The organism is Streptomyces sp. NPDC054770, from assembly GCF_053611985.1.
Genome location: NZ_JBSHBL010000010.1, coordinates 109,410 through 196,289 on the forward strand (window position 1 = coordinate 109,410; position 86,880 = coordinate 196,289).

An 86,880-nucleotide genomic window follows, 5' to 3' on the forward strand; every position below is an offset into this window, starting at 1 on the left:
GTTCGAGGGAGAGCACTCCGTGCATCCGGGTCCAGAAGGCCAGCGCCCGGCGTAGCACTCCCGGCGGCGCGGGATGGCCGCCGGCCCACTCGCGGTGCTGGGAGAGGTGCGCGGTGAAACCGGCGGAGGCCGGCGGCGGCGCCTCGGGCTCGGCCGCCGCACAGACGTCGAGCAGAGCCGCCATGATCTCCTGGGCGATGCCGGTGATGTCCTCGGGCGCGTGGTAGCCGGGGACCGGCGTGCCGTAGACGAGGAAGTACCGCTGGGGGTCGTCGAGCGCCCAGCGGCGCAGGGCGTGCGCGAGGCCGCCGATGCCGGCCCCGGAGCCGGCGGCGGCACGGAAGGTGTCGGCCAGGCCGCGGTAGGCATCCCGGATCAGCTCGGTGATCAGTTCGTCGCGGCTGCCGAAGTAGCGGTAGAGGGCCGGTCCGCTCATGCCCAGTTCCTTGGCGATCGCGTTCAGGGACAGGCCCGTCGCGCCCGCCTTGGCGATCTGCTCCCAGGCGCGCGCCTTGATGTCCGCCCGCACCTGGCTCCGGTACCGCTCGCGGGGGCTCACCGCCTCCGCATCTGCCGCCATGGCCGTCACGCTCCTCTCTCGCTTCCGGCGCGCCGCGCCCGAGCCCCTCGGGGGGCAGCTCGACGCTTCGGGCTTTCAGGGTTGCTTCGACTGTTTCAACTTATCACTTTCGCGAGTAGACCTAACGACCGCGATGACCACACCCAACGCGAGGACTTGACACTCCAGAGAGCACCAGTCATGTTTGTTATAGCTCCTAACGCAAGCGAGAGCATCTCCCGCTTGCGAGTGCATCCACACACCGTCTACACACGGAGGCCGTCGTCATGGGCATCGCAGAAAACACCGGGAGCACCCAGCTCGTCGAGGTCGTCCTGCCGGGCATCGTGGAGCCGGAGGGCCTGCGTATCGAGCGCCGGGAGATCCCGGTCCCGGCCGCCGGCCAGATCGTCGTCCGCGTGGAGGCGACCGGTGTCTCCTTCGCGGAGCAGCAGATGCGCCGCGGCCGCTACTACGACCAGCCGCCCTTCCCCTTCGTCCCCGGCTACGACCTGGTCGGCACGGTGCTCACGGCCGGTGCGGGCGTCACGCCCGGGCTCGTCGGCAAGCGGGTGGCGTCACTGGTGAAGGTCGGCGGCTGGGCCAGCCATGTCGTGCTCGACGCGGCCGACGCCGTGCAGGTGCCCGCCGGTGTCGGCGCGGCTGAGGCGGAGACCCTGGTCGTCAACGGCATCACGGCCTGGCAGATGCTGTACCGCAAGGCCAGGGTGCGCAGCGGCGGCACGATCCTGGTGCACGGCGCCAACGGCGGCGTGGGCACGGTCCTCGTCCAGCTCGCACGGGCGGCCGGCCTCCAGGTGATCGGCACGGCCTCCGCCCGGCACCACGACGCGCTGCGGGAACTGGGTGTGACCCCGGTCGACTACCGCGCCGAGGACGTCCCGGCCCGGGTCCGGGAACTGGCCCCCGGCGGTGTCGACGCCGTCTTCGACCACCTCGGCGGCCGCAGCGTCATCGACTCCTGGCGGCTCCTCGCCCCGGGCGGCACCCTCGTCGCCTACGGCAGCGCCACCACCCGGGACGACTCCGGCTCCAAGCAGCTGCCGGTACTGAAGATCCTCGGCCGGGTGTGGCTGTGGAACGCGCTGCCGAACGGCCGGCACGCCTACTTCTTCAACGTCTGGGAAGGCCGCGCCCTCGGCAAGGACCGCTTCCGGGCCCGGCTGAGCGCCGACCTCACCCAGGTGTTCCAGGCCCTCCAACGCGGCGAGGTCACCGCGCGCATCGCCGCCCGGCTGCCCCTCACCCAGGCCGCCGAGGCCCTGCGGCTCGCCGAGTCGGGGACGGTCGCGGGGAAGGTCGTACTGATCCCGGACAGCGGCGACGACGCGGCGTCGGCCGACTCGGCGCGGTGAGGACCGTCGGCTCAGCGGCCGCCGTCCTCCGCGAAGGCGCCGCTCCCCGCGAACGCGCCGTCGTCCGCGAACGCTCCGTCGTCCGCGAAGGCCAGCCCGGCGAAGCGTTCGCCGATACGGCGGTGGGTGGCCGCGTCCGGGTGGAGTCCGTCGGGCAGCGGGAGTTCGGCGGCGTCGGCCTCGCCGTAGAGGGCACGGCCGTCGAGGTAGTGGAGGTACGGGTCCTCGGCCGCGCGCTGGGCGACGATCCGGGACAGCTCGTCCCGGATGACGTTCAGGGTGAGCTTGCCGCTCGCGCGCTCGGCCGGGTCGCCCGAGGCCGTGAAGGCGAGCCGGCCGGCGCCGAAGGCGCTCAGGTCCATGGCGGTGGGGCCCGGCGTGTCCTCGTGCATCGGGCACAGGATCGGCGAGACAACCAGCAGTGGAGTGGTGGGATGCCCCTCGCGGACGGTGTCGAGGAAGCCGTGCACGGCGGGGCCGAAGGCCCGCAGCCGCATCAGGTCGGCGTTGACGACGTTGATGCCGAGCTTGAGGCTGATCAGGTCGGCGGGGGTGTCCCGGACGGCGCGGGCCGTGAAGGGGTCGAGCAGGGCGCTGCCGCCCAGCCCCAGGTTGACCAGCTCCACGCCGGCGCGCGCGGCCGCCAGGGCCGGCCAGATGGCGGTGGGGCTCGCGGCGTCGGAGCCGTGGCTGATGGAACTGCCGTGGTGCAGCCAGACCTTGCGGCCGTGGTCGGGTACGGCGGCGAGCGGGGCGTCGGTGCGCAGCGCGACCAGTTCGGTGGTCTCGTTGTGCGGCAGCCAGATCTCGAGGACCTTCTCGCGCCCGGGCAGGCCGGTGAAGCGGAGGGTGCCGACCGGTCCGGGGCGCAGCTCCGTGGTCCCGGCGCCCATGTCGACCACCTGGACGCTGCCGCCGGACACGCTGCCCTGGCCGTTCAGGGTGCCGTCGACGAGCAGGTCGTAGACGCCGTCCGGGCGGGGCGGGGCTCCGACGTAGAGCCGCTTGGTGGGCAGGGTGTCCAGTTCGACGGCGGTGGCGGGGGTGCGGAACACCAGTCGTACCCCGGAGGGCTGGGACTCGACCATGGCGAGCTGTGGGTCGGCGCACTGGGCGCGGGCCCGGGCCGGGAGCCGGTGCGGCAGGAGGCCGTGCTCCGTGTGCTCCAGGTCGAGGGCGCCGCGCAGGAGGTCGGCGGTGATCGGGGTGGTGATCCAGCGGGGGTCGGTGTTCATCGCCTCTGTGTTCCGTACGAAGGGGCAGTCAGGTCGGGGTCGGCCAGTTGCGGAGCAGGGCGTCGAGGGCGTCGAGGACGCGGGTCCAGGACTGCTGGCTGTCGGGGGCGCTGTGGCTGAAGCCGCCGCTCAGTTCCAGGTCGACGTAGCCGTGGAAGACGCTGCCGAGCATCCGGACGGCATGGGTCTCGTCCGGCTCCGTCAGGTCGTAGCCGCGCAGGATCGCCCGGGTCATCTGGGAGTGCCGGACGCCGGCACTGGCCGCGGCCGTCTCCGGGTCCAGGCGCAGCCGGGCCGCCGCGTAGCGGCCGGGGTGGGCGCGGGCGTAGTCGCGGTAGACGTCGGCGAACGCCACGAGGGCGTCCTTGCCGGCCCGTCCGGCCAGCGCGTCGGCGGCCCGGTCGGCGAGCTCCTCCAACGCCAGCAGCGCGATCCTCGTCCTCAGGTCCTGGGAGCTCTTGACGTGCGAGTACAGGCTCGCGACCTTCACGTCGAACCGTCTGGCCAGCGCCGAGACGGTCACCTGGTCGAAGCCGACCTCGTCGGCCAGTTCGGCTCCGGCCCGGACCAGCCGTTCCGTGCTCAGTCCCGCTCGCGCCACACTCGCTCCTTGCCTTCAACTCTCGCCCCGAACCTGCGTTGATTATGCATTTGCCTAATACCTTTAGGCAAATTAGTGTGCGCTGCATGAGGCCTCTGACCGAGCAAGAGATCCGCGCCGCCTTCGTGAACTGCACCAAGGGCGCGGCGAAACGCCTGAACATCCCGCACGACCTGGACGACCGGCCGTGGGCCGACCTGGACTACTTCGGCTGGCGCGACCCCCAGGCGCCCGACCGCGCCTACCTGGTGACCGAACTGGACGACGGCCGCGCACGGGCGGTGGCGCTGCGCTGCCCGAGCCCGTCCTCCTGGCAGACCCGGCGCAGCATGTGCTCGATCTGCCTGACCACTCACACCGGAGGCGTCTCCCTGATGGTCGCCGCCAAGGCGGGGAAGGCCGGGCAGCAGGGCAACTCCGTGGGCGCCTACCTCTGCGCCGACCTCGCCTGCTCGCTGTACGTGCGCGGCAAGCGGGACGCGGGCATGGGCGGCCGCATGCCGGAGTCGCTCACGCTGGAGGAGAAGATTCGGCGGACCGTGACGAACCTCGCTGCGTTCCTGGAGAAGGTGACGGCGTGAGTCGAGCTCGCTAGGGGAAGACCAGCCCCACCCCGTGGGCGAGCTGCGCGGCCGCATGCCGGAAGAACCGGTCCCGCTCCTCCACGACCCCCTTGAACTGACCGAACAGCTCGAACCCCACCAGCCCGAACAGCTGGGCCCATGCCGCGGCCATGGCCACCGCCACCTCCGGCGGCAGACCGGGCATCAGCTCGTCGGCCATCCGGCGGGCCTCGGGGGCGAGTTCGGCCGGTACGGGGGTCCGGGCCAGACCACGTTGCTCGAAGGCATCCCGCAGGATCCCGATGAGGACGAGGGCGACCCGGGCGGCCGGCGGAATGGTCGTGTCCGGCGCCGAGTAGCCGGGCACCGGCGAACCGTAGATCAGCGCGTATTCGTGCGGGTGGGTCAGCGCCCAGCCGCGCACCGCCTCGCACACGACCACCCAGCGCTGCGCGGGAGCCGCACCGGCGGCAGCGGCGTGGGCGGTTTCGGCGGCCTCGCCGAGGGAGTCGTAGGCGTCGATGATCAGCGCGGTGAGCAGGTCGTCACGGCTCGGGAAGTAGCGGTAGAGCGCCGAGGAGACCATGCCGAGTTCGCGCGCCACGGCCCGCAGCGACAGCTTGGCCGCGCCCTCGGCCGCGAGCTGTCTGCGCGCCTCGTCCTTGATGGCCGTGGTGACTTCCATCCTGGCTCGCGCGCGGGCGCCCTGTGGGGTGGTCATGCGGAGCAGTTTGCCATGTTTGCAGAGCGGTGCACACGGTTTGGAGCAGTGCACTTGTTTTGGAGCAGCGCTCGCAGCAGAGAACGGCGCCCACAGACAAGTGCACCGCTCAAAAAAGAGAGCACTGCTCTTGCATCGGATCACCGATCTCCCCCACACTGTTCGTCAAGCGAGAGCACCGCTCTCCCAACCAAGTGGGGGTCACCATGTCGTCATCAGAGTCCCAGCCCCAGCCCCAGCCGGAGTCGAAGCCGGAACCGGAGCCGTCGCCCAAGCCGTACTACGCCAAGGCCAACCCCGTGGCCGTCCGGATGAACGGCCTCGTCGGCTGGCTCGCCCGGCACGGGCTCAGCCTGGCCGGCAGCGCGGAGCTGTCCGTGCGCGGCCGAAAGAGCGGCAAGATGCAGCGCGTCCCGGTCAACCCGCACACCTTCGACGGCACCCAGTACCTGGTCTCGGCGCGCGGCAACTCCCAGTGGGTGCGGAACATCCGCGCGGCCGGCGGCGGGGAGCTGCGGGTGGGGCGGAAGGTGCGGGAGTTCACCGTGGCGGAGCTTCCCGATGCCGAGAAGCTCCCGGTGCTGCGGACCTACCTGGAGAAGTGGGGCTGGGAGGTCAAGCAGTACTTCCCCGGGGTGACGGCCAAGTCCTCCGACGACGAACTCGTCGCGGCTGGCGCCGACCACCCCGTCTTCCGGGTCACCGTCACGAGGTGACGGCCTCCTCGTCGGCCGTGTCCTCGTCGGCCGCCGGACCCTTGGCCGCCGGACCCGGGTCGAACGCCGTGAGGGCGCGCTGGGCGAGCGGGTGCGAGCGCATGAGTTCGCCGAGGGTGGTCCGGCCCTGGGTGATCTCCTTGAACGCCCGCCAGGCGGGACGGAACCCGGTCAGCGCGACGTGGAACAGCCCGGGCCGACGCTCGAACGCCGCGAGCATCCGCTTGCCGACGCTCATCTCGACGCCGAGGCCGGCCTTCACGGCGAAGGCGTAGTTCAGCGCCTGGCGGCGGGTGTCGACGGCGTCGTGGGCCTCGGCGATCCGCACCGCCCACTCCCCCGCGAGCCGCCCCGAGCGCAGCGCGAACGAGATGCCCTCGCGGGTCCACGGTTCGAGCAGGCCGGCCGCGTCTCCGCAGACCAGCACCCGGCCCCGGGACAGCGGTGAGTCGTCGGCGCGGCAGCGGGTCAGGTGGCCGGAGGAGATGCTCGGTTCGAAGCCGGCGAGGCCGAGCCGGGCGATGAAGTCCTCCAAGTACCGCTTGGTCGCGGCGCCTTCGCCGCGCGCCGAGATCACCCCGACGGTCAGCGTGTCGCCCTTGGGGAAGACCCAGCCGTAACTGCCGGGCATCGGGCCCCAGTCGATGAGGACCCGGCCCTTCCAGTCCTCGGCGACCGTCTCCGGGACCGGGATCTCCGCCTCCAGGCCGAGGTCCACCTGGTCGGTCTTCACCCCGACATGTGCCCCTATGCGGCTGGCGCTGCCGTCGGCGCCGACCACCGCACGGGCCAGCAGGGTCTCGCCGCCCTGGAGCACGACCGCGACCGTCCGCCGGTCCGGGACCGCCGAGCCGTGCTGCTCGACGCGCTGCACGGCGGCGCCCGTGCGCAGCTCGGCGCCCGCCTTCTGGGCGTGCTCGACCAGCTGCTGGTCGAACTCGGGACGGTTGATGAGCCCGAACATCATCTGCTTGGAGCGGCGGGTGCGGGTGAACCGTCCGTTGTTGGAGAAGGTCACCGCGTGCACCCGGTCCTTGAGGGGCAGCTCGAAGCCGGGCGGCAGCGCGTCGCGGGAGGGGCCGATGATGCCGCCGCCGCAGGTCTTGTAGCGGGGCAGCTCGGCCTTCTCCAACAACAGCACGCGCCGTCCCGCGACCGCCGCCGCGTAGGCGGCCGAGGCCCCGGCGGGTCCCGCGCCCACCACGACGACGTCCCACACCCGCTGCGCGTCGTCCGTCTGCACGTCGTCCGCCGAAGAATTCTCGCCGCTCACGATGGTCCGCTGCTCCGATCAAGCCGTAGAAGCCGTATCAAGCCGTAGAAGCCCTGCAAAGCCGTGGGTCAGGCTCCGTCCGCCCGTGGGCCGACACCTGTCACCTGTCCCCCCGCATCCTACGGCGGAGATCGCCGCAGGCCACTGTGGGAGGATCGGTCCACTCACCAGTTCAACGTCGCACCCACGAGGAGCGTGCCCATGTCGTCCAATCCGGTCGCCGAGACCGTCGCCGCCCTGCTGCCCAGGGCCAAGGCGGAGCTCGCCGAGCTGGTGGCCTTCAAGTCGGTGGCGGACTTCGCCCAGTTCCCGAAGAGCGAGAGCGAGGGCGCCGCGAACTGGGTGGCCGACGCACTGCGCGCGGAGGACTTCACGGACGTCGCCGTACTGGACACCCCGGACGGCACGCAGTCGGTGTACGGCTACCTGCCGGGCCCGGCAGGTGCCAAAACGGTACTGCTGTACGCGCACTACGACGTGCAGCCGCCGCTGGACGAGGCCGCCTGGACCACCCCGCCGTTCGAGCTGACCGAGCGGGACGGCCGCTGGTACGGGCGCGGCGCCGCCGACTGCAAGGGCGGAGTGCTCATGCACCTGCTGGCGCTGCGCGCGCTCAAGGCGAACGGCGGCGTCCCGGTCAACGTCAAGGTGATCGCCGAGGGCTCGGAGGAAATGGGCACCGGCGGCCTGGAGCGGTACGCCGAGCAGCACCCCGAGTTGCTGGCGGCGGACGCGATCGTCATCGGCGACACCGGCAACTTCCGGGTGGGGCTGCCGACGGTGACCACGACGCTGCGGGGCATGACCATGGTCCGCATCCAGGTCGACACGCTGCGGGGCAATCTGCACTCCGGCCAGTTCGGCGGTGCCGCTCCCGACGCCCTGGCCGCGCTGATCCGGGTCCTGGACTCGCTGCGCGCCGAGGACGGTTCCACGACGGTCGACGGGCTCGCGCCCCGGACGCACTGGGAGGGGCTGGAGTACGACGAGGAGCAGTTCCGTACGGACGCGAAGGTGCTGGACGGCGTCGGTCTGATCGGTGACGGCACGGTCGCGGACCGCATCTGGGCCCGTCCGGCGGTCACGGTGCTCGGCATCGACTGTCCGCCGGTGGTCGGGGCCACTCCGTCGGTGCAGGCCAGTGCCCGCGCGCTGGTCAGCCTCCGGGTGCCGCCGGGCGTGGACGCGGCCGAGGCGGGCAAGCTGCTCCAGGCCCACCTGGAGGCGCACACGCCGTGGGGTGCGCGGGTGCGGACCGAGGCGGTCGGCCAGGGCCAGCCGTTCCGCGCGGACACCACCAGCCCGGCGTACCGGGCGATGAGCGACGCGATGGCGGTCGCCTACCCGGACGAGACGATGCAGTACGCGGGTCAGGGCGGCTCCATCCCGCTGTGCAACACCCTCGCGAGTCTCTACCCGCAGGCCGAGATCCTGCTGATCGGCCTGAGCGAGCCGGAGGCCCAGATCCACGCCGTCAACGAGAGCGTGTCCCCGCAGGAACTGGAGCGCCTGTCGGTGGCGGAGGCGCTGTTCCTGCGGAACTACGCGGCGGGCTGAGCCTGTTGTTCTTGGAGGTGTCGCCGTCCGCTCGCTCCTGTTGCTGCCGTGCACGCGGCCGATTCCCTGACAGGGGCGAGGGGGCGGCGATGGCGGCGCGGGCGTGTCCGGCCTCGAACGCCGTCTCGAACATGATCGCGACGGTCGCCCAGCTGGGCGGCCCGGCGGCCCGGCCGTCCTCTTGCTGGAGGCGCGCCATGGCGACGCAATTCAGGAAGACGAAGTCCGAGGAGAGAATCCTTGCCGTGGCGGCCGAGCTCTTCTATGCGAACGGGCTCCGCGGAGTGGGCGTCGATCAGGTCGTCGCGGCGTACCTGCGCAGGACCGACGACTCCTGGATGGCGCAGCTGCAAGCCGCGGCGGAACGCACCGGCCGCGACCCTCGCCGGCAACTCGTCGGACTGTTCGACGCGCTGACGGAAGCCTTCGACCGGCACGGCTTCTTCGGATGTCCGTTCGTCAGTGCGGCGGTCGAAGCCGAGCTGGACTCGGAGGCCCGGGCCGTCACCGTGCAGCACACACAGCGCCGGCAGGCATGGCTGACCGGGCTGAGCCGGAAGGCCGGCGCCGGTGACCCCGACGCACTGGCCCGCCGGATCGGACTCCTCATCGACGGCGCTCTGGCCTCCGGGCGTCTCCTTCAGGACCGCGCCGTCGTGAGCGAGGCGCAATCCGCGGCACGCATGCTCATAGCAGGCCACGCCTGACCGCAACCGGCACCGCGGCCCCGCCCCGCCCGGCGGCCCGCCCCGCCGCGCCGGCCCCACACCCGTCTGACACGGCAGGAAAGAGGCGCAGTCATGCGCGCAGTAGTCCTGGAAGAGTTCAATTCGCCGTTGGTCCTCAGAGACATCGAGAAGCCCGAAGCGGGCCCGGGCCAGGTGCTGGTCAAGGTCAGGGCCAGTGGCGTCAACCCGCTGGACGCCAAGATCCGGGCCGGCAAAGCCGACCATGCCAGGCGCACGCTGCCGGCGGTCCTCGGCCTGGACCTGGCCGGCGTGGTCGAGGAGGTCGGCGCAGGCGTCGGCGGTCTCGCACCGGGTGACGAGGTCTTCGGCATGACCGGCGGCGTCGGTGATCTGCAGGGCTCGCTCGCCGAGTACGCGGCGGTCGACGCCCGGCTGCTCGCCCGCACACCGTCCTCGCTCGGCCTGCGCGAGGCCGCGGCCCTGCCCCTGGTCTTCATCACGGCCTGGGAAGGGCTGGTCGACCGGGCGCAGGTGCGCGCGGGACAGAAAGTCCTCATCCACGGCGGAGCCGGCGGTATCGGCCATGTCGCCGTGCAGATCGCCCGGGCACGTGGTGCCGAAGTCTTCGCCACCGGGTCCACCTCACGGCTGGAAGTCCTCAAGCGTCTGGGGGCCACTCCCATCGACTACACCACCACGACCGTGGACGAGTACGTCGCCGAGCACACCGGCGGCGAGGGCTTCGACGTCGTCTTCGACACCGTCGGCGGTCCCGTGCTCGACGCCTCCTTCACCGCGGTACGCACCTACACGGGGCACGTCGTGAGCGCCTTGGGGTGGGGAACCCACAGCATCGCACCCCTCAGCTTCCGCGGGGCGACCTACTCCGGCGTCTTCACCCTGCTGCCGCTGCTGACCGGACGCGGGCGGGAGCACCACGGAGAAATCATGCGCGAGGCGGCGGCTCTCGCCGACGCGGGGGCGCTCACACCGATCCTCGACCCCAGGCACTTCACCCTCGCCGACGTCGCCGACGCCCACGCCGCCGTGGAGAGCGGCACCGCCCAGGGCAAGATCGTGATCGACGTCGGCTGACGAGACGGGGCACCGTCGGCTGAGGAGACAGGGCACAACGTCCGCAGTACGCGGAGGGCGGAACCGCTCTGCTGTCGGCAAAAGCTCCTCGCCTCCGAACGGAGGTCCTTCCTACGGTCGGGACATGGACGTCATCGAGCTGCTCCCCCGGCTGCACCTGCTGCGCTTCCCGGTGGGCCAGGCCTACCTCTGGCACGACCCGGACACCGGCGCCTCGACCCTGGTCGACACCGGGCCGCCCGGCTCGGGCCGGCCGATCGCCGAAGCGCTGACCGCGCTGGGGCGGTCCCCTGCGGCGGTACGACGGATCGTCCTCACCCACTTCCACGAGGACCACGTCGGCGGGGCCGCCGAGTTCGCCGCGCTGAGCGGAGCCGAGGTGCTGGCCCACCGTCTGGACGCGCCGGTGATCCGGGGCGAACTCCCGGGTCCGCCGCCGGTGTTCGAGGACTGGGAGCTGCCGATCCACGCTGCGGCGGCCAAGCTGCTGCCCGTCGGCGAGCCGGTCCCCCCGCGGGAGGTGACGGAGCTGTCCGACGGGGACGTCCTGGACTTCGGCGGCGGTGCCCGGGTCGTCCATGTCCCTGGGCACACCCACGGCAGTATCGCCCTCCATCTGCCCGCGCACGGTGTGCTGTTCACCGGGGACGCGGTGGCGGCGGCGCCGGGCACCGGCGCGGTGATGCCCGGGGTGTTCAACACCGACCGGGACCTGGCCCTGGCGTCCTTCCGGCGGCTGGCCGCCCTGGAGACGGAGACGGCGTGCTTCGGCCACGGCGACCCGGTGACCGCCGGCGCGTCACGGGCGCTGCGGGAATCCGCGGACAGCTACGGGCCGCCGCGGTGACCATGGGGGCATGACCGACACGATGACCGACACCGCGCGCCGCATCGCCGCCCACACCGGCATCTCGACCTCGCTGGCCCTGCTGAGCGACGTCGAGCTGGCCGAACTGGTCGCGGCCGGCGAGCCGCTCGGCGCCGGGATCGGCGGCAGAGCGGTGCGGCTCACGGTGGACGGCAGGCCGGTGTTCGTGAAGCGGATCCCCCTGACCGACCGGGATCGGGACCCGCGGCACGCCCGCTCCACCGAGAACCTCTTCGGCCTGCCGCCGTACTGCCACTACGGCATCGGCGCGCTCGGCGGTCCGGGGTTCGGCGCCTGGCGGGAGCTGGCCGCGCACCAGGTGACGACGGACTGGGTGGTGGCGGGCCGGTTCCCCGGTTTCCCGCTGCTGCACCACTGGCGGGCCCTGCCCGACACGGCCGCCCCGCTGCCCGATGAACTCGCGGACGTCGAAAGGGCGGTGGCCTACTGGGGCGGCTCCCCGGGCGTGCGGGACCGCATCGAGGCCCTGCGGGACGCCACCGCGAGCCTCACCCTCTTCCTGGAGCACGTCCCGCACACCCTGCACGACTGGCTGGACGCCGAGCTGCGCACCGACCGGGCGGACCCGGCCTGCACCTTCACGGCCCAGGGGCTGGAGGACCTCACCTCGTTCCTCTCAGACCATCATCTCCTGCACCTCGACGCCCACTTCGGCAACATCCTCACCGACGGCAGGCAGCTGTACCTGACCGACTTCGGGCTCTCGCTCAGCTCCCGCTTCCGACTGGGCCCGGACGAACGGGACTTCTTCGACCGGCACCGGCACTACGACCGCGTGTACACCGTCTACTACCTGGTGATCTGGCTGGTCACGGCCTTGTACGGGTACCGGGGCGAGGAGCGCGCGGAGTTCGTGCGGGCCTGTGCCGGCGGGGCACGGCCCGAGGGCATCCCGCAGGCCGCAGCCGAGCTGCTGGTACGGCACGCTCCGCTCGCCGCCGACATGGAGGTCTTCTGCCGCCGGCTGGAGCGGGAGAGCCGGCTGACGCCGTTTCCGTACCCGGACGGCTACAGCAGCTGCACGCTCTCCGCGTAGTGACAGGCGACCGGGTTGCCGCCGCCCCGGTCCACCAGGTCCGGTACCTGGTCGACGCAGGCCCTGCGCTCGCTGTCGGTGAGCTGGTTCGCGAACTTGGGGCAGCGGGTGCGGAAGCGGCAGCCGCTGGGCGGTCGGACCGGGCTCGGGACGTCGCCCTGGACGGTGATCCGTTTCCGGGCGCGTTCCTTGCGCGGGTCGGGCAGCGGGATCGCGGAGACCAGGGCCTGGGTGTAGGGGTGGGCGGGGCGGGCGAAGAGCTGCCGGGCGGGGGCGATCTCCACCAGGCGGCCCAGGTACATCACGGCGACCCGGCCGGCGACATGGCGCATGACGGAGAGGTCGTGCGCCACGAACAGGAAGGACAGGCCGAGTTCGCTCTGGAGGTCCATCAGCAGGTTGAGGACGCCGGCCTGGATCGACACGTCCAGTGCGGAGACCGGCTCGTCCAGCACGATCACCTTGGGTCTCAGTGCCAACGCCCGTGCGATGCCGATGCGTTGGCGCTGGCCGCCGGAGAACTCGTGCGCGAAGCGGTTGCCGTGCTCGGGGTTGAGGCCGACCAGGCGCAGCAGTTCCCGTACCTCGTCGGCGGCTCCGGGGCCGTAGCGGCCGTGGATGCGCAGGGGTTCGGCGACGATCTCGTGGACGGAGATCCGGGGGTCCAGGGAGGCGTACGGGTCCTGGAAGACGATCTGCAACTCACGGCGCAGCGGCCGCATCTGACGTCTGCTCAGGTCGGTGAGCAGCCGGCCCCGGTAGTGGACGGAACCGGAGGTGGCCGTCTCCAGGTTGAGCAGGGTCCGGGAGACGGTCGTCTTGCCGGAGCCGGACTCGCCGACCAGGCCGAGCGTCTCGTTCTCGTGCAGGTCGAAGGAGACCCCGCAGACGGCGTGCACGTCGCCGACCCGGCGGCGGACCACGCCCTTGGACATCACCGGGAAGTGTTTGACGAGGTCGCGGACCTGGAGGACGGGGTCGCCGGTGCCGCCGTGACCGGGCAGCGGGGGCAGCGGATCGGTCATCGGGCATCGTCCTCCAGGTCCGCGAACCGGGCCAGGGCCTCGGTGTCGGCGCCGACGGCGTCGAAGACCTCGCCGGCCGCCGTGTCCACGAGTTCGCCGGCGAAGTGGCAAGCGCTGCGGTGGGCGTCGGATCCGACGGGACGCAGCGCGGGTTCCGTGCTGTCGCAGGGCTCCCTGCGCATCGGGCAGCGGGGCGCGAAGGGGCAGCCCGGGGGCAGGTTGAGCAGCGAGGGCGGAGAGCCGGTGATGGGGGTCAGGCGGTCCTCCTCGCGGTCGAGGCGGGGCAGGGAGCCGAGCAGGCCCAGGGTGTAGGGCATGCGCGGGGTGTAGAAGATGTCCTCGACCGAGCCGGTCTCCACGATCCGCCCGGCGTACATGACGGCGACCCGGTCGGTGTGGCCGGCGACCACCCCGAGGTCGTGGGTGATCAGGACGAGGGCGGCACCGGTCTCGGCCCGGGCGGCCTCCAGGGCCTCCAGGATCTGCGCCTGGACGGTGACGTCGAGGGCGGTGGTGGGCTCGTCGGCGATGATCACGTCCGGGTCGTTGGCGATCGCGATGGCGATGACGACCCGCTGGCGCATGCCGCCGGAGAGTTCGTGCGGGTAGCTGTCGACGCGCCGCTCGGGACTCGGGATGCCGACCGTGCCGAGGAGTTCCACGGCGCGGGCGCGGGCCGGGCGTCTGCCGAGCCCCGGGTTGTGTCTGAGCAGGGTCTCGGCGATCTGGTAGCCGACCGTGTACACGGGGTTGAGGGAGGTCATCGGGTCCTGGAAGACCATGGCGATGCCGCTGCCCCGTACGTCCGAGAGGCGGGCGTCGGACATCCCGAGCAGTTCCGTGCCCTCGAACCGCACCGAGCCGCGCACCCGGGCCGAGCCGGGCAGCAGCCCCATCACGGCAAGCGCGGTGACCGACTTGCCCGACCCCGACTCGCCGACGATGCCCAGTGCCTCGCCGCGCTCCAGCCGGTAGCCGACGCCGCGTACGGCCCGTACGACGCCGTCCTCGGTCGGGAACTCCACGTTCAGGTCCTCGACTTCGAGTACCGCACCGGACTCCTCGCCCTTCCCCACGACCCTGTCGACGCCCCTGCGGTTGCCCGTGTCGGTCACTGTCGCACCCTTTGCTGCCGGGGGTCGAAGGCGTCGCGGAGCCCGTCTCCGACGAAGTTGATGGTGAGGGCGATGGCGATGATGAAGGCGCCTGGGATGTAGAAGAGCCAGGGCCGGGTGTCGACCGCGGTCTGTGCCTGGGCGACCAGCAACCCGAGGGAGGTGTCGGGTGGTTGGACGCCGAAGCCGAGGAAGGACAGGGCGGTCTCGGTGAGGATGCCGGTGGCGACCAGGACCGTGGCGTTCACGATGATCGGGCCGAGCGCGTTGGGCAGCAGGTGCCGGAAGATGATCCGGGTGTCGGAGGCGCCGAGCGCCCGGGCGGCCTCCACGAACTCCTTCTCGCGCAGGGAGAGTACGGACGAGCGCACCACCCGGGACACGTAGGCCCAGGTGAGTCCGGCGATCACCACGGCGATCCAGTACCAGGAGCCGCCGCTGCGCGAGGAGATGACCAGCGCGATCGCGAACAGCGGGAGGGTCAGCACGAGATCGGCGATGCGCATCATCAGCGCGTCGACGAATCCCCGGTAGAAGCCGGCGACGGCCCCCCACACGGCGCCGACCAGGGTCGAGCCGAGTGCGATCAGGATGGCGATCTTCAGCGAGGTCTGGGTGCCGCGCATCACCTGTGCGTAGGCGTCGTACCCGGAGGAGTCGGTGCCGAACGGGTGTTTCCAGGAGGGTGGTTGGGAGTTGTCCGGCGTGTACTTGGCGTACGAGTAGTGCCAGAAGTGCGGGCCGACGAAGGCCCACAGCACGATCAGCACGAACACGACCAGGCTGATCATCGCGGCCCGGTGGCGCAGGAAGCGGCGCAGCACGAGCTGGGTCTGGCTGCGCTGCACGACGGTGAACTCGTGGTCGGCGCGCGGTGTCTGCGTGCCGGCGGGCCCGAGTGCCCCGATGTCAGTCATAGCGGATCCTCGGGTCGAGTACGGCGTAGAGGAGGTCGGCGAAGAGGTTGAAGACGATGACGACGACGGCGGACAGCAGCAGCCAGGCCATGGTCCGGTAGACGTCGAGGGTGGTGGCGGCCTGCACCAGCATCTCGCCCATGCCGTGCCACTGGAAGATCGTCTCGGTGATGACCGCGCCGCCGAGGATGATCGCGACGTCGAGGGCGGTGACGGTGGCGAGCGGTATCAGCGCGGTGCGCAGGGCGTGCCGGGTGAGCACCTTGCCGCGGCGCAGCCCCTTGGCGCGGGCGAGCCGGACGTAGTCGCTGTCCAGGACCTCGAGCATGGACGCGCGGGTGTAGCGGGTCCAGGAGGCGAAGGAGACCAGGGCCAGGGTGATGGTGGGCAGGATGAGATGGCCGACGCGGTCGGTGAACTCGTTCCAGGTGGTGTCGACTTCGAGGTAGGGGGACTTCTCGCCGATGGTGCCGAGGAACTGGCTGCCGGTCTCCTGGTTGAACCAGACCCCGGCCTGCTTGAGCAGCACCGCGAACCAGAACACGGGCATGGCCAGGAACAGGAAGCCGAGGAAGGTGATGGTGTAGTCGGCGACGCTGTACTGGCGGATCGCGCTGAACACGCCGAAGACGATCGACATCACGAGGGCGAGCAGCATGGCGGCGGCGACCAGGGTGACGGTGACCCGGAAGCGGGTGAACAGGTCGTGGCCGATGTTCAGGTTGGTCTGGACGGACGGTCCCCAGTCGCCGTGCAGGACCCCGGTGATCCAGTTCCAGTAGCGTTCCAGGACGGGCTCGTTGGCGTGGATGTGCCGGGCGAACGCGGCCACCGCGGCCTTGCTGGGCGGTGGTTGCCGGGAGGTCGCGAAGTTGGCCACCGGGTCGCCGGAGTTGACGACGACCAGGAAGACGATGAACGTCGAGACGATCAGGACGGGTATGGAGACGAGGATGCGGCGCACGGTGTAGGCGAGCATGCGGCCTTCTCTCACGGATCTCACGGATCTCACGGATACGGAGGCGGAGGCGGAGGCCCGGCCCCGGGATCACCGGGGCCGGGCACGGAGGATCCGACGGGCTCCGGTGGGGTTACTTCTTGAGGCCCCACTCGCCGACGTTGTACGGCGGTCCGACGTTGGTGGAGTTGTTGCGCATGTTGACGAACCGGGTCTGCACCGCGAGGAAGGTGGGCTTCTGGTAGAGCGGCAGCACGTAGGCGTCGTTGACCATGATCTGGTCGGCCTGGTTGAGCAGGGCGGCAGCCTTGGTCTGGTCCGTCTCGCCGATGGCCGTGCTGATCAGGGAGTCGACCTGCTTGTTGCTGTAGCCGCCGTAGTTGCCGCCGGCTCCGGTCGTCCACAGCTGCTGGGCGCCGCTGATCGCGAAGGGCGAGGCGACCCACGCGAAGACGATGATGTCGTACTGGTGGCCGGCCAGGACCGTTCCGAGGTCGGCGGCGCCGATCGGCTTGATCGTGACCTTGATCCCGAGGTTGGCGAGGTCGCTCTGGAGGATCTGGCACTCGCTCTGCCGGATCTGGTTGCCGGTGGTGTAGCGGCAGTTGAAGGGTCCGACGGTCTTGCCGTCAGGGGTCTTCAGGGCGGTGCCGACTCCGGTGAACTTGGCGTCGGTGAGGTACTTCTTGGCCTTGGTGAGGTCACCCGATCCCTGGCCGCTGGCGCTGACCACGTCCTTGTAACCGGCCGTCCCCGGGACGAAGTTGTGGTTGTAGAGCTGCTTCACGCCGGGGTCGAACTGGGCGACCGTCTTGGCCATGATGTCCTTGACGCTGATGGCCGTGAACATCGCCTGCCGCAGGGCCAGGTTCTTGCCGATCACCGGGTTGTGCAGGTTGAGGTCGAAGTGCTCCCAGGTCAGGCCGCTGCCGATCGTGTAGGTGACGTTGGGGATGGCCTTGACCTGGTTGACGAGGTCGACCTCGGGCTGCGGGTAGATGCCCTGGACCTCGTTGTTGCGCAGCGCGATCGGCTCCTGGGTGGCGTCCGAGATCACCTTGAAGATCAGCCGTTGCAGGGTGGCCTTCTTGCCCGTCCACTTCGGGTCGGGTTCATAGGTGGCATGGTCGTTGTCGACCCACTCGGTCATCTTGTACGGGCCCGCGGTGGCGTACTTGGTGGGCGGGTTCTTCTGGAAGTACTGCCAGCCCTGGGTCATCTGGGCAGCCGTCATGTGCGCCGCGTCGCCCGCCTTGGCGCCGGAGATCTTCTCGGCGACGTGTGCCGGGTAGAACGGGTAGCCCGCGCCGAACAGGGACTTCCAGTCGGCGTAGGGCTTGGCCATCACCACGGTGACGGTCTTGCCGTTGTCGGAGCCGGTGATCGACTTGATGCGGTCGTAGCCGGCGGTGCTCTCCGGGAGACAGCCCTTGGTCTGCGTGGAGTCGCTGGCGGGCGGCGGCGGGCAGTCCTTGCCGTCGTTGGTGCGCCAGTAGTAGACGAAGTCGTCGGCGGTGATCGCGGTCCCGTCGTTCCAGGACGCCTTGGGGTTGATCTTGTAGACAAGGGTCTGCGGGCCGGCGCTCGTCTGGGTCGCCGAGGTCACCAGGTCGGTGTTGAGCTTGACACTGAAGTCCGGCTGCGGGACGTAGATCTGGGGCAGCACGGGGGTCAGCGCTTCGGCGTTCTCGAAGGTGTTCCCGTTGGTGTCCTGCACGTTCCACTGCTGGATGTTCTTCTCGATGACATAGGTGAACGTGCCGCCGGCCTTGGTGGTGCCGGAGTTGCAGGTGTCGGCCTTGCCCTGGGTGGCGCAGGACGTGAGGCCGGCCGAGGTGCCCTTGCTACCGCTGCCCCCGCCGCCTCCCCCGCTGCTGCAGGCGGCGAGCGCCAGAACGAGCCCGGCGGTCAGTGCGAGTCCCCTTGTGAGGGCCGAAGAGTGCGCGCGCATGTCCCTCCTTCAGCCGGCGATGACCGGCCTGTGCACGGCGGCCAGCGGCCGCAAGGAAGTTGAGCTGCGCACCGACGGTAGAACGTTTGTGTACCTCCTTCATGTTCTTGTTCATACCGGGACGGCGACAATTCACCCTCGGTTTCCCCCCGGAATCCTCCGCCCCGGGCAAAATCCCCTACACATGCCCCGGAAATGCCAAAGCCCCACCAACATCACGCGTGCGGTGGGGACTTGACGATCCATCAGGGTGTGTCAACCGACCGGGACACCGGCCTCCAGGTAGAGCGCGGCACCGCGCTCGCGGGCCCGCAGCGCCCAGCGCAGCCGTTCGTAGCGCACCGGCGGCAGCAGCTCGGCGGCCTCCTGCTCGGTGACGAACCGCCAGTCACGCAACTCCGGCCCCGGCAGCACCAGCCGCCCGGCCTCGGCCGAGTCGAGCCGGCCCCCGTCGAAGAGCAGTCGCAGGCCGCCGTAGCGGGGCGGCGCGGGCTGCTCCCAGTCGACGACGAGCAGCCCCGGCAGCTTCTCGAGCCGTATCCCGGTCTCCTCCTCGACCTCCCGCACCCCCGCCCGGGCGGGGGCCTCACCGGGCTCGACGACACCACCCGGGAACTCCCAGCCGGCCTTGTAGGTGGGGTCCACGAGGAGGAAGCGGTTCTGTTCGTCGAAGAGGAGGACGCCTGCGGCGACGGTCTCGGCGGTGGGTTCGGGGGTCTGTACTATGTCACATACCGCCGCTTCGCCACTGCCGACCGCCGCCGCGATCCGCACCGCCGCCTCATAGGGACTCAGTTCACTGGTGTCGACGAGATGGGCGTCGGCGCTGATCCAGGAGGCGAGGGCGGCACGGTAGGGCTCGATCCGGTCGTACGACCACTGGCGTATCCGCATCTCGCCGTCGGGCAGGTCGGGCGGGACCTCCCGGCCGGCTATTCGCTCGCGCAGGATCGTTTCGGCCGGGGTGAGGCACAGGTGCCGGACGGCGATCCGGCGGGCGGCGAGGCCGCCGAAGATCTCGTCGCGGTACTCCTGGCGGAGCAGGGTCATCGGAACCACCAGGGTTCCGCCCAGTTCGGCGAGCATCGCGGCCGCCGTGTCGATCACCAGGCGTCGCCAGATCGGCAGATCCTGGAAGTCGCCGGCCTCGGCGAGGCGCTTGGCCGGCAGCAGGTGTGTCAGTGCCCCGCCGATGAGCTCGGGGTCGAAGAGCGTGCTGTTCGGGATCAGTTCGATCAGTTCACGTGCGGTAGTGGTCTTACCCGCACCGAACGCGCCGTTGACCCAGACGATCACGGACTCCCCCTCTTCTGTTGGCCCCCTGTGGCTTGCCCGCTCCACACTGCCACGGAAACCAGTTCACGTTGAGGGCACGCAAACGGAGTGCCGGCGTCCCCTGCCTGGGACGCCGGCACCGCTGCCCGCTCGGGCTCCGCCGGGCTACTCCTGCCCCAGGAAGTCCGGATCGGTCTGGAAGCTGTCCTCGCCGACGACGTGGCCGACGTGCTCCAGGGTGTCCGAGACGTGCAGGTCGTCGAGCGGGCCCTCGTCGGCCGCGTGGGACGGGGTGATGGCGGCCACGACGAATCCGGTGGCCAGGCTGGCGATGGCGAGCATGCTGCGCTTCTTCATGCCCGTTTCAACTGCACGGACGTCCGGGGGTCACGGGCGTACCCGCGAGGGGAGCAACGCGGCACGTCGGAGCGGAAACCCGGTGGCCGGACGATGACGACGCCGATACCGTCGGGCACCCCGCCCGCATCCGTACCACCCGCACCCGCCCGCACAGGAAGCCGTACGCCATGACGACGCCCCGCCCGACCACGACCCTCTGGCGACCCACCGGCCCGGTGGAGCTCGGACTGGTCCGGGAGTCGGAGTGGCGCGCCTGGCCACCCCGGCTGCCCGAGCAGCCGATCTTCTACCCGGTGCTCAACGAGGACTATGCGATCAGGATCGCCCGGGACTGGAACGTCGAGCACGACGGCGCGGGCTTCGTGACCCGCTTCGAGGTCGACGCGGAGTTCCTCCGCCGCTACCCGGTCCGGCAGGCGGGCGGCAGCACGATCCTGGAACTGTGGGTGCCGGCCGAGGAACTGGACGAGTTCAACGCCCACATCGTCGGGACGATCGAGGTGGTCCACGCGTTCCACCCGGCCGACCGGAACATCGGATGACCCGGTTCGTTCCGGTCCGGGCCGAGGCGGTCACGCTCGTCGTCGCCGACGGCGGTGACGGCGGTGACGGCGGTGACGGCGGTGACGGCGGTGACGGCGGTGACGGCATCACCTCGACCACGGGGACCGGGCGGACGCGCGGATCAGCTGCTGAGGTCCCGCGCGTTCGCCCCGGGCCCGGTCGGACGGTCCTGAACCCCGGCCGACCGGGCCTGAACGTTCCTGCGTAACCCCGCCTCCGCCGTCAGACCCCCGCCGCCTCCGCGTCCGGCCTGGCGGCCAGTGCGGCCGCGGCGGCCCCCACCAGACCGGCGTCCGTGCCCATCTGGGCCGGCACGACCGTCAGGCGCTGGGCGAAGGAGAGGGTGGCGTAGTCGGTGAGGGCCTTGCGCAGGGGCGTGAAGAGGATGTCCCCCGCCTTGCCGACGCCCCCGCCGATCACCGCGATGTCGATCTCGACCAGGGTCGCGGTGGCCGCTATCCCGGCCGCGAGCGCCTGCGCGGCCCGCTCGAAGGAGGCCAGCGCGACCGGGTCGCCGGCCCGGGCCGCGGCCGCCACCGCCGCCGCCGAGGTGTCACCGTCGGGACCCGGCCGCCAGCCGCCCTCCAGTGCGCGCCGGGCGATGTTGGGGCCGCTGGCGATGCGCTCGACACAGCCGCGCGACCCGCAGGGACAGGGATCCCCGTCGAGGTCGACGCTGATGTGGCCGATGTGGCCCGCGTTGCCGGTGGGGCCGGGGTGCAGCTTGCCGCCGAGCACCAGGCCGCCGCCGACGCCCGTCGACACCACCATGCACAGTGCGTTGTCGTGGCCGCGGGCCGCGCCCTGCCAGTGTTCGGCGGCCGTGATGGCGACGCCGTCGCCGATCAGTTCGACCGGCAGCCCGCCGGCGGCCGCCCGCACCCGCTCGACGAGCGGATAGTCCCGCCAGCCGGGCACGTTGACCGGGCTCACGGTGCCGGCGGAGGCGTCCACCGGGCCCGCGCTGCCGATGCCGAGCGAGCGGGCGCGGCTCCACAGGGGTGAACCGGCGAGTTCGCCGACCACCTCCTCGACGGCCCCCATGACCGTCTCGCCGTCCTGCTGGGCGGGCGTCGCGCGCTGGGCGCGCGCCTGGATCCGTCCGTGACCGTCCACCAGCGCGCCGGCGATCTTGGTGCCGCCGATGTCGAGGGCCGCCACGAGGTCGGTGTGCATCAGAGTCAGTTCTCCCCGTCAACCATGAGTAGCCGAGTGACACAACAGGCCGGTCAAGCGGTGGGGGCGCAGGCCGGAGATTGCGGTGGACAGTCTCCCTTGCATCTGACAACGTTGTCCAGGCTCTATGCTCGACGCCACATCCTCATACAAACCCATGAGCCTGTGTATCCCTGATACAAACCCATGAGCCCAGACACAACCCGTGAGCCCATGCATCCCGTGGACGACAGGACAGGACGTCGCATCGTGCCCGATACCTCCCGCCGCGCAGACCGTCTCCCCGGCTCCCGTTACGGGACCCGGCCGACGATGAAGGACGTGGCGGCGCGGGCCGGTGTGGGCCTCAAGACGGTGTCCCGAGTGGTCAACGGCGAGCCCGGGGTGACCCCGGACACCGAGCGCCGGGTCCAGGAGGCGATCGACGCGCTGGGCTTTCGCCGCAACGACAGTGCGCGGGTGCTGCGCAAGGGCCGTACCGCGAGCATCGGCCTGGTCCTGGAGGACCTCGCAGACCCGTTCTACGGCCCGCTGAGCCGCGCGGTGGAGGAAGTGGCCCGGGCGCACGGGGCGTTGCTCATCAACGGCTCCAGCGCCGAGGACGCGGACCGGGAGCAGGAGCTGGCGCTGGCGCTGTGCGCGCGGCGGGTGGACGGCCTGGTGGTGATCCCGGCCGGGGACGACCACCGCTATCTGGAGCCGGAGATCAGGGCGGGCGTGGCGACGGTGTTCGTGGACCGCCCGGCCGGGAAGATCGACGCCGACGTGGTGCTGTCCGACAGCTACGGCGGTGCCCGGGACGGGGTCACCCACCTGATCGCGCACGGCCACCGCCGGATCGGGTTCATCGGCGACATGCCCCGGATCCACACGGCGGCCGAGCGGTTGCGCGGCTACCGGGCGGCGATGGAGGACGCCGGGATAGCCGTCGAGGAGGCGTGGACCTCCCTCGGGGTGACGGACCCGGAGCGGGTGCGCCGGGCCGCCGAGGAGATGCTGTCCGGGGCGGACCCGGTCACCGCGATCTTCGCGGGCAACAACCGTGTCACGGTCACCGTGATCCGCGTCCTCGCCGAGCGGACCCGCCCGGTGGCGCTCGTCGGCTTCGACGACATCGAGCTCGCCGATCTGCTGCACCCCGGCCTCACGGTCGTCGCCCAGGACTCGGCCCTGCTCGGCCGCACGGCCGCCGAACGGCTCTTCCGCCAGCTGGACGGCACCCTCCTGGCGCCGGAGCGGATCGAACTGCCGACCCGCCTGATCACCCGCGGCTCGGGCGAGCTGCCGCCGGCGGACTGAGCCCCGTATGACGGACCGCACGCCCACGGCGCCGAGCCGCCCGGTGCACGGCCGGACGTCCGGGGCGCCGAGCCGCCCGGTGAACGGCCGTACGCCCGCGGTGTCCAGCCGAACGACGAACGGCCGGACGTCCGCGGTGCCCGGCCGTACGGCTGCCGGCCGATCCGTCGCCGAACCGAGCCGCCCGTGACCGGCCGTACGCTCGCCGAGTTGGGACTCGGGGAGGCGCCGCGTGATCATCCGCTGACCTATCCCGGCGTCTGGCCGGCCGACTCCGGGCTCCTCGACGGTGACCGGCTGCTGCCGCTGGAGCGTCTGGTGCACGACGACGAGCGGGTACCGGTGCTCGCGGTCGGCTCCAACGCCTCCCCCGCCCAACTCCAGCACAAGATGGCCGAGTCCGGTGCCGCCGGGCCGATCCCCATGGTGCGCACCCGGGTGACCGGCCTCGCCGTGGGCGTCTCCGCGCACGTCAGCCGTCTCGGCTATGTGTCGGCGTCCCCGGTCGCCTCGCCCTCGGCGGTACAAGAGTTGTTCGTCCTCTGGCTGGACGGACGACAGCTGGAGGTGATCGACGCGAGCGAGGGCGTACCGCTGCCGAACGGCAACTTCCACCGGGCCTGGCTGCCCGCCCCGGCCGTACGGGTCACGCTCGCGGACGGCACGACGCTCCCCGGCGTCCACGCCTACGTCAACCGCCACGGCGTACTGCACGACGGCACCGGCACCCCCCGCCGGCATCCCGGCGAGCACCCCCTCCTCACCGAACTCCTCGCGGAGTCGGCCGAGTTGAGAGAGCTGTTCGGGGTCACACCGGAGCAGTTCTGCGCGCGTGCGCGGGCCGACTCCGCGCTGTGCCGACGGGGCACCCGGCTGTTCGCGGAGCGGAAGTGGGCCGTCGCGTCGGGACTGGAGCGGTACGTCCGTGTTCAGCAGACGGGAAGTCCGGGGACCGGCTCGTCGTTGACGCCGCCCTTGATGTAGACGGCGCTGATGTACACGCCGGTGTTGCCCTTGTCGTCGTCGGTCTCGGCCCACCAGACGTTGGTCCGCTTGCCGTGGGTCTCCCGGCGGCCCAGGTCGGCCTGGCAGTAGAAGGAGTGGAGGCCCTGGCGGACCTTGCCGGCCTTGACGCCGTCGGCGGTGTAGGACTTGGCGCCGCCGTTGCGGACCCAGCAGGTGTACGTTCCGTCGCCCACGGACTGGCAGACCGGGGCGGGGGTGGCGGGGGCATCGGTCGTGGCGGGTGCGGTCGCACCGACGGTGCTGGAGGGGCCGGGGCCCGCGGTATGCACCGGCGAGGGTGTGGTGGAGGCGTGGTCCGCCGGGTCCGCCGGCTCGCCCCCGGCGGCGTGCGTGGGGCCGACGGCCGGTACGGCGGCCGTCTCCTCGCCCTGTCCCACAGGGTCCGCGTGGGCCGTACGTCCGGCCCCGGTGCCGCGGACGCTCGCCGAGGCGCCGGTCACGGTCGGGGCGGGCGGCCCCGCGTCCGTCTTCGCCGGCTGTCCCCTGTCGCCGCGCAGGGCGACGGTCAGCCCGGTCCCCGTGAGGACGACGGCGACGGCCACCACGACGAGCATCCGGACCCGGCGGCGGGTGCGGTTCGGCCGGTCGGGGCTCGTCGGGCCGTCGGGCGCGCCGGGCAGGGGCACGGGGGCTAATCTTCCGGCGGCCACGAGCCCTGGCCGCCGGGTTCCGGGTCCCTTGGCGAGTCCGGCGGCGGGCACTGGCGCGAGCTGTCCGGCGGGCTCCGGAGCAGGCACCTCGGCGAGCCCTTGAGCGAGGCCTTGAGCGAGCCCGTGAACAGGTCCCTCCACAGCCCCCTGACCGGCCTCCTGGGCCGACCCGTACTCCGGCCCCTCGTGCGGCCCTTCCTCCGGCCCCTCGTCCGCTCCGTCGCCCGACCCCTCGTCCGCTCCGTCGCCCGACCCCTCGTCCGCTCCGTCGCCCGACCCCTCGTCGGCCGCCTGAACGCGTCCGCGTCCCGGAGACGTCGCCGGCACGCCGGTTCCGCCGGTCGCGGTCCCCGGTCGGGCGGGCTCCCGCAGAGCCGTCGTCGGAGTGTCCGCGACCGGTTCCCGCGCCACGGCCCGCAGCAGTCCGCAGGCCTCCTCGGCGTCCGGGCGGGCGTCGGGCCGCTTGTCCATCAGGCGCCGGAGGACGGGGGCGAGCGGGCCGGCCCGGCGGGGCTCCGGGAGGGGCTCGTCGATGATCGCGGTGAGCGTCGAGAAGGTGGACGTACGGCGGAAGGGCGAGGCGCCCTCGACGGCCGCGTACAGTGCGGCACCGAGCGCCCAGACGTCGGAGGCCGGGCCGGGAGCCGCGCCCTTGGCCCGTTCGGGCGCCAAGTAGTCGAGGGAGCCGACGAGTTCGCCGCTGCCGGTCAGCTGGGTGGCGGAGCCGTCGCCGGGATCCGCCATGGTGGCGATGCCGAAGTCGGTGAGGACGACCCGCCCCGAGCGGTCGAGGAGGATGTTGCCGGGCTTGACGTCCCGGTGCAGGACGCCGACCCGGTGGGCGGCGGCCAGGGCGTCCATGACCTCGGCGCCGACCCGGGCGGCCTCCTGTGGCCCGAGCGCGCCGCGCTCGCGCAGCACGTCGTCCAGGGAGGGGCCGTCGACCAGTTCCATGACGATCAGCGGCCGGCCGTCGACCTCGGCGATGTCGTGTACGACGACCACTCCGGGGTGGCGCACCCGGGCGGCGGCCCGCGCCTCGCGCTGCATCCGCAGCCGCAGATCGGCCAGTTCGGGTCCGGCGCTGTCGGTGTAGGCACGCAGTTCCTTGACGGCGACCTCGCGGCCGAGGACGTGGTCGACGGCGCGCCACACCACGCCCATGCCACCGCGCCCGAGCCGGTCCACGACCCGGTAGCGCCCTGCCAGCAGGCGACCGGTCCCGTCAGCCTGTCCGTACGAACCCGACACCACAGCCCCGTTCCTGAGACATGTCCCCGAATGGCGCACCAGAGTACGGGTCAGTGACAGGGTCGGTTCAAGTCGGCTGGAAAAGCTGTGACTTGACCGGTACGCGCTACTTGCCGGAGGCGGTCAGATCGCCGCGCCGAGGCGTCGCGAAGCCCTCCAGATCGCCCCGGGTCAGACCGGTCAGCCGGGCCACCTCGCCGTTGTCGAGGGCGCCGCAGTCCAGGCCGCGCAGCAGGTAGCCGCCGAGGGCCTTGGCGGTGGCGGGCTCGTCCATGACGTCGCCGCCGGCGTGGTTGGCGTACCGGGCGAGCCGGGCGGCCGCCTGCTCCAGGCCCTCGCGGTAGAAGGCGAACACGGCCGCGTACCGGGTCGGCAGGTGGCCGGGGTGCATGTCCCAGCCCTGGTAGTAGGCGCGGGCCAGGGCGCGCCGGGTGAGGCCGTAGTGCAGTCGCCAGGCGTCGTGCACCCGGGCCGTCGGGCCGATCGGCAGGACGTTGGTGGAGCCGTCCGACACCCGTACGCCAGTACCGGCGGCGGCGACCTGCATGACCGCCTTGGCATGGTCGGCGGCCGGATGGTCGCCGACCTGGTAGGCGGCGGAGACGCCGAGGCAGGCGCTGTAGTCGAAGGTGCCGTAGTGCAGTCCGGTGGCGCGGCCTTCGGCGGCCTGGATCATCCGGGCGACGGTGGCGGTGCCGTCGGTGGCGAGGATGGCCTGGCTGGTCTCGATCTGGATCTCGAACCCGATCCGGCCGGGCGCCAGTCCGTGCGTCTTCTCGAAGGCCTCCAGGAGCCGGACCATCGCGGTGACCTGTTCGGGGTAGGTCACCTTGGGCAGGGTCAGCACGAGCCCGTCGGGCAGTCCGCCGGCCGCGATCAGCCCGGTGAGGAAGATGTCGAGGGTGCGGATGCCCCGGTCGCGGACCGCGGCCTCCATGCACTTCATCCGGATGCCCATGTACGGCGCCGCCGTGCCCTCGGCGTACGCCTCGGCGATCAGCCGGGCGGCGCGGGCGGCCGCCTCGTCCTCCTCGGCGTCGGGGCGGGGGCCGTAGCCGTCCTCGAAGTCGATGCGCAGGTCTTCAATCGGCTCGCGCTCCAGCTTGGCGCGGACCCGGGAGTGGACGGGCTCGGCGAGGTCGTCGGGCAGGCCGAGGACGGCGGCGAACGCGGCGGCGTCGGGGGCGTGTTCGTCGAGGGCGGCGAGGGCCTGGTCGCCCCAGGAGCGGATCGTGCCGGCCGTGAAGGCGTCGCCGGGCACGTACACGGTGTGGACGGGCTGGCGGGTCCCGGGATCACCCGGATAGCGGCGCTCCAGTTCGGCGTCGACGGGTGCGAGGGAGGCGCTGATCTCCTCGCTGACGGCGCCCGCGAGGCTCGTCGCCACCTTCTCCTGCCGGCCCTGACCCATCCCACACCCTCCTGTTTTCCACCGTACGGAATCAACAATCCGTTGAATGAAGGTATCCGGGGGTCTTCGGGGCGGTCAACACCGTGTCCACGGGGCGACACGCCCCCATCTGGGCATGTTCACGCTCATCACACACCTGGGTATCACACTGCTCAACGCCCACCCCTCCGGCTTGCGCCCCCTGAAGGAGCCGCCGTGCCGAACCAGCGCCGACTCACCCGCCGGGTTGGACTGCAGGCCTTACTGGCCGCAGCGGTCACCGTGCCCCTCTCCAGTGCCGCGATCACCACGTCCTCCGCCTCCTCCGCCGTCTCGCGGGCCCGCCGGGTCACCGCCCGCGCGGCACCGTCCCGGCCGGCGCCCCGCCTCGACGTCATGACCTTCAACCTGCGGTACGCCAGTACCGCCGAACCCAACAGCTGGGCCGACCGCCGGCCGGTGATGCGCGAACTGCTGCTCCGCGCGCACCCCCACGTCATGGGCACCCAGGAGGGTCTCTACCAGCAACTGCTCGACATCGAGTCCGGCCTCGGACCGCACTACGACTGGATCGGCACCGGCCGCGAGGGCGGCAGCCGGGACGAATCGACCGCCATCTACTACGACACCCGGCGCCTGGCCCCCGTGGAGCACTACACCTTCTGGCTGTCCGACACCCCGGAGGTCATCCGCTCCAACACCTGGGGCGCCGCCTTCCCCCGTATCGTCACCTGGGTCCGCTTCCGCGATCTCGCCGACGACGGACGGGAGTTCTACGTCGCCAACACCCACTTCGACCAGAAGAGCCAGTACGCCCGCGAGCGCAGCGCCACACTCCTGGTGAAGCGGATCGCGGAGTTCGACCGGAGGCTGCCCGTCGTGGTGACCGGCGACTTCAACGCGTACGCCCACAAGAACCGGGCCTACGACACCCTGGTGGACTCGGGGCTCGTCGACACCTGGGACGCGGCGCAGCACCGCGGCCCCCAGTACGCGACCTTCCACGGGTACCACCGCCTCAAGCCCGACGGCGACCGTATCGACTGGATCCTGACCTCGCCGGGTGTGACCACGCACCAGGCGACGATGGACACCTTCTCGATGCAGGGCCAGTTCCCCAGCGACCACCTGCCCGTACAGGTCTCCCTGAGCCTGCGATGAACTGAGCGCAGGACGCACTGAGCCCGCGACGGCACGACGAGGCCCCCGGGACCGGTACGTACCGGTCCCGGGGGCCTCGGACAGCCCGGCGGCGGGGATCAGCCCTTGCGCGCCTTGACCTCCTCGGTCAGCTGCGGGACGACGTCGAAGAGGTCGCCGACCACACCGAAGTCGACCAGCTCGAAGATCGGGGCCTCGGCGTCCTTGTTGACGGCCACGATGGTCTTCGAGGTCTGCATGCCCGCGCGGTGCTGGATCGCGCCCGAGATGCCGTTGGCGATGTACAGCTGCGGGGACACGCTCTTGCCGGTCTGGCCGACCTGGTTGGTGTGCGGGTACCAGCCGGCGTCGACGGCGGCACGCGAGGCACCGACAGCGGCACCGAGGGAGTCCGCGAGGGCCTCGATGATCGCGAAGTTCTCGGCGCCGTTGACGCCGCGGCCGCCGGAGACCACGATCGCGGCCTCGGTCAGCTCCGGACGCCCGGTCGACTCACGCGCGGTACGGCCGGTCACCTTGGTGCCGGTGGCCGCCGCCGAGAAGGTCACCGCGAGCGCCTCGACCGCACCGGCGGCCGGGGCGGCCTCCACGGCCGCGCTGTTGGGCTTGACCGTGATGACCGGGGTGCCCTTGGCGACGCGGGACTTGGTGGTGAAGGACGCGGCGAACACCGACTGGGTGGCCACCGGACCCTCGTCACCGGCCTCCAGGTCGACGGCGTCGGTGATGATGCCCGAGCCGATGCGCAGCGCCAGGCGGGCGGCGATCTCCTTGCCCTCGGCGGAGGAGGGGACCAGGACGGCGGCCGGGGAGACGGCCTCGACGGCGGCCTGGAGGGCGTCGACCTTCGGGACGACCAGGTAGTCGGCGTACTCGGACGCGTCGTGGGTGAGGACCTTCACCGCACCGTGCTCGGCCAGCGCGGCGGCGGTGTCGGCGGCGCCGCCTCCCAGCGCGACGGCGACGGGCTCGCCGATGCGGCGGGCCAGGGTCAGCAGCTCCAGGGTGGGCTTGCGGACGGCACCGTCCACGTGGTCGACGTAGACGAGGACTTCAGCCATGGGAATGCTCTCCTGCTTGGATAAGTTGAGGGGCGGTCAGCGAGTGCTGGGCTCAGATGAACTTCTGGCCCGCGAGGAACTCGGCGAGCTGCTTGCCGCCCTCGCCCTCGTCCTTGACGATCGTGCCCGCCGTACGGGCCGGACGCGCGGTGGCGTTCTCGACCGCGGTCCAGGCACCCTCCAGGCCGACCTCCTCCGCCTCGATGTCGAGGTCGGACAGGTCCCAGGACTGAACCGGCTTCTTCTTGGCGGCCATGATGCCCTTGAAGGACGGGTACCGCGCCTCACCCGACTGGTCGGTCACCGAGACCACGGCCGGCAGGGAGGCCTCCAGCTGCTCGCTGGCGGCGTCGCCGTCACGACGGCCCTTCACGACACCGTCCTCGACGGAGACCTCGGAGAGCAGGGTGACCTGCGGGACGCCCAGGCGCTCGGCGAGCAGGGCCGGGACCACACCGGCGGTGCCGTCGGTGGAGGCCATGCCGGAGACCACCAGGTCGAAGCCGGCCTTCTCGATCGCCTTGGCCAGCACCAGGGAGGTGCCGATGGCGTCGGTGCCGTGCAGGTCGTCGTCCTCGACGTGGATCGCCCTGTCCGCGCCCATCGACAGCGCCTTGCGCAGCGCGTCCTTGGCGTCCTCGGGGCCCACCGTCAGCACGGTGACCTCGACGTCGTCGTCCGAGTTCTCCGAGATCTGCAGCGCCTGCTCGACCGCGTACTCGTCCAGCTCGGAGAGGAGACCGTCCACGTCGTCACGGTCGACGGTCAGGTCATCGGCGAAGTGCCGGTCGCCAGTGGCGTCGGGCACGTACTTCACAGTGACAACGATCCTCAGGCTCACGCCGGCTCTCCTACTGCATCGTCTTTTCTGGGCTGCCTCTTGCAGGCAGCATAGGCGCCTCAAGCGGCTCATCCCGGTCGGGGCGGCCGCGCGCTCCGAACGAAATATTACTCACCAGTACAGCCAGTTCATGCCCGCTAAGCAAGCGCTTTGAACTGTGACCTTCGCAACGCAGCGTAACCGGAACTCGACGCGTTCGCAGAACGAGGGGGGTGTGATCCCCGGAACGGGACGCGTGTGATCAGTCCCGCAGACCGTTGAAGCCGCCCTGGTGGTACAGGAGCGGCCGCCCGGCGCGGGAGGGGTCGCCGAGGAGCACCTCGGCCAGCACGATCCGGTGGTCGCCGGCCGGCACGCGCGCGACGATCCGGCACACCAGCCACACCAGTACGTCGTCGAGGACCGGGACACCCTCATGGCCGTCGCGCCAGTTGGTGGGCGCGCCGAACCGGTCGGCGCCGCTGCGCGCGAAGGTGGCCGCGAGCTCCGCCTGGTGCTCGCCGAGGATGTGGACGCCGATGTGCTCGGCGGTGGATATCGCGGGCCAGCTGGAGGCGCCCGTGCCGACGCCGAAGGAGAGCATCGGGGGCTCGGCGGAGACGGAGACGAGGGAGGTGGCGGTGAAGCCGACCGGGCCGTCGGCGCCGCGCGCGGTGATCACCGCCACGCCGGCCGCGTGCCGCCGGAAGGCGGAGCGGAGCAGGTCGGGAGAGGCGAGCTGAGGGGTGCCGAGGTCGGGCGTGGCCGTCATGGAGTTGTCCTTCTGCGAGGGGCGGCGTCGGGGTCCGTGGCTGCTCAACAGCCCGGACAGCGCGCGCTCGCGGTGCGGGCCAGGTCCACGTGGACCCGCCCGTAGAGAAGGAGTTCCTGAGGCATACGGTCAGGCTGACGATAGGTGGTGCGCCCAGTCAAGTACGTTCCGGCATATGGGAGGTGCCTCACCGTCATCGGCATGTCCGTCAGACCGCCTCTCCCAGCGCCGCGATGACGTCCGCCTTGCGGGGCTGTCCGGTGGCCCGGCGCACCACCCGGCCGTCCGCGTCGAGCACCAGCACGGTGGGGGTCTTGAGGATCTCCAGCTCGCGCACGAGGTCCAGGCGGGCCTCGGCGTCGATCTCGACATGGGTCACGCCGGGGACCATCCCGGCGACCTCGCCGAGCACCCGCCGGGTGGCCCGGCAGGGGGCGCAGAAGGCGCTGGAGAACTGCACCAGCGTGGCCCGTTCGCCCAGTTCGCCGCCGAGTTCGGCCGCCCCGAGCCGCTTGCCGTCGTCACGCCCGCGCACCCGTACCCTCCCGCTCCGCCGCCTGTGCAGCACTCCGTAGACGCTCGCCGCCGCGAGCACCGCCGCGCACACCACCAGTCCGGTCATCACCGGACAAGGATCCACGAGACGGCCCAACACCCGGAAAAGCGTTCACGAGACTGCAAAGATTCCCGGCTCCCCTACCGGCCCGCGGGGCGGAATCCTTGGTTCATGGACATCGACGCACGTGGGCCGCGGTTCGGCGCGGCCGTGACGACGGTCGTACTGGCCGCCGCACTCATCACCCGGAGCCCCTGGGTCCTCGCCTGGCAGACGCTGGCGTTCGCGCTCGGCGCGGCCGGTGGCGTGACCCGGTCCCCGTACGGCTGGGTGTTCCGGACGGCCGTACGTCCGCGGCTCGGTACCCCGACCGAGTTCGAGCCGCCGGAGCCGCCGCGTTTCGCACAGGCGGTGGGGCTGGTCTTCGCGGGGCTCGGTCTGGTCGGATTCACGCTGGGCCCCGCCTGGTTGGGCCTGGCGGCGACCGGGGCCGCGCTCGCCGCGGCCTTCCTCAATGCGGCATTCGGGTACTGCCTGGGCTGCGAGATGTTCCTGCTCATCCGGCGGTTGACGGCGCACCCGGAGTAAAGGCGGGTTAAAAGCGCGAGGTGGATCAAGGGAAGAACGTGACGAGAATCTCGCCGCGCCCGGGCACCAGGGCTGGCTCCCCGTCCGTTCTTCGGGCACGATCTGCGAGACGCCGTAAACCTACGGCTGCGTAACTTTCCCGCCGGGAGCCCCTTTCCCAGGCAGAGCAGAAAGGGTCCGTCCCGCCCATGGCAGAGCTGGTCTACCGTCCCGTCATCGGTTTCGCCAAGACGCTGTTCAAGGTCTGGGACCTCAAGATCGACTGCCAGGGTTCGGAGAACATCCCGCGCTCGGGCGGCGCCGTGCTGGTGAGCAATCACATCAGCTACCTGGACTTCGTCTTCGACGGCCTGGCGGCGCTGCCGCAGAAGCGCCTGGTGCGGTTCATGGCGAAGGAGTCGGTGTTCCGGCACCGGATCTCCGGCCCGCTGATGCGCGGGATGAAGCACATCCCGGTGGACCGCAAGCAGGGCGAGGCCGCCTACCAGCACGCGCTGGACTCGCTGAAGTCCGGTGAGATCGTGGGGGTCTTCCCGGAGGCCACCATCTCCCAGTCCTTCACGCTGAAGAGCTTCAAGTCGGGCGCCGCGCGCCTCGCCCAGGAGGCCGGCGTCCCGCTCGTCCCGATGGCGCTGTGGGGCACCCAGCGCATCTGGACCAAGGGCCAGCCGCGCAACTTCAAGCGCAACCACCTGCCCGTCACCATCCGGGTCGGCGAGCCTGTGGAGGCCCCCCGCGACCAGTACGCGGGCGCCATCACCCGCCGGCTGCGCGAGCGCGTCCAGGAGCTCCTGGACGCCGCCCAGCGCGCCTACCCGGCCCGCCCGAAGGACGCGACCGACACCTGGTGGCTCCCGGCCCACCTGGGCGGCACGGCCCCCACGCTGGACCAGCTGAAGGCCGCCGAGGCGATCTGAGCCTCAGCCCCGGGCCTCAGCCCGCCGACTCGGGCGCGCGCACCTCGATGCGGGCGCCCGGGCTGAACTTCTCCAGCAGTTCGGCGAGTTCGGCGCCCGCCGCGACCACCTCGGGCACCGGCATCGGGGCCAGGCTCTCCAGCAGGAAGACGGCCGAGGTCGTCCGTTCGGTGAGGCGGGTGCGCGGGCCCTGGCGCCAGTTCCAGCGGCGGCAGGTGACCCCGGCGTCGTCGCACCACACGACCTCGCCGGCGTCGGGGTGCTCGACGGCCTCCTCGCCCCCGGCCACGGTCACGAAGTCCTCCTCCCCCGTGGCACGCACGAGGCGCATCCCGCCCTGGATCAGGTCGAGGTCCTCGCCCCCGACCGGGATCAGGTGGGCGACGCTGATCGCGTTGTAGAGGTCCACGAGCAGGTTGATGCGGGGCAGACCGCCGTCCGCGAGGGCCCGCTTGGCCAGTGCCTCGGCCGAGTTGCGGGTGCGGGACGGCTTGGAGCCGAAGGCCGTGTAGGCCGCCCGCCAGGCGGCCATGTGCGGGTCCTCGTGCGGGGCGCGCCCGTCGAGGCGTCCGGCCAGCCGGTGGGCCGCGTCGTCGAGGAGCGCCGAACTCGCCTCGGTGCTGGGCCCGTTGACCAGGCCGTGGGCCTCGATCACGAGGTGCGTGAAGCCGGGCGCGAGGGCGCGCACCTCGTCGGACACGGTGAGCGTGAGAGTCATCTGCGTTGCCTCAGAGTGCGATGGGGAGCGTCTTCCAGAGGTACGTGCGGTCCGGCGCCGCTCTGAGCGCGCCGAGCACGACCGGGTGAGGTTCAGCGTACAGGACCGGATAGTCCATCTCATTGGACTGCGGGTCGGGTACCCAGGCCAGCCGTTCGCCGTCGAGGGAGAACTGCGCGTCCACGCCTGGCTTGTTGCCGCGCGGGTCCTGCCGGTGCCAGGCGCCGCGGAAGCGGACGGCGACCAGTCCGTGCACGGCATGGCCGTGACCGTCGTCGTCCGCCAGCCGCTGGTAGCACAGGGCCGCGGGGATGTCCTCGGCCCGCAGCAGGGCGGCCAGGGCGTGGGCCTTGGCATAGCAGATGCCGGTGCGCTGCTCCAGCACGTCCGAGGCGCGCCAGGTGACCCGGGGGTCGTCGGCGTCGGCGGAGTGCGGGATGGCGTCCCGCACGAATTCATATGCGGCGCGCGCATAGCCGTACGAGTCCTCCGCCCCCGCCGCCAGCCGGGCGGCCGTTTCCCGGACCACGGGATGGTGATGGTCCATGACCTCGTCAGCGGCCAGGTAGGCGGACAGGTCGGCGGTGTTCTGGATCAGCTCCATGGCCGCAGAGCATAGAAATGCGGCCACCCGAGCGTCAATGACTTTTCAGGTGACCGCATATCTATGCGGCAGGCGGCTCTGCAGCGCCCGTAAGGGGCGCGGGGAACTGCGCGACCAGCCACGACGTAGCTGCGGTCGGCAGATCACGGCGCTCCCCGCGCAGCACTCAGCGCGCCATCTCCTCCTTGAGCGCCGCCACGAACGCGTCCACGTCCTCCTCGGTCGTGTCGAAGGCGCACATCCAGCGCACGTCCCCGGCCGCCTCGTCCCAGAAGTAGAACCGGAAGCGCTTCTGCAGGCGCAGGCTCACATCGTGCGGGAGCCGTGCGAAGACGCCGTTGGCCTGCACCGGGTGGAGGATCTCCACCCCGTGCACGGCCCGGACGCCCTCGGCGAGCCGCTGGGCCATCTCGTTGGCGTGCCGGGCGTTGCGCAGCCACAGGTCCCTGGCGAGCAGGGCCTCCAGCTGCACCGACACGAAGCGCATCTTGGAGGCGAGCTGCATGGACAGCTTGCGCAGGTGCTTCATGTGGCTGACGGCGTCCTGGTTGATCACCACGACCGCCTCGCCGAACACGGCGCCGTTCTTGGTGCCGCCCAGGGAGAGGATGTCGACGCCGACGGCGTTGGTGAAGGTGCGCATCGGGACGTCCAGGGAGGCCGCCGCGTTGGCTATCCGGGAGCCGTCCAGGTGCACCTTCATTCCGTGCGCGTGGGCGTGCTCGCAGATCGCGCGGATCTCGTCCGGCGTGTAGAGGGTGCCCAGTTCGGTGCTCTGGGTGATCGAGACCACCTGCGGCATCGCGCGGTGCTCGTCGTCCCAGCCGTACGCCTGCCGGTCGATGAGCTCCGGGGTGAGCTTGCCGTCGGGGGTGGGCACGGTGAGCAGCTTGAGGCCGCCCATGCGCTCGGGGGCGCCGCCCTCGTCGACGTTGATGTGGGCGCTCTCGGCGCAGATCACCGCGCCCCAGCGGTCGGTGACCGCCTGGAGCGCGACGACGTTCGCACCGGTGCCGTTGAAGACCGGGAAGGCCTCCGCCGTGGCCCCGAAGTGACTGCGGACGATCCGCTGGAGGTTCTCGGTGTACTCGTCCTCGCCGTACGCCACCTGGTGGCCCCCGTTGGCGAGGGCCAGCGCGGCCAGTACCTCGGGGTGGGCTCCGGCGTAGTTGTCACTGGCGAAACCGCGGACCTGCGGGTCGTGGTGGCGACGCGCGTCGGTCTTGGGAGGGTTCACGGCTTCTCGGTCAGCCACAGACGGTTTCCGTTCACTTCGGCGGCGGTCTTGCTCCAGACACCCTCGATGGCCTCGGCCAGGTCTTTGACGTCCGTGAAGCCCGCGAACTTCGCGTTGGGCCGCTCGGCGCGCATCGCGTCGTGCACCAACGCCTTCACCACCAGGATGGCAGCGGCGGAGGTCGGGCCCTCGGGCCCCCCGGCCTTGCGGAAGTAGTCGGCCAGGGCGAGCGTCCACGCCTCGGCGGCGGCCTTGCCCGCGGCGTACGCGGCGTTGCCCGCGGTGGGCTTGCTCGCGGCGGCGGCGCTGATCAGGACGTACCGGCCGCGCTCGCTGCGCTGCAGCGCCTCGTGGAAGGCGAGGGAGGTGTGCTGCACGGTCTTGACGAGGAGCAGCTCCAGGAAGTCCCAGTCGTCCAGGCTGGTCTTGGTGAAGGTCTCACTGCCGCGCCAGCCGCCCACCAGGTGCACGAGACCGTCGACGCGCCCGAAGTCCTTCTCGATGTGGGTGGCCCAGTCCCGGGTGGACTGGAGGTCGAGCAGGTCCACCGTGTCACCCGTGACGGTCGCGCCGCCGGAGGCATAGCGGGCCGCGTCCACCGCCTCCGACAGACGCTGCGGGTCGTTGTCCGCCCCGACGACGGTCGCGCCGGCCTCGGCCAGCCGCATCAGCGTCGCACGCCCTGCGGGTCCGCCCGCGCCGGCCACCGCGATCACCGCACCTCTGAGAGCCCCGTTGCCCACCATGTCGTTCCCCTCTTGAGCCGTGTTCCGCAGCCCGTCGCTCACGCGGCGACCGGCTCGGCGCTGTCCGCCGTGATGCCCTTGGTCTCGGCGATCACGTTCTTCAGTTTCTTGGACAGGGCCTCGTAGAACATGCTCAGCGGAAACTCGTCCGGAAGCACGTCGTCCACGAGCTTGCGCGGCGGCAGGGTCAGGTCCAGGGCGTCGGGACCCTTGGCCCACTTGGAGCCGGGGTGCGGGGCGAGGTAGGTGGCGACCAGCTCGTAACCGGCGAACCAGTGGACGAGCTTCGGGCGGTCGATGCCGTCCTTGTACAGCTTCTCGATCTCGGCGCACAGCTGGTTGGTGACCTGCGGGGCGCGCTCCCAGTCGATGGCGAGCTTGTTGTCGGTCCAGCGGACCACGTCGTGCTTGTGCAGGTAGGCGAAGAGCAGCTGACCGCCCAGCCCGTCGTAGTTGCGGACCCGGTCGCCGGTGACCGGGAAGCGGAACATGCGGTCGAAGAGCACCGCGTACTGCACGTCACGGGCCTGCGGGACGCCGTCGGCCGCCAGCTTCACGGCCTCCTTGAAGGCGGTGAGGTCGCAGCGCAGCTCCTCCAGGCCGTACATCCAGAACGGCTGGCGCTGCTTGATCATGAACGGGTCGAAGGGCAGGTCGCCGTGGCTGTGGGTGCGGTCGTGGACCATGTCCCACAGCACGAAGGCCTCCTCGCAGCGCTTCTGGTCGTGGACCATCGCCGCGATGTCCTCGGGCAGGTTCAGGCCGAGGATGTCGACGGCCGCGTCGGTGACCCGGCGGAACCGGGCGGCCTCGCGGTCGCAGAAGATACCGCCCCAGGAGAATCGTTCCGGCGCCTCGCGCACGGCGATGGTCTCCGGGAAGAGGACGGCGGAGTTGGTGTCGTAGCCGGCCGTGAAGTCCTCGAAGGTGATACCGCAGAACAGCGGGTTGTCGTACCGGGTGCGCTCCAGCTCGGCCAGCCAGTCCGGCCAGACCATGCGCAGCACGACCGCCTCCAGGTTGCGGTCCGGGTTGCCGTTCTGCGTGTACATCGGGAAGACGACCAGGTGCTCGAGCCCGTGCGCGCGGCCCGCGGCGGGCTGGAAGGCCAGCAGCGAGTCGAGGAAGTCGGGCACCTGGAATCCTCCGTCGGCCCAGCGCCGCAGGTCCGCCACGAGCGCCCGGTGGTAGGCGGTGTCGTGCGGGAGCAGCGGGGACAGCTCCTCCACCGCCTCGACGACACGCCGTACGGCGGCCTCGGCGTCGGTCCGCGCGGGCGTGCCCTCGGCCTCGAAGTCGATGGACCCGTCCTTCGACTGCCATGGCCGGATCTGCTCCACGGCATCCTTGAGCACGGGCCACGCCGGGTGCTCGACCACCCTGGTCACGGGAGGAACCTGCTCCTCCGAACCCACCTGCACAAGAATTTCCGTCATGTCCCATCCTCCACGGGAGAAGCTTCCGTAAGGACACCGTATGCATACGAGCTTTCTCCCAGCAAGGGGGCCCTCGGGAAATTATCCTGCCTCACTCCTTCTTCACCGCGCTTTTTCCTGTCTGAAACCGTGAAGGCGCTCACATTCACCGCAGCCGGTGACGGAGCGTCAGCTCCCGGGGACCGCATGGATCCGGCCGGTCAACGCACGGCGGGACGCGCCCACCCCCGGGTGACCGCCGACCGGGGCACGGGCCAGGCGTCGCGCACCCGGCGCACCAATCCCCCCGTGTACGTACGGGTACATCGCGACGGGCGGCCATTAGGCTGCGCCCAGCCGCGTGGACAGCGACGTCCGTCGTACGGTTCGCGCGCCTGCCCCACCGCCGCCGTCGACGGAAGCGAGTTGAATCTTGAACTTCCTTACCATCGGTCACCGCGGAGTCATGGGCGTCGAGCCCGAGAACACCCTCCGTTCCTTCGTCGCCGCCCAGCAGGCCGGCCTCGACCTGATCGAACTCGATCTCCACCTCAGCAAGGACGGCGCCCTGGTCGTCATGCACGACGCGGAGGTGGACCGCACGACCGACGGCACCGGCGCGATCGCCGACAAGACCCTGGAGGAACTGCGCGCGCTGGATGCCGGCCGGGGCGAGCGAGTACCGGTGTTCGAGGAGGTCCTGGACGCGGTGCGGACCCCGTTGCAGGCCGAGATCAAGGACGTGGCCGCGGCCCGGGCACTGGCCGAGGTCATGCAGCGGCGGGACCTGGTGTCCCGGGTGGAGGTGTCCTCGTTCCACGACGAGGCGGTCGCCGAGATCGCCCGGCTGGTGCCGGGGGTGCGCACCGCGCTGATCGCGAGCCGCTACGGCACCGACGTGGTGGAGCGGGCCCAGGAGGCGGGGGCGGCGACCCTCTGCCTGAACATCCGCCGGCTGACCCTGGAGGTCGTCGAGCACGCCCGCAAGGCGGACCTGCGGGTGATCGGCTGGGTGGTGAACACCCAGGACGACCTGCGGCTGGTGCGGGCGCTCCAGCTGGACGGCGCGACGACCGACTACCCGGAGATCAAGCGCACCGCCCGCTTCACCGCGTGAACACCGGCCCGCGCCTCACACCAGCGGCTTGACCAGCAGCTCGAACTGCAGATCGGCGCGCTGCGGAATGCCGAAACGCTCCTCGCCGTACGGGAACGGCGTCATCCTTCCCGTACGGCGGTAGCCGCGCCGCTCGTACCAGGCGATCAGGTCGTCGCGTACCGAGATCACTGTCATGTGCATCTCCGTGGCGCCCCAGTCCTCGCGTGCCTGGCGCTCCGCCTCGGCGATGACGACCTTGCCGAGGCCGGAGCCCTGGAGGGCGGGACTCACCGCGAACATGCCGAAGTAGGCGTGGGTGCCGCGGTGTTCGAGCTGGCAGCAGGCGACGACCGCGCCGTCCCGCTCGACGACGAGCAGCTTGCCGTCCGGCCCCTTGATCACTTCGAGGACGCCCTCCGGGTCCGTCCGCTGCCCCTCCAGGATGTCCGCCTCGGTGGTCCAGCCGACCCGGCTGGCGTCGCCCCGGTAGGCCGACTCGATCAACGCGACCAGGACGTCCACGTCGGCGTCGGTGGCGTCGCGGAAGGCCGATCCGACGGCGGCGTTCTCCATGTGCGGGTTCTCCGATCTCAAGCGCGACTGAGCCGGACCCGAGCCTATCCCCGCGGCGCGGCTCCGGATTCCCAGGTCACGACCCCGTCCCGGGGCGGCCTGCCACTACGCTCCGGTTGCATGGTGCATGTACTGAGCAGCCGTACGCTGATCCACCCCACCGACCCCGAGCGGTCCCGCGCCTTCTACGGCGAGCGGCTCGGCCTCGACGTCTACCGTGAGTTCGGTACGGGGGCCGAGCGCGGCACGGTCTACTTCCTCGGCGGCGGGTTCCTGGAGGTCTCCGGGCGGTCGGACATCCCGCCTTCCCCAGCCGTGCAGTTGTGGTTGCAGGTCGCGGACGTCGCGGCGGCACACGAGGAGCTGGTGGCGCACGGCGTCGAGATCGTGCGGCCGCCCGTGAAGGAGCCGTGGGGCCTGGTCGAGATGTGGATCGCCGATCCGGACGGCATCAGGATCGTGCTGGTGGAGGTGCCGGCCGACCATCCGCTGCGCTACCGGCCGACCGTAGCGCCCTAGAGGGGCGCCGGGAACTGCGCGACCAGCCACGACGAAGCCGCGGTCGACCGACGGCAGATCGCGGCACTTCCAGCGGGGGCGGGGACGGGGGCCGGGCCGGCGGTCAGGCCCGCAGCGCGCCCATCCTCCCCTCCAGTCGGCCCAGCAACTCCGCGAGGAGCCCCGCAAGTTCGCCCTGGCCCTCGGGGGCGAGGACGGACAGCACGGCCGTCTCGTAGGCGAGTTGCTCGGGCAGGAGGCCGTCGACGAGGTCGCGGCCCGCGTCGGTGAGGCGGAGGTGGGCGACCCTGCGGTCACGGGCGTCGCCGCGCCGCTCGACCAGGCCGCGCTCGGTGAGCTGCTTGAGGCGTTTGGTGACGGCGGCGCCGGAGGAGAAGGTCTCCTTGGCGAGCTCGCTCGGCGTCAGCTCGTGGCCGGTGCGGCGGAGCGCGCCGAGCAGGTCGAACTCGGGGCGGCTGAGGCCGGCCCGGCGCAGCGGGGCGTCCTCGGCCTGCTGGAGCAGGGCGGCGCAGCGGTTGATCCGGCCGATGACCTCCATGGGCCCGGTGTCCAGCGCGGGATGGACGCTCTGCCACTGCCGGACGACGGCGGCGACGGTGTCGACCCGCCCCGCGTCCTCGCCCGTGCCTCTGCCCGCTTCGCTCCCGGCCGCCGGTCGTCCGCTCGTCGCCGTCATGGCCGTACGTCCTCCGTTGTCCTCGCGCCGTCCCAGGAGTGCGTTCCCTGGCGTCGTACCGTCGCGGCGAGCGTACGGTGTCCGGACTGCTCGGCGAGCACGACCCGCTCCTGGGGCAGTGCGCGTTGCCACCACTCGCCGGACGCGGCGTCGGCCGTGGCGCGCAGGTCGGCCAGGGCGGCGGCCAGGGCGCGCCGGGCGGCCTCCAGGGCACGCGGCGCCGGCTGCGGCTCGGCGAGCAGCCGGGCGGCCTGTTCGCGGGCCCGCTCGACGGCGGTCAGGGCGTGTTCGAGGCCGTCGCCGGCCCGGCGGTTGGTGACGACGGCGGCGGCTGCGAAGCCGACGAGCGCGCCGACCAGGGTGTCCACGACCCGCTCGGTGATCAGCTGTCCGGCGTTCTGGGTGCGGGCGAACTCGGTGACGAGGAGGGCCATCGGGGTGACGCAGACGCTGCCCAGCCAGTAGTTGCGGCTCATCAGCGCCTCGGCGCCGAAGTTGAAGGCGAGGCAGCAGAGCACCAGGACGGCAGGGTGCAGGTGGGCGAGCGGTACGACGGCGGCGAAGACGAGGACGCCGAGGAGGTTGCCGACGACGCGCTGGACGCCCCGGCTCCAGGTGAGGGTGACGTTGGCCTGGTAGAGGGAGGCGGCGGTGACCAGCGCCCAGTAGGGGCGGCCGACGCCGAGGGCGAGGGAGGCGTAGCCGGCCAGGGCGCAGCCGAGCACGGTACGGGCGGCGAGGGGGGCGAGCGGGCCGAGCCGGTGCCACAGCGGGCGCTGCGGTACGGCGCGTTCGGCGTCGAAGCCGAGCAGGTCGTCGTCGGCCCCGGCCACCCGGGGGACGCGTCCGGTGCCGCGCAGGACCCGGGCCCAGTCGCGGAGCAGCCGCGGGTCGGCGTCGGCGGGGGCGGCGAGGGCGACCTCGGCGCGGACGACGAGGTGTTCGAGGGCGCGTCGGGTGCGGTCGGTGCGGGCGCCGGTGGCGAGCAGTGCCTGCCAGGCGGCCTGCACGGCGGCGGCCGCGGCGGCCCGGGCCCTGTCGTGGCCGTCGCCGGTGCTGGCGGTGCCGTTGCTGCCCTGGGTGCCCTGGGTGCCCTGGGTGTCGGCGTAGGCCGCGGTGGCGTTCAGGGCGTGGGCGGTGGCCCGGCGTTCGGGGCCGTGCGGGCGCAGCAGCCCGGGGGCCATGCCGACCAGCCAGGCCCAGGCGCCCGCCGCCAGGGCGAGGCCGACGTGGCCGGGGACCTGGCCGAGGGTCTGCGGGGCGAACAGGGAGGCGGAGCTGATGAAGGTGAGGACCACGTTTCCGGGCGGCCCGACCCGGGTGGCGTCGCAGAGGACCTTCTGGACGGCGGCCAGCAGCGCGCCGACGGTGACCAGGGCGACCGCGTTCGTGGTGAGCGAGGCGGCGACGAGGGCGAGGGCGAGGCCGCCGACCATGCCGAGGACCACCAGGGCCAGGGTGCGGGCGCGGGCGGGATAGGGGCGGTTGTGGCCGTAGAGGGCGCACAGCGATCCGGCCATCGTGTACATCGCCAGGTCGAGGCGGCCGAGGGCCAGCAGGGTCAGGTTGGGCGGGGCGACCGCGGCGACCACGCTCACGGCGGGCTTGAACCAGATGTCGGCGGGGCGGCCGAGGCGCAGCGCGCCGGCGAGGGGCAGACGGCGGGTGGTCGCAGGGGTCGCGGTGCTCATACCCATCAATTTAGCACGTGTTTTACCAGTAAATTTTTTCCGAACGACACTGGTCACGTACCGTGCTCCGGCGAATGCTCCCCGTGTACATCCTTGCGCTCGCGTGCGCGCCGTGCGGCCGGGGCATCGCATCCATCGACGCGACGTCGAGCGGGGAGGTGCGCCGTGCACGGACCGGCTTCGCCCGGCTGGCTGCTGGTGGCGCTGTGTGCGGCGACCGGGGCCTACTGTCTGCTGCGGATGCGCAGCAGTGTCGAGGAACAGCGGCGCGCCGCGGGCGGCGAGGCGCTGATGGGGTTCGGCATGGCCGTCATGGCCGTGCCCGCGACGGTGTTCACCCCGCCGGGGTGGGCGTGGCCGCTGTACGCGGCGGTGTTCGGCGCGGCCGCGCTGCGCGCCCTGTGGAGCGCCCGCAGCAGTCCGCACCATCTGCACCATCTGGTGGGGGCGGCGGCGATGGTCTACATGGCGGTGGCGATGGCGGCCTCCCCCGGCGCCCACCATCACGGCGGCGCCGGAGTCCCGCTGGTGACCGGGCCGTTGCTGCTGTACTTCACCGGCTATGTGCTGCTGTCCGGCGCGCGGCTCGTCCCGGGCGCGGTCGCCGCCGGGACAGGCGCGGTGGCCGTCAGGACGGGCGCGGTCAGGTGGGGCGACCGGCCCGAACTCGCGCGGACCTGCCGCCTGTCGATGGGGATCGGGATGGTGGCGATGCTGCTGGCGCTGTGAGGAGGTGACGCCACTCGCGGCGCAAACGTTGCTTGCGTCACTTTGGCGCAATGGGCTGTACCCCTCGGCGGCCCCCCGCTCATAGGGTGCTGGCCATGATGGTCCCCGTGGCACTGCTGCTGCTCGGCGCCTTGACCGCCGCGGTCGGCCCCCGGTTCCTCGCCCGGGCCGACTGGACGGACCGGGAACCGGTGGTCGCCCTGTGGGTGTGGCAGTGCGTGGTGGCGACCGTACTGCTGTGCTGCGCGCTGTCGATGACGCTGAGCGCGGCGGCGGCCTGGCAGGCGGTGCGCGGGCAGGTGTTCGCGACCGCCCCGAGCGGGGTGATGGACGCCTACGCGCTGGGTACGACCGGCCCGTGGGCGGCCGCGACCGCGGTCACGCTCGCCTGCGCCGGGCTGTGGAGCGGGGCGATGCTGGTGCGGGAGATCGTCCGGGCCAGGTCCGGGCGCACTCGGCGCCGGGCCGAACTCCTGCTCCGCGCGCCGCTGTTGCCCGGCGAGGAACCGGCCGACGGCCGGCTGGTCGTCCTGGAGGGGGAACGCCCGGATGCCTGGTGGCTGCCCGGGGCTGCACCCCAACTCGTCGTCACCACCGCCGCGTTGCGCCGCCTGAAGGGGCGTCAGCTGGACGCGGTACTCGCCCATGAGCAGGGCCACGCGCAGGCCCGGCACGACTGGCTGCTGTACTGCTCGGCCGCGCTGGCGGGCGGGTTCCCGCAGATCCCGGTGTTCGCCGCGTTCCGCGACGAGATGCACCGGCTGGTCGAACTGGCCGCCGACGACATGGCCTCCCGGCGCCACGGCCGCCTCACCACTGCGCTCGCCCTGGTCGAACTCAACGAGGACCGGGGCGTGTTCGGCCCGGCACCGGCCCCGCACGCCCATGTCCCGCAGCGGGTGGACCGGTTGCTCACCGCCCCGGACCGGCTCCCCGCCCGGCACCGGCTGCGGCTGACCGCGACGGCCGCCCTGGTCCCGGTGATCCCGGTACTGGTGGCGCTCGTACCGAGCCTGCGCGCCCTCCGGTGAGACGGTACCCGTCAGGGGAATTGCCCCGCGGGCAATGATTCGGCAAAGATCGCGTCATGCGCCCCCCAGTCAGCGACCGTCCTGCCCCGCTTCTCGCGACCGCCGTTCTCGCCCTCTCCTCGGCGCTGCTGCTCGCCCTCGTGGCCGGCGAGTGGCCGCCCCTGGTCGCGGTGGACGAGGGCATCGCCGACGCCACCCACCGCTGGGCCGTGGCGGACGACAGCACCACGCAGGTGCTGCGCATCCTGGCGGACTGGGTGTGGGACCCGCTGACCATGCGCCTGCTGTGCGCGGCGGTGGCGGTGTGGCTGGTGTGGCGGCACTCGGCGTGGTGGACCGCCCTGTGGCTGACCCTGACCTGTGCGCTCGGGACCGTCGCCCAGCAGTCCCTGAAGGCCGCCGTCGGCCGCCCGCGCCCGGTGTGGCCCGACCCGGTCGACTCCGCCCGCTACGCCGCCTTCCCCTCCGGGCACACCATGACGGCCACGGTGGTCTGCGGCCTGCTGCTGTGGCTGCTGCACCGCTGCGGCACCGGTCGCGCGATATGGCGTACGGCCCTGGCCGCGGCCGGGCTCTCGGTCGTGGGCGTGGGCGTGACCCGGGTGTGGCTCGGCGTCCACTGGCCCTCGGACGTGCTCGGCGGCTGGCTGCTCGGGGCCCTGGTGGTGGCACTGGCGGTACTGGCGTACGAGTGGGAGCGCGACGGACGGGGAAGCCCTCGCCCGTAGCCCGCCGCGTCGCACCGGGCCGTCGGTAGAGTCCGGCGCATGACTGCCGTTCTCTTCGACTTCTCCGGGACCCTCTTCCGTGCCGAGTCCGCCGAATCCTGGTTGCGGGCGGTGCTCGCCGAGGCCGAAATACCGCTTTCCGAAGCCGAGTTGGCGGAGACGGCGCGAGCGCTGGAGACGGCCGGGGCGCAGCCCGGCGGGGCCTCCCCGGCCGCACTGCCCGAGGAGCTGTCCGGGGTGTGGGCGGTGCGGGACGAGAGCGCGGAGCTGCACCGGGCCGCGTACACCGGCCTGTCCCGGCGGGTGGCGCTGCCGGACCCGGCCCTGCACGACGCGCTGTACGAGCGGCACATGACCCCGGACGCCTGGAAGCCGTACCCGGACGCCGTCCGGGTCCTGCGCACGCTGCGCGAGCACGGGATCCCGGTCGCCGTGATCAGCAACATCGGCTGGGACCTGCGCCCGGTCTTCCGTGAGCACGGGCTCGACGCGTACGTGGACGCGTACGTCCTGTCGTACGAGCACGGTGTCCAGAAGCCGGATCCGCGGCTCTTCACGGTCGCCCTCGAGGCGCTCGGGGCCGAGCCGGCCGGGACGCTGATGGTCGGGGACAGCAGGCCCGCCGACGGCGGGGCGGCGGCGCTCGGCTGCCGGGTGCACTTCGTGGACCCGCTGCCGGTGGCCGAACGGCCGGACGCGCTGCTGCCGGTCCTGGACCTGGTGGGCGCGACCCGCCGACCGGCCGCGCCCACCCAGGCCTGACCTGTCGCGCCGTCCGCCCGAGACGCTCCCCCGTGTCGCCCCGGACGGACGGCAGCCCTGAACCGGCCCCGCGCAGGGCGGTGCCCACTGCGTCGATTATAGTTGGCTGGCAGCCAGTCAACGCAGGAGTTCCAGAATGTCCCCGCGCAGCCCCTCGGTCAATGAAGAATTGCGAAGGCGTTCCCGCGAGCGGCTGCTGCAAGCCGCGGTGGAGCTGGTCGACGAGCACGGTTTCGAGGCGACCACGCTGGGTGCCATCGCGGACCGGGCCGGGTCCGCACGCGGCCTGGTGTCGTACTACTTCCCCGGCAAGCGCCAGCTGGTCCAGTCCGCCGTGCACCGGCTGATGCACCGCACGCTGGAGGAGGCGCTGGAGCACGAGCCGCACACCGAGGACGGGCGGGAGCGGCTGGCCCGGGCCATCGACGCGATCCTCGGGCTCGCGCACGACCGGCCGGTGCTGATGCGCCAGCACATGGCCGGCCTGCTGCAGGGCGAGGGCTTCGTGCAGTGCCCCGAGCAGCGCCGGCTGTCGGAACTGCTGGGCGACACCGTCGCCCGGTACGGCTCGCACCACGTCGACGTCGACTACCCCATGCTGCGCGCCGTGCTGATGGGGGCGGTGTACGCGGCGCTGGTGCCCGGTGTGCCGATGCCGATCCCGGCGCTGCGGGCGGAGCTGTTCGAGCGCTACGGGCTCGACCTGAAACTGGGCCTGCCCCCGGAGTCCGCGCCGGCGCCCGGGCGGCAGGACCTGTCCCGGTTCTTCGCGACCGAGGACCGCACCGAGCCCCCGGCCGCATCCGGGCCCCGACCCGGTTAGTCAGCGGCGGGTGTGACGCGGTGTCAGGAAGCCCGCGTCCCGCGCCTGGGCGATGAGCCGGAGCGACCGCCGGCGGCTGTGCCCGGTCGCGCACATCACCGCGAGGACCGGATCGAGGCCCTCCTCCTGCGCGGCCCGGTACTTCTGGGCGACCAGCCATCTCCCCTCGATGCCGCGCGGCCAGGCGGGCCGGGCGCGCCGCGAGCCGCCGGGCTCACCGCCCTCGGCCAAGGCTGCGGCCTCACCGCCCTCGGCCGCCGCCTCGGGCTCGTCGTCCGCGTACGACTCCATGCCGCAGGCCCGGCAGAGCGGCTCCTCGATCCAGTCGGCGAGCACCGTCAGATCGGCCAGGGAGAGCGCGGGACACGCCTTGACGTCCTCGATGGAGACCCGCCCCTCGGCCACCACGGCGAGGGCGTCGACCTGCGCGCCGTCCTCGAACGCCAGCCGGACCTGGAACCACGACGTGGCTCCCGTGTGCTCCTGTACCTCCCAGGCCGGCGACACGGACACCGTGCCGTCCTCCGCGCGCCGATCAGAAAGATTAAGAAACGATGCTTCTAGCACATACGCAACGTAACCTCATGATCACACTTCACGGCCCCGGACACGCGTCCGCGTCACCCCAGCGGCCCCTGTCGAGGCGTCCGGGCCGGTGGGATGCTGAAGACACCAGCCCCTCGGGCAAGGAGTCCCCCCGTGTTGCGTGTCGCCGTCGTCGGCTCCGGGCCGAGCGGGTGCTACACCGCCCAGAACCTCGTCCAGCTCGACCCCACGGTCCGTGTGGACGTTCTGGACCGGTTGCCGTGCCCGTACGGTCTGGTGCGGTACGGCGTCGCCCCCGACCACGAGAAGATCAAGTCACTGCAGGGGAACCTGCGCACCGTCCTCGAGCACGAGCGGGTGCGGTTCCTCGGCGGGGTCCGGATCGGGGGCAGGGGCGGCCTGCCGGTGGAGCGGCTGCGGGAGCTGTACCACGCGGTGGTGTACTGCGTGGGCGCCGCCACCGACCGGCGGCTCGGGATTCCCGGCGAGGAGCTGCCGGGCAGCTGGTCGGCGACCGAGTTCGTGTCCTGGTACAGCGCGCACCCGGACGCGATCGACGCCGGGTTCGTGCGCGACGCCCGGTCGGCGGTGGTCATCGGGGTCGGCAACGTCGCGGTGGACGTGGCACGGATGCTGGCCCGGGGAGTCGCGGAGCTGAGCCCCACCGACATGCCGCAGGAGGCGCTGGCCGAGCTCGCGGCGAGCCGGATAAGGGACGTCCACGTGGTGGGCCGACGCGGCCCGTCCCAGGCCCGCTTCACCACCAAGGAGCTGCGCGAGCTCGGCGGTCTGCCGGGCACCGAAGTCCTGTTGGATCCGGACGAGTTGGCGCTCGATCCGGCCTACGCCGACCCCTCCGGGCTGCCCGCCGCCCAGCGCCGCAACGTGGAGGTGCTGCGCGACTGGGGCGGCGCCGGCGGCCGGGGTGCGGAGCGCAGCATCTGGCTGCGTTTCTTCCTGCGCCCGGTCGAACTCCTCGCCGACGGCGGGCGGGTGGGCGCGGTGCTCTTCGAGCGCACGCAGATCGACGCACGCGGCAGGGTGCGGGGCACCGGGCAGTACGAGGCCGTCGAGGCGCAGTTGGTGCTGCGTTCGGTGGGCTATCGCGGAGTGCCGCTGGACGGGCTGCCGTTCGACGAGGAGACCGGGACCGTGCCCCACGAGGGCGGCCGTGTCCTGCACGGTTGCTTCAGCACACCCGGCGACTACGTGGCCGGGTGGATCAAGCGCGGCCCGACCGGCGTCATCGGCACCAACCGGCCCGACGCCAAGGAGACGGTGACCTCCCTCCTGGCGGACGCGCCCGCACTGCTGCGCAAGCAGGTGCCGGAGGATCCGGTCGCCGCACTGCGCGCTGCGGGCATCGAGCCGGTGCCGTGGACGGGCTGGCAGGCGATCGAGCGGGCCGAGGCGGCGCTCGGCGCCCGGCTCGGCCGCGGCGTGGTCAAGCTGGCCGACTGGAACTCCCTGCTGGCGGCGGCGCGGTCGGGGTCGTAGCGGAGTCACGCGCGATCAGGTGGGCATGACACGTATCGGCAACGAGTCGGAAATCAACAAACTGTTCAAGCCGCTTACCGTCTCGTGCTGTCCGGATGTCGTCCCCGCTCTGGAGTCCCCATGGTCACCACCAGCGCCTCCGTCCATCCCGTCGACGAGGTCCCACCCGTACGGCAGTTGGCCGCGTTCGGCCTCCAGCACGTGCTCGCGATGTACGCGGGCGCGGTCGCCGTTCCGCTGATCGTGGGCGGCGCGATGAAGCTGTCGCCCGCCGACCTGGCGTATCTGATCACCGCCGACCTGCTGGTGTGCGGCATCGCGACGCTCATCCAGTGCGTCGGCTTCTGGCGCTTCGGCGTCCGGCTGCCGATCATGCAGGGCTGCACGTTCGCGGCGGTCTCGCCGATGGTCCTCATCGGTACGACGGGCGGCGGGCTCCCCGCGATCTACGGTTCGGTGATCGTGGCGGGCCTGGCGATCATGCTGCTCGCGCCCGTCTTCGGCAGACTGCTGCGCTTCTTCCCGCCGCTGGTCACGGGCACGGTGATCCTGATCATCGGGGTCTCGCTGCTGCCGGTCGCCGGCAACTGGGCGGCGGGCGGCGCGGGTGCGAAGGACTTCGGGGAGCCGAAGAACCTGGCGCTGGCGGCCTTCGTGCTCGCGGTGGTGCTCGGCGTCCAGCGGTTCGCGCCCCCGTACCTCGCCCGGATCGCGGTCCTGGTCGGCATCGCGGTGGGCCTGGCGGTGGCGGTCCCCTTCGGGTTCACGGACTTCAGCGGGGTCGGGGACGCGGACTGGCTGGGCATCAGTACGCCGTTCCACTTCGGGGCGCCGACGTTCAGGGCCTCGGCGATCGTCTCCATGCTGGTGGTGGCCCTGGTCACGATGACCGAGACGACGGGTGACCTGATCGCGGTCGGCGAGCTGACCGGCCGGAAGGTCGAGCCGGGCTCGCTCGCCGACGGTCTGCGTGCCGACGGCCTCTCGACCGTCCTCGGCGGTGTCTTCAACACCTTCCCGTACACGGCGTTCGCGCAGAACGTGGGCCTGGTCGGGATGACCCGGGTGCGCAGCCGCTGGGTGGTCGCGGCGGCCGGCGGCATCCTGGTGCTGCTCGGTCTGCTGCCCAAGCTGGGCGCGGTGGTCGCGGCGATCCCGGCTCCGGTGCTGGGCGGTGCGGGCCTGGTGATGTTCGGCACGGTCGCGGCGAGCGGCCTCAGGACCCTGGCGGCCGTCGACTTCCACGGCAACAACAACCTGACGGTGGTGGCCGTCTCGGTGGCGGTCGGCATGCTGCCGGTGGGCGTGCCGACGGTCTACGCGAAGTTCCCGGACTGGTTCCAGACGGTGATGAACAGCGGCATCAGCGCGGGCTGCCTGACGGCGATCGTCCTGAACCTGCTCTTCAACCACCTGCCGGCGAAGGCGGATCCGGCGCCGGGGGCGGTTCCCAGCGGAGCGGAATCCGCCTGAGCGGTCCGCCGGAAGTGCCGCGATGTGCCGTCATTCGGCTGCGGCGCCGTTGTGGCTGGTCGCGCAGTTCCCCGCGCCTCTTTGGGGCGCGGTGGAGGGGTCGGTGGAAAGGTGCTCGTGGACGGCCCGCCAGTGCCCGTCGTCGGCACGGTGGAAGACGATGGTCTCGCGCTCGTGGAGAACTTCCTCTCCGGCCGTGGTGGAGACCCGGGTGGTCACCGAGTGGGTGAACACGGCCGTGTCGCCGACGAGCTGGAGGCGGCGGTCGGTCGAGGCGCAGGACAGGACGCGGAAGGCGTCCTCCTCGCTCCACTTCTGCCAAAGGGCTCGGTACTCCTCGGTGGAGTCCAGCCGCCGGTCGGTGGTGTGGAAGACGAACGTGGCGTCGGGCGCGAAGGCGGCGAAGTAGTCGTCGGTGCGGCCCTCGGCGAAGGCGGCGATCAGGGCGTCCGCCGCGGCGAGGGCGGTGTCGTGGTCGTTGCTCAAGGTTTCGGCTCCGAGATCCGGGCCACCGCGCGGACGGGTGCGCCGTCCGCGCCGGGCAGGTGCAGGGGGAAGAGGCTGACGTGCACGTCGTGGCCGGCGTCCTGGGCATCCAGGACCTCGGCGAGGTTGGTGAGGTTCTCGGCGATGACTGCGTCGGCGCCGCACAGGATGCGGTGGGCGGGCAGGGTCTCGCCGGGGGTGGGGTCGACACTGAGGGCGTCGATGCCGACGGTGTGCACGCCGCGGGCGACCAGGAGGGCGGCCGCCTCCTCGGTCAGGTAGGGATGGGCGTGGTAGGCGTCGGTGCCCCAGTGCGCGGACCAGCCGGTGGCGATCAGCACGATCCGGCCGGCCGGGACGCGGGCCAGCAGCTCCGGCCCGATGGCCGCCCGGGGCGCGAGGCCCCGGGCGTCGACGACGTGGGCGGGGCCGTCGAAGCGGTCCAGCGGCAGCTGGTCCAGCGCGGGCAGGCCGTCCTCGATGTGGGAGGGCGCGTCCACGTGCGTGCCGGACTGCGAACCCATGTGCACCTGGAGGACGTTGACGCCGTCCTGGGCCGCGGTGAGCGCGGGCCGGATGTCCACCTCCGGGTCGCCGGGGTAGACCGGCATGCCGGTGCGCAGCGGCACCGACAGGTCGATCAGGCGCATCCCGCTCACACCTCCGCCGGCTCGGGGACGGCGACGGGGGCGCCGTCGGCGGCCGTGATCGGCGGCACCGGGGTGTCGACGGCACGCACCAGTCGCGGACCCTCGGGGCCGAAGACGGCACGGGGCTCGGGGAAGAGCCACAGCAGGGCGAGGTAGCTGACCGCGGCCAGGCCCAGACCGACGGGCAGCGAGATGTCCACTCCGCCCGCGAGGTCGCCGAGGGCGCCGACGAACTGGCCCGGGAGGTTGACGAACTGGACCGCCAGGAGCGCGGAGGCCAGCCAGGCGGCCATGCCCCGCCAGTTCCAGCCGTGCGTGAACCAGTAACGCCCGCCCCGCTGACGGCGGTTGAAGACCTGGAGCGAGTCGGGGTCGTACCAGCCGCGGCGGGTGAGGAAGCCCAGGGTCATGATGACCATCCAGGGCGCGGTGCAGACGATGATCAGCGTCGCGAAGGTGGAGATCGACTGGGTCAGGTTGGCGGCGAACCGGCCGACGAAGATGAAGCCGATCGACAGGACGCCGATGAACACGGTGGCCTGCACCCGGCTGAACCGGGGGAAGACGCTGGCGAAGTCGAGACCGGTGCCGTAGAGCGAGGTGGTGCCGGTGGACATGCCGCCGATCAGCGCGAGCAGGCAGACCGGCAGGAAGTACCAGGAGGGCGAGACGGCCAGCAGCCCGCCGACGTAGTCCGGGGCGCTCGGGTCGAGGAAGTTCCCGGCCTTCGCGGCGATGATCGAGGCGGTCGCCAGGCCGAAGAAGAACGGCAGGATCGTCGCGATCTGGGAGAGGAAGGCCGCGCCCATCACCCGGCGGCGCGGGGTGTCGGCGGGGATGTAGCGGGCCCAGTCGCCGAGGAAGGCCCCGAACGAGACGGGGTTGGAGAGCACGATCAGCGCGGAGCCGATGAACGCCGGCCAGAAGCCGGGGGCGCTCAGCGAGTGGAAGCTGCCCTGGTAGCCGGCGTCGAAGTCGCCGCCGAACGCGAAGAGACCGAGGACGAAGAGGAGGGAGGCGGCGGCCACCGCGATCTTGTTCACGAAGAGCATGAACCGGAAGCCGTAGATGCACACCGTCAGCACCAGCGCGGCGAACAGCCCGTACGCGAGCGCGTACACGCCCTCGTTGGTCGGCAGGTGGAACATCCGGTGCGCGCCGCCGACGAGGGCGTCGCCGGAGGACCACACGGAGATGGAGAAGAAGGCGACCGCGGTCAGCAGGGAGAGGAAGGATCCGACGACCCGGCCGTGCACGCCCAGGTGGGCGGAGGAGGACACCGAGTTGTTGGTGCCGTTCAGCGGCCCGAACACGGCCAGCGGCGCGAGGATCAGCGCGCCGACGGCGAGCCCGAGGCCGGTGGCCGCCAGGCCCTGCCAGAAGGAGAGCCCGAACAGGATCGGGAATGCGCCGAGGACACAGGTGGCGAAGGTGTTCGCGCCGCCGAAGGCGACCCGGAACAGGTCGAGCGGCCGGGCGGTGCGGTCGGCGTCCGGGATGCGCTCCACCCCGTACGTCTCGATCTCGGTCAGCGACGGGGCGTCGTGCTGCTCCGCTTGGGGGCTGGTGGTCATGTCTGCTCCTCGCGAGGGCCGGCGGAGTCCAGGGTGAACAGGCTGATCAGGTCGTAGGCGACGTGCGACGCGGCGACGGAGGTGATGTCGGCGTGGTCGTAGGCGGGGGCCACCTCGACGACGTCGCCGCCGACCAGATTGAGCCCGGCGAGGCCGCGCAGGATCTCCAGCAGCTCACGCGAGGTCATGCCGCCGGCCTCCGGGGTCCCGGTGCCGGGGGCGTGGGCGGGGTCGAGGACGTCGATGTCGACGGACACGTACAGCGGCCGGTCGCCGATGCGCTGCCGCAGCGCGTCCACCGTCTCGTCGACCCCGCGGCGCAGTACGTCGGAGGAGGTGACGATGCCGAAGCCGAGGCGCCGGTCCTCCTCCAGGTCCCGCTTGCCGTACAGGGGGCCGCGGGTGCCGACGTGGCTGAGCGCCTCGGTGTCGACGATGCCCTCCTCGACGGCGCGGCGGAAGGGGGTGCCGTGGGTGTACTCGGCGCCGAAGTAGGTGTCCCAGGTGTCGAGATGGGCGTCGAAGTGCAGGACGGCGACCGGTCCGTGCCGCTTGGCGACCGCGCGCAGCAGCGGCAGCGCGATGGTGTGGTCGCCGCCGATGGTGACGAGCTTGGTGCCGTCGGACTGGAGGCGGGAGGCCTCGTGCTCGACGGTCTCGATCGCCTCGTTGATGTCGAAGGGGTTCACCGGGATGTCACCGGCGTCGGCGACCTGGACCGCCGCGAACGGCGACACGTCCAGTGCCGGGTGGTACGGGCGCAGCAGCCGGGAGGCCTCGCGCACCGCGGCCGGGGCGAAGCGGGCGCCGGGCCGGTAGGAGACACCGGTGTCGAAGGGGACGCCGACGACGGCGATGTCCGCGCGGGGCACCTCGTCCAGCCGCGGCAGCCGGGCGAAGGTCGCCGGTCCCGCATAGCGGGGGACGCGGGAGGAGTCCACGGGTCCACGGGGCTCGGTCGTCATCGGGCACCTTCCTGTCGAGTCTGGGGCGTACCCCGCCGGGTGGGCGGGCCCTGGACCGGAGCTAGTGGTTCCGGTAGCAGGGGATGCCTCAGTCTGCGAACGGGCGGCCCGTACGGTCAATTGTTGACGGCACCAAGAACTACAGTTGACTTGTGTCCGACCACAAAGCCACGTCGCGTTCCGTCCTCACCGTCGGCGACCTCCTCTCCTTCCCGGCGCTCCAGATGCGCCTGCTCGCGGGCGGCGGCGGCCTGGGCCGCACGGTGTCCTGGGCGCACGTCAGCGAACTGGAGGACCCCACCCCCTGGCTGCTGGGCTCGGAGGTCCTCATGACCGTGGGCCTCGCCGTGCCCCGCGGCGGCGAGGCGCAGCGGCGCTACCTGGAGCGGCTCGACGACGCGGGCGTCGCGGCGCTGGTCCTCAGCACCCAGCTGCGCACCCCACCGCTGCGGCAGGCCTTCCTCGCCGCGGCCGAGGAGCGCGGCTTCCCGGTCCTTGAGGTGCCGCTCGCCGTTCCCTTCGTCACCATCGCGCAGGAGGTCGCCGCCGCGGTCAGCGAGAACGCCGCGGAACGGCTCGGCGCCCAGCTCCAGGTCTTCGGCGCGCTGCGCTGGATGGCCGAGGAGAACCTGGACATCCCCGCGCTCTTCGACCGCCTGGAGCAGCTCAGCGGCTACCGCCTCTTCCTGTGCACCGCCCAGGGGCGCCCGCTGCTGCCCGGCATCCGGCGCCCGAGGACCTCTCGGTGCTCCCGGCGGACCCGGACGCCCCGCCGACCGTGCCCGGCGGCTTCGTGCTCCCCGTCCTCGGCCCGGGCGGCGCGGCCGGCTACCTGGTCGCACTGGAACAGGTCGGCGCCCGGCCGGCCGGACTGGCCGTCGTCCAGCACCTGGCCACCGTCGCCGCCCTGCGGCTCGCGATGGTGCGCCAGGAGCGCGAGGTGCTGCGGCGGGAGGGGGCCGAGACCCTCGCCGAGCTGCTCCAGGACACCCTCGACCCGGCCATCGCGCAGCGCCGGCTGGCCCACCACGGCCTCGGCACCCAGCGGCCCGTCGTCCTCGCGGTGCTCCGGCGCACCCAGGACGAGCAGCTGGAGGGCGCGCTGTCCGGCCATCCGCACCTGACCCTGCGCCGCGGCGAGGACCGGTTGGTACTGGCCGAACCCGGCTTCACCGAGGCGCTGGCCGAGCTGCCCGGCGCGGTGTGCGGGGTGAGCCGTCCCTTCACCGTGGGCGAGCCCCTGCGGGTCGCCCAGCAGGAGGCGGAATGGGCGGCCGGACGCGCGGAGGAGGCGGGCAAGCCGCTCGTCCACTACGGCGAGGACGCCACCGGGCGCTGGCTGCCCGAGGACCGCCGGCTGCTGTCGGCGCTGGTCGAGCAGGTCCTCGGCGAGGCCCTGCGCTACGACGCGGCACACGGGTCACAGCTGCTGCTCTCCGTCCGTACCTGGATGGAACGCGACCGCCGCACCGAGGAGGCCGCCGCGGCCCTCCACGTCCACCCCAACACCCTCGCCTACCGGCTGCGCCGTTTCGGCGAGGTGACCGGCCGGGACCTGTCGACGACCGCCGCCTTCACCGAGGTCTGGTTCGCCGTGCGCGCGGCCACCGAACTCGGCGTGGCGGTGACGGGGCCGTAGCCCCGGAGCTCCCGGTCGTGGGCGGCCCGCGCCGCAGAGCTCCGCCGCGACACGTCACCGCCCACCGGTCGCGGACGCGCCGGTCGCGAGCCTGCCCGCCGTACAGTCGATCACGCTCGGCACCGGACACGGAAGGGACGGCTCAGTGGCGGAGAACCCACAGCACGCGCACCCCGGGAATGCCGCGGACGGCCCGAGCTGGACCCGGGCGGTGACGGTGCTCCAGGAAGCCGCTCCGTTCACCGTCCCCGAGGGCGCGTCGGCGATGACCCTCCACGTCGAGTGGGAACCCGGCGACCCCGGCACCCCGCCGCACCGCCACTCCGGCCCGGCGTTCGGCTACGTCCTCAAGGGCGCGGTCCGCTTCGAGATCGAGGGCGAGCCCGAGCGCGTCGTCGAGGCCGGCGGCACGTTCTGGGAGCCGGGCGGTGACGTCATCCACTACCAGGACGGCAACGCCCTGCCCGACGCCAGGACCGAGTTCGTGGTCACCATGATGTGCGCGCCGGGCAGGCCCATGCTCGAACTGGTCGAGGAGGCCGAGCTCAGGTCACGCGCCCGCCTGCGGGCCCCGCGGCCGGCCGGCTGACCTGCCCCGGCTCCCTGCCGTACGTCCGCAGCCGGATCAGGCCGGCTACGAGGCGTGGAACAGCCCCGTGGGCACCGCCGCCGCCAGCACCCCGTACCCGGTCGGGTTGAGGTGCAGCCAGTCCCCCACCTGGAGGTCGGCCCGCAGGCGGCTCGGGTCGGCCGGGTCCCGTACCACCCGGTCGAAGTCGAGCACCGCGTCGAAGTGCCCGTGCCCCCGGATCCACGCGTTGACGCGCTGCCGGGCCGCCTCCCGCACGCCGGCGCCGTCGTCGTAGGCGTTGCCGCCGAAGGGCAGCAGGGTGGCGCCGTAGACGCGGATGCCCTGGGCGTGGGCGCGGACGACGATCTGCCGGTAGGCGGCGATCAGGTCGTCCGCCACGGCCTGCTGGGCCTGCGGGGTGGCGGCGGCGGTGCCGATGTCGTTGACGCCCTCGAAGAGGATCAGCCAGGAGACCCCGCTGCGGGAGAGGACGTCCCGGTCCAGGCGGGCCAGGACGTTGGGGCCGAGGCCGTCGTTGAGGACCCGGTTGCCGCCTGCCGCCTGGTTGAGCACGGCGATGCCGGACGTGCCGGCCCGGGACCGGAGGCGGTCGAAGAACTGGTCCGGCCAGCGGTCGTTGCCGTTGGTCGTGGACCCCCGGCCGTCGGTGAGGGAGTCGCCGAGGACGGCCACGGCCCGGGTCGCGGCCGGCGCCAGGACCTCGACGTCGCTCAGCAGGTACCAGTGGTCGACCGTGGTCGCACCGGTCAGGTCCGGGTCCTGCGTGTGGTCGCCGCCGACGAGGTACGACGTGGTGCGCGAACCCGGGTGCGAGGTGAGTGCCAGATCGGGCTGGCCCTGCGCGGTGTACGCCGTGACCGTGAGATTGGACCCCGGGGCCAGCTCGAAGTCCACCGGATCGGAGACGACCTGGGCACCGACGGGGACGACGGTCGCGGCGCGCCCGGAGAACGTCACCCGGTGCAGGCTGCCGGGCACGATCGCGCCGGCCCCGGCCCTTCCGCCCGCCGGAAGCGCCACGGTCACCGAGGTGAGCGGGAGCGCGGTGTCGCCGTAGGCGTTGGAGAAGCGCAGCCGGAGCCGGTGGGCGCCGACGGTCACCCGGACGGTCTGGCGCAGGGTGGTGTCGGCCAGGACCGACTTCTCCCCCGTGAAGGGCGCGGGCGGCAGGTTGGCGGGCTCGGTGAGCTGGGGCATCCCGGTCCAGGTGTTCACCCAGTGGCTGCCCTGGCGGGTGACCGCGGTGACCCGGCCGGGGCCGCGGACCAGCGCGGTCCCGGCCGTGACGGTCACCACCAGGGCGAGGGCGAGGACACAGGTGCTGAGGAGCGTGGCGAGCGGCGCTCTGCTGGGCTGCGGCTTCACGGGGACCTTCCTGGCGAGGGGCGACGGCGGAGCCGTCGTCAACTGACCGTGCAGGGAGTGCCGTTGAGCGTGTACGCGGTGGGGGCCGCGCTGTTGCCGGTGTGCGTGGCCTGGTAGCCGATGCTGACGCTCGCGTTCGGCGTGATCGTGGCGTTGTACGACACGTCGGCCGCCGTCACCGCACCGGACGCGGGGCTGTAGGTGGCGTTCCAACCGTTGGTGATGGTCTGCCCGTCCGGCAGGGTGAACCCGAGCTGCCAGCCGCCGACCGTCGTCGTACCGGTGTTGGTGATGGTCACGGAGGCGGTCAGGCCGGTGTTCCAGGCGCTGGTGGTGACGGTCACCTTGCAGGCGCCGGCCGGGGGGTGGGGGGCGGTGCCGCCGCTGTCGAGGCCGAAGAAGGTGAGGGCGCGGGCGGCCATGCCGTAGGTGTAGAGGTTGTGGCCGACGCCCTGGATGCTGATCGCCTCGACGGGGGCCTGGTCACCGGTGGCGCCGTAGCGGGTGCGCGTCCAGCCGCCGACCGGGCTGTCGGTGGCGGCCGGTGTCTGGCTCGTCCCGAGGACGTTCGTCCACTGTTTGATCTCCTCACCGAAGTTCGCGTAGGCGAGGGTGGTGTCGTCGGTGCCGTGCCAGAGCTGCATCCGTGGCCGGGGTCCGGTGTAGCCGGGGTAGGCGGCGCGCACCAGGTCGCCCCACTCCTGCGGGGTGTGCGTGACGGTGCCGCCGGAGCAGGCGCTGTTCCACTCGGAGCCGTCGGTGGTGGCGAAGCAGCCGAAGGGGACGCCGGAGAAGGCGGCACCGGCGGCGAACACGTCCGGGTAGTCGCCGAGCAGGACGTTGGTCATCATCGCGCCGGACGAGATGCCGGTGACGAAGACCTTCCCGGTGTCCGCCGCGTAGTTGGCGGTCACCCAGCCGACCATGGACCTGATGCCGACGGGGTCGCTGCCACCGCCCCGGCGCAGCGCCTGCGGCGAGGACACGTCGAAGCACTTGCTCGCCCGCGTCACCGACGGGTAAACGACGACGAAGCCGTACTGCTCGGCCAGTGCGGCCCATTCGGTCCCCGAGTACATGGCCGGGGCCGACCCGCCGCACCAGTGCACGGCCACGACGACGGCCGGGTGGGCGGTGACGCTGTTCGGTACGTACACGTACATCTGGAGGTTGCTGGGGTTCTCGCCGAAGCCGGTGACCTCGGTGAGGGTCGCCGCGGGGACGGCGGCGGGGCGGGCCGAGGCGGCGGGTGCGAAGACGGCCGTCACCGCGAGCAGCGGCAGCAGCAGCGCGCCCAGGAGGGCGAGGAGGGTAGAACGCGGCCTGGTCCGGGGTGCGTTGAGGGTGGGGCCGGGTGTGGGGGGCACGTCGTTGTCCCTTTCTGATCGCGGCTCGGTGCGGCGTCGTGCGGGGAACTCCCGGCATGGTGGCATGGACACGGCCACCCATGGAAGCGCTCCCACGCCACTTTGCGGGACGACGGCACGGCCGGAACGGATGCTGCGCGAGGCGTTGACTAGAAAGCGCTTGCACTCTACGTTCCGTTCAGCACCCTGACCGATGGACATCGAAGGGCCGCGTTCGGCCAGGTGTCAGCGCACAGCGTTCCGAATGATGAACATCTCTCACACACCTGCACGGCTGACGGAACGCCGACAGGACCCCCCACTCGAAAGAAGGCATACGGGACATGACTTCACGAGCACGGAGCAGTACGCGCGCACTGATGGCCGGGGCGGCCGCCCTGGGATTCTCGTTTGGCATGATCATGACTTCCGGAACCTCGGCGAGCGCGGCCACCTGGCCGACCGCGAGCGGCAGCCAGGCCGTCACCGCGACGATCAAGCTGTCGGGCACGAAGGACTACGGGATGCTGCGCCTGTACGGCAGCGGCGACCTGGGCACCGGCGGGCAGAGCGAGGACCAGGACCCGATCCTCGACCTCGCGGCCGGCACCGTCCTGAAGAACGTCATCATCGGCGCGCCCGCCGCGGACGGCATCCACTGCGAGGGCAGTTGCACCCTGCAGAACGTGTGGTGGGAGGACGTCGGCGAGGATGCGGCGACCTTCCGCGGCTCCTCGTCGTCCAACGTGTACACCGTCTCCGGCGGCGGTGCGAAGGAAGCCAGCGACAAGGTGTTCCAGTTCAACGGCGCCGGGACGCTCAACGTGTCCGGCTTCGCGGTGCAGAACTTCGGCAAGCTGGTCCGCTCGTGCGGCAACTGCTCGACGCAGTACAAGCGCACCATCAACCTCAACACGATCGAGGCGACGTACAAGGGCAGCGCGCTGGTCGGCATCAACACCAACTACGGCGACAGCGCGACGCTGAAGAACATCACGATCGTCGGGGACAGCAGCAAGAAGATCGTGCCCTGCCAGAAGTACGTCGGCAACAACACCGGCGCGGAACCGCCGACGAACGGGAGCGGGCCGGACGGGACGTACTGCAAGTACGCGAGCTCGGACATCACCTACAAGTGAGCCGGGGCGGTGGGGCCGTCTGCGTGCACCGGACGGCCCCACCGCTGCTCAGTCGAGGCAGAACTCGTTGCCCTCGATGTCCTGCATCACGATGCACGAGTCGTCGCCGCCGTCGTACAGGAGCCGCACGCGTACCGCGCCGAGCGGGATCAGCCGTGCGCACTCGGCTTCGAGGGTGGCGAGGCGCTCCTCGCCCACGAGCCCGGTGCCGACCCGCACGCAGAGATGCACCCGGTTCTTGACGACCTTGCCTTCGGGAACGCGCTGGAAGAACAGTCTCGGGCCGACCCCCGAGGGATCACTGCAGGCGAACCACGCACCCTGCCGCTCAGCCGGGAGAGAGCGCTCGTACTCGTCCCACGTGGCGAAACCCTTCGGGGGCGGCGGTACCTCGTACCCGAGCACCTCGCACCAGAAGCGGGCGAGGCGCTCGGGTTCCGCGCAGTCGAAGGTGACCTGGAACTGCCTGATCGTTGACATCGGCGCACCCTAGCAGGGGGTTCCGGCGCTCATCTCCCGGCGGGAATCCGCACGTTGCCGAGCGGGCACGCCTCGTCACCGCTCTGTTTCCCGGAGCGCTGACGAGGCTCGCTCGACTGCACGAACGGGCGGGATCCCCGAAACGGGATCCCGCCCGGCAGCTTCCCTGTCAGTGCTTGAACACGTCCTTCGTCTTCTCCTTGGCCTGACGGGCCGCGCCCTTCGACTTCTTGGCCTGTCCTTCGGCCATCATCCGCTCGTTGCCCACGGTGCGTCCGGCCGTCTCCTTGGCCTTGCCCGTGACCTCTTCCATCTTGCCCTTTGCCTTCTGTCCTCCGGCCATGGCCGTTCACTCTCCTAGCCCCGTGGGGAATCGTGCACGCGACCCGAGTACCCAATGTCGAGCAGCGAAACGGGGTGGGGGCAGTAGTCGGTCCACCAGGGTGAGGGCGAGCCTGGGTCGCCCCGCCGGCCCATGGGCGCGCTTCTCTCACACGAAACTGTACGGGGGCAGCGGTCCGCGCAGTCGGACCTCGCACTCCTCGCCCAGTTGGTTGGCCAGGCTGATCTCCGTGGCCAGGAACATCTCCTCCGCGTCCGCCCGGACCAGGAAGGAGATGCTGAGGAAGTCACGGTCCGTGGGGGGCGAGGGACTCTCGTCGCTCACGTACGGGCGCAGCGCCTCGACGATGCCCTTGGCGAGAGCCTGCTGTCGCGCCTCGGCCTCGTGCGCGACCAGTTCGCCGAGCGCGAGGGACATCTGCGGGGTGCCGGAGCCGCTCCGGATGACGGTGTTGAGTTCGCGGGCCTCGTCGGACTCCAGGAGGATCCGGCGCAGCAGCGCCTCCTCCTCCCACGAGCACCTGAGGTTGTACTCGGCGGTGCCTTCGAGGTTGCGCAGTCGTTCCCGGTATTCGTCCGCCCTGTCCTCCAGGGCCGCACGGACGGCGCCGTCGCTCTCGGCCGTCATGCCGAACCGCAGCGGCAGCACGGCACCGTCGGCCATCAGCCGCTCCTGGACCTCCTGGTGCGCCAGGACATCACGCCGCCTGGGGCGCAGGCCCTCGGGCGCGTCGCTGACGACCGCGCACAGGACTCCGGCGGTCACCGTGCGCAGCGTGCCGGGCGGATCGCCGACGCCGTGGACGCCGTCCAGCTTCATCGGATGGTCGTTCGAGGCGACGGAGTACACGTAGACGGGCATGGTCACTCCCTCTGCCGCCGGGAGGTCGTTCTGGCCTGTCGACGGCGCCGCTGCCGGGGCTCCTCCTCGCCCTCCTCGCCCTCCTCGCCCTCCTCGTCCTTGTCGCCGTCGTCGCCGTCGCCACCGGTCAGGGTGTCCTTGACGGCCTCGACGGCGCCGGTCAGGGCCCCCTTGGACTTGCCCTCGGCCCCGCCCTCGGTGATCTCGCCGACGAGGTCGGTGAGCTGGGTGGGCTGTTTACTGCCCGTTTCGAGGTCGAGACGGTTGCATGCCTCGGCGAACCGGAGGTAGGTGTCCACGCTGGCCACGACGATGCGAGCGTCGACCTTGAGGATTTCGATGCCGACGAGAGACACGCGCACGAAGACGTCGATGACGAGGCCGCGGTCGAGAATCAGATCCAGGACGTCGTACAGACTGCTCGTGCTGCCGCGCGACACGCTGCTTCCGCCCTGTGGCACCACAGTCATGGCGCCTCCCTTCGCCGCCCCCTGGGTCGTGTCAGAGGCGCCGGTCGATCTGACCGCGCGTGTACCGGCGGGTCCGTTCGTACGCCAGCAGTTCGCCCTTCGCGCTCAGCGTCACGTGGTAGGTGCCGAGCACGCTGGTGGTCTCGGGGACTCGCTCCAGTTCGAGTACCTCGACATCTGCTTCCCACCCCTCCTCGGTCGGTTTGATGGCGGAGACCGACTCGGGGGTGCGTCCGAGGAGTTCCTCCAGTTGCCCCGCGGCGGAGCGCATGGCCCAGGCCGCCGAGTGTCCGGCGGGCTTGCGGGGGCTGCCGCTGCGGGCACGGCGTGCGGTGTCGTCACTGCGGGAGGGGCGCCTGCCGCTCCCTGTGCCGTTCTTGTCTGACGCGGGCATGGTCCCCCAACTCCGTCGCTGGAGCGGCGCTCCGCCGTCACTCAAATGTACTATTTCACCATATACATCTTGAAAGTGTGCCGCGATGGGCCGATGGCGGTCGCGAGCCGCCGTGCGACCGGACAGCGGCTCGCTGGAGGGAAGGATCGATGAACGATTCGACGAAGGTCGCTCTCGCTGCCGCAGTCGCCGGTGGCTACGTCCTCGGCAGGGTCAAGAAGGGAAAACTCGCCTTCGGACTGGCCACCTATCTCGCGGGCCGCCGTGTCGGCCTCGAACCTCAGCAACTGCTCACCGAGGGGCTGCGCAAGCTCCAGGAGATTCCCCAGGTCGCGGACCTCAACGAGCAGGTGCGCGGCGAATTCAAGGAGGCCGGCCGGAAGGCCCTCATGGCGGCCGCCGACCGGAAACTCGCCGACCTCGCGGACGCCTTGCACGCGCGGACCGCACGGATCGGAAGCGAGAAGGAGGAGGGAGACGAGGAAGAGCAGGAGGAAGAGGAGTACGAGGCGGAGGAGGAGCCGGAGGAGGAAGAAGAGTACGAGGACGAGGAGGCGGCGGACGAGGAGGAAGAGGAACCCGAGGAGGAGCCGGAGGAGGCGGAGGAAGAGGAGGAAGAGGAGAAGCCCAGGAAGCCCGCGGCCAGGCGCCGGCGGCCCGGTCGCCGGACGGATGACGACACAGAAGAGCCGCCCCGCCGCCGCACGGCCAAACGCCCCTCCGCGCGGTCCGCGCCCCGCAAGGCGCCGGCGCGCAAGAGCACCGCCAAGAAGGCACAGCCCGCCAAGAAGGCACAGCCCGCGAAGAAGGCAGCCGCGAAGAAGTCGGCGGCCCCTGCCAGGAAGACCGCGGCCAAGAGGACCGCGGCTCCGGCGAGAAAGGCCCCGGCGAAGAAGTCTGCCGCGCCGGCCAGGAAGTCCGCGGCGAAGAAGGCCGCCCCCAAGAAGACTGCCCCCAAGAAGAAGACGACGGCCAAGAGGGCGTCCGCGCGGCGGAGGTAGGCCATGGCCAGGACGGCACAGCAGAACGGACAGGACGAACTCTCCGGCCTCGACCGGTTGCGCGAGGAATTCGTCGACTACCTCGGCGCACAGGTGGAGCATCTCGCGGACGTGGCGGGCGACAAAGTGGGCGACCTCACCGACCAGTTGGCGGACGTGGCCCAGAACGGCGGCATCCTCCCGAAAGTCGGCGCCCGTGTCCTCCAGGGGGACTCTCCTCTCAAGGCCCTGATCGGCGAGAAGGCGAAGAGCATCAAGGACAGCGCGGTCGAGAAGGTTTCGGGCCTGTTCGGCGGCGGCAAGGGCCGCAAGTCCGGCACTTCCAAGGTCACGACCATCATCGAGCACCTGGATGTGGGTGTCCCTGTGCGTGTCGCCTACGACCACTGGACGCAGTTCGAGAAGTTCAGCTCCTTCACCAAAGGCGTGCGCAGTGTGTCGCAGGGGGACGAGACCAGCAGCGACTGGAAGGTGAAGGTGGGCCCGTCCACACGCTCCTGGAAGGCCACCGTCCAGGAACAGATCCCGGACGAGCGCATCGTGTGGACGTCGGACGGCGCCAAGGGCAGCACCAAGGGATGCGTCAGTTTCCATGAACTGACGCCCACGCTCACGCGCATCGTGCTCGTCGTCGAGTACTACCCCTCGGGCTTCTTCGAGAAGACCGGCAACCTGTGGCGTGCCCAGGGACGCCGGCTGCGGCTGGACGCCAAGCACTTCCAACGCTTCGTCACCCTCTCCGACGAGGACGCCGACGGCTGGCGCGGTGAAATCCGCGACGGCGAGGTGGTGCGCACGCACGAGGAGGCACTGGAGGAGGAAGAGGCGGAGTACGAGGACGAGGAGCCCGAGGAGGAATCCGGCGCGGAGGAGGAAGAGGCCGCGGAGGACGAGTATCCCGAGGCGGAGTACGAGGACGAGTACGAGGACCAGGATGCGGAGGACGAGGACGAGGAAGAGGAAGAGGGGGACGAGGACGAGGAGGCTTGAGGCCCGCCGAAGGAGTGGGCCTGCGCCGGTCCGGCAGGTCGCTCTCTCCGGCGTGCGTCGGGCATGACATCGGTTGCTCGCCTTCTCCACCGTCGGCCACGTCGGCCTGTTCCTCGCCGGGACGGCGCTGCTCACCCCGGCCGGAACAGCCGGGGTAGCCCTGTACGTCGCCGCCCACGCGGGGGTGAAGGCAGCCCTGTTCGCCACGACCGGGGTGCTGTTCGCGGTCGGCGGTCTCGCGCTCGCCGGTCTGCCGCCGTTCGGCACGGGCCTGGGCAAGGCAGTCACCGAGCATGCCGGCGAGCAGCGGTTCCCGTGGCTGCCCGCGGTGTTCGTGTTCGTGTCGGCCCTCACGGTCGCGGCCGTACTCCGGGCCGGGGCCCGGATCTTCGCCGGTGCCGGGCCCAGGCCGCGCGAGCGGTATGCCGGGCCGGAGACCACCGGCGGCGGCAAGGAACCGGGGATCCGCGATCCGCGGCGTCGCATTCCCGTCCCGATGCTCGCCGTGCCCGCCGTCCTGCTGGCCGGCGCGCTCGCCGTCGGGCTGTTCCCCGGCCTCGGTGTCGCCCTGGCCCGCGCGGCCCGGCAGTTCACCGACCGCACCGCCTACACCGCCGCCGTCCTCGGCCGCCCCGTCGCCCCGTCCGGGCCGGTGCCCGACGTCGGCTGGAGCACCGAGGGCGTGCTCCTCGCACTCGCCTCGACCGTCCTGGCGGCGCTCCTCGCGGCAGCCGCCGTATGGGGTCCCGCACTGCGGTCACCGCTCGCGGGCCGGGCCACGGCCGTCTGCGAGACCGCCGGGCGGCGGGTGGTCGTGCCGCTGCGGCGCCTGCACTCGGGACACCTGGGCGACTACGTCGCCTGGCTCGCCGTCGGGGTGGCGGTGCTGCTGGTCGCCATGACCGTGCAGCTCTGACCGCGGGGCCTGCACCGCGGTCACCCCGCACGGTCAGGCCGGCGGGCTGCCGCTCGCCGTGGCGGCCGCCCTTCTGCACCGGCCGCTGAGTAACCCCTGGACGAGAACGGGAACATCGTCTCGGCCCGGTAGCCGGGTGCGTCCGTGCGAGGCGCTTCAGGTGAGCGACGGACGTTCGCCGTCCGGCCCGCCGTCGGCGGACGGCGGGGCCGCGGTGTGGGCTTCTTCCTGGGCGAGCAGGGCCAGCAAGGAGGCCACGGTGAGCCCGGCTTCGGCCGGGTGCCGAAGAGCCGTTCCCGGTTCGATCCGGTAGATGTTGCCGCGCCCCTCACGAGTGTGGGAGAGGAAACCGCTCTCCTCCAGATCGGAGATGATCTTCTGGACGGCTCGCTCCGTGAGCCGGCAGTGCGCGGCGATATCACGGACGCGAACATTCTGATCATCTGCGATGGCCGCCAGTACGCGGGCGTGATTGGTGATGAACGTCCAGCCCGTGTGGGGTTCCGGTACTCCACCCATGGGTGAATCATACGCCTGGCATTTCACGCTTGGAAACGCATGAATTTGGTTTCCTGTTTTGCTTGACGCGTGTCGATGCCCGGGGTGAATCTGGATCTGGAAAGCACAGGAATGCCGCAAGGAGCGGGATCATGCCGGAAACAGAACGGTCCGGCGCCCGGCGGACGCCCGACCGAGCCGATGCGCGTGAGCTGCCGGAGCTCACGATCCACAGCCGCGACGAGGGCGACAGCACTGTCGTCACGGTCCGCGGCGACCTCGACCTCACGACCGACCGGCAGCTCCGGTGCGCCCTGCGTTCGGCGCTCCTGCGTTCGCCGCACGGAATCGAGCTGGACCTCGGCGGTGTCGGATTCTGCGACTGCTCCGGGCTCAACACCCTGCTGAACACCCGGCAGCAGGCCCTCGAGGACGCCAAGACGGTCACGATCCGCCACGCCGGCCCCGCCCTGCACCGGATACTGGAGATCACGGGCGCCCTGCCGCTGTTCACCCCGGACAGCGTGCCGGTCGTGGGCCGCGGTCGCTCGGGGTGCCGCCGCGCGCAAGCCCGTTTGAGCGACGGACCGCGGGGCTACCCATGGCACATGATTCCTTCCCGGGTCGAGGAAGTCCTGCCCGAGCTGGCCCCCTTCGTCCACGCCGTGCAGGCGCGGCGCCCCGACGACGGAACATGGTGCGAGGCCTGGACGGTACGGGACGTCCTGGTCCACCAGACCGGGAACGCCGAGGAACTGGCGCGGGTCCTCCAGGCGTTCCTCGACGGCACCCCGGTGCAGACCCGGAGCTTCGACCGTGAAGCCCCCTACCGGCGCCTGTCCGACACCGAGCTGTGGAAGGCCTTCCTGAACCGGTGCGAACGGCTCACCGAGGTCACCGATACCGCGGCCCGGGATCTGCCCCCGGACACGGAGGTGATGTGGACCGGGCGGTCGGTGACAGCACCCTTCTTCGCCGAGCACATGCGGGAAGAGCTGATCCTCCATCGCTGGGACCTGACCGGTGACGACCGGACGGCCGTGGAGGCGCTGACCGAGCCCTGGATGACGGAGCACAGCGTGGTGTCCGTGGGCCGGCCCCTGCTGGAGCGTGGCCGGACCGGTCTGGACCTGGGACCGGAGGGACGCGTGGAGGGCCGGCTGCGCACGCCCGGCATGGACGACGTCGTGGTGACGGCCGACGCCGACAGCTGCGGCATCCGGCTCGCCGCGCCCGAGGGCCCGGCCACCATCGAGAGCGACGCCGCCGTACGCGTCCTGCTGCTGTGGGGGCGCCGCCCCGCCGACCCGTCCGGCTGGCACAGCTCCGCCGGACCGGACGACCTGCGCAGAGTACGAGCACTCCTTGGCGGCTACTGACCCGCTCCTTCGCACAGGGTCTCGCAGGGCCGGTGCCTGTGCTGTCCGGACGCCGACGGAAGGCGTACCGGAGGGGCAGGCGGCAGTGACCGGGTCACACCTCGACGAGGCCGAGCTGGCGCAGCATGCCGAGTTCGTCGCTGCTGCCCCAGCGTTCGACGAGTTTGCCGTCGCTGTCGAACCGGCTGATCTGCATGCCCCGGTAGCGCACCTTCCTGCCGGTCGCCGGATGCCCCCTCAGCGGTCCCAGGTGCGTCCCGGAGATGACATAGGCGAAGGCCAGTTCGTCGTCGGTGGCGACCAGGTGTTCCACCTCGACGTGCAGGTCCGGAAAGGCCGTTCGCAACTCACCGAACATGGCCTTGTACCCTTCGGGGCCCGGCCCCTGGCCCGGGGCGGGGTCATGGTCGGTCGCGTTCGCCGCGACGATCCCGTCGAAGGCGTCGAGGTCGCCGGCGACGACGGCCGCCCCGAAAGCGGACTGTGCGGCGATGTTCGTCTGCTGAGCCATGGGCACTCCCGGAGCATCTGGGCCACTGGCCTGTACGTCGGCTGCGAAGCGCATGCACACGGTCTTTCGACGGTACCTCGGCCGCACAGCCCCGGCATGTCTGCCGGGCGCGCCGGAGGGCGAGGGCGGATTGCGGCGGTTCAGTCGGCCGGATACCCCGTCGGCTCCCTCAGTTCCGCCCGGTAGCCCGCGTACGCGGCGCGCAGTTCGTCGCCCGGCCAGTCGGCGGACAGGAGTTCCGGGGGCAGGACCGGGTCGGCCAGCAGGTGGCGTACCGCCGCCGCGAAGACCGTGAAGCGGTCGGCCGGGAGGCGGGATCCGGACGCTCGGGTCAGGAGGGCCCGGGCGGTGGTGGACCAGGTGGTCAACGGCCAGAGTTCGGCGGCCAGTTCGGCTGCGGGGCGGTCGGGGCGGGCCGTGTAGGACTGGGCGGTGTCCGCCAGGTCGGCGGGGAGGGGCCGCGCCAGGTTCGCCGGGCGGAGCCAGACACCCTCGCGGAGTTCGGCAAGGCGGAGAGAGGCCAGGCGGGTGCGCAGGTCGGCCCGTGCGGCGGGGCCCCGGCCGGTGGCCGTGATGACCAGCATCTCCCAGTCGCCGCGCCACGCGCGCGTACGGGGCCGTACCGCCTCGTCCTGGCGGCGCTGGCGGGCCAGCAGCCGGTCGCTGAGGCCGTAGACGGCGTCGTCGGTGCGGCGCAGGTCGCCGGCCGCCGTCATGCGGCTGAGCGCGGCCCGGAGCGTGGAGCCGCCGACCCCGAAGGGCTCGACGTACCGGATCAGGTCCTTCACCGGCAGCTGCGGCGGATGCGTGCCCAGCAGCAGGCTCAGCACGACCGACCGGGCCGACAGCGGCCGCAGGTCCACGTCGGTGGGCTCGACGGACACGTCGTTCATGCGCATGGTCACGTACTGTACGGGTGGCGTGATATTGCAGTATTGCTGCGGTCGTGGAATTACTGCAACATGAGAGCCATGGACTCGACCGTCGCGCTTCCGCAGCCGCAGTACGCCACTCACGACGTCACCAACCAGCCGCCGCCGCTCGCCCCGTACGACGCCTCCGACGACCCGGCCCTGATCGAGGGGCTGCGCCGGGAGGGGGCACAGTGGGCCGAGGAGGGGATCCGGCGGCTCGGGGTGCGGGCCGGGAGCGCGGAGGCCCAGGAATGGGGTGAACTCGCCAACCGGCACGAGCCGGAGCTGCGCACCCACGACCGGTACGGCAACCGGATCGACGAGGTCGACTTCCACCCCAGCTGGCACCACCTGATGCGGACGGCGGTGGCCGAGGGGCTGGCGGGGGCGGCCTGGGCGGACGACCGGGCGGGGGCCCATGTCGCGCGGACGGCGGGCGGGCTGGTGTGGGGGCACACCGAATCCGGACACGGCTGTCCTACGTCGATGACGTACGCGGCCGTCCCGGCGCTGCGTGCCCAGCCCGAGCTGGCCAAGGTGTACGAACCGCTGCTGACCAGCCGGGAGTACGAGCCGGAGCTGCGCGTGCCGACCGAGAAGCCGGGGCTGCTCGCCGGGATGGGCATGACCGAGAAGCAGGGCGGTTCGGACGTACGGACGAACACGACGGCCGCGACGCCCACCGCGGAGCCGGGCGTCTACACCCTGCGCGGGCACAAGTGGTTCACCTCGGCGCCGATGTGCGACGTCTTCCTGGTGCTGGCCCAGGCGCCCGGCGGCCTGTCGTGCTTCCTGGTGCCGCGCGTGCTGCCGGACGGCAGCCGCAACGCGTTCCGCGTGCAGCGGCTGAAGGACAAGCTCGGCAACCGCTCCAACGCGTCCTCCGAGCCGGAGTTCGACGGAACTGTGGCCTGGCTGGTCGGGCCCGAGGGCCGGGGCGTGAAGACCATCATCGAGATGGTCAACTGCACCCGGCTGGACTGCGTGATGAACTCCGCGACCCTGATGCGCAAGACGCTCGTCGAGGCGGGCCACCACGCGCGGCATCGCAGCGCGTTCGGCGCGCGGCTCGTCGACCAGCCGCTGATGCGGAACGTGCTGGCCGACCTGGCCGTCGAGTCGGAGGCCGCGACCACGCTGACCCTGCGGCTGGCGGGGGCTGCGGACCGCGCGGTGCGCGGCGACGAGCAGGAGCGGGCCTTCAGGCGGATCGCCACCGCCATCGGCAAGTACTGGGTCACCAAGCGCGGCCCGGCCTTCACCGCGGAGGCCCTGGAGTGCCTCGGCGGCAACGGTTACGTCGAGGACTCCGGCATGCCCCGGCACTACCGCGAGGCCCCGCTGCTGTCGATCTGGGAGGGCTCGGGGAACGTCAACGCGCTGGACGTGCTGCGGGCGCTGTCCCGCGAACCCGGCGCCGCCGACGCCCTGTTCGGCGAACTCGCACACGCGCGCGGGGCGGACACCCGGCTGGACGCGACCGTGACCCGGCTGAAGAACGAACTGGCCGAGACCGATCAGGTGGGGGCGCGCCGCCTGGTGGAGCGGATGGCGCTGGCGCTCCAGGGCTCGCTGCTGGTCCGGTACGCCCCGGCCGCCGTGGCGGACGCCTTCTGCGCGACCCGGCTGGGCGGCGACTGGGGGCACGCGTTCGGGACGCTGCCCGCCGGCACCGGGTTCGACGCGATCCTGGAGCGGGCCCTGCCTGGCCGGAACTGACCCCTTCGCGCATGCCCGCCGGCCGGTGCCCGCCGACGGATCGCACACAGTCGTCGTCCGATTCCGCATTGTTGTCAGTGCCGTGGTGCAGACTCCGGAACAGGTGGTACTCGCCTGGGGAGGACAACGTGTTCACGGGGATCGACGAGGTCGACTGGGCCGCGCTGCGGCACGCGTACGGCAGCGCGGCGGACGTGCCCGGTCTGCTCCGCGGACTGGCCTCGCCGGACGCGGCCGAACGGGAGGTCGCGCTCGACGGGATGTACGGCTCGGTGCACCACCAGGGGAACGTGTACGACTCGACGCTCGCCTGCGTCCCGTTCCTCTTCGCGCTCGCCTCCCGCAGGGAGGTCCGGGACCGGGGCGCCATAGTGGAACTGCTGGTCAGCATCGGTGCGGAGAGCACCGGTCCGCGGGCCCGGGCCGCCGTCGGCGCCGGTGCCGAGGCGTTCGTGCCGCTGGCCGACGACCCGTGCCCCGGGGTGCGCCGGGCGGCGGCCGGGGCGCTGGTCCGGTTCCTCGACGAGCCGGACCGGGTGCTGGCGCTGTTGCGGCGGCGGATCGCGGTGGAGCGCGACGAGCAGGTGCTGCGCGCCCTCACCGAGGCCCTCGGGCTGTTCGTCCGGTGCCGTCCCGACCGGGCGGCCGGGGCGGTGGAGCTGCTGGCCGCGCGCAGCGGCCCGCCGTTCACCCCGGGGGCGCGGCTGGCCGCCCTCGGGCAACTGGGCCTCGGCGCACCGGAGCGGCTGCCCGCGGACCTGGTGCCGACCGCGGTCCGGCTGCTCAGGGAGCGGTCCGAGCGGCGGGCGGCCGGTACGGACCGGGCGGACGCGGACACCCTGGTCGGCCGGATACGGCGGCTGCGGCCGTCGGACGAGGAGGGTTCCGCTCTGCTGCGCACCCTGCACCGGGCGCTGGACGACCGGGTGGCGGACCGGATCGCCCTGCTCGTCGGCCAGTTGAGCAGCCCGGATCCGATGGACCGGTGCAACGCGGTGTGGATGTCGGCCGGACTGTTCCGCGGGTGGCGGGCCGACTTCACGGCGCCCGTCTCGCTGATCGGCAGGCAACTGGACCGCGAGCAGGACCAGTTGCGGGACGCGGCCGTCTCGGTGCTCGCGGAGCTGTTCGGGCTGGCCGCGCCCGCCGCCGACGAGCTGCACACGCTGGTGACCGTACGGCCCGATCTGTGGGTGCACACCTGGGAGCGCGGCAGACCCTCGTTGGGCGGTCCGCTCAAGGCACTGGCCAGAAGCGGCGATCCGCGCGCGGTGCCGGCCCTGTCCCAGTTGCTGGCGAGACCGGTGGTGCCCGGCGGGCTGGGCTTCGAGATCGTGCATCTGGGCCCGGCGGCGGCGCCGCTCGCGCCCGCGTTGCGCCGTCGGCTGGGCCGGGTCGCGCTGGACTCGCCCGAGGCCGCCGAGTCGGCCGCTCCGCTGCTGGCGGCGCTCACCGCCCTCAAGGACCCGGCGGCGGTGCCGGAGGTGCTGCGGCTGCTGCGCGGCGCGCCGGACGGGCTGGGGACGCGGGAGGCCCTCGTCGGGCAGGCGGTGCGGGCCCTCGACGCCCTGGGCACGGCGGCCCGGGCGGCGGCGCCGGTCCTGCGCGGGCTCCTGGACACCCGGCACGCGGCCCTGGCGGCGGGAGCCCTGTGGTCGGCGGAGGGGGACGCGGACGCCGTACTGCCGGTGCTGCTGCGGGAGCTGACGCACGGCCGGAGCCGCAGCGCCCGGACGGCGGCCGAGCAACTGGGGCGGCTGGGGGCGGCCGCCCGCGAGGCACTGCCCGCGCTGCGCCGGCTGGCCGGATCCGACCGGGTGTGGGAACGCACGGCGGCGGCAGAGGCGTTGTGGCGGATCGACGGGGATCCGGAACCCGTTCTGCCGGTGTTCCGGACCGCCTGGTCGGAGAACCCGTACACCCGGGGCGCGATCGCCGAGGGGCTGGCCGCGATGGGCCCGGCGGGCGCCCCGCTGCGCGACCTGCCGGCGGCCGAACTCGCCACCGCCCGGCGGCACACGGCACGGCCGGGCGGGTTCGGCAGCCACGACATCGCCCAGGACGAGCGGCTGCTCGCCAACTGCCGCAGGGCACTGGCCGGTCGGTGACCGGAGGCCGGACGGCCGGGCGCCGGCGGGTCAGTGCCGGAAAGCCGCGCGGCCGGGCGCCGGCGGGTGGGTCGCGGAAGGCCGTGCCGGAGGCGCGGGCGTCAGCCGGTCATCCGGCCCCACTGCGGTCCGAGCCGGGCCCATTCCGCGTCCCAGCGGTCCATCCGCCGCCGCTCCAGCCGGCCGCGCGCGACGAGCCCGGCGACGAACGGGACGGCGGCCGCGCTCAGTCCGACCATCCCGCCGATCAGCGCGGAGCGGAAGTGGGCCTCGGAGGCGGTGACGGGCCGGGTGACGAGGTGCCCCTGGAGGTCCGTCCAGACGGTGACCGGGGTGCCGACCTTGCTGCCGGCCGGGACCCGCGCCTGGCCGGTGTGCGCGGAGCCGTCGGCGACGGTCCAGCCCACTCTCGTCCAGACCCGTTCCTCTTCCGAGGACTCGGACTTCGCTCCCGCCGACCCGGGGGCCCTGTCGAGGACATGGGCCACGGCCGGATGCCATTCGACGCGCTCACGGGCCAGCCCGTCCTCGACCGACCGGGCCGCCGCGAGCCCGGCGAGCACCCCGGCCAGCAGGGTGAGCAGCCAGGCGCCGAGCAGCACCCAGGCCTCCATCGTGTCGGCGCGACGCTTCAGCGGGTTGCGCCGCCAGCGCCACAGCCAGACCTTCGGACCACGGAACGCCTTCAAAGGCATCCTCCTCACGCGCGCACGGACAGCCCGGACCGCCCTCCCATACGGGAGCGGCCGCCCCGTTGCTCACGGCGAACTCCGAGTCGACGGTCGCACGACTGCCCCCGCTCGCGCAGGCGTCTTCCGGAACGCGTTCCGCCGCCTTGTTCGACCGGCCGACACGACGGCCCCGACCTGCGACGACGCGATCCCGGAGGGGACTGTCAGTGGTGGGGTGCACACTGGCCGGTGTCTGAAAACAGGCTGTGACAAAGGCGTCATGGAGGTGATCGGCATGACCGAGGTACTGCTCGCCGTGGGGACCCGGAAAGGTCTGTTCCTAGGGCGGCGGCGAGGTGGCGCCTGGGAGTTCGACGAGCGTCCCTGCTTCAACGCGCAGGCGATCTACTCGGTCGCCATCGACACCCGGGGCGGGCGGCCCCGGCTGCTGGCGGGCGGGGACAGCGCGCACTGGGGGCCTTCGGTGTTCCACTCCGACGACCTGGGCCGCACCTGGACCGAACCGGCCCGGCCCGCCGTGAGGTTCCCCAAGGACACCGGCGCCTCGCTGGAGCGGGTCTGGCAGCTGCACCCGGCCGCCGCCGAGCCGGAGGTGGTCTACGCGGGCACCGAACCGGCCGCGCTGTACCGGTCCGAGGACCGCGGGGAGAGCTTCGAGCTGGTCCGGCCGCTGTGGGAGCACCCGACACGTGACAGGTGGGTACCGGGCGGCGGCGGTGAGGGCCTGCACACCGTCGTCACCGACCGGCGTGACCCGAAGGCGGTGACGGTCGCCGTCTCGACGGCCGGCGTGTTCCGCACCGGCGACGGCGGCGCGAGCTGGACGCCGTCCAACTCCGGTGTGTCCGCGGTGTTCCTGCCGGACCCCGACCCGGAGTTCGGCCAGTGCGTGCACAAGATCGCCCAGGACGCGGTCAGTCCGGACCGGCTGTATCTCCAGAACCACTGGGGCGTGTACCGGAGCGACGACGCGGGGGCGCACTGGACCGACATCGGCGCGGGGCTGCCGTCCACGTTCGGTTTCGCGGCGGCCGCCCATCCGCACCGCGGCGGTACGGCGTACGTCTTCCCGATCAACGCGGACGCGGACCGGGTGCCCGCCCAGCACCGCTGCCGGGTCTTCCGCACGGCCGACGCGGGCCGGAGCTGGGAACCGCTGTCGGCGGGGCTGCCGCCGGAGGACCACTACGGCACGGTGCTGCGCGACGCGCTCTGCACGGACGACGGCGACCCGGCCGGGGTGTACTTCGGCAACCGCAACGGCGAGGTGTTCGCCTCGGCCGACGACGGTGACAGCTGGCGCCAGCTGGTCTCCCACCTGCCGGACGTGCTGTGCGTGCGGGCGGCGGTGGTCGCCTGAGACCGGGTCCCCGGAAGGAGGGGGTTTCCGTCATCCGGAGCAACCGTCCGGTCGTCCTCGGTCGTTCCGCGACCACAGTGACCTCAGCTTGATCGCCGACCCGTGTACGGCAGTAGGGTGACGCCGTGGCACCACGACCCTTGCATGAAATCGTCGAACCGGGCTGGGCGAAGGCCCTGGAACCAGTCGCCGGGAGGATCGCCGTGATGGGCGACTTCCTGCGCGCGGAGATCGCCGCGGGACGCACCTACCTCCCGGCCGGCCCGAACGTGCTGCGGGCCTTCCAGCAGCCCTTCGACGACGTCCGCGTCCTGATCGTCGGCCAGGACCCGTACCCGACCCCGGGGCACGCGGTGGGACTGTCGTTCTCGGTCGCGCCCGAGGTACGCCCGCTGCCGGGCAGCCTGATCAACATCTACCGGGAGCTCAACACCGACCTCGGCCTGCCCCAGCCGTCCGACGGCGACCTCACGCCCTGGACCCAGCAGGGCGTCCTGCTGCTCAACAGGGCGCTCACCACGGCCCCGCGCAGCCCGGCCGCGCACCGGGGCAAGGGCTGGGAGGAGGTCACCGAGCAGGCGATCCGGGCGCTGGCCGGCCGCGGCAAGCCGCTGGTGTCCATCCTGTGGGGCCGTGACGCCCGCAATCTGCGCCCGCTGCTCGGCCAGTTGCCGGCGGTGGAGTCCGCGCACCCCTCGCCCATGTCGGCGGACCGCGGCTTCTTCGGCTCCCGCCCGTTCAGCCGCGCCAACGACCTGCTGATCCAGCAGGGGGGACAGCCGGTGGACTGGCGTCTGCCGTGAGCGACGAGGGCGGCGAATCCCGGGGCCCGGAATTCGCCGTCGGGTCCGGCGCGGGGGCTGGTGCGGGGGCCGGCGCGGGATTCCTCGCCGTCGACTCCGGGGGCTCGGGGCTACGAGCCGTCGTCGGCGTACCGGGACGTGAGCCCTCGGCGCCCCGGGTCTCCCGGGAACCGGTGCGGACGGGGGCGCAGGGCCTCGACCCCGGGCATCTGCTGGAGCAACTCCTGCCCATGGCCAGGGCGTTGGCCGACTCGTACGGGCTGGCGGGGGTGACGACGGCCGTCGTCGGCGCCGCCGGGCTGGCCAGTCTCGGCGACGCGCTGCGGGCCGAACTGCCGGGCGCGCTGGCCCGCGAACTCGGGGTGCGGACGGTCGCGCTGGCCGCCGACGCGGTGACCGCGTACATCGGCGCCCTCGGTCCGCGTCCGGGCGCGGTGGTCGCCGCCGGGACCGGGCTGATCGCGATCGGTACCGATCTCACCGGGTGGCGGCGGGCGGACGGCTGGGGGCATCTGCTGGGCGACTGCGGCAGCGGCGCCTGGATCGGCCGGGCCGGCCTGGAGGCGGCGCTGCGCGCCTTCGACGGGCGCGGCGGCGGCTCGGCCGCGCTGCGGGCCCGCGCCGAGGAGCGGTTCGGGCCGCTGTCCGGGCTGCCCGGGCAGCTCTATCCGCGCGCCGACCGGCCCGCCGTACTGGCCTCCTTCGCCCCGCAGGTCGCGGAGTGCGCCGGTGCGGGCGATCCGGTCGCGGTCGCGATCCTGCGTGCCGCCGCGCGGCAGATCGCCGAGTCGGCCGCCGCCGTCTGCCCCACGGCCGGCGAGCCCCGAGTCGCCCTCACCGGCGGCCTGTTCAAGCTGGGCGACCCGCTCCTCGTACCGCTGGCCGAGGAGTTGGCGCGGTTGCTCCCGCGGGCGCGGCAGGTGCCGGCGGAGGGCGATCCGCTGCACGGGGCGGTACGCGTCGCGGGTGATCTGGTCAGCGGGCGACTCACTCTGCCGGGTGATGAAAAAATGCTCACCGTTGTACACATAAAGCTTGTACATACAAAAGGGGATTGATCCCTCTGGGGCACGAAGTGTCCGACAGGTGGCGAGATCACCTCCGAATCATGCGTAACTCATCAGACAAAACCGGACGGATACCGCTCACCTGCACCCTCCCCGAACAAGGGAGCCCAGATAGCCAGTAACATGCGGCGCCATGAGTTCCCCCACTGGGCCCGCCGGCCTGCCAGTACGAATGCCGCGCCCCCGCCAGCCCGGACGGCACCGCCGCCCCGAGCCGCTGGTGGCTCCCGAGGACGCGCCCTCGCTCGTCCTCGCGGTGCCGGGTACGCCCAGCGCGGCCACCCGCGGCCTCGCCGAGGAGGTCGTGAGCATCGCCCGTTCCGAGCTGCCCGGGCTGGACGCCCGCATCGGGTACCTGGACGGGGACGACGCGGAGTTCCCCACCCTCCAGTCCGTGCTCGCCCGCGCCGCCGAGGAGCGCACCGCCCGCTACGAGCAGGCCGTCGCCGCCGGCGTCGAGGGGATCAAGGCCCCCGACGGCCCCGTCGCCGTCGTCGTACCGCTGCTGGCCGGTCCGGACAGTGCGCTGCTGCGCCAGGTCCGCCAGGCGGTCATGGAGAGCCGGGTCGCCGCCGACCTGACCGACGTCCTCGGTCCGCACCCGCTGCTCGCCGAGGCACTCCACGTGCGGCTCTCCGAGGCGGGTCTGGCCCGTGCCGACCGTGCGCGGCTGTTCACCGTGGCGACGGCCGCGGACGGCATCATCCTCGCGTCCGTGGGCGGCGACGAGGCCGTGCAGGCCGCCGGCATCACCGGCATGCTGCTCGCCGCGCGGCTGGCCGTGCCGGTGATGGCCGCGGCGCTGGACGAGGAGGGCTCGATCGCCTCGGTCGCGGAGCAGCTGCGGGGTTCGGGGTCGCAGCAGCTGGCGCTGGCGCCGTACCTGATAGGGCCGGAGATCGACGCGGCGCTCGTGACGGCGGCCGCGGAGGAGGCCGGCTGCGCCACCGCCGACCCGCTGGGGCCGTATCCGGCGATCGGCAAGCTGGCGCTGGCCAAGTACACGACGGCGCTGGGGATCGCTCCGCAGCAGCCGCAGGGTGCGCCGGTGCGGTGAGCCGACACAGGCCGACGGCTCCCTTTCTCGGAGAGGGGGCCATCGGTTTTTTTGGGGTGGTGCGGTCGATCCTCGGCTGCGGGCCCGGTGGGGGGGCTGAGCGCGCAGTTCCCCGCGCCCCTTTCAGGGCGCTTCAGTCGAAGACGATGCAGGAAGGTGCCGGGATCTCCACCGTGCCGTCGTAGCGGAGCAGGCCGGTGTGGGGGTCGATCGTGAACCAGGTGATGTTGCCGGAGCGCTCGTTGGCGGCGTAGAGGAAGCCCGCCGACTCGGTGATCGCCCGGGGCCAGTGGCCCCCGCACGGGACCGTTGCCGTCAGGTGCAGTTGGTCGCCGTCGACCGTGAACGTGGTCAGGACGTCCTCGCCCCGGGTCGCCGTCCAGACGAAGCGGCCGTCGGGCGAGACGGCGATGCCGGACGGGTAGGCGTCGCCGGCCGGGGCACCGGGCAGGACCGGGGTCTCGGTCAGCGGCTTGAGGGTGCCGGTGCCGGCGTCCCAGCGGCAGACGGTCACGGTCGGGGTGAGTTCGTTGACCACGTAGGCGTGCCGGCCGCCGGGGTGGAAGGCCAGGTGACGGGGGCCGGAGCCGGGGCGCAGGGCGAACTCGCGGTGGAGGGCGGGGGCGCCCGCGTCCAGGGTGCAGACGCGGACCGAGTCGGTGCCCAGGTCGACGCTGACCGCCCAGCGGCCGCTGGGGTCGGGCTGCACCTGGTGGGCGTGCGGACCGCGCTGACGGCGCTCGTGCGGGCCCGAGCCGGTGTGCCGGAGCTGCCCGGAGGGGGCGGCGGCGAGGGTGCCGTCGGGGCGGACGGGGACGGCGGTGACGCTGCCGGAGCCGTAGTTGGCGGTCAGCACATGGCCGTCGAAGAGGCTGAGGTGGGTGGGGCCGCTGGCGTCGACCGGGACCGGCGGCCCGGCGAGCCGCGGCTTGTCGTCGTGGACGTGGTACGCGGCCACCGCGCCGTCGGCGGTCTCGCTGACCGCGTACAGGGTGCGCCCGCCGGGTGCGAGGGCGAGATACGACGGGTCGGGGACGCCGTCGACGCTCTCCAGGAGGGCCAGGGCGCCGCTGTCCGGACGGACCGCCGCCGTGACGACCCCGGGTCCGCCCGCCGCCGTGAACGACCCGATGAACGCCCTCCGCCGCCTGCCGCCGTCTGCCACCGCTGTCCCCTATCGATGCGAGCCGAGCCCTGCGATCCGCCACGGGCCGGTACGGGTCGATACGAGCCGTACGAGCCGGTCCGGGGCCGACGGTAGCAGCTTGCGGTCTAGACCAGGACCTGCGGGGCGGCGCGTCTCAGGCGCCGACCAGGGGCGAGCCCGAGGGGGTGCGCAGCGGCTCGGCGAGTTCGGCCAGGGCGCGCTCCAGGCCGTGCAGGTGGGCGAGTGCGGGTTCGGCGGGCGGCTCGACGGGGGCGGTGATGTACTCCGAGCCCCTGGTGAGCGCCTCGACGGCCGCCTCGACGCGCCAGCAGGCGGCGGCCAGCCGAGCGTCGTGCGAGGCCTCCGGGTCGGCGGCGACCGCGGCCAGGCCGCGGATCTCCCGGGCGCAGTCGTCCAGCAGGGCTAGGACGCGGCGGGCGCGGCGCTTGCGGCCGTGCATCGGGTTCAGCGGGTGCACGAGCGGGGCGACCGAGAGCCGTACCCGGCCGAGGAGCTGTTCCAGTTCGGCCACCCGGGGTGCCGGGTCGGCGGTGGCGGCGCCGGCGAGCCGGGCGGCGGCCTCGGCCGTGCAGGCGTGGACGCAGCGCAGGGCGCGCCGGATCCAGGCGTCGGTGGTGAGGTGGGTGGTGACCGGCAGCACGAACAGCACGGCGAGTACGGCACCGAGGGCGCCCACCGCGGTCTCGGCCAGCCTCAGCGCCAGCAGGCCGGGGGTCAGGACGCCGAGGAGGCCGTAGAGCAGTTCGGCGAGGAAGGTCACCCAGAGCATCATCCAGGTGTACGAGACGGCGGCCGTGTAGAAGATGCCGAAGACGGCGACCGCGACCAGGACGGCGGTGGGGACGGGCGCGCCGTGCACGGGCGCGGCGACGAGCAGGCCCGCCGCGATGCCGATGACGGTGCCGAGGACCCGGCGGAAGCCCCGTACCAGGGTCTCGCCGCGCGAGGCCGTGTTGACGAAGATCCACCAGGTGGCGCCGACCGCCCAGTACCAGCGCTGCCCGGACACCAGCTGGCCGGCGACCAGCGCGAAGCCCGCGCCCGCGGTCGCCTGGACCGCCTGCCGGGTGGTCACCCGAGCCAGACCGGTGCCGGCGGCCGGGACGGGAACCGGCGGCGGGGGCAGGCGGCGCTCGTAGCACCAGAGGCCGAAGCGGACGGCGGCGGCGCTGAGCACGGAGAGCAGGACGGCGGCGGACAGCTCGGGCAGCTGTCCGGGGACGGCGTGCAGGAACTGGGCGACGAAGAAGGTCATGAAGGCGAAGACGCCCAGGCTGTGGCCGCGCGGACCCCAGCGGCGCGCATACACGCCCGCGCCGACCACGGCGAGGAAGACCAGGTCGCGGGCGACGGGGACGTCGTGCAGTGCGGCCGCGGCCGCGAGCACCGGCAGGCCCACGGCGGGCAGCAGCGCGGTGGTGAGGGCCTGTCCGCGCACCGTGGCGTCCGCGACGGTGAACAGCGCGAGCAGCGCGGCGAGGCCGCCGGTGACGGCGCCGGTGAGGGAGTGCCCGGCCAGTCCGCAGACCACCACGGCGAGGCCGATGCCCAGCACGGCCCGCACGGCGAAGCGCAGCCGCACCCGCCCCGGGTCCGGAGCCACGAACACCCTCTTCAGCACTGCTTCCCCTCCCGCGGACGGCACAGAAATGGCGCCGCGGGGATCCGCAGCGCCATCGACACACCCATGAGAGCATCGGATGGGCGACTGGCTCAAGTGCCGTCGATTTCACTGGTCCAATGGCCCGATCCAGGTAGATCACCTGTGGCGACCGAAATGCCAATGGCCCAGGTCAGCGCGGAGCACCGGTGAGCCATTGGTACAGTCGTACATCATGACCGTGGACGAACTCGACACCCGCATCCTGCGGCTGCTGCTGGAGCAGCCGCGCACCAGCGTGCGCGAGTACGCCCGGGTCCTCGGGGTCGCCCGGGGCACGTTGCAGGCCCGGCTGGACCGGCTGGAGCGGGACGGCGTGATCACCGGGACCGGCCCTTCCCTCTCCCCCGCCGCGCTCGGCCACCCGGTGCTGGCCTTCGTGCACATCGAGGTCACCCAGGGCCACCTGGACGACGTCGGGGACGCGCTGGCCGCCGTACCGGAGATCGTGGAGGCGTTCTCGATCACCGGCGGCGGGGATCTGCTGACCCGGGTGGTGGCGCGGGACAACGCACACCTGGAGGACGTGATCCAGAAGCTGATCAGCCTGCCGGGCGTGGTGCGCACCCGCACCGAGGTGGCCCTGCGCGAACGCGTTCCGCACCGGCTCCTGCCACTGGTGGAGTCCGTCGGCCGGGCCGCCCACAGCTAGCGGCATCCTGGTCCCATGAGCGACCTCAAGAACCTCTCGGTCATCTTCGACCTCGACGGGACACTCGTGGACAGCGAGCCGAACTACTACGAGGCGACGCGACGGATGCTGGCCGGGCAAGGCGTCGCGGACTTCGGCTGGGCGGAGCACGAGAGGTTCGTCGGCATCAGCACGCTGGAGACGGTGATCCTGCTGCGCGACCGCCATGGACTGCGGCCCCCGGCGACGGAGTTGCTCGCGGAGACGAACCGGCACTACCTGGAGCTGGCCCGGACGCGCACGCGCGTGTACCCGGAGATGCGGAAGTTCGTGGAGCTGCTGGCGGCCGAGGGCGTCCCGCTGGCGGTGGCCTCCGGCTCCTCGCCCGAGGCGATCGAGGCGATCCTGGCCGGCACGGGTCTGGGCGTGTATCTGCGCACGGTGGTCTCGGCCGACGAGGTACCGCGCGGCAAACCGGCGCCGGACGTCTTCCTGGAGGCGGCCCGCCGCCTCGGGGCCGACCCGGCCGACTGCGTGGTGCTGGAGGACGCGGTGCCGGGCGCGGCCGCGGCACACGCGGCCGGGATGCGCTGCATCGCGATCCCGTATGTCGCCGCGCAGGCCGACCGGTTCACCACGGCCGACCTGCTGATCCGTGGCGGTCAGGCGGAGTTCACGGCACGGGCGGCCTACGACTGGCTCGCGTCGGCCTGAACTCCGTTACCTGCCAGTATCGTTGACGCTCCACCGCCCCTTCCCTATCTTCTGGGCGAATTCCCGAACGCTGTTCGATATATCAGACGCGGAATCCGACACAGATGATGAGGTGCCCATGCCCCAGCCCCTCTCCCGAAGGACCCTCCTCCAGGCGACGGCTCTGGTCGCCGCCGCCGGCGGTACCGGTGCCGCGACCGGCGGAACGGCCGGCGCGGCCGGTGGGGCGGCCCGGGCGGTACGGCCGTTCGGGCTCGGGGACGTGACGCTGGAGCCCGGACTGTTCGCGGAGAAGCGGGAGTTGATGCTCGACCACGCGCGCGGCTACGACGTGAACCGGCTGTTGCAGGTGTTCCGGGCCAACGCGGGGCTGGACACCGGCGGTGCGGTCGCTCCCGGTGGCTGGGAGGGGCTGGACGGGGAGGCCAACGGGAATCTGCGCGGACACTACTCCGGGCACTTCCTGACCATGCTGGCGCAGGCGTACGCGAGCACCGGTGACGAGGTGTTCGGGGCGAGGATCCGCACCATGGTGGGGGCGCTGGACGAGGTGCGCGAGGCTTTGCGGCAGGAGCCGTCCGTGCTGAGCGTGCCCGGGGTGTTCGGCGGACGTGCCGCCGGGAACGAGCGGGGGTCGTACCGGTACGTCGAGTTGCCGTCCGGTGTGCTCGGGGGCGCCTCCGCCGTCACGCTGGCCGCCTGGGTGAGACCCGGTCATGAGGACTCCTGGGCCCGGGTGTTCGACTTCGGGAACGACACGACCCGGTACCTGTACCTCGCCGCCCGCAACGCGCACGGGGTGCCCCGGTTCGCGATCACCACCGGCGGGGCGGGAGCCGAGCAGGGGCTCGACGGCACCGCCGCGCTGCCCCTGGACCGGTGGAGCCACCTCGCGGTGACGCTCGCCGCCGGCAGCGGCACGCTGTACGTCGACGGCACGGCCGTGGCCCGCAACCCGGCGATGTCCCTCACCCCGGCCGCCCTCGGCACCCTCGCGCACCACTGGCTGGGCCGCTCGCACTACACCGCCGACCCCGTCTTCGCGGGTGCCTTCGGCGGGTTCGACGTGTGGTCGCGGGCGTTGAGCGGCGACGAGATAGCCGGCCTGCAGAGCGCGCGGACGAGCGGTGACCTGGTGTCGTACGCCTTCGGCGAGACGTCGGGAGCGCGTTTCGCGGACGGCTCGGGGCGCGGCCTCGACGCCGTCCTGCGCCGCACCTGGGGCGGCCCCAGCCACCCCGGGTTCCTCGCGGCCTGTCCGGAGACGCAGTTCATCCTGCTGGAGTCGATGACCGGCAGCGACTACACGAAGGTGTGGGCGCCGTACTACACCGCGCACAAGATCCTGCGGGGTCTGCTGGACGCGTACCGCGCCACCGGCGACGAGCGGGCGCTGGACCTCGCGTCCGGCATGGGCGACTGGATGTACTCCCGGCTGTCCGTGCTGCCCGCCGCCACCCTCCAGCGCATGTGGGGGATCTTCTCCAGCGGCGAGTTCGGCGGGATCGTGGAGGCGATCTGCGACCTGCACGACCTCACCGGCAAGGCCGAACACCTCGCCCTGGCCAGGCTGTTCGACCTCGACAGCCTCATCGACGCCTGCGCGGCGAACACCGACACGCTCGACGGCCTGCACGCCAACCAGCACATCCCGATCTTCACCGGCCTGGTCCGGCTGTTCGACGCGACGGGCGAGGAGCGCTACCTCACGGCCGCGAAGAACTTCTGGGGCATGGTCGTACCGCACCGCATGTACGGCATCGGCGGCACCAGCACCACCGAGTTCTGGAAGGCGCGGGACGTGATCGCCGGGACCATCAGCGCGACCACCGCCGAGAGTTGCTGCGCGTACAACATGCTGAAGCTGAGCCGGGCGCTGTTCTTCCACGAGCAGGATCCGGCGTACCTGGACTACTACGAACGGGCCCTGTACAACCAGGTGCTCGGGTCCAAGCAGGACCGATCCGATGCCGAGAAGCCGCTGGTCACGTACTTCATCGGGCTGACGCCCGGTCATGTGCGGGACTACACGCCCAAGGAGGGCACCACCTGCTGCGAGGGCACGGGCCTGGAGTCCGCCACCAAGTACCAGGACTCGGTGTACTTCGCGGCGGCCGACGGCAGCGCCCTCTACGTCAACCTCTACAGTCCGTCCACGCTGAGCTGGGCCGAGCAGGGCATCACGGTCCGCCAGCGCACCGGCTATCCCCGCGAACAGGGCAGCACGCTCACCATCGGCGGGCGGGGGCGAGCCCGTTTCGCCCTGCGGCTGCGGGTGCCCGGCTGGGCGACGGACGGGTTCCGGGTGACGGTGAACGGGCGGGCGGTGCCCGGCACTCCGCGGCCGGGCAGCTACTTCGCGGTGTCGCGGACCTGGCGGCCCGGGGACACCGTGCGGGTGTCGATCCCGTTCCGGCTGCGGGTCGAGAAGGCCCTCGACGATCCGTCGGTACAGGCCCTGTTCTACGGGCCGGTCAGCCTGGTCGGCCGCAACCCGGACACGGACTACCTGGAGTTGGGGCTGTACCGGAACGCCGGACTCTCCGGCGACCTGCTGCCGTCCCTGACCCCGGTGGCGGGCAGCCCGCTCCATTTCACCCTGGACGGACTGGACGGACTGGACGGAACGGTCGCAACGGCCGGAACGGAGTTCGCCCCCTTCTACGAAGGAACCGAGGATCCGACGCACGCCTACTTCCGCCGCTCGGAGCCGTCGGTGGTGTTCGGCGGCCTCGACTCCGGGGTCGCCAACCCGGTCGGGTCCGACGGCGGCTCTCTGCTGGACGAGATCTGGTCCGCGGCGCCGTTCCGCGACAAGGCGGCGCTGGTCGCGCGGGTGCGGTCGGTGGTGCGCGCGTGGGTCGCGGACGGGCTGCTGACGGGGGCGGACGGCGACCGGGTGCTGGCCACGGCGCGGGAGGCGTCGTACGCGCGCTGACGGACGCAGGTCGTCGTACGGGCCCTGGCGCGGGAGGCGTCGGGGCTGTGTCGGCGCGGGCGAGCAGGCCGTCACTCGGAAAGAGCAGTTCGGCCATCCGTTCGCTCCGCCGGTCGTGCGATGCCCCGGATGCCTGCATAGCGTGGCCGCATGACCACGACCTGGGCAAAGCCGCAGCAACCGGCCACTGAGGACCGGCGGTGGAAGGCGCTCGGGGTCTGTCTCGCAGCCGGCTTCATCTCGCTGCTCGACACCTCGATCGTCAACGTGGCGCTGCCTTCGATGGAGCGCGGGCTGGGCGCCACGGAGGCCGCCCAGTCCTGGGTGGTCTCCGGATACGCCCTGACCTTCGGGCTGGCACTCGTCCCGGCGGGCCGGCTCGGTGACATGCGCGGGCGGCGCCAGGCCTTCCTGATCGGGCTCGCCCTGTTCACGGTGGCCTCGGCCGCCTGCGGGCTCGCCGCGAGCCCCGACCGGCTGGTGGTGTTCCGGCTGATCCAGGGCGCGGCGGCGGGCATGGTCGCGCCGCAGACCTCGGGGCTGATCCAGCAGATGTTCCAGGGCGCCGAACGCGCCAAGGCCTTCGGGCTGCTCGGCAGCGTCATCGGCGTCTCGACGGCGGTCGGCCCGCTGGCGGGCGGTGTGATCATCGATGCCGTCGGCACCGACGACGGCTGGCGCTGGGTGTTCTTCGTCAACCTGCCCATCGGGATCGCCGCGTTCGCCGCGGGCCTGCGGCTGCTGCCGCGGTACCCCGCGTCGACGGACCGGCGCGAGAGGTTCGACCCGCTCGGGGTGCTGCTGCTCGGCTGCGGCGTGCTCGCGCTGATGCTGCCGCTGGTGCAGGAGCAGCAGTGGACCGGACGGCAGAAGTGGGCGCTGCTGCCGCTGGGCGCGCTGCTGCTGGGCCTGTTCTGGGTCTGGGAGCGGCGGCAGGGCCGGCTCGGACGGGCACCCCTGGTCGATCTGAACCTGTTCTCGCTGCGCTCCTTCACACTCGGCGCGCTGATCAGCCTGACCTACTTCGCGGGCTTCACCACGGTCTTCTTCGTCCTCGCCCTGTTCCTCCAGAACGCGGCGGGGTACAGCGCGCTGGCCGCCGGGGTCACGGTGCTGCCCTTCGCGGCCTCCTCGGCGATCGGTGCCGCCCTGGGCGGCCGGCTGGTGCTGCGCCACGGGCGCAGGCTGGTCGTCATCGGCCTCGCCGGGGTGGCGGTGGGGCTGCTCGGGATCGTCGCGGTGGTCCGGCTGGTGCCGTTGGAGAACCTCGGGTGGGCCATGGTGGTGCCGATGATCATCGGGGGTATCGGCTCCGGTATCACCGTCTCCCCCAACACCACGCTCACTCTCACCCTGGTCCCGGTGAAGCGTGCCGGTGCGGCCGGCGGAGTGCTCCAGACCGGCCAGCGGGTCGGCTCGGCGGCCGGGATCGCGGTGGTGGGCTCGGTCTACTTCGCCCGCCTCGCGCACCACGGCCCGGCCACCGAGGCGCTCCAGCTGGGCCTGCTCACCTCCGTCGGGTTCATCCTGGTGGCACTGGGCCTCGCGGTGGCCGATCTCGGGGAGCGGGCGAAGGTGCCGGAGGCACCCGTGAGCTGCGGGAGCCGGGTCCCCTAGGCGGCCACCGCCTCCACCACCGAGAGCACGGTCGGCGTCGGCACGACCCTGGACAGTTTCAGACCGGCGGACTCGAACAGTGTGGCGAACTCCGCCTCGGTGCGTTCCCGGCCCACCAGGCATGCCATCAGCAGCAGGTCGAGCGCCTTGGACTGGTGGGGTGCGTTGCCCGGCGGGACCACCGCGTCGACGACGAGGATCCGCCCGCCCGGTGCCAGCGCGGCACGGCAGCGGTCGAGGAGGGTCACGCACTGTTCGTCCTCCCAGTCGTGCAGGATCCGCTTGAGCACGATGACGTCGCCCTCCGGTACGGCGGTGAAGAAGTCACCGGTCTCGGTGGACCAGCGTCCGGCGGTACCGGGTGTGTCCAGCCGGTGTCCGGCCAGCACGTGCGGCCGGTCGTACAGGACGCCGTGCAGGCCGGGGTGGCGGTCGAGGACCGCCAGCAGCAGGCCGCCGTGGCCGCCGCCGACGTCGACGACCGTCCCGGCGGACGGGAGGTCGCAGGCGGCGGCGATGGGCTCGTTCTCGGCGTCGGACATCGCCGCCATGCCGCAGTGGAAGACGTCGGCGGTGTCCTCGTCCTGCGCGAAGTAGTCGAAGAACGGCAGCCCGAAGAGGTTCTCGAAGGCGGAGGTCCCCTCGCTCACGCAGCGGCTCAGGTCGGCGGTGGGCAGCCACATGCTGCGGTCGGTGTTCATCAGCACGGCCGAGCGGGCCGAGCAGGGCGCGTCGGTGCGCAGCGCGTCACCGGCGGCGGTGAGCCGGAAGCGGCCGCCGGCGTCCTCCTCGAAGACGCCGCGGGTGGCGAGCAGCCGCAGCAC

88 protein-coding genes and 1 pseudogene (1 of these 89 cut by a window edge) are annotated in these 86,880 nt (G+C 72.2%); 42 read left to right on the forward strand and 47 right to left on the reverse strand.

Going from position 1 to position 86,880, the window contains the following annotated elements:
* Positions 1-580, reverse strand: the 5' portion of a protein-coding gene (locus tag ACWGKQ_RS12165) for a TetR/AcrR family transcriptional regulator (RefSeq protein ID WP_453291805.1). It extends 83 nt beyond the left edge of the window; 580 of the gene's 663 nt are visible here — the first part of the coding sequence; its start codon is at positions 578-580; its stop codon lies off the left edge, out of view.
* Positions 581-846: 266 nt separating this feature from the next.
* Here ACWGKQ_RS12165 and ACWGKQ_RS12170 point away from each other — a divergent pair, with 266 nt between their 5' ends.
* Positions 847-1,935: a medium chain dehydrogenase/reductase family protein gene (locus tag ACWGKQ_RS12170; protein WP_453291806.1), complete on the forward strand. Its 1,089-nt coding sequence runs from the start codon at positions 847-849 to the stop codon at positions 1,933-1,935.
* Positions 1,936-1,946: 11 nt separating this feature from the next.
* On the opposite strand, the gene ACWGKQ_RS12175 is transcribed toward ACWGKQ_RS12170, so the two are convergent.
* Both ACWGKQ_RS12175 and ACWGKQ_RS12180 read right to left on the reverse strand, forming a co-directional pair.
* Positions 1,947-3,170 (reverse strand): GDSL-type esterase/lipase family protein, encoded by a 1,224-nt coding sequence (locus tag ACWGKQ_RS12175; protein WP_453291807.1) that lies wholly within the window; start codon positions 3,168-3,170, stop codon positions 1,947-1,949.
* A gap of 28 nt (positions 3,171-3,198) precedes the next feature.
* Positions 3,199-3,771: a TetR/AcrR family transcriptional regulator gene (locus ACWGKQ_RS12180; protein ID WP_453291808.1), complete on the reverse strand. Its 573-nt coding sequence runs from the start codon at positions 3,769-3,771 to the stop codon at positions 3,199-3,201.
* A gap of 86 nt (positions 3,772-3,857) precedes the next feature.
* Between ACWGKQ_RS12180 and ACWGKQ_RS12185 the strand changes: the two genes are divergently transcribed.
* Entirely contained in the window at positions 3,858-4,352 is a 495-nt protein-coding gene (locus tag ACWGKQ_RS12185) for an FBP domain-containing protein (RefSeq protein ID WP_453291809.1), read from the forward strand.
* A gap of 10 nt (positions 4,353-4,362) precedes the next feature.
* Here ACWGKQ_RS12185 and ACWGKQ_RS12190 read toward each other — a convergent pair whose 3' ends face one another.
* Positions 4,363-5,055: a TetR/AcrR family transcriptional regulator gene (locus ACWGKQ_RS12190; protein WP_453291810.1), complete on the reverse strand. Its 693-nt coding sequence runs from the start codon at positions 5,053-5,055 to the stop codon at positions 4,363-4,365.
* A gap of 206 nt (positions 5,056-5,261) precedes the next feature.
* Here ACWGKQ_RS12190 and ACWGKQ_RS12195 point away from each other — a divergent pair, with 206 nt between their 5' ends.
* Positions 5,262-5,771: a nitroreductase family deazaflavin-dependent oxidoreductase gene (locus ACWGKQ_RS12195; protein ID WP_453291811.1), complete on the forward strand. Its 510-nt coding sequence runs from the start codon at positions 5,262-5,264 to the stop codon at positions 5,769-5,771.
* On the opposite strand, the gene ACWGKQ_RS12200 is transcribed toward ACWGKQ_RS12195, so the two are convergent.
* Positions 5,761-7,044 carry a geranylgeranyl reductase family protein gene (locus ACWGKQ_RS12200; protein ID WP_453291812.1) on the reverse strand — a complete coding sequence of 428 codons (1,284 nt, stop codon included), beginning with the start codon at positions 7,042-7,044 and terminating at the stop codon, positions 5,761-5,763. The genes ACWGKQ_RS12195 and ACWGKQ_RS12200 overlap by 11 nt on opposite strands.
* 201 nt (positions 7,045-7,245) lie before the next feature.
* Here ACWGKQ_RS12200 and ACWGKQ_RS12205 point away from each other — a divergent pair, with 201 nt between their 5' ends.
* The 5 genes from ACWGKQ_RS12205 (at position 7,246) to ACWGKQ_RS12225 (ending at position 12,310) form a co-directional block, all read left to right on the forward strand.
* Positions 7,246-8,601, forward strand: a complete 1,356-nt coding sequence (locus ACWGKQ_RS12205; RefSeq protein ID WP_453291813.1) for a M20/M25/M40 family metallo-hydrolase — start codon at positions 7,246-7,248, stop codon at positions 8,599-8,601.
* 197 nt (positions 8,602-8,798) lie between these two features.
* The gene (locus tag ACWGKQ_RS12210) at positions 8,799-9,308 is read left to right on the forward strand and encodes a TetR/AcrR family transcriptional regulator (protein WP_453291814.1); all 510 of its coding nucleotides are present in this window, start codon (positions 8,799-8,801) and stop codon (positions 9,306-9,308) included.
* A gap of 93 nt (positions 9,309-9,401) precedes the next feature.
* Positions 9,402-10,385: a zinc-dependent alcohol dehydrogenase family protein gene (locus ACWGKQ_RS12215; RefSeq protein WP_453291815.1), complete on the forward strand. Its 984-nt coding sequence runs from the start codon at positions 9,402-9,404 to the stop codon at positions 10,383-10,385.
* A 124-nt stretch (positions 10,386-10,509) separates the two neighbouring features.
* A complete protein-coding gene (locus ACWGKQ_RS12220) occupies positions 10,510-11,232 on the forward strand; it encodes an MBL fold metallo-hydrolase (protein WP_453291816.1) in 723 nt (240 codons plus the stop codon).
* A 10-nt stretch (positions 11,233-11,242) separates the two neighbouring features.
* Complete coding sequence (locus ACWGKQ_RS12225) at positions 11,243-12,310, forward strand: protein kinase family protein (protein ID WP_453291817.1); 1,068 nt, start codon at positions 11,243-11,245, stop codon at positions 12,308-12,310.
* On the opposite strand, the gene ACWGKQ_RS12230 is transcribed toward ACWGKQ_RS12225, so the two are convergent.
* From ACWGKQ_RS12230 to ACWGKQ_RS12260, 7 genes are all read right to left on the reverse strand, one after another.
* The gene (locus ACWGKQ_RS12230) at positions 12,283-13,335 is read right to left on the reverse strand and encodes an ABC transporter ATP-binding protein (protein WP_453291818.1); all 1,053 of its coding nucleotides are present in this window, start codon (positions 13,333-13,335) and stop codon (positions 12,283-12,285) included. The genes ACWGKQ_RS12225 and ACWGKQ_RS12230 overlap by 28 nt on opposite strands.
* Complete coding sequence (locus ACWGKQ_RS12235) at positions 13,332-14,450, reverse strand: ABC transporter ATP-binding protein (protein WP_453291819.1); 1,119 nt, start codon at positions 14,448-14,450, stop codon at positions 13,332-13,334. The genes ACWGKQ_RS12230 and ACWGKQ_RS12235 overlap by 4 nt, the downstream gene beginning before the upstream one ends.
* The gene (locus tag ACWGKQ_RS12240; RefSeq protein WP_453291820.1) at positions 14,447-15,367 is read right to left on the reverse strand and encodes an ABC transporter permease; all 921 of its coding nucleotides are present in this window, start codon (positions 15,365-15,367) and stop codon (positions 14,447-14,449) included. Before ACWGKQ_RS12240 ends, ACWGKQ_RS12235 begins: the two co-directional genes overlap by 4 nt.
* Positions 15,360-16,346 carry an ABC transporter permease gene (locus ACWGKQ_RS12245; RefSeq protein WP_453291821.1) on the reverse strand — a complete coding sequence of 329 codons (987 nt, stop codon included), beginning with the start codon at positions 16,344-16,346 and terminating at the stop codon, positions 15,360-15,362. The genes ACWGKQ_RS12240 and ACWGKQ_RS12245 overlap by 8 nt, the downstream gene beginning before the upstream one ends.
* A gap of 112 nt (positions 16,347-16,458) precedes the next feature.
* On the reverse strand, positions 16,459-18,276 hold the full coding sequence (locus ACWGKQ_RS12250; protein WP_453291822.1) for an ABC transporter family substrate-binding protein: 1,818 nt from the start codon (positions 18,274-18,276) through the stop codon (positions 16,459-16,461).
* 255 nt (positions 18,277-18,531) lie between these two features.
* Positions 18,532-19,572 carry an NUDIX hydrolase gene (locus ACWGKQ_RS12255; protein ID WP_453291823.1) on the reverse strand — a complete coding sequence of 347 codons (1,041 nt, stop codon included), beginning with the start codon at positions 19,570-19,572 and terminating at the stop codon, positions 18,532-18,534.
* Positions 19,573-19,716: 144 nt separating this feature from the next.
* Positions 19,717-19,908, reverse strand: a complete 192-nt coding sequence (locus ACWGKQ_RS12260; RefSeq protein WP_390048548.1) for a hypothetical protein — start codon at positions 19,906-19,908, stop codon at positions 19,717-19,719.
* A 170-nt stretch (positions 19,909-20,078) separates the two neighbouring features.
* On the opposite strand from ACWGKQ_RS12260, the gene ACWGKQ_RS12265 reads away from it, so the two are divergent.
* Positions 20,079-20,453: a hypothetical protein gene (locus tag ACWGKQ_RS12265; protein WP_453291824.1), complete on the forward strand. Its 375-nt coding sequence runs from the start codon at positions 20,079-20,081 to the stop codon at positions 20,451-20,453.
* Positions 20,450-20,683 carry a hypothetical protein gene (locus ACWGKQ_RS12270; protein WP_453291825.1) on the forward strand — a complete coding sequence of 78 codons (234 nt, stop codon included), beginning with the start codon at positions 20,450-20,452 and terminating at the stop codon, positions 20,681-20,683. Before ACWGKQ_RS12265 ends, ACWGKQ_RS12270 begins: the two co-directional genes overlap by 4 nt.
* A gap of 14 nt (positions 20,684-20,697) precedes the next feature.
* Here ACWGKQ_RS12270 and ACWGKQ_RS12275 read toward each other — a convergent pair whose 3' ends face one another.
* Complete coding sequence (locus tag ACWGKQ_RS12275) at positions 20,698-21,651, reverse strand: ROK family protein (protein ID WP_453291826.1); 954 nt, start codon at positions 21,649-21,651, stop codon at positions 20,698-20,700.
* A gap of 213 nt (positions 21,652-21,864) precedes the next feature.
* On the opposite strand from ACWGKQ_RS12275, the gene ACWGKQ_RS12280 reads away from it, so the two are divergent.
* Together ACWGKQ_RS12280 and ACWGKQ_RS12285 are read left to right on the forward strand one after the other, a co-directional pair.
* Positions 21,865-22,950 carry a LacI family DNA-binding transcriptional regulator gene (locus ACWGKQ_RS12280; RefSeq protein WP_453291893.1) on the forward strand — a complete coding sequence of 362 codons (1,086 nt, stop codon included), beginning with the start codon at positions 21,865-21,867 and terminating at the stop codon, positions 22,948-22,950.
* Positions 22,951-23,136: 186 nt separating this feature from the next.
* Positions 23,137-23,934 carry a hypothetical protein gene (locus ACWGKQ_RS12285; protein ID WP_453291827.1) on the forward strand — a complete coding sequence of 266 codons (798 nt, stop codon included), beginning with the start codon at positions 23,137-23,139 and terminating at the stop codon, positions 23,932-23,934.
* Here the strand turns inward: ACWGKQ_RS12285 and ACWGKQ_RS12290 are convergent.
* Both ACWGKQ_RS12290 and ACWGKQ_RS12295 read right to left on the reverse strand, forming a co-directional pair.
* Entirely contained in the window at positions 23,880-25,880 is a 2,001-nt protein-coding gene (locus ACWGKQ_RS12290) for a protein kinase domain-containing protein (RefSeq protein ID WP_453291828.1), read from the reverse strand. The two genes, ACWGKQ_RS12285 and ACWGKQ_RS12290, sit on opposite strands and share 55 nt — an antisense overlap.
* A 103-nt stretch (positions 25,881-25,983) precedes the next feature.
* A complete protein-coding gene (locus tag ACWGKQ_RS12295) occupies positions 25,984-27,288 on the reverse strand; it encodes a DUF6986 family protein (RefSeq protein ID WP_453291829.1) in 1,305 nt (434 codons plus the stop codon).
* Positions 27,289-27,483: 195 nt separating this feature from the next.
* Between ACWGKQ_RS12295 and ACWGKQ_RS12300 the strand changes: the two genes are divergently transcribed.
* Positions 27,484-28,428, forward strand: coding sequence for an endonuclease/exonuclease/phosphatase family protein (locus tag ACWGKQ_RS12300; protein ID WP_453291830.1), 945 nt, complete (start codon positions 27,484-27,486; stop codon positions 28,426-28,428).
* A 98-nt stretch (positions 28,429-28,526) separates the two neighbouring features.
* On the opposite strand, the gene ACWGKQ_RS12305 is transcribed toward ACWGKQ_RS12300, so the two are convergent.
* The 4 genes from ACWGKQ_RS12305 to ACWGKQ_RS12320 form a co-directional block, all read right to left on the reverse strand.
* A complete protein-coding gene (locus ACWGKQ_RS12305; protein WP_453291831.1) occupies positions 28,527-29,489 on the reverse strand; it encodes an electron transfer flavoprotein subunit alpha/FixB family protein in 963 nt (320 codons plus the stop codon).
* A 52-nt stretch (positions 29,490-29,541) separates the two neighbouring features.
* Positions 29,542-30,330: an electron transfer flavoprotein subunit beta/FixA family protein gene (locus tag ACWGKQ_RS12310; protein WP_453291832.1), complete on the reverse strand. Its 789-nt coding sequence runs from the start codon at positions 30,328-30,330 to the stop codon at positions 29,542-29,544.
* Positions 30,331-30,571: 241 nt separating this feature from the next.
* Entirely contained in the window at positions 30,572-31,081 is a 510-nt protein-coding gene (locus tag ACWGKQ_RS12315) for a flavin reductase family protein (protein ID WP_453291833.1), read from the reverse strand.
* 208 nt (positions 31,082-31,289) lie between these two features.
* Positions 31,290-31,703, reverse strand: a complete 414-nt coding sequence (locus tag ACWGKQ_RS12320; protein WP_453291894.1) for a TlpA family protein disulfide reductase — start codon at positions 31,701-31,703, stop codon at positions 31,290-31,292.
* Positions 31,704-31,808: 105 nt separating this feature from the next.
* On the opposite strand from ACWGKQ_RS12320, the gene ACWGKQ_RS12325 reads away from it, so the two are divergent.
* Positions 31,809-32,225 carry a DUF4395 domain-containing protein gene (locus tag ACWGKQ_RS12325; RefSeq protein WP_453291834.1) on the forward strand — a complete coding sequence of 139 codons (417 nt, stop codon included), beginning with the start codon at positions 31,809-31,811 and terminating at the stop codon, positions 32,223-32,225.
* Between the two features lie 188 nt (positions 32,226-32,413).
* A complete protein-coding gene (locus ACWGKQ_RS12330; protein ID WP_217555290.1) occupies positions 32,414-33,142 on the forward strand; it encodes a lysophospholipid acyltransferase family protein in 729 nt (242 codons plus the stop codon).
* Positions 33,143-33,158: 16 nt separating this feature from the next.
* On the opposite strand, the gene ACWGKQ_RS12335 is transcribed toward ACWGKQ_RS12330, so the two are convergent.
* The 5 genes from ACWGKQ_RS12335 to ACWGKQ_RS12355 all read right to left on the reverse strand — a co-directional run bounded on the left by ACWGKQ_RS12335 (position 33,159) and on the right by ACWGKQ_RS12355 (position 37,883).
* On the reverse strand, positions 33,159-33,860 hold the full coding sequence (locus tag ACWGKQ_RS12335; RefSeq protein WP_453291835.1) for a B3/B4 domain-containing protein: 702 nt from the start codon (positions 33,858-33,860) through the stop codon (positions 33,159-33,161).
* Positions 33,861-33,870: 10 nt separating this feature from the next.
* On the reverse strand, positions 33,871-34,464 hold the full coding sequence (locus ACWGKQ_RS12340) for a transglutaminase domain-containing protein (protein ID WP_453291836.1): 594 nt from the start codon (positions 34,462-34,464) through the stop codon (positions 33,871-33,873).
* Between the two features lie 166 nt (positions 34,465-34,630).
* On the reverse strand, positions 34,631-35,701 hold the full coding sequence (locus ACWGKQ_RS12345; RefSeq protein ID WP_453291837.1) for a threonine aldolase family protein: 1,071 nt from the start codon (positions 35,699-35,701) through the stop codon (positions 34,631-34,633).
* A complete protein-coding gene (locus ACWGKQ_RS12350) occupies positions 35,698-36,444 on the reverse strand; it encodes an SDR family NAD(P)-dependent oxidoreductase (RefSeq protein WP_453291895.1) in 747 nt (248 codons plus the stop codon). Before ACWGKQ_RS12350 ends, ACWGKQ_RS12345 begins: the two co-directional genes overlap by 4 nt.
* Positions 36,445-36,485: 41 nt before the next feature.
* The gene (locus tag ACWGKQ_RS12355) at positions 36,486-37,883 is read right to left on the reverse strand and encodes a DUF6421 family protein (protein WP_453291838.1); all 1,398 of its coding nucleotides are present in this window, start codon (positions 37,881-37,883) and stop codon (positions 36,486-36,488) included.
* 412 nt (positions 37,884-38,295) lie between these two features.
* On the opposite strand from ACWGKQ_RS12355, the gene ACWGKQ_RS12360 reads away from it, so the two are divergent.
* Complete coding sequence (locus ACWGKQ_RS12360; protein ID WP_453291839.1) at positions 38,296-38,979, forward strand: glycerophosphodiester phosphodiesterase; 684 nt, start codon at positions 38,296-38,298, stop codon at positions 38,977-38,979.
* Positions 38,980-38,994: 15 nt separating this feature from the next.
* Here the strand turns inward: ACWGKQ_RS12360 and ACWGKQ_RS12365 are convergent, their stop codons facing one another.
* A complete protein-coding gene (locus ACWGKQ_RS12365; protein WP_453291840.1) occupies positions 38,995-39,534 on the reverse strand; it encodes a GNAT family N-acetyltransferase in 540 nt (179 codons plus the stop codon).
* Between the two features lie 120 nt (positions 39,535-39,654).
* Here ACWGKQ_RS12365 and ACWGKQ_RS12370 point away from each other — a divergent pair, with 120 nt between their 5' ends.
* Entirely contained in the window at positions 39,655-40,053 is a 399-nt protein-coding gene (locus ACWGKQ_RS12370; protein ID WP_453291841.1) for a VOC family protein, read from the forward strand.
* Between the two features lie 103 nt (positions 40,054-40,156).
* On the opposite strand, the gene ACWGKQ_RS12375 is transcribed toward ACWGKQ_RS12370, so the two are convergent.
* Together ACWGKQ_RS12375 and ACWGKQ_RS12380 are read right to left on the reverse strand one after the other, a co-directional pair.
* Positions 40,157-40,729: a MarR family winged helix-turn-helix transcriptional regulator gene (locus ACWGKQ_RS12375; RefSeq protein ID WP_453291842.1), complete on the reverse strand. Its 573-nt coding sequence runs from the start codon at positions 40,727-40,729 to the stop codon at positions 40,157-40,159.
* Positions 40,726-42,420, reverse strand: coding sequence for an FUSC family protein (locus ACWGKQ_RS12380; protein ID WP_453291843.1), 1,695 nt, complete (start codon positions 42,418-42,420; stop codon positions 40,726-40,728). Before ACWGKQ_RS12380 ends, ACWGKQ_RS12375 begins: the two co-directional genes overlap by 4 nt.
* Before the next feature lie 165 nt (positions 42,421-42,585).
* On the opposite strand from ACWGKQ_RS12380, the gene ACWGKQ_RS12385 reads away from it, so the two are divergent.
* The 5 genes from ACWGKQ_RS12385 (at position 42,586) to ACWGKQ_RS12405 (ending at position 46,493) form a co-directional block, all read left to right on the forward strand.
* Complete coding sequence (locus ACWGKQ_RS12385; protein WP_453291844.1) at positions 42,586-43,149, forward strand: DUF5134 domain-containing protein; 564 nt, start codon at positions 42,586-42,588, stop codon at positions 43,147-43,149.
* A 95-nt stretch (positions 43,150-43,244) separates the two neighbouring features.
* Positions 43,245-44,180, forward strand: coding sequence for a M56 family metallopeptidase (locus ACWGKQ_RS12390; protein ID WP_453291845.1), 936 nt, complete (start codon positions 43,245-43,247; stop codon positions 44,178-44,180).
* A 56-nt stretch (positions 44,181-44,236) separates the two neighbouring features.
* The gene (locus ACWGKQ_RS12395) at positions 44,237-44,908 is read left to right on the forward strand and encodes a phosphatase PAP2 family protein (RefSeq protein ID WP_453291846.1); all 672 of its coding nucleotides are present in this window, start codon (positions 44,237-44,239) and stop codon (positions 44,906-44,908) included.
* Positions 44,909-44,947: 39 nt separating this feature from the next.
* Positions 44,948-45,670: an HAD family hydrolase gene (locus tag ACWGKQ_RS12400; RefSeq protein ID WP_453291847.1), complete on the forward strand. Its 723-nt coding sequence runs from the start codon at positions 44,948-44,950 to the stop codon at positions 45,668-45,670.
* Between the two features lie 136 nt (positions 45,671-45,806).
* The gene (locus ACWGKQ_RS12405; protein WP_453291848.1) at positions 45,807-46,493 is read left to right on the forward strand and encodes a TetR/AcrR family transcriptional regulator; all 687 of its coding nucleotides are present in this window, start codon (positions 45,807-45,809) and stop codon (positions 46,491-46,493) included.
* Here ACWGKQ_RS12405 and ACWGKQ_RS12410 read toward each other — a convergent pair whose 3' ends face one another.
* On the reverse strand, positions 46,494-47,006 hold the full coding sequence (locus tag ACWGKQ_RS12410) for a DUF6214 family protein (protein ID WP_453291849.1): 513 nt from the start codon (positions 47,004-47,006) through the stop codon (positions 46,494-46,496).
* A 186-nt stretch (positions 47,007-47,192) separates the two neighbouring features.
* On the opposite strand from ACWGKQ_RS12410, the gene ACWGKQ_RS12415 reads away from it, so the two are divergent.
* Complete coding sequence (locus ACWGKQ_RS12415) at positions 47,193-48,536, forward strand: FAD-dependent oxidoreductase (protein WP_453291850.1); 1,344 nt, start codon at positions 47,193-47,195, stop codon at positions 48,534-48,536.
* A 120-nt stretch (positions 48,537-48,656) separates the two neighbouring features.
* The gene (locus ACWGKQ_RS12420; protein ID WP_453291851.1) at positions 48,657-50,009 is read left to right on the forward strand and encodes a nucleobase:cation symporter-2 family protein; all 1,353 of its coding nucleotides are present in this window, start codon (positions 48,657-48,659) and stop codon (positions 50,007-50,009) included.
* 30 nt (positions 50,010-50,039) lie between these two features.
* Here ACWGKQ_RS12420 and ACWGKQ_RS12425 read toward each other — a convergent pair whose 3' ends face one another.
* Genes ACWGKQ_RS12425 through speB form a run of 4 tightly spaced genes read right to left on the reverse strand, consistent with a single transcriptional unit; the run spans position 50,040 to position 53,684 of the window.
* Entirely contained in the window at positions 50,040-50,495 is a 456-nt protein-coding gene (locus tag ACWGKQ_RS12425; protein ID WP_453291852.1) for a YybH family protein, read from the reverse strand.
* On the reverse strand, positions 50,492-51,145 hold the full coding sequence (locus ACWGKQ_RS12430; protein ID WP_453291853.1) for a cyclase family protein: 654 nt from the start codon (positions 51,143-51,145) through the stop codon (positions 50,492-50,494). Before ACWGKQ_RS12430 ends, ACWGKQ_RS12425 begins: the two co-directional genes overlap by 4 nt.
* A 5-nt stretch (positions 51,146-51,150) precedes the next feature.
* Positions 51,151-52,719 (reverse strand): purine-cytosine permease family protein, encoded by a 1,569-nt coding sequence (locus ACWGKQ_RS12435; RefSeq protein ID WP_453291854.1) that lies wholly within the window; start codon positions 52,717-52,719, stop codon positions 51,151-51,153.
* Positions 52,716-53,684 (reverse strand): agmatinase, encoded by a 969-nt coding sequence (gene speB, locus ACWGKQ_RS12440; protein ID WP_453291855.1) that lies wholly within the window; start codon positions 53,682-53,684, stop codon positions 52,716-52,718. The genes ACWGKQ_RS12435 and speB overlap by 4 nt, the downstream gene beginning before the upstream one ends.
* A 224-nt stretch (positions 53,685-53,908) precedes the next feature.
* Here speB and ACWGKQ_RS12445 point away from each other — a divergent pair.
* Positions 53,909-54,175 (forward strand): annotated as a pseudogene (locus ACWGKQ_RS12445) (PucR family transcriptional regulator ligand-binding domain-containing protein); the annotation flags it as partial.
* Here the strand turns inward: ACWGKQ_RS12445 and ACWGKQ_RS12450 are convergent.
* The gene (locus tag ACWGKQ_RS12450; RefSeq protein WP_453291896.1) at positions 54,061-54,321 is read right to left on the reverse strand and encodes a hypothetical protein; all 261 of its coding nucleotides are present in this window, start codon (positions 54,319-54,321) and stop codon (positions 54,061-54,063) included. The pseudogene ACWGKQ_RS12445 and the gene ACWGKQ_RS12450 overlap by 115 nt on opposite strands.
* Positions 54,322-54,429: 108 nt before the next feature.
* Between ACWGKQ_RS12450 and ACWGKQ_RS12455 the strand changes: the two genes are divergently transcribed.
* Both ACWGKQ_RS12455 and ACWGKQ_RS12460 read left to right on the forward strand, forming a co-directional pair.
* Positions 54,430-55,323, forward strand: coding sequence for a PucR family transcriptional regulator (locus ACWGKQ_RS12455; RefSeq protein ID WP_453291856.1), 894 nt, complete (start codon positions 54,430-54,432; stop codon positions 55,321-55,323).
* A gap of 145 nt (positions 55,324-55,468) precedes the next feature.
* Positions 55,469-55,912 (forward strand): cupin domain-containing protein, encoded by a 444-nt coding sequence (locus ACWGKQ_RS12460; protein ID WP_453291857.1) that lies wholly within the window; start codon positions 55,469-55,471, stop codon positions 55,910-55,912.
* 45 nt (positions 55,913-55,957) lie between these two features.
* On the opposite strand, the gene ACWGKQ_RS12465 is transcribed toward ACWGKQ_RS12460, so the two are convergent.
* Together ACWGKQ_RS12465 and ACWGKQ_RS12470 are read right to left on the reverse strand one after the other, a co-directional pair.
* Complete coding sequence (locus ACWGKQ_RS12465; RefSeq protein ID WP_453291858.1) at positions 55,958-57,280, reverse strand: SGNH/GDSL hydrolase family protein; 1,323 nt, start codon at positions 57,278-57,280, stop codon at positions 55,958-55,960.
* Between the two features lie 38 nt (positions 57,281-57,318).
* Entirely contained in the window at positions 57,319-58,647 is a 1,329-nt protein-coding gene (locus ACWGKQ_RS12470) for an extracellular catalytic domain type 1 short-chain-length polyhydroxyalkanoate depolymerase (RefSeq protein ID WP_453291859.1), read from the reverse strand.
* 323 nt (positions 58,648-58,970) lie between these two features.
* Between ACWGKQ_RS12470 and ACWGKQ_RS12475 the strand changes: the two genes are divergently transcribed.
* Positions 58,971-59,765 carry a pectate lyase gene (locus ACWGKQ_RS12475; RefSeq protein ID WP_453291860.1) on the forward strand — a complete coding sequence of 265 codons (795 nt, stop codon included), beginning with the start codon at positions 58,971-58,973 and terminating at the stop codon, positions 59,763-59,765.
* A 48-nt stretch (positions 59,766-59,813) separates the two neighbouring features.
* On the opposite strand, the gene ACWGKQ_RS12480 is transcribed toward ACWGKQ_RS12475, so the two are convergent.
* From ACWGKQ_RS12480 to ACWGKQ_RS12500, 5 genes are all read right to left on the reverse strand, one after another.
* The gene (locus tag ACWGKQ_RS12480) at positions 59,814-60,245 is read right to left on the reverse strand and encodes a VOC family protein (protein WP_453291861.1); all 432 of its coding nucleotides are present in this window, start codon (positions 60,243-60,245) and stop codon (positions 59,814-59,816) included.
* A 169-nt stretch (positions 60,246-60,414) separates the two neighbouring features.
* On the reverse strand, positions 60,415-60,588 hold the full coding sequence (locus tag ACWGKQ_RS12485; RefSeq protein WP_453291862.1) for a CsbD family protein: 174 nt from the start codon (positions 60,586-60,588) through the stop codon (positions 60,415-60,417).
* A 147-nt stretch (positions 60,589-60,735) separates the two neighbouring features.
* On the reverse strand, positions 60,736-61,449 hold the full coding sequence (locus ACWGKQ_RS12490) for a GvpL/GvpF family gas vesicle protein (RefSeq protein ID WP_453291863.1): 714 nt from the start codon (positions 61,447-61,449) through the stop codon (positions 60,736-60,738).
* 2 nt (positions 61,450-61,451) lie between these two features.
* Positions 61,452-61,919 carry a gas vesicle structural protein GvpA gene (locus ACWGKQ_RS12495; RefSeq protein ID WP_453291864.1) on the reverse strand — a complete coding sequence of 156 codons (468 nt, stop codon included), beginning with the start codon at positions 61,917-61,919 and terminating at the stop codon, positions 61,452-61,454.
* Positions 61,920-61,950: 31 nt separating this feature from the next.
* Positions 61,951-62,313 carry a gas vesicle protein GvpO gene (locus ACWGKQ_RS12500; protein ID WP_453291865.1) on the reverse strand — a complete coding sequence of 121 codons (363 nt, stop codon included), beginning with the start codon at positions 62,311-62,313 and terminating at the stop codon, positions 61,951-61,953.
* Between the two features lie 149 nt (positions 62,314-62,462).
* Here ACWGKQ_RS12500 and ACWGKQ_RS12505 point away from each other — a divergent pair, with 149 nt between their 5' ends.
* The 3 genes from ACWGKQ_RS12505 to ACWGKQ_RS12515 all read left to right on the forward strand — a co-directional run bounded on the left by ACWGKQ_RS12505 (position 62,463) and on the right by ACWGKQ_RS12515 (position 65,220).
* Positions 62,463-63,314 carry a histone protein gene (locus ACWGKQ_RS12505; RefSeq protein WP_453291866.1) on the forward strand — a complete coding sequence of 284 codons (852 nt, stop codon included), beginning with the start codon at positions 62,463-62,465 and terminating at the stop codon, positions 63,312-63,314.
* Between the two features lie 3 nt (positions 63,315-63,317).
* A complete protein-coding gene (locus ACWGKQ_RS12510) occupies positions 63,318-64,304 on the forward strand; it encodes an SRPBCC family protein (RefSeq protein WP_453291867.1) in 987 nt (328 codons plus the stop codon).
* Positions 64,305-64,377: 73 nt separating this feature from the next.
* Positions 64,378-65,220, forward strand: coding sequence for a proton-conducting transporter transmembrane domain-containing protein (locus tag ACWGKQ_RS12515; protein ID WP_453291868.1), 843 nt, complete (start codon positions 64,378-64,380; stop codon positions 65,218-65,220).
* Between the two features lie 156 nt (positions 65,221-65,376).
* On the opposite strand, the gene ACWGKQ_RS12520 is transcribed toward ACWGKQ_RS12515, so the two are convergent.
* On the reverse strand, positions 65,377-65,739 hold the full coding sequence (locus ACWGKQ_RS12520) for a helix-turn-helix transcriptional regulator (protein WP_453291869.1): 363 nt from the start codon (positions 65,737-65,739) through the stop codon (positions 65,377-65,379).
* A gap of 131 nt (positions 65,740-65,870) precedes the next feature.
* Here ACWGKQ_RS12520 and ACWGKQ_RS12525 point away from each other — a divergent pair, with 131 nt between their 5' ends.
* Positions 65,871-67,097: an STAS domain-containing protein gene (locus tag ACWGKQ_RS12525; RefSeq protein ID WP_453291870.1), complete on the forward strand. Its 1,227-nt coding sequence runs from the start codon at positions 65,871-65,873 to the stop codon at positions 67,095-67,097.
* A gap of 94 nt (positions 67,098-67,191) precedes the next feature.
* Here ACWGKQ_RS12525 and ACWGKQ_RS12530 read toward each other — a convergent pair whose 3' ends face one another.
* Positions 67,192-67,608 (reverse strand): ester cyclase, encoded by a 417-nt coding sequence (locus ACWGKQ_RS12530; RefSeq protein ID WP_453291871.1) that lies wholly within the window; start codon positions 67,606-67,608, stop codon positions 67,192-67,194.
* A 140-nt stretch (positions 67,609-67,748) separates the two neighbouring features.
* The gene (locus tag ACWGKQ_RS12535; protein ID WP_453291872.1) at positions 67,749-68,507 is read right to left on the reverse strand and encodes a PaaX family transcriptional regulator C-terminal domain-containing protein; all 759 of its coding nucleotides are present in this window, start codon (positions 68,505-68,507) and stop codon (positions 67,749-67,751) included.
* A gap of 72 nt (positions 68,508-68,579) precedes the next feature.
* On the opposite strand from ACWGKQ_RS12535, the gene ACWGKQ_RS12540 reads away from it, so the two are divergent.
* Together ACWGKQ_RS12540 and ACWGKQ_RS12545 are read left to right on the forward strand one after the other, a co-directional pair.
* On the forward strand, positions 68,580-70,241 hold the full coding sequence (locus tag ACWGKQ_RS12540; RefSeq protein WP_453291873.1) for a DNA alkylation response protein: 1,662 nt from the start codon (positions 68,580-68,582) through the stop codon (positions 70,239-70,241).
* Between the two features lie 128 nt (positions 70,242-70,369).
* The gene (locus ACWGKQ_RS12545; protein WP_453291874.1) at positions 70,370-72,349 is read left to right on the forward strand and encodes a HEAT repeat domain-containing protein; all 1,980 of its coding nucleotides are present in this window, start codon (positions 70,370-70,372) and stop codon (positions 72,347-72,349) included.
* A gap of 101 nt (positions 72,350-72,450) precedes the next feature.
* Here the strand turns inward: ACWGKQ_RS12545 and ACWGKQ_RS12550 are convergent, their stop codons facing one another.
* Entirely contained in the window at positions 72,451-73,044 is a 594-nt protein-coding gene (locus ACWGKQ_RS12550; RefSeq protein WP_453291875.1) for an Rv1733c family protein, read from the reverse strand.
* A gap of 271 nt (positions 73,045-73,315) precedes the next feature.
* On the opposite strand from ACWGKQ_RS12550, the gene ACWGKQ_RS12555 reads away from it, so the two are divergent.
* From ACWGKQ_RS12555 to ACWGKQ_RS12570, 4 genes are all read left to right on the forward strand, one after another.
* On the forward strand, positions 73,316-74,401 hold the full coding sequence (locus ACWGKQ_RS12555) for a WD40/YVTN/BNR-like repeat-containing protein (protein WP_453291876.1): 1,086 nt from the start codon (positions 73,316-73,318) through the stop codon (positions 74,399-74,401).
* A gap of 125 nt (positions 74,402-74,526) precedes the next feature.
* Complete coding sequence (locus tag ACWGKQ_RS12560) at positions 74,527-75,204, forward strand: uracil-DNA glycosylase (protein WP_453291877.1); 678 nt, start codon at positions 74,527-74,529, stop codon at positions 75,202-75,204.
* Entirely contained in the window at positions 75,201-76,262 is a 1,062-nt protein-coding gene (locus tag ACWGKQ_RS12565; RefSeq protein WP_453291878.1) for an N-acetylglucosamine kinase, read from the forward strand. Before ACWGKQ_RS12560 ends, ACWGKQ_RS12565 begins: the two co-directional genes overlap by 4 nt.
* A 142-nt stretch (positions 76,263-76,404) precedes the next feature.
* Complete coding sequence (locus ACWGKQ_RS12570; RefSeq protein WP_453291879.1) at positions 76,405-77,328, forward strand: sirohydrochlorin chelatase; 924 nt, start codon at positions 76,405-76,407, stop codon at positions 77,326-77,328.
* 133 nt (positions 77,329-77,461) lie between these two features.
* On the opposite strand, the gene ACWGKQ_RS12575 is transcribed toward ACWGKQ_RS12570, so the two are convergent.
* Together ACWGKQ_RS12575 and ACWGKQ_RS12580 are read right to left on the reverse strand one after the other, a co-directional pair.
* Positions 77,462-78,493, reverse strand: a complete 1,032-nt coding sequence (locus ACWGKQ_RS12575; RefSeq protein ID WP_453291880.1) for a lactonase family protein — start codon at positions 78,491-78,493, stop codon at positions 77,462-77,464.
* 136 nt (positions 78,494-78,629) lie between these two features.
* A complete protein-coding gene (locus ACWGKQ_RS12580; protein WP_453291881.1) occupies positions 78,630-80,117 on the reverse strand; it encodes an FUSC family protein in 1,488 nt (495 codons plus the stop codon).
* A 214-nt stretch (positions 80,118-80,331) separates the two neighbouring features.
* Between ACWGKQ_RS12580 and ACWGKQ_RS12585 the strand changes: the two genes are divergently transcribed.
* The 4 genes from ACWGKQ_RS12585 (at position 80,332) to ACWGKQ_RS12600 (ending at position 86,056) form a co-directional block, all read left to right on the forward strand.
* A complete protein-coding gene (locus ACWGKQ_RS12585; protein ID WP_453291882.1) occupies positions 80,332-80,808 on the forward strand; it encodes an Lrp/AsnC family transcriptional regulator in 477 nt (158 codons plus the stop codon).
* Between the two features lie 15 nt (positions 80,809-80,823).
* Positions 80,824-81,501: an HAD family hydrolase gene (locus ACWGKQ_RS12590; RefSeq protein ID WP_453291883.1), complete on the forward strand. Its 678-nt coding sequence runs from the start codon at positions 80,824-80,826 to the stop codon at positions 81,499-81,501.
* 118 nt (positions 81,502-81,619) lie between these two features.
* Positions 81,620-84,439 (forward strand): beta-L-arabinofuranosidase domain-containing protein, encoded by a 2,820-nt coding sequence (locus tag ACWGKQ_RS12595; protein WP_453291884.1) that lies wholly within the window; start codon positions 81,620-81,622, stop codon positions 84,437-84,439.
* A 150-nt stretch (positions 84,440-84,589) separates the two neighbouring features.
* The gene (locus ACWGKQ_RS12600) at positions 84,590-86,056 is read left to right on the forward strand and encodes an MFS transporter (protein ID WP_453291885.1); all 1,467 of its coding nucleotides are present in this window, start codon (positions 84,590-84,592) and stop codon (positions 86,054-86,056) included.
* On the opposite strand, the gene ACWGKQ_RS12605 is transcribed toward ACWGKQ_RS12600, so the two are convergent.
* On the reverse strand, positions 86,053-86,880 hold an 828-nt coding region (locus ACWGKQ_RS12605), incomplete at its 5' end, for a methyltransferase (RefSeq protein ID WP_453291886.1). The two genes, ACWGKQ_RS12600 and ACWGKQ_RS12605, sit on opposite strands and share 4 nt — an antisense overlap.

What these genes read in the sequence shown, in the direction of transcription:
- ACWGKQ_RS12170 (WP_453291806.1), top strand. Translation starts at nt 847, where the DNA reads ATGGGCATCGCAGAAAACACCGGGAGCACCCAGCTCGTCGAGGTCGTC.
- ACWGKQ_RS12175 (WP_453291807.1), bottom strand. Translation starts at nt 3,170, where the DNA reads ATGAACACCGACCCCCGCTGGATCACCACCCCGATCACCGCCGACCTC.
- ACWGKQ_RS12185 (WP_453291809.1), top strand. Translation starts at nt 3,858, where the DNA reads ATGAGGCCTCTGACCGAGCAAGAGATCCGCGCCGCCTTCGTGAACTGC.
- ACWGKQ_RS12190 (WP_453291810.1), bottom strand. Translation starts at nt 5,055, where the DNA reads ATGACCACCCCACAGGGCGCCCGCGCGCGAGCCAGGATGGAAGTCACC.
- ACWGKQ_RS12195 (WP_453291811.1), top strand. Translation starts at nt 5,262, where the DNA reads ATGTCGTCATCAGAGTCCCAGCCCCAGCCCCAGCCGGAGTCGAAGCCG.
- ACWGKQ_RS12205 (WP_453291813.1), top strand. Translation starts at nt 7,246, where the DNA reads ATGTCGTCCAATCCGGTCGCCGAGACCGTCGCCGCCCTGCTGCCCAGG.
- ACWGKQ_RS12210 (WP_453291814.1), top strand. Translation starts at nt 8,799, where the DNA reads ATGGCGACGCAATTCAGGAAGACGAAGTCCGAGGAGAGAATCCTTGCC.
- ACWGKQ_RS12215 (WP_453291815.1), top strand. Translation starts at nt 9,402, where the DNA reads ATGCGCGCAGTAGTCCTGGAAGAGTTCAATTCGCCGTTGGTCCTCAGA.
- ACWGKQ_RS12220 (WP_453291816.1), top strand. Translation starts at nt 10,510, where the DNA reads ATGGACGTCATCGAGCTGCTCCCCCGGCTGCACCTGCTGCGCTTCCCG.
- ACWGKQ_RS12225 (WP_453291817.1), top strand. Translation starts at nt 11,243, where the DNA reads ATGACCGACACGATGACCGACACCGCGCGCCGCATCGCCGCCCACACC.
- ACWGKQ_RS12230 (WP_453291818.1), bottom strand. Translation starts at nt 13,335, where the DNA reads ATGACCGATCCGCTGCCCCCGCTGCCCGGTCACGGCGGCACCGGCGAC.
- ACWGKQ_RS12240 (WP_453291820.1), bottom strand. Translation starts at nt 15,367, where the DNA reads ATGACTGACATCGGGGCACTCGGGCCCGCCGGCACGCAGACACCGCGC.
- ACWGKQ_RS12245 (WP_453291821.1), bottom strand. Translation starts at nt 16,346, where the DNA reads ATGCTCGCCTACACCGTGCGCCGCATCCTCGTCTCCATACCCGTCCTG.
- ACWGKQ_RS12250 (WP_453291822.1), bottom strand. Translation starts at nt 18,276, where the DNA reads ATGCGCGCGCACTCTTCGGCCCTCACAAGGGGACTCGCACTGACCGCC.
- ACWGKQ_RS12260 (WP_390048548.1), bottom strand. Translation starts at nt 19,908, where the DNA reads ATGAAGAAGCGCAGCATGCTCGCCATCGCCAGCCTGGCCACCGGATTC.
- ACWGKQ_RS12265 (WP_453291824.1), top strand. Translation starts at nt 20,079, where the DNA reads ATGACGACGCCCCGCCCGACCACGACCCTCTGGCGACCCACCGGCCCG.
- ACWGKQ_RS12270 (WP_453291825.1), top strand. Translation starts at nt 20,450, where the DNA reads ATGACCCGGTTCGTTCCGGTCCGGGCCGAGGCGGTCACGCTCGTCGTC.
- ACWGKQ_RS12275 (WP_453291826.1), bottom strand. Translation starts at nt 21,651, where the DNA reads ATGCACACCGACCTCGTGGCGGCCCTCGACATCGGCGGCACCAAGATC.
- ACWGKQ_RS12280 (WP_453291893.1), top strand. Translation starts at nt 21,865, where the DNA reads ATGCATCCCGTGGACGACAGGACAGGACGTCGCATCGTGCCCGATACC.
- ACWGKQ_RS12295 (WP_453291829.1), bottom strand. Translation starts at nt 27,288, where the DNA reads ATGGGTCAGGGCCGGCAGGAGAAGGTGGCGACGAGCCTCGCGGGCGCC.
- ACWGKQ_RS12305 (WP_453291831.1), bottom strand. Translation starts at nt 29,489, where the DNA reads ATGGCTGAAGTCCTCGTCTACGTCGACCACGTGGACGGTGCCGTCCGC.
- ACWGKQ_RS12315 (WP_453291833.1), bottom strand. Translation starts at nt 31,081, where the DNA reads ATGACGGCCACGCCCGACCTCGGCACCCCTCAGCTCGCCTCTCCCGAC.
- ACWGKQ_RS12320 (WP_453291894.1), bottom strand. Translation starts at nt 31,703, where the DNA reads ATGACCGGACTGGTGGTGTGCGCGGCGGTGCTCGCGGCGGCGAGCGTC.
- ACWGKQ_RS12325 (WP_453291834.1), top strand. Translation starts at nt 31,809, where the DNA reads ATGGACATCGACGCACGTGGGCCGCGGTTCGGCGCGGCCGTGACGACG.
- ACWGKQ_RS12330 (WP_217555290.1), top strand. Translation starts at nt 32,414, where the DNA reads ATGGCAGAGCTGGTCTACCGTCCCGTCATCGGTTTCGCCAAGACGCTG.
- ACWGKQ_RS12335 (WP_453291835.1), bottom strand. Translation starts at nt 33,860, where the DNA reads ATGACTCTCACGCTCACCGTGTCCGACGAGGTGCGCGCCCTCGCGCCC.
- ACWGKQ_RS12340 (WP_453291836.1), bottom strand. Translation starts at nt 34,464, where the DNA reads ATGGAGCTGATCCAGAACACCGCCGACCTGTCCGCCTACCTGGCCGCT.
- ACWGKQ_RS12355 (WP_453291838.1), bottom strand. Translation starts at nt 37,883, where the DNA reads ATGACGGAAATTCTTGTGCAGGTGGGTTCGGAGGAGCAGGTTCCTCCC.
- ACWGKQ_RS12365 (WP_453291840.1), bottom strand. Translation starts at nt 39,534, where the DNA reads ATGGAGAACGCCGCCGTCGGATCGGCCTTCCGCGACGCCACCGACGCC.
- ACWGKQ_RS12370 (WP_453291841.1), top strand. Translation starts at nt 39,655, where the DNA reads ATGGTGCATGTACTGAGCAGCCGTACGCTGATCCACCCCACCGACCCC.
- ACWGKQ_RS12375 (WP_453291842.1), bottom strand. Translation starts at nt 40,729, where the DNA reads ATGACGGCGACGAGCGGACGACCGGCGGCCGGGAGCGAAGCGGGCAGA.
- ACWGKQ_RS12380 (WP_453291843.1), bottom strand. Translation starts at nt 42,420, where the DNA reads ATGAGCACCGCGACCCCTGCGACCACCCGCCGTCTGCCCCTCGCCGGC.
- ACWGKQ_RS12390 (WP_453291845.1), top strand. Translation starts at nt 43,245, where the DNA reads ATGATGGTCCCCGTGGCACTGCTGCTGCTCGGCGCCTTGACCGCCGCG.
- ACWGKQ_RS12395 (WP_453291846.1), top strand. Translation starts at nt 44,237, where the DNA reads ATGCGCCCCCCAGTCAGCGACCGTCCTGCCCCGCTTCTCGCGACCGCC.
- ACWGKQ_RS12400 (WP_453291847.1), top strand. Translation starts at nt 44,948, where the DNA reads ATGACTGCCGTTCTCTTCGACTTCTCCGGGACCCTCTTCCGTGCCGAG.
- ACWGKQ_RS12405 (WP_453291848.1), top strand. Translation starts at nt 45,807, where the DNA reads ATGTCCCCGCGCAGCCCCTCGGTCAATGAAGAATTGCGAAGGCGTTCC.
- ACWGKQ_RS12420 (WP_453291851.1), top strand. Translation starts at nt 48,657, where the DNA reads ATGGTCACCACCAGCGCCTCCGTCCATCCCGTCGACGAGGTCCCACCC.
- ACWGKQ_RS12430 (WP_453291853.1), bottom strand. Translation starts at nt 51,145, where the DNA reads ATGCGCCTGATCGACCTGTCGGTGCCGCTGCGCACCGGCATGCCGGTC.
- ACWGKQ_RS12435 (WP_453291854.1), bottom strand. Translation starts at nt 52,719, where the DNA reads ATGACCACCAGCCCCCAAGCGGAGCAGCACGACGCCCCGTCGCTGACC.
- speB (WP_453291855.1), bottom strand. Translation starts at nt 53,684, where the DNA reads ATGACGACCGAGCCCCGTGGACCCGTGGACTCCTCCCGCGTCCCCCGC.
- ACWGKQ_RS12450 (WP_453291896.1), bottom strand. Translation starts at nt 54,321, where the DNA reads ATGTCCAGGTTCTCCTCGGCCATCCAGCGCAGCGCGCCGAAGACCTGG.
- ACWGKQ_RS12475 (WP_453291860.1), top strand. Translation starts at nt 58,971, where the DNA reads ATGACTTCACGAGCACGGAGCAGTACGCGCGCACTGATGGCCGGGGCG.
- ACWGKQ_RS12480 (WP_453291861.1), bottom strand. Translation starts at nt 60,245, where the DNA reads ATGTCAACGATCAGGCAGTTCCAGGTCACCTTCGACTGCGCGGAACCC.
- ACWGKQ_RS12485 (WP_453291862.1), bottom strand. Translation starts at nt 60,588, where the DNA reads ATGGCCGGAGGACAGAAGGCAAAGGGCAAGATGGAAGAGGTCACGGGC.
- ACWGKQ_RS12490 (WP_453291863.1), bottom strand. Translation starts at nt 61,449, where the DNA reads ATGCCCGTCTACGTGTACTCCGTCGCCTCGAACGACCATCCGATGAAG.
- ACWGKQ_RS12495 (WP_453291864.1), bottom strand. Translation starts at nt 61,919, where the DNA reads ATGACTGTGGTGCCACAGGGCGGAAGCAGCGTGTCGCGCGGCAGCACG.
- ACWGKQ_RS12500 (WP_453291865.1), bottom strand. Translation starts at nt 62,313, where the DNA reads ATGCCCGCGTCAGACAAGAACGGCACAGGGAGCGGCAGGCGCCCCTCC.
- ACWGKQ_RS12505 (WP_453291866.1), top strand. Translation starts at nt 62,463, where the DNA reads ATGAACGATTCGACGAAGGTCGCTCTCGCTGCCGCAGTCGCCGGTGGC.
- ACWGKQ_RS12510 (WP_453291867.1), top strand. Translation starts at nt 63,318, where the DNA reads ATGGCCAGGACGGCACAGCAGAACGGACAGGACGAACTCTCCGGCCTC.
- ACWGKQ_RS12520 (WP_453291869.1), bottom strand. Translation starts at nt 65,739, where the DNA reads ATGGGTGGAGTACCGGAACCCCACACGGGCTGGACGTTCATCACCAAT.
- ACWGKQ_RS12525 (WP_453291870.1), top strand. Translation starts at nt 65,871, where the DNA reads ATGCCGGAAACAGAACGGTCCGGCGCCCGGCGGACGCCCGACCGAGCC.
- ACWGKQ_RS12530 (WP_453291871.1), bottom strand. Translation starts at nt 67,608, where the DNA reads ATGGCTCAGCAGACGAACATCGCCGCACAGTCCGCTTTCGGGGCGGCC.
- ACWGKQ_RS12535 (WP_453291872.1), bottom strand. Translation starts at nt 68,507, where the DNA reads ATGCGCATGAACGACGTGTCCGTCGAGCCCACCGACGTGGACCTGCGG.
- ACWGKQ_RS12540 (WP_453291873.1), top strand. Translation starts at nt 68,580, where the DNA reads ATGGACTCGACCGTCGCGCTTCCGCAGCCGCAGTACGCCACTCACGAC.
- ACWGKQ_RS12550 (WP_453291875.1), bottom strand. Translation starts at nt 73,044, where the DNA reads ATGCCTTTGAAGGCGTTCCGTGGTCCGAAGGTCTGGCTGTGGCGCTGG.
- ACWGKQ_RS12555 (WP_453291876.1), top strand. Translation starts at nt 73,316, where the DNA reads ATGACCGAGGTACTGCTCGCCGTGGGGACCCGGAAAGGTCTGTTCCTA.
- ACWGKQ_RS12570 (WP_453291879.1), top strand. Translation starts at nt 76,405, where the DNA reads ATGAGTTCCCCCACTGGGCCCGCCGGCCTGCCAGTACGAATGCCGCGC.
- ACWGKQ_RS12585 (WP_453291882.1), top strand. Translation starts at nt 80,332, where the DNA reads ATGACCGTGGACGAACTCGACACCCGCATCCTGCGGCTGCTGCTGGAG.
- ACWGKQ_RS12590 (WP_453291883.1), top strand. Translation starts at nt 80,824, where the DNA reads ATGAGCGACCTCAAGAACCTCTCGGTCATCTTCGACCTCGACGGGACA.
- ACWGKQ_RS12595 (WP_453291884.1), top strand. Translation starts at nt 81,620, where the DNA reads ATGCCCCAGCCCCTCTCCCGAAGGACCCTCCTCCAGGCGACGGCTCTG.
- ACWGKQ_RS12600 (WP_453291885.1), top strand. Translation starts at nt 84,590, where the DNA reads ATGACCACGACCTGGGCAAAGCCGCAGCAACCGGCCACTGAGGACCGG.